Annotated in this window: 100 protein-coding genes, 2 tRNA genes, 3 pseudogenes and 1 riboswitch (2 of these 106 cut by a window edge); of the genes and pseudogenes, 48 read left to right on the forward strand and 57 right to left on the reverse strand. The window is 60.9% G+C overall.

Annotation, left to right across the window (positions count from 1 at the left end; translation table 11 throughout):
* The 7 genes from tssF to QRN48_RS04615 form a co-directional block, all read right to left on the reverse strand.
* Nucleotides 1-329, reverse strand: the 5' portion of a protein-coding gene (gene tssF / locus QRN48_RS04585; RefSeq protein WP_191943897.1) for a type VI secretion system baseplate subunit TssF. 1,549 nt of this gene lie to the left of the window's left edge; 329 of the gene's 1,878 nt are visible here — the first part of the coding sequence; the start codon lies at nt 327-329; its stop codon lies beyond the left edge, outside the window.
* A complete protein-coding gene (gene tssE / locus QRN48_RS04590; protein WP_191943896.1) occupies nt 326-844 on the reverse strand; it encodes a type VI secretion system baseplate subunit TssE in 519 nt (172 codons plus the stop codon). The genes tssF and tssE overlap by 4 nt, the downstream gene beginning before the upstream one ends.
* Nucleotides 845-974: 130 nt before the next feature.
* Nucleotides 975-1,457 carry an Hcp family type VI secretion system effector gene (locus QRN48_RS04595; RefSeq protein WP_191943895.1) on the reverse strand — a complete coding sequence of 161 codons (483 nt, stop codon included), beginning with the start codon at nt 1,455-1,457 and terminating at the stop codon, nt 975-977.
* A 65-nt stretch (nt 1,458-1,522) separates the two neighbouring features.
* Entirely contained in the window at nt 1,523-3,019 is a 1,497-nt protein-coding gene (gene tssC, locus QRN48_RS04600) for a type VI secretion system contractile sheath large subunit (RefSeq protein ID WP_244653635.1), read from the reverse strand.
* Between the two features lie 91 nt (nt 3,020-3,110).
* The gene (gene tssB, locus QRN48_RS04605) at nt 3,111-3,635 is read right to left on the reverse strand and encodes a type VI secretion system contractile sheath small subunit (protein ID WP_285349147.1); all 525 of its coding nucleotides are present in this window, start codon (nt 3,633-3,635) and stop codon (nt 3,111-3,113) included.
* A 52-nt stretch (nt 3,636-3,687) separates the two neighbouring features.
* Nucleotides 3,688-4,710 (reverse strand): type VI secretion system protein TssA, encoded by a 1,023-nt coding sequence (gene tssA / locus QRN48_RS04610; protein WP_191943893.1) that lies wholly within the window; start codon nt 4,708-4,710, stop codon nt 3,688-3,690.
* A gap of 234 nt (nt 4,711-4,944) precedes the next feature.
* Nucleotides 4,945-5,883 carry a LysR family transcriptional regulator gene (locus QRN48_RS04615; RefSeq protein ID WP_191943892.1) on the reverse strand — a complete coding sequence of 313 codons (939 nt, stop codon included), beginning with the start codon at nt 5,881-5,883 and terminating at the stop codon, nt 4,945-4,947.
* A gap of 130 nt (nt 5,884-6,013) precedes the next feature.
* Between QRN48_RS04615 and QRN48_RS04620 the strand changes: the two genes are divergently transcribed.
* Nucleotides 6,014-7,249 (forward strand): cation:dicarboxylate symporter family transporter, encoded by a 1,236-nt coding sequence (locus QRN48_RS04620; protein WP_191943891.1) that lies wholly within the window; start codon nt 6,014-6,016, stop codon nt 7,247-7,249.
* A gap of 81 nt (nt 7,250-7,330) precedes the next feature.
* On the opposite strand, the gene QRN48_RS04625 is transcribed toward QRN48_RS04620, so the two are convergent.
* From QRN48_RS04625 to QRN48_RS04640, 4 genes are all read right to left on the reverse strand, one after another.
* A complete protein-coding gene (locus tag QRN48_RS04625; protein WP_191943890.1) occupies nt 7,331-8,929 on the reverse strand; it encodes an argininosuccinate lyase in 1,599 nt (532 codons plus the stop codon).
* A 61-nt stretch (nt 8,930-8,990) separates the two neighbouring features.
* Nucleotides 8,991-10,232 (reverse strand): OprD family porin, encoded by a 1,242-nt coding sequence (locus QRN48_RS04630; RefSeq protein ID WP_191943889.1) that lies wholly within the window; start codon nt 10,230-10,232, stop codon nt 8,991-8,993.
* A 166-nt stretch (nt 10,233-10,398) separates the two neighbouring features.
* The gene (locus QRN48_RS04635) at nt 10,399-11,448 is read right to left on the reverse strand and encodes a catalase family peroxidase (RefSeq protein ID WP_191943888.1); all 1,050 of its coding nucleotides are present in this window, start codon (nt 11,446-11,448) and stop codon (nt 10,399-10,401) included.
* Between the two features lie 50 nt (nt 11,449-11,498).
* Nucleotides 11,499-12,473 (reverse strand): anti-sigma factor family protein, encoded by a 975-nt coding sequence (locus QRN48_RS04640; RefSeq protein WP_244653634.1) that lies wholly within the window; start codon nt 12,471-12,473, stop codon nt 11,499-11,501.
* Between the two features lie 362 nt (nt 12,474-12,835).
* Between QRN48_RS04640 and QRN48_RS04645 the strand changes: the two genes are divergently transcribed.
* The 3 genes from QRN48_RS04645 (at nt 12,836) to QRN48_RS04655 (ending at nt 15,429) form a co-directional block, all read left to right on the forward strand.
* Nucleotides 12,836-13,381: an RNA polymerase sigma factor gene (locus QRN48_RS04645; RefSeq protein WP_194733957.1), complete on the forward strand. Its 546-nt coding sequence runs from the start codon at nt 12,836-12,838 to the stop codon at nt 13,379-13,381.
* A gap of 366 nt (nt 13,382-13,747) precedes the next feature.
* A complete protein-coding gene (gene sodC / locus QRN48_RS04650) occupies nt 13,748-14,266 on the forward strand; it encodes a superoxide dismutase family protein (RefSeq protein WP_191943887.1) in 519 nt (172 codons plus the stop codon).
* 110 nt (nt 14,267-14,376) lie between these two features.
* Nucleotides 14,377-15,429: a D-cysteine desulfhydrase family protein gene (locus tag QRN48_RS04655; protein WP_191943886.1), complete on the forward strand. Its 1,053-nt coding sequence runs from the start codon at nt 14,377-14,379 to the stop codon at nt 15,427-15,429.
* A gap of 136 nt (nt 15,430-15,565) precedes the next feature.
* Here the strand turns inward: QRN48_RS04655 and QRN48_RS04660 are convergent, their stop codons facing one another.
* From QRN48_RS04660 to QRN48_RS04670, 3 genes are all read right to left on the reverse strand, one after another.
* On the reverse strand, nt 15,566-16,414 hold the full coding sequence (locus tag QRN48_RS04660; RefSeq protein WP_191943885.1) for a GNAT family N-acetyltransferase: 849 nt from the start codon (nt 16,412-16,414) through the stop codon (nt 15,566-15,568).
* Nucleotides 16,415-16,624: 210 nt separating this feature from the next.
* A complete protein-coding gene (locus QRN48_RS04665; RefSeq protein ID WP_285349152.1) occupies nt 16,625-17,512 on the reverse strand; it encodes an alpha/beta fold hydrolase in 888 nt (295 codons plus the stop codon).
* A 108-nt stretch (nt 17,513-17,620) separates the two neighbouring features.
* Nucleotides 17,621-18,331 carry an SDR family NAD(P)-dependent oxidoreductase gene (locus QRN48_RS04670; protein WP_285349154.1) on the reverse strand — a complete coding sequence of 237 codons (711 nt, stop codon included), beginning with the start codon at nt 18,329-18,331 and terminating at the stop codon, nt 17,621-17,623.
* A 79-nt stretch (nt 18,332-18,410) separates the two neighbouring features.
* Here QRN48_RS04670 and QRN48_RS04675 point away from each other — a divergent pair, with 79 nt between their 5' ends.
* Nucleotides 18,411-19,295, forward strand: coding sequence for a LysR family transcriptional regulator (locus tag QRN48_RS04675; protein WP_191943882.1), 885 nt, complete (start codon nt 18,411-18,413; stop codon nt 19,293-19,295).
* A 160-nt stretch (nt 19,296-19,455) separates the two neighbouring features.
* Here QRN48_RS04675 and QRN48_RS04680 read toward each other — a convergent pair.
* The 6 genes from QRN48_RS04680 to QRN48_RS04705 all read right to left on the reverse strand — a co-directional run bounded on the left by QRN48_RS04680 (nt 19,456) and on the right by QRN48_RS04705 (nt 23,333).
* Nucleotides 19,456-19,529 (reverse strand) — tRNA-Cys (locus QRN48_RS04680).
* Nucleotides 19,530-19,574: 45 nt separating this feature from the next.
* Nucleotides 19,575-19,650, reverse strand: a tRNA-Gly gene (locus QRN48_RS04685).
* A 61-nt stretch (nt 19,651-19,711) separates the two neighbouring features.
* A complete protein-coding gene (gene pgsA, locus QRN48_RS04690) occupies nt 19,712-20,272 on the reverse strand; it encodes a CDP-diacylglycerol--glycerol-3-phosphate 3-phosphatidyltransferase (protein ID WP_037009848.1) in 561 nt (186 codons plus the stop codon).
* Between the two features lie 32 nt (nt 20,273-20,304).
* Nucleotides 20,305-22,128, reverse strand: a complete 1,824-nt coding sequence (uvrC, locus tag QRN48_RS04695) for an excinuclease ABC subunit UvrC (protein ID WP_285349158.1) — start codon at nt 22,126-22,128, stop codon at nt 20,305-20,307.
* 1 nt (nt 22,129) lies between these two features.
* Nucleotides 22,130-22,774, reverse strand: a complete 645-nt coding sequence (gacA, locus tag QRN48_RS04700; RefSeq protein WP_037009844.1) for a response regulator transcription factor GacA — start codon at nt 22,772-22,774, stop codon at nt 22,130-22,132.
* A 208-nt stretch (nt 22,775-22,982) separates the two neighbouring features.
* Entirely contained in the window at nt 22,983-23,333 is a 351-nt protein-coding gene (locus QRN48_RS04705) for a helix-turn-helix domain-containing protein (RefSeq protein WP_037009842.1), read from the reverse strand.
* Between the two features lie 81 nt (nt 23,334-23,414).
* Here QRN48_RS04705 and QRN48_RS04710 point away from each other — a divergent pair, with 81 nt between their 5' ends.
* From QRN48_RS04710 to QRN48_RS04765, 12 genes are all read left to right on the forward strand, one after another.
* Complete coding sequence (locus QRN48_RS04710) at nt 23,415-23,645, forward strand: DNA-binding protein (protein WP_191943880.1); 231 nt, start codon at nt 23,415-23,417, stop codon at nt 23,643-23,645.
* 401 nt (nt 23,646-24,046) lie between these two features.
* The gene (locus QRN48_RS04715; RefSeq protein WP_285349162.1) at nt 24,047-24,199 is read left to right on the forward strand and encodes a hypothetical protein; all 153 of its coding nucleotides are present in this window, start codon (nt 24,047-24,049) and stop codon (nt 24,197-24,199) included.
* A 39-nt stretch (nt 24,200-24,238) separates the two neighbouring features.
* Entirely contained in the window at nt 24,239-25,324 is a 1,086-nt protein-coding gene (locus QRN48_RS04720) for a 3-deoxy-7-phosphoheptulonate synthase (RefSeq protein ID WP_285349164.1), read from the forward strand.
* Nucleotides 25,325-25,637: 313 nt separating this feature from the next.
* A complete protein-coding gene (locus QRN48_RS04725; RefSeq protein ID WP_285349165.1) occupies nt 25,638-26,519 on the forward strand; it encodes a triacylglycerol lipase in 882 nt (293 codons plus the stop codon).
* A gap of 107 nt (nt 26,520-26,626) precedes the next feature.
* Nucleotides 26,627-26,908, forward strand: coding sequence for a peptidylprolyl isomerase (locus QRN48_RS04730; protein WP_027898593.1), 282 nt, complete (start codon nt 26,627-26,629; stop codon nt 26,906-26,908).
* Nucleotides 26,909-27,294: 386 nt separating this feature from the next.
* Nucleotides 27,295-29,163 carry an extracellular solute-binding protein gene (locus tag QRN48_RS04735; protein ID WP_285349167.1) on the forward strand — a complete coding sequence of 623 codons (1,869 nt, stop codon included), beginning with the start codon at nt 27,295-27,297 and terminating at the stop codon, nt 29,161-29,163.
* Entirely contained in the window at nt 29,163-30,227 is a 1,065-nt protein-coding gene (locus QRN48_RS04740) for a microcin C ABC transporter permease YejB (protein WP_191943875.1), read from the forward strand. The genes QRN48_RS04735 and QRN48_RS04740 overlap by 1 nt, the downstream gene beginning before the upstream one ends.
* Nucleotides 30,227-31,249: an ABC transporter permease gene (locus QRN48_RS04745; protein ID WP_285349169.1), complete on the forward strand. Its 1,023-nt coding sequence runs from the start codon at nt 30,227-30,229 to the stop codon at nt 31,247-31,249. Before QRN48_RS04740 ends, QRN48_RS04745 begins: the two co-directional genes overlap by 1 nt.
* 1 nt (nt 31,250) lies before the next feature.
* Nucleotides 31,251-32,834, forward strand: coding sequence for an ABC transporter ATP-binding protein (locus QRN48_RS04750; RefSeq protein ID WP_285349171.1), 1,584 nt, complete (start codon nt 31,251-31,253; stop codon nt 32,832-32,834).
* A 63-nt stretch (nt 32,835-32,897) separates the two neighbouring features.
* Nucleotides 32,898-34,316 carry a sigma-54 interaction domain-containing protein gene (locus QRN48_RS04755; RefSeq protein WP_285349173.1) on the forward strand — a complete coding sequence of 473 codons (1,419 nt, stop codon included), beginning with the start codon at nt 32,898-32,900 and terminating at the stop codon, nt 34,314-34,316.
* A gap of 250 nt (nt 34,317-34,566) precedes the next feature.
* The gene (locus QRN48_RS04760) at nt 34,567-35,958 is read left to right on the forward strand and encodes a GntP family permease (protein ID WP_037009822.1); all 1,392 of its coding nucleotides are present in this window, start codon (nt 34,567-34,569) and stop codon (nt 35,956-35,958) included.
* Between the two features lie 10 nt (nt 35,959-35,968).
* Nucleotides 35,969-36,739 carry a 3-hydroxybutyrate dehydrogenase gene (locus QRN48_RS04765; RefSeq protein ID WP_191943871.1) on the forward strand — a complete coding sequence of 257 codons (771 nt, stop codon included), beginning with the start codon at nt 35,969-35,971 and terminating at the stop codon, nt 36,737-36,739.
* Nucleotides 36,740-37,475: 736 nt separating this feature from the next.
* Here QRN48_RS04765 and QRN48_RS04770 read toward each other — a convergent pair.
* Nucleotides 37,476-38,642 carry a PilT/PilU family type 4a pilus ATPase gene (locus tag QRN48_RS04770; RefSeq protein ID WP_037009820.1) on the reverse strand — a complete coding sequence of 389 codons (1,167 nt, stop codon included), beginning with the start codon at nt 38,640-38,642 and terminating at the stop codon, nt 37,476-37,478.
* 214 nt (nt 38,643-38,856) lie between these two features.
* Between QRN48_RS04770 and QRN48_RS04775 the strand changes: the two genes are divergently transcribed.
* The gene (locus tag QRN48_RS04775) at nt 38,857-39,132 is read left to right on the forward strand and encodes a peptidylprolyl isomerase (RefSeq protein WP_037009819.1); all 276 of its coding nucleotides are present in this window, start codon (nt 38,857-38,859) and stop codon (nt 39,130-39,132) included.
* Between the two features lie 326 nt (nt 39,133-39,458).
* Here QRN48_RS04775 and kdgK read toward each other — a convergent pair whose 3' ends face one another.
* The 8 genes from kdgK to QRN48_RS04815 form a co-directional block, all read right to left on the reverse strand.
* Nucleotides 39,459-40,400, reverse strand: a complete 942-nt coding sequence (gene kdgK, locus QRN48_RS04780) for a 2-dehydro-3-deoxygluconokinase (protein ID WP_191943870.1) — start codon at nt 40,398-40,400, stop codon at nt 39,459-39,461.
* A gap of 12 nt (nt 40,401-40,412) precedes the next feature.
* On the reverse strand, nt 40,413-41,618 hold the full coding sequence (locus tag QRN48_RS04785; protein WP_285349178.1) for an amino acid deaminase: 1,206 nt from the start codon (nt 41,616-41,618) through the stop codon (nt 40,413-40,415).
* Nucleotides 41,619-41,672: 54 nt separating this feature from the next.
* Complete coding sequence (locus QRN48_RS04790) at nt 41,673-42,437, reverse strand: IclR family transcriptional regulator (RefSeq protein WP_285349180.1); 765 nt, start codon at nt 42,435-42,437, stop codon at nt 41,673-41,675.
* A gap of 111 nt (nt 42,438-42,548) precedes the next feature.
* Nucleotides 42,549-42,935 (reverse strand): RidA family protein, encoded by a 387-nt coding sequence (locus QRN48_RS04795; RefSeq protein ID WP_037009815.1) that lies wholly within the window; start codon nt 42,933-42,935, stop codon nt 42,549-42,551.
* Nucleotides 42,936-42,959: 24 nt separating this feature from the next.
* Nucleotides 42,960-43,751, reverse strand: coding sequence for an amino acid ABC transporter ATP-binding protein (locus QRN48_RS04800; protein ID WP_285349182.1), 792 nt, complete (start codon nt 43,749-43,751; stop codon nt 42,960-42,962).
* The gene (locus QRN48_RS04805; RefSeq protein ID WP_037009813.1) at nt 43,748-44,410 is read right to left on the reverse strand and encodes an amino acid ABC transporter permease; all 663 of its coding nucleotides are present in this window, start codon (nt 44,408-44,410) and stop codon (nt 43,748-43,750) included. Before QRN48_RS04805 ends, QRN48_RS04800 begins: the two co-directional genes overlap by 4 nt.
* A gap of 12 nt (nt 44,411-44,422) precedes the next feature.
* Nucleotides 44,423-45,085: an amino acid ABC transporter permease gene (locus tag QRN48_RS04810; RefSeq protein ID WP_037009812.1), complete on the reverse strand. Its 663-nt coding sequence runs from the start codon at nt 45,083-45,085 to the stop codon at nt 44,423-44,425.
* Nucleotides 45,086-45,160: 75 nt separating this feature from the next.
* Nucleotides 45,161-45,988 carry a transporter substrate-binding protein gene (locus tag QRN48_RS04815; RefSeq protein WP_502944567.1) on the reverse strand — a complete coding sequence of 276 codons (828 nt, stop codon included), beginning with the start codon at nt 45,986-45,988 and terminating at the stop codon, nt 45,161-45,163.
* A gap of 510 nt (nt 45,989-46,498) precedes the next feature.
* Between QRN48_RS04815 and QRN48_RS04820 the strand changes: the two genes are divergently transcribed.
* The 8 genes and pseudogenes from QRN48_RS04820 (at nt 46,499) to QRN48_RS04855 (ending at nt 54,210) form a co-directional block, all read left to right on the forward strand.
* The gene (locus QRN48_RS04820) at nt 46,499-46,867 is read left to right on the forward strand and encodes an NUDIX hydrolase (protein ID WP_037009808.1); all 369 of its coding nucleotides are present in this window, start codon (nt 46,499-46,501) and stop codon (nt 46,865-46,867) included.
* A gap of 322 nt (nt 46,868-47,189) precedes the next feature.
* A pseudogene (locus QRN48_RS25290) lies at nt 47,190-47,828 on the forward strand (PAS domain-containing protein); the annotation flags it as partial.
* 150 nt (nt 47,829-47,978) lie between these two features.
* Nucleotides 47,979-48,410: pseudogene (locus QRN48_RS25295) on the forward strand (methyl-accepting chemotaxis protein); the annotation flags it as partial.
* Nucleotides 48,411-48,555: 145 nt separating this feature from the next.
* Entirely contained in the window at nt 48,556-49,086 is a 531-nt protein-coding gene (locus tag QRN48_RS04830) for a GAF domain-containing protein (RefSeq protein WP_037009802.1), read from the forward strand.
* Between the two features lie 216 nt (nt 49,087-49,302).
* A complete protein-coding gene (locus QRN48_RS04835; protein ID WP_285349189.1) occupies nt 49,303-49,725 on the forward strand; it encodes a hypothetical protein in 423 nt (140 codons plus the stop codon).
* Between the two features lie 418 nt (nt 49,726-50,143).
* On the forward strand, nt 50,144-51,730 hold the full coding sequence (locus tag QRN48_RS04845) for an ABC-F family ATPase (protein WP_081955294.1): 1,587 nt from the start codon (nt 50,144-50,146) through the stop codon (nt 51,728-51,730).
* 326 nt (nt 51,731-52,056) lie between these two features.
* Entirely contained in the window at nt 52,057-53,271 is a 1,215-nt protein-coding gene (locus QRN48_RS04850) for an MFS transporter (RefSeq protein ID WP_285349192.1), read from the forward strand.
* Between the two features lie 159 nt (nt 53,272-53,430).
* Complete coding sequence (locus QRN48_RS04855; protein ID WP_052075243.1) at nt 53,431-54,210, forward strand: endonuclease/exonuclease/phosphatase family protein; 780 nt, start codon at nt 53,431-53,433, stop codon at nt 54,208-54,210.
* Between the two features lie 44 nt (nt 54,211-54,254).
* Here the strand turns inward: QRN48_RS04855 and QRN48_RS04860 are convergent, their stop codons facing one another.
* Complete coding sequence (locus tag QRN48_RS04860; RefSeq protein ID WP_285349194.1) at nt 54,255-54,419, reverse strand: hypothetical protein; 165 nt, start codon at nt 54,417-54,419, stop codon at nt 54,255-54,257.
* Nucleotides 54,420-54,649: 230 nt separating this feature from the next.
* Here QRN48_RS04860 and QRN48_RS04865 point away from each other — a divergent pair, with 230 nt between their 5' ends.
* The 5 genes from QRN48_RS04865 (at nt 54,650) to QRN48_RS04885 (ending at nt 59,952) form a co-directional block, all read left to right on the forward strand.
* Nucleotides 54,650-55,645: an aldo/keto reductase gene (locus QRN48_RS04865; RefSeq protein WP_285349196.1), complete on the forward strand. Its 996-nt coding sequence runs from the start codon at nt 54,650-54,652 to the stop codon at nt 55,643-55,645.
* A 60-nt stretch (nt 55,646-55,705) separates the two neighbouring features.
* Nucleotides 55,706-56,428, forward strand: a complete 723-nt coding sequence (locus QRN48_RS04870; RefSeq protein WP_285349198.1) for an aspartate/glutamate racemase family protein — start codon at nt 55,706-55,708, stop codon at nt 56,426-56,428.
* A 352-nt stretch (nt 56,429-56,780) separates the two neighbouring features.
* Nucleotides 56,781-56,978: riboswitch (cobalamin riboswitch) on the forward strand.
* Between the two features lie 138 nt (nt 56,979-57,116).
* Nucleotides 57,117-58,118 carry an ABC transporter substrate-binding protein gene (locus QRN48_RS04875; RefSeq protein WP_285349200.1) on the forward strand — a complete coding sequence of 334 codons (1,002 nt, stop codon included), beginning with the start codon at nt 57,117-57,119 and terminating at the stop codon, nt 58,116-58,118.
* Nucleotides 58,118-59,161, forward strand: coding sequence for a FecCD family ABC transporter permease (locus QRN48_RS04880; protein WP_191944017.1), 1,044 nt, complete (start codon nt 58,118-58,120; stop codon nt 59,159-59,161). Before QRN48_RS04875 ends, QRN48_RS04880 begins: the two co-directional genes overlap by 1 nt.
* Nucleotides 59,158-59,952, forward strand: coding sequence for an ABC transporter ATP-binding protein (locus tag QRN48_RS04885; RefSeq protein WP_285349201.1), 795 nt, complete (start codon nt 59,158-59,160; stop codon nt 59,950-59,952). Before QRN48_RS04880 ends, QRN48_RS04885 begins: the two co-directional genes overlap by 4 nt.
* Before the next feature lie 885 nt (nt 59,953-60,837).
* On the opposite strand, the gene QRN48_RS04890 is transcribed toward QRN48_RS04885, so the two are convergent.
* Together QRN48_RS04890 and QRN48_RS04895 are read right to left on the reverse strand one after the other, a co-directional pair.
* The gene (locus QRN48_RS04890; protein WP_285349202.1) at nt 60,838-62,112 is read right to left on the reverse strand and encodes a glucarate dehydratase family protein; all 1,275 of its coding nucleotides are present in this window, start codon (nt 62,110-62,112) and stop codon (nt 60,838-60,840) included.
* A 19-nt stretch (nt 62,113-62,131) separates the two neighbouring features.
* Nucleotides 62,132-63,418 carry an MFS transporter gene (locus QRN48_RS04895; protein WP_285349410.1) on the reverse strand — a complete coding sequence of 429 codons (1,287 nt, stop codon included), beginning with the start codon at nt 63,416-63,418 and terminating at the stop codon, nt 62,132-62,134.
* 230 nt (nt 63,419-63,648) lie between these two features.
* On the opposite strand from QRN48_RS04895, the gene QRN48_RS04900 reads away from it, so the two are divergent.
* Nucleotides 63,649-64,557 carry a LysR family transcriptional regulator gene (locus tag QRN48_RS04900; RefSeq protein WP_037009778.1) on the forward strand — a complete coding sequence of 303 codons (909 nt, stop codon included), beginning with the start codon at nt 63,649-63,651 and terminating at the stop codon, nt 64,555-64,557.
* Nucleotides 64,558-64,734: 177 nt separating this feature from the next.
* Here QRN48_RS04900 and QRN48_RS04905 read toward each other — a convergent pair whose 3' ends face one another.
* A complete protein-coding gene (locus QRN48_RS04905) occupies nt 64,735-66,024 on the reverse strand; it encodes an MFS transporter (RefSeq protein ID WP_052075001.1) in 1,290 nt (429 codons plus the stop codon).
* A 338-nt stretch (nt 66,025-66,362) separates the two neighbouring features.
* Here QRN48_RS04905 and QRN48_RS04910 point away from each other — a divergent pair, with 338 nt between their 5' ends.
* On the forward strand, nt 66,363-67,406 hold the full coding sequence (locus QRN48_RS04910; protein WP_285349205.1) for a mannonate dehydratase: 1,044 nt from the start codon (nt 66,363-66,365) through the stop codon (nt 67,404-67,406).
* Between the two features lie 510 nt (nt 67,407-67,916).
* Here the strand turns inward: QRN48_RS04910 and QRN48_RS04915 are convergent.
* The 3 genes from QRN48_RS04915 to QRN48_RS04925 form a co-directional block, all read right to left on the reverse strand.
* Entirely contained in the window at nt 67,917-68,624 is a 708-nt protein-coding gene (locus tag QRN48_RS04915) for a FadR/GntR family transcriptional regulator (RefSeq protein ID WP_285349207.1), read from the reverse strand.
* 199 nt (nt 68,625-68,823) lie between these two features.
* Nucleotides 68,824-69,957 (reverse strand): mannitol dehydrogenase family protein, encoded by a 1,134-nt coding sequence (locus QRN48_RS04920; protein WP_285349209.1) that lies wholly within the window; start codon nt 69,955-69,957, stop codon nt 68,824-68,826.
* Between the two features lie 11 nt (nt 69,958-69,968).
* Nucleotides 69,969-70,979, reverse strand: coding sequence for a zinc-binding alcohol dehydrogenase family protein (locus QRN48_RS04925; RefSeq protein WP_285349211.1), 1,011 nt, complete (start codon nt 70,977-70,979; stop codon nt 69,969-69,971).
* Nucleotides 70,980-71,266: 287 nt separating this feature from the next.
* On the opposite strand from QRN48_RS04925, the gene QRN48_RS04930 reads away from it, so the two are divergent.
* Nucleotides 71,267-71,668: a hypothetical protein gene (locus QRN48_RS04930; RefSeq protein ID WP_208855882.1), complete on the forward strand. Its 402-nt coding sequence runs from the start codon at nt 71,267-71,269 to the stop codon at nt 71,666-71,668.
* 105 nt (nt 71,669-71,773) lie between these two features.
* Here QRN48_RS04930 and QRN48_RS04935 read toward each other — a convergent pair whose 3' ends face one another.
* Nucleotides 71,774-72,625 carry an urea carboxylase-associated family protein gene (locus QRN48_RS04935; protein WP_285349213.1) on the reverse strand — a complete coding sequence of 284 codons (852 nt, stop codon included), beginning with the start codon at nt 72,623-72,625 and terminating at the stop codon, nt 71,774-71,776.
* A gap of 223 nt (nt 72,626-72,848) precedes the next feature.
* Here QRN48_RS04935 and QRN48_RS04940 point away from each other — a divergent pair, with 223 nt between their 5' ends.
* Both QRN48_RS04940 and iolG read left to right on the forward strand, forming a co-directional pair.
* Entirely contained in the window at nt 72,849-73,874 is a 1,026-nt protein-coding gene (locus QRN48_RS04940; RefSeq protein ID WP_191943848.1) for a substrate-binding domain-containing protein, read from the forward strand.
* A 59-nt stretch (nt 73,875-73,933) separates the two neighbouring features.
* Entirely contained in the window at nt 73,934-74,932 is a 999-nt protein-coding gene (gene iolG / locus QRN48_RS04945) for an inositol 2-dehydrogenase (protein ID WP_285349215.1), read from the forward strand.
* Between the two features lie 380 nt (nt 74,933-75,312).
* Here the strand turns inward: iolG and QRN48_RS04950 are convergent, their stop codons facing one another.
* The 8 genes from QRN48_RS04950 to QRN48_RS04985 all read right to left on the reverse strand — a co-directional run bounded on the left by QRN48_RS04950 (nt 75,313) and on the right by QRN48_RS04985 (nt 84,531).
* Nucleotides 75,313-78,414, reverse strand: coding sequence for an error-prone DNA polymerase (locus tag QRN48_RS04950; RefSeq protein WP_191943846.1), 3,102 nt, complete (start codon nt 78,412-78,414; stop codon nt 75,313-75,315).
* A complete protein-coding gene (locus QRN48_RS04955) occupies nt 78,411-79,838 on the reverse strand; it encodes a Y-family DNA polymerase (RefSeq protein ID WP_191943845.1) in 1,428 nt (475 codons plus the stop codon). The genes QRN48_RS04950 and QRN48_RS04955 overlap by 4 nt, the downstream gene beginning before the upstream one ends.
* 7 nt (nt 79,839-79,845) lie before the next feature.
* Nucleotides 79,846-80,463: a translesion DNA synthesis-associated protein ImuA gene (gene imuA, locus QRN48_RS04960; RefSeq protein ID WP_037012839.1), complete on the reverse strand. Its 618-nt coding sequence runs from the start codon at nt 80,461-80,463 to the stop codon at nt 79,846-79,848.
* On the reverse strand, nt 80,463-81,080 hold the full coding sequence (gene lexA, locus QRN48_RS04965) for a transcriptional repressor LexA (protein ID WP_285349217.1): 618 nt from the start codon (nt 81,078-81,080) through the stop codon (nt 80,463-80,465). The genes imuA and lexA overlap by 1 nt, the downstream gene beginning before the upstream one ends.
* A gap of 119 nt (nt 81,081-81,199) precedes the next feature.
* Complete coding sequence (locus tag QRN48_RS04970) at nt 81,200-82,003, reverse strand: isocitrate lyase/PEP mutase family protein (RefSeq protein ID WP_285349218.1); 804 nt, start codon at nt 82,001-82,003, stop codon at nt 81,200-81,202.
* Nucleotides 82,004-82,087: 84 nt separating this feature from the next.
* Nucleotides 82,088-82,627: a methylated-DNA--[protein]-cysteine S-methyltransferase gene (locus QRN48_RS04975; protein WP_285349220.1), complete on the reverse strand. Its 540-nt coding sequence runs from the start codon at nt 82,625-82,627 to the stop codon at nt 82,088-82,090.
* A 116-nt stretch (nt 82,628-82,743) separates the two neighbouring features.
* A complete protein-coding gene (locus QRN48_RS04980) occupies nt 82,744-83,664 on the reverse strand; it encodes a DNA-3-methyladenine glycosylase family protein (RefSeq protein WP_285349221.1) in 921 nt (306 codons plus the stop codon).
* A 186-nt stretch (nt 83,665-83,850) separates the two neighbouring features.
* Entirely contained in the window at nt 83,851-84,531 is a 681-nt protein-coding gene (locus QRN48_RS04985; RefSeq protein WP_285349223.1) for a hypothetical protein, read from the reverse strand.
* Between the two features lie 479 nt (nt 84,532-85,010).
* On the opposite strand from QRN48_RS04985, the gene QRN48_RS04990 reads away from it, so the two are divergent.
* The 7 genes from QRN48_RS04990 to QRN48_RS05020 all read left to right on the forward strand — a co-directional run bounded on the left by QRN48_RS04990 (nt 85,011) and on the right by QRN48_RS05020 (nt 93,471).
* Complete coding sequence (locus QRN48_RS04990) at nt 85,011-85,997, forward strand: aliphatic sulfonate ABC transporter substrate-binding protein (RefSeq protein WP_285349224.1); 987 nt, start codon at nt 85,011-85,013, stop codon at nt 85,995-85,997.
* 65 nt (nt 85,998-86,062) lie between these two features.
* On the forward strand, nt 86,063-86,869 hold the full coding sequence (locus tag QRN48_RS04995; protein WP_502944572.1) for an ABC transporter permease: 807 nt from the start codon (nt 86,063-86,065) through the stop codon (nt 86,867-86,869).
* A gap of 1,304 nt (nt 86,870-88,173) precedes the next feature.
* A complete protein-coding gene (locus QRN48_RS05000) occupies nt 88,174-89,157 on the forward strand; it encodes a LacI family DNA-binding transcriptional regulator (protein WP_502944574.1) in 984 nt (327 codons plus the stop codon).
* A gap of 106 nt (nt 89,158-89,263) precedes the next feature.
* On the forward strand, nt 89,264-90,079 hold the full coding sequence (locus tag QRN48_RS05005) for a sugar phosphate isomerase/epimerase family protein (RefSeq protein WP_285349227.1): 816 nt from the start codon (nt 89,264-89,266) through the stop codon (nt 90,077-90,079).
* Complete coding sequence (locus tag QRN48_RS05010; RefSeq protein WP_285349229.1) at nt 90,072-91,085, forward strand: sugar kinase; 1,014 nt, start codon at nt 90,072-90,074, stop codon at nt 91,083-91,085. The genes QRN48_RS05005 and QRN48_RS05010 overlap by 8 nt, the downstream gene beginning before the upstream one ends.
* A gap of 75 nt (nt 91,086-91,160) precedes the next feature.
* Nucleotides 91,161-92,477 carry an MFS transporter gene (locus QRN48_RS05015; RefSeq protein ID WP_191943837.1) on the forward strand — a complete coding sequence of 439 codons (1,317 nt, stop codon included), beginning with the start codon at nt 91,161-91,163 and terminating at the stop codon, nt 92,475-92,477.
* A 13-nt stretch (nt 92,478-92,490) separates the two neighbouring features.
* Nucleotides 92,491-93,471: a 2-hydroxyacid dehydrogenase gene (locus QRN48_RS05020; RefSeq protein WP_285349231.1), complete on the forward strand. Its 981-nt coding sequence runs from the start codon at nt 92,491-92,493 to the stop codon at nt 93,469-93,471.
* Between the two features lie 163 nt (nt 93,472-93,634).
* On the opposite strand, the gene QRN48_RS05025 is transcribed toward QRN48_RS05020, so the two are convergent.
* Nucleotides 93,635-95,260, reverse strand: a complete 1,626-nt coding sequence (locus tag QRN48_RS05025; RefSeq protein ID WP_285349232.1) for a methyl-accepting chemotaxis protein — start codon at nt 95,258-95,260, stop codon at nt 93,635-93,637.
* Nucleotides 95,261-95,637: 377 nt separating this feature from the next.
* Between QRN48_RS05025 and QRN48_RS05030 the strand changes: the two genes are divergently transcribed.
* Nucleotides 95,638-95,931 (forward strand): DUF1652 domain-containing protein, encoded by a 294-nt coding sequence (locus tag QRN48_RS05030; RefSeq protein WP_420850597.1) that lies wholly within the window; start codon nt 95,638-95,640, stop codon nt 95,929-95,931.
* A 54-nt stretch (nt 95,932-95,985) separates the two neighbouring features.
* Here QRN48_RS05030 and QRN48_RS05035 read toward each other — a convergent pair whose 3' ends face one another.
* Nucleotides 95,986-98,403 (reverse strand): UvrD-helicase domain-containing protein, encoded by a 2,418-nt coding sequence (locus QRN48_RS05035; protein ID WP_285349416.1) that lies wholly within the window; start codon nt 98,401-98,403, stop codon nt 95,986-95,988.
* 378 nt (nt 98,404-98,781) lie between these two features.
* On the opposite strand from QRN48_RS05035, the gene QRN48_RS05040 reads away from it, so the two are divergent.
* Nucleotides 98,782-99,477: a pirin family protein gene (locus tag QRN48_RS05040; protein ID WP_037009728.1), complete on the forward strand. Its 696-nt coding sequence runs from the start codon at nt 98,782-98,784 to the stop codon at nt 99,475-99,477.
* A gap of 376 nt (nt 99,478-99,853) precedes the next feature.
* Here QRN48_RS05040 and pgm read toward each other — a convergent pair whose 3' ends face one another.
* The 6 genes from pgm to QRN48_RS05070 all read right to left on the reverse strand — a co-directional run bounded on the left by pgm (nt 99,854) and on the right by QRN48_RS05070 (nt 108,866).
* Nucleotides 99,854-101,497: a phosphoglucomutase (alpha-D-glucose-1,6-bisphosphate-dependent) gene (pgm, locus tag QRN48_RS05045; RefSeq protein ID WP_285349235.1), complete on the reverse strand. Its 1,644-nt coding sequence runs from the start codon at nt 101,495-101,497 to the stop codon at nt 99,854-99,856.
* Between the two features lie 161 nt (nt 101,498-101,658).
* On the reverse strand, nt 101,659-103,944 hold the full coding sequence (locus QRN48_RS05050) for an ATP-dependent DNA helicase (protein WP_502944575.1): 2,286 nt from the start codon (nt 103,942-103,944) through the stop codon (nt 101,659-101,661).
* 379 nt (nt 103,945-104,323) lie between these two features.
* The gene (locus QRN48_RS05055) at nt 104,324-105,718 is read right to left on the reverse strand and encodes an aminotransferase-like domain-containing protein (protein WP_037009722.1); all 1,395 of its coding nucleotides are present in this window, start codon (nt 105,716-105,718) and stop codon (nt 104,324-104,326) included.
* 80 nt (nt 105,719-105,798) lie between these two features.
* Nucleotides 105,799-107,301 (reverse strand): hypothetical protein, encoded by a 1,503-nt coding sequence (locus QRN48_RS05060; protein WP_191943832.1) that lies wholly within the window; start codon nt 107,299-107,301, stop codon nt 105,799-105,801.
* A complete protein-coding gene (locus tag QRN48_RS05065) occupies nt 107,298-107,438 on the reverse strand; it encodes a hypothetical protein (RefSeq protein ID WP_191943831.1) in 141 nt (46 codons plus the stop codon). Before QRN48_RS05065 ends, QRN48_RS05060 begins: the two co-directional genes overlap by 4 nt.
* A 405-nt stretch (nt 107,439-107,843) precedes the next feature.
* Nucleotides 107,844-108,866 (reverse strand): zinc-dependent alcohol dehydrogenase family protein, encoded by a 1,023-nt coding sequence (locus QRN48_RS05070; RefSeq protein ID WP_285349237.1) that lies wholly within the window; start codon nt 108,864-108,866, stop codon nt 107,844-107,846.
* Between the two features lie 478 nt (nt 108,867-109,344).
* Between QRN48_RS05070 and QRN48_RS05075 the strand changes: the two genes are divergently transcribed.
* Nucleotides 109,345-110,259: a LysR family transcriptional regulator gene (locus QRN48_RS05075; protein WP_037009717.1), complete on the forward strand. Its 915-nt coding sequence runs from the start codon at nt 109,345-109,347 to the stop codon at nt 110,257-110,259.
* A 117-nt stretch (nt 110,260-110,376) separates the two neighbouring features.
* Here QRN48_RS05075 and QRN48_RS05080 read toward each other — a convergent pair whose 3' ends face one another.
* Together QRN48_RS05080 and QRN48_RS05085 are read right to left on the reverse strand one after the other, a co-directional pair.
* Nucleotides 110,377-111,420 carry an alpha/beta fold hydrolase gene (locus tag QRN48_RS05080; protein ID WP_285349238.1) on the reverse strand — a complete coding sequence of 348 codons (1,044 nt, stop codon included), beginning with the start codon at nt 111,418-111,420 and terminating at the stop codon, nt 110,377-110,379.
* A 174-nt stretch (nt 111,421-111,594) separates the two neighbouring features.
* Nucleotides 111,595-112,041, reverse strand: a complete 447-nt coding sequence (locus QRN48_RS05085) for an NUDIX hydrolase (RefSeq protein WP_191943828.1) — start codon at nt 112,039-112,041, stop codon at nt 111,595-111,597.
* 213 nt (nt 112,042-112,254) lie between these two features.
* Here QRN48_RS05085 and QRN48_RS05090 point away from each other — a divergent pair.
* Nucleotides 112,255-112,599, forward strand: a pseudogene (locus QRN48_RS05090) (Fic family protein); the annotation flags it as partial.
* Between the two features lie 157 nt (nt 112,600-112,756).
* On the opposite strand, the gene QRN48_RS05095 reads toward QRN48_RS05090, so the two are convergent.
* Nucleotides 112,757-114,016 carry a type II toxin-antitoxin system HipA family toxin gene (locus QRN48_RS05095; protein ID WP_285349239.1) on the reverse strand — a complete coding sequence of 420 codons (1,260 nt, stop codon included), beginning with the start codon at nt 114,014-114,016 and terminating at the stop codon, nt 112,757-112,759.
* Nucleotides 114,009-114,323 (reverse strand): helix-turn-helix domain-containing protein, encoded by a 315-nt coding sequence (locus tag QRN48_RS05100; RefSeq protein WP_037009709.1) that lies wholly within the window; start codon nt 114,321-114,323, stop codon nt 114,009-114,011. Before QRN48_RS05100 ends, QRN48_RS05095 begins: the two co-directional genes overlap by 8 nt.
* A gap of 365 nt (nt 114,324-114,688) precedes the next feature.
* Between QRN48_RS05100 and mexE the strand changes: the two genes are divergently transcribed.
* A protein-coding gene (mexE, locus tag QRN48_RS05105; RefSeq protein ID WP_037009707.1) for a multidrug efflux RND transporter periplasmic adaptor subunit MexE crosses the window boundary here: on the forward strand, nt 114,689-115,343 show its 5' portion. It continues 587 nt past the right edge of the window; only the first 655 of its 1,242 coding nucleotides appear in the window; it begins with the start codon at nt 114,689-114,691; the stop codon falls past the right edge of the window.

The following is a 115,343-nucleotide window of genomic DNA, read 5'->3' on the forward strand; positions in this document are numbered from 1 at the left end:
ACCGTGTAGCCTTTGTCCAGATCGCCCTCGGTTGCCGCGGGATTGAACTGCACAACAGTCATCGCCGGTATTGGCGCCAGGTAATGCGGATATACAAGCTCCAGCAAATGGTGGGTGAAGCGCGGAAATTCTGCGTCGATCTTCAATTGCACCCTGGCCGCCAGAAAGCTGAAGCTTTCCAGCAGGCGCTCGACATAAGGGTCTGCGCAGGCATGAGTCTCCAGGCCCAGACGTCCCGCCACCTTGGGATAATCGCGGGCAAACTCCCCGCCCATTTCGCGCAGGTGCTGCAACTCCCTTTCGTAATAGCGCAGCAGCGTCTCGTTCACCGGGCATCCCTCGCATCGACGTCGTAAAGCTTTACGTCACCGGCTTCCAGGTCCAGCTCGGTCTTAAGATACAGACGCTCCGGCAACGGCTGGCCCCAGAGCTCGCCGTGGATCTCGAATGCGACCTGATTGGGGCTGCCCTGCCCGCTGCTTTGTGGCACGTGAACGACACGCAGGGTGTGACGTAAAACGCGTGGTTCAAAGTCTTCGATGGCCTGACGGATTCGCCTGGCTAGCTCGACCGGGTCAAGTCCCGTAGCGGTCTTGCCGCAGAGGTCTGGAAGGCCAAAATTAACCACCGACCGTCCCGCCAGCGGGTAGCCGGTCAGATCCTGTACGCTGCCCAGATGGGTGCTGTTGAGCAGCCAGCCAAGATCACGCAATACCGCCCTGCGCAGACCGCGCATCGACAGCACACGCTGCTCCCGGGATTCGTGGGTCTGCCCTCGGGCATCGTCGCTGAGTCGGTCCAGCAACGAAGGTTGCAGTCGCTCTCTACTGGTCAGCTCAGCCACGGCCCTGGGACCCCTCGGCTGCTGCGCAACCCGACCGGCTCGGTAGCATTTTCAGTATTCGCATGGCGGAACTCCGTCAGCAAAATGACCCGCCGGCATGTGCATGCCGGCCAGCCATCAAGCCGCCTCTTCAGATTTTTGCGTTGGCTTCTAGGTCCCACTTCTTCGGCGTACCGGTGGTGATTTTGTCGCCACTGAAAGAGTCGTACTGGTAGCTGATCCTGGTGAAATTGATGGAGAAGGTTTCGCTGGGTCGCTCCCCGTTGCTGCTGGCCGAGTAGGAGCTGACGATGGCCTCTTCAAGTTCGATCTTGAGGAACACCTGTTCCTTCTTTTCAGCGCCACCGGTTTGAATAAAGTGGATCTCTGCTTTGCCCAGGCTTTTGCCGCAGACCGCTTCCATGAACAAATCGGCCGAGGCCAAATCAGTGGATTTGGTCAGCGATATTTCCGAAAACGATGGGTTGCTGGTATCACGGTCAGCACCGCCACCGCTGGTGGAGATTGCCCGCCCGACGCCCATTTGAATGGCGTCGATGGTGATCCAGTCGGTGTGTGCCGAGACCGTGGACGTGCCTTTGATTTTTTTACCGTTGAAGTTGAGCAGGATCATTGTGGGTACCTTTTTCTATCGATCATTGAAAAGCGTTCAGTGAGGAACATCGCTACAGCGGGCGATCAGGTCTTGGCCGAAGGCAACTTGGAAACCAGACGCAGGGACACCGTCAGGCCCTCCAGCTGGTAGTGCGGTCGCAGGTAGAATTTGGAGTGGTAGTAACCCGGATTACCCTCGACCTCCTCGACGACCACTTCAGCACCCGCCAGCGGCTTGCGGGCCTTGTCGGCCTCGGTTGCCGTGGCCGGGTTGTGCTCGACGTAACGGCCGATCCAGTTGTTAAGCCAGACCTGCATGTCGGCGCGCTCTTTGAACGAGCCGATCTTGTCGCGCACGATGCACTTGAGGTAATGGGCAAAGCGGCACGTGGCAAACAGGTACGGCAGACGCGCCGCTAGGTTGGCGTTGGCAGTTGCATCCGGATCGTCGTACTCGGCGGGCTTGTGCATCGACTGCGCGCCGATGAACGCAGCGAGGCTGCTGTTCTTCTTGTGCACCAGCGGCATGAAACCGTTCTTGGCCAGTTCTGCTTCGCGACGATCGCTGATGGCGATTTCCGTCGGGCAGGTCATGTCCACGCCACCGTCGTCAGTCGGGAAGGTGTGCACCGGCAGGCCCTCAACCGCCCCGCCCGACTCGATGCCGCGGATTTGCGAGCACCAGCCGTAATGTTTGAACGAACGGTTGATGTTCACGGCCATTGCATAGGCGGCATTGGCCCAGGTGAAATCCTTGCTGCCGGCGCTGTCGGTGGTTTCTTCAAAATCGAAGGCTTCGACCGGGTTGGATTTGGCACCATAAGGCGCGCGCGCCAGGAAACGAGGCATTGCCAGGCCAACGTAGCGCGAGTCTTCCGATGCGCGGAAGTTACGCCAGGCGGCATGCTCGGGGGTCTGGAAAATCTTCGTCAGGTCTCGCGGGTTCGCCAGCTCCTGCCAGGACTCCATCAGCATCACTGCCGGGTCAGCTGCTGCGATCAGCGGACAGTGCGCGGCGGCGCTGACCTTGGCCATCTGGGTCAGCAACTCCACATCCGGGGCACTGTTGTTGAAGTAGTAGTCCGCCACGAACGCACCATAAGGTTCGCCGCCAAATTGGCCGTACTCTTCTTCATAAAGCTTCTTGAAAATCGGGCTCTGGTCCCACGCGACGCCTTTGAACTTGCGCAGTGTTTTGTGCACCTCCCCTTTGGAGATATTCATCACGCGAATCTTCAGCGACTCATCGGATTCAGTGTTGGTGACCAGGTAGTGCAAGCCGCGCCAGGCACTCTCGACCGACTGAAACTCTTCGTGATGCAGGATGTGGTTCACCTGCTCGGACAACTTGCGATCCAGCTCGGCGATCAACCCTTCGATGGTGCCGAGCACGTCGCCGGAGATGAGTTGAGTGCCCTGCAGCGCTTGTTCGGCCAACGTGCGCACAGCGGTTTCAACCGCGTCACGCGCCTTGTCTGTCTTGGGTTTGAATTCTTTTTGCAAAAGGCTGGCGAAGTCGCCCAGGTCGACTTCCAGACTTTGATTCGGTGCTATGGCGTCGTGCGCCTGTTGGATGGACATTGCAGCTTCCCTCGATTTTTGGGCAAAAGGGTCCACCTGCCGGTGCCCTGAAGGCCCAGCCGGAGTGACAAATCAGTGGAATGTTCTGGCGTCAGTCGACGTGGGGTTCGGCCACGTCAGGGTCAGACGGTTTGGGCGCCGAGTTGAGCGCCTGCATCAACGCGGGGTCTTCGAGCACCCGTGCCAGCAACTCTTCGGCGCCCGTCTTGCCATCCATGTAGGTCAGCAGGTTCGAGAGCTGATTACGTGCAGTCAGCAGTGCGTTGAGCGAAGGCACATTGCGAGCGACTGCACCCGGGGTGAAGTCATCGATGTTCTCAAAGGTGATCTCGACCGGCATGTTGCCTTCACCGGTCAAGGTGTTGGGCACCTGAAAGGCAACGCGAGGCTTCATCGATTTCAGGCGCTCGTCGAAATTATCGACATCCACCTCCAGAAACTTGCGTTCGGCCACCGGAGGCAAGGGCTCGGCCGGTTTGCCGGAGAGGTCGGAAAACACCCCCATGACGAAGGGTAACTGCACGGTCTTTTCCGCGCCGTAAATCTCGACGTCGTATTCGATCTGGACGCGGGGGGCACGGTTGCGAGCTATGAACTTCTGGCTGTTTTCTGCCACGGGGTTTCTCCGATGAGGGTGAAGTTGATGGACGGCGTGTCTGCTGTGCCAGTCATCCATCGTCGTTGCGAATGCCGCTGACCAAGGCCATTTGCGCCACACCGTCCGGCGCCAGGTCTTGCAGCAACTCCATGAAAGTCAGGTCCAGCAACTTGCGCGCACGCTGCAGGAGCAGCGGGACCGGACTGGTGGGTTCGTGAACCGCGAAATACGCGCAGACACGGTCCAGTGCCTGACGCACCTGTTCGCGGCTGGCAATTTCATCGCTGTTGAGCGAACGCTGTGCGGCGGTATCAGGGTCCGCTTCCGCTGCTTCCTGTGCCAATACCGGCGCATGCTGACGCACGCAGTCCGCAGCCCGACGTACCAGCCCGGACAGCGCACTCAGGTCGATGGCGCTGCCGAACCCAACACGCTCGGTAAGCATCGTCTCGATGTTCACGCTGCTGCGGCCGGCCCGTTCAAGTGCCGACAAGGTATCCGCCATCTGGTCAGGTGCCGCCTGCTGAAACACCGCTTCTATCATGGACGCCGAAGGCTTGGGCTCGCCCGCCGCGCCGATCAGCTCGCCGCTGGTGAGGTCGACGTCGCGCAGGCTCACCTTGCCCAACGCCGGCACACTTACCAGCGGGCTCGCGCGAAACTCCTGAAGCAGACCGTCTGCGTCACACAGGCCGGCCAGGATATTCACCCGCAACTGCGGATCGTTGTCGTCCTGGGGGTCGAGTTGGGGATGGACATATTCCCAATGATCGCGCAGCAGGGATTCGATCAGCTCAAGCCCTGCGGCCAACCCTTGCGCACCCTGAAGATTCAATTCGGCGCGGGTGAGGTAAAGCGCCAGACGCAAGTCGCGGCTGCGGCTGGCCAGCGGCAACACAAGCTGCCTGACACGCTTCCAGTCCGGTGCGATGGCAGGCGTGAGCGCGTCGCCATACTCAATCTCGGGTTTGCCCAGCGCTTCCTCTTCAAGTGCCAGGTAGTCAGGCTCGTATTCCAGACTCTCGCCGCACGGATGGTCTGCGCTCAGAGGCTGCGCCAACGCATTCAACTCGCTGATCGGATCGTCGCTCACTTGACGTCATCCATGCAGAGGCGGATGACCAACGACCCGCATTGCAAATGCCTTTGAAAGTCCATCGAACATCTCCCTCTCAGCCACGTCTTGATTGCGGTATCTGAGGAGATAACAATCGACCGCCGCAGATTATTCCGGCCGCACCAAAATTAGCGGCGAGCGCAACCAATGAGGTCTGAGGGGAGATGAGACGATCCCGCACCGCATCGCCTGCAGCAGCGGTGTGGGAGGCTAGCGCTGACGCTTCGAGTAACTGCGCCCGCTTAACTGACGAGACAACTCGATGAAGTTAGCCAGCGGCGGGAGCTGATTGAAACTTCGGCACACCAGCGTAACAGGGGCATGCAGACGCGGCCGGCTGCCGCCTATGTGGCAGTACACCACGCTCTCCTTGTGAACATCCTTCATCGAGGCTGGCACGATTGACACGCCCTCACCCGCCGCCACGAGGCTGACGTTGGTCAGCATGCGCTCGACTTCAAAGGCGACCTTGGGCTCAAAGCCGGCGCGCTGGCAGGCTGTGATCAAGTTGGCGTACATGCCCGGCGCGCCGGGGCGACGGACCAGGATGAAACGCTCATTTGCCAGGTCCGTCAGCGGGATGACCGGTGCCTCGTCACCGTCGCCATGCCTGGCGAGCAAGGGGTGGCCCACCGGTAAGGTAAGGAGCATTTCTTCGTTCAGTAACCGATGAAACTCAATGCTCTGATGACGCCCCACCGGCGCTCGCAAAATGCCCACGTCGACACTGCCGTCGACGGTTTCCTCGGTGAGTTGTTGGGCGCTGCCCTCCTTGAGCAAGACACTGACCCCGGGGAATCGCTCGCGGTAAGCCCGGATGATCCGTGGAATGAGCGGATGCGTCGCTGCCGAACTGGTAAATCCGACACTCAGTTGCCCCTCGATCCCGTGAGCCGCACGGGACGCCTTCAGCGAGCCCTCTTTGACGCGCGCCAGAATGTCTTGCGCCTCCTGCAAAAAGACCTGGCCGCCCGCTGTCAGGTCCACGCCCTTGGGGTGACGTTTGAACAGGTCAAAACCCAGCTCGGCTTCCAACGCTCGGATTTGTTGACTGAGGGGCGGCTGCTGCATGTTCAGTCGCGCAGCGGCGCGGGTAAAGTGACGCTCCTCGGCGACCATCACGAAATAGCGCAGATGACGAAGCTCCATGGTGGTCTGTCTCGCAATGAGGTCTTATGATTGCCGCCGATCACTGCGACATGGCCGGCCAGCGTGCCCAATCGGCAACCCACTGACAAGGCGCGTTAATAACAACAATCGCACCCATTTCGGAACCCCGATGCCTTTCAGGCTCCTCACCCGACCCTCGCTGCACATGCTGCTGGCCATCGTTTTCGGCACTCTTCTGGGCGTTTTCAGTCCCGGGCTTGCCGTCGAGATGAAGCCGCTAAGTGACGGTTTCATTCTGGTCATTGGCTGGTTAATGCCGTTAATGATGTTTCTCCTGGTCGTATCCGGAGTGTCGGGTTTGCAGGCCGGACAACGCGGTCTGCCAAGCAGGCTGGTGGCGTATTTTGTGCTCATGAAGCTGCTGTCGCTTCTAATGGGGTGCGTGATTGCGGTGCTGATGCAACCGGGCGCCGGCCACGCACCCGGCATGACCGTGCTGGCATCGGCCTGGACAGTGCCACCGCTCACGGGGCTGCCATCGTCAGCAGACTTTTCCTGGCGGGCCTCCGCGTCAACCCTCCTCCTTGCCCTGAAGCAAAACCCGATTTTGCCGGTCATGATTGCCGCCGTTCTGACCGGCGCCCTGATGGCCAAAACCCGATCCCGTCGTTCGGTCGAGGCGGTGCGTGGGACTGCCGAAACCATCGTCAAAGGGTTGTTCAGCGGCATGCGCCTGATACTGCGCTTCGCCCCCATTGCCGCGTTCGGCGCCATCGCATTTGCCATCGGCCGATTCGGCCTCGCGTCTGCCCTGCCGCTACTTAAATTTGTCGCGGTGATGTACCTGGCGTGCGGAGCATTCATTGTCCTGGTGTTCATGCCAATCGCCCGTGCATCGGGTCTGTCATTGTGGTCACTGCTGCGGTATCTGAAAGATGAACTGCTGCTGGTGACCTTTACCGGTTCCTCCGTGGCAGCGCTGCCAGGGCTGATCGAAAAGATGCAGGCCCTCGGCTGCGACCGTCAACTGACCCGACTCGTCTTGACCACGGGCTACACCTTCAACCTCAGCGGTTCGGATATCTACCTGATCGTCGCAGTGCTGTTCCTTGCGCAACTGTCGGGCGTACACCTGACCGGCACCGAGTTACTGACCCTGCTGCTGATATCACTGGTCACCTCCCTCGGCTCGACGAGCATGGCGGGCTCGGCTTTCATCACCTTGATCGCCACCCTGCACCTGCTCCAGGTAGTACCGCTTGAAGGCGCCGGGTTGCTGCTGGGCGTGGAGCGGCTAATGAAGTGCCGTGTGCTGACCAATGTGCTGGGCAACTGCGTGGCATGCCTGGCGATTGCCCGGTGGCAGCAGGGTCCGGCATTCCAGCCGGACCCTGACAGCCGATAGCCTGACTGCTGACCACCGATAGCCTGGCTGCCGGGCGCAGTGCTCAACGGTTATTACCGGCAAGCCAGCAGCCGCCCGCCCTCAGTTTTTCGAGGACAACAGCTTCTCGAACGCCTGGTCGAGGTTTCCCTCGGCCTGCTTGAGCCGGTCCCGTCGCTCACGCAACCAGCTCTGGTCGGCGTCCAGATTTTTGTGCGCTTCAGCCAGCATGCGCTTGACCTCCTCCGGTTGCGGACCGCCGGTGCCCTTGCGGGTCTTGACCATGTTTTCCGGTGACAGCGACGCACGAAAGGTCGCCTCATCCAGCGGCAAGGTGTTCTGTTTCCACTGATACTTGTCCGCCGCTTTGGTGTAGAGCTTCTGGGCATCCGCGTACGGGAAGGTTTTTGGCGTAAGGCCTTGATCCCTGGCTTGCTCGACGATCAGCGAAGCGAAGCTGTGCCCGATCCGGAACGGCACTTTCTGAGTCCGCTCAAGGGTGTCGGCCAGCTCCATGGACGTGGTCCACTCGTTTTCAAGCTCGTCGCGAGCACGCTGAGGATTGACCTGCAACGCGTCGAGCACCGCGTCCATTGCACCGAACATCTCTTTGGTCGAATCGAAAACACCTAGCGAATCAAAGGCAAATTTATAATCGGTCATGCCAGTCGTCACGTTGTGCGCGCGCAAGGTAACGGTTTGCGCCAGACCGACCACGTCGGAGGCCGTCTCCCGCGCTCGCATCAGCAAGCCCGGGTTGCGCTTTTGCGGCATCGCGCTGCTGGTGTAGGTTTTTTCCTCATCCAGCAACAGCCAGGGACGAATCTGATGATACTGGGTATGAATGTCACCGATCAGCGCACCCACGCGGATGGCCGAGGACGACGCAAGATTTGCCGCCTCGATGGGGATGTCATAGGTCGAGACCTGACTGGAATCCAGTGAGTTTTCGCGGACGCCGTCGAACCCCAGCAACTGCGCAAGGCGCTCGCGGTTCAGCGGGTAGGCCGAGTTTGCCAGGACCGCGGTGCCCATCGGGCTCTGGTTCAAGCGTTGGTACAGCTCGCGAATCCGCTGGCCGTCTCGATCAAACGCCGCCTCATACGCCAGGAGGTAATGCGCGTAAGTGATCGGCATCGCCTGCACGCCATTGGTATAGGCCGGGATCAGCGTATCGACGTTCTTGTCCGCCAGATCCAGCAGGCGTTGGCGGGTCGCGTTCATGGCTTCGCTGTAGGCGAGCACGTCTGAGCGCAGTTTCGCCAGTCGGTAGGTGGCGAGCATGTCCTGACGGCTGCGCCCGGAGTGAATGAGCGACGCCTCAGGACCGATCTTGTTGGTCATGATCTCCTCCAGCTGCAGCACGTCGCTGGGACGCTTGCCGTTGGGCTGATCCGCCTGATCGATCGCGTAGCGCACCCCGGTGGCGATTTTCTGGCCCAGGTCGGGCGTGACAATGCCCTCTTCGGTGAGCATGACGATGGAGGCTTTGTTGATCCGGTTCAGCCAGGAAAACTGGCTTTCGGTCTTGCTGCCACTGGTTTTGGACTTGTCGACGGTCGCACCGATTTTCGCAGCCTGCGCGGCGCACTCTTCGGTGGTCTTGCAGGGCAGATCAGCGGTGTTGGCTGCGTAAGCCCCATAACTGCCGAACAGGGCAAAGACAACAGCCAGGTGAACAAGGTTTTTTCTTATTGGCATAGCAGGCTCCGGTGTATCAAGTAGTGGAATAGACGGGTGCACAGAAGGTCCGGCCAGATGGTTACAGCAGAGGCAACGTATAACTGACGATCACGCGGTTCTGGTCGATGTTGTTACCGCCATTGCTGCGGTAGCTGCCATTGCGCCATTTCAGCTCAAGGTTCTTCAACGCGCCGCTCTGGAACACGTAGGCAATGTCGGTGTTGCGTTCCCACTCGGTACCCTCTTCTCGCCCGCGCGCGAAATTGTCACCTTTCAAATAGCGGGTCATGAACGACAGGCCAGGCAGACCCAGCGCCGCAAAGTCGTAGTCATAGCGGGCCTGCCAGGAGCGTTCATCCGGATTGGCGAAATCGGGCGAAATCATCACGTAATTGACGAGAAAAGAGTCAGTGCCGGCCAGGTGTGGAAACCCCGTATCCCCGCTCATCTTCTGATAAGCGATACCGAAACCATGGCCACTGATGTTGTAGGTGAAGCGCGCACCCAACGCAGTGTTATCAATATTGGTATTACCGTCTTTGAGTGAGCGCGCGTACCGCAGATCACTTTTGATCGACTGTGAATCGCCAAGCGCAAAGTTATGCAGCAGCGTGACGATATGTTGCTTGTAGTTGTTCTCCAGCCCTCCGTAGTTGTAGGAGGTGGTCAATGCTTTGCTCCAGTTGTAACTGGCGCTGGCGAAATCGAACTTGTCACTTGGCCGCCCGCCCTTGATGCCTTTTGCTTCCGCTTCGATGTCTTCGTGACCGCTGTCATTGCGCTCGGTGTTGGCGGTCAACCGGCCAACATTGACAGTCATGTCGGCAAGGTCTTTGGAAGTGAGCTGCGCGCCGCGAAAGGTCTGGGGCAACAGACGTCCGTCGTTGGGTAGCACAGTGGGCAACTTCGGCAGTAGGGTGCCGACCCTCAGCACGCTCTTGGCCAGGCGCGCCTTGGCAGTGACGCCGCCACGGCTGTAGTCATCGGGTGCCTTGTCGTCACCCACCGGCAGTAACCCGGTATTGCGGCGGTCGGGTGCGGAATCCAGCTTCAGGCCAAGAAGCCCCATGGCGTCTACGCCGAAGCCGAGCGTGCCCTCGGTAAACCCGGATTCGACATTAAGCAGCAGGCCCTGCGCCCACTCGTCTCGCTTGGACTGGCTGGCGCCCTCCTGACGGAAATCGCTGTTGAAGTAGAAATTGCGAAATTCGAGATCAGCTTTGCTGTCTTCAAAAAAATCAGCTTCGGCAAAACCTGGCAAGGTCAGACTCAAACCCAGGGCAGCAGACGTCAGGCCCAGGGATACAGGGTTTTTATGCATTGTTGTTTTCCCGTTCAGCGCATTGTTTTTATTAGAGGCATCGTGTTCATCGACGCCGCAAGCGCCGCTGTTCACCCCGGCCAAAGAGTACGCGGCTGTTTTAAAGGATAAAAATACCGAGTTACTACCGGGTTGATACTTTGAGGATATGAAGGCGGGCGCGCTGTTAGCGTCCGCCGGATTCTTTGACCCGGCGTCGATGGGATTCGGCATACGCGGCACTGCGCGCGCGCAGGAGCGGGTCGTCGGACGGCTGGATGCCTTGAGGGAGTACAAGCGGGTCGAAGTCGATGTCGCGGCATGCACCGTCCACCTGAGCGTGCAGATGCTCAATGACGAGCACGCCGGCGTCGATTTCGCGGTGACCTTGTGTTGACCACATCTTCGTAGCGTCATTTACTGCATCGCCTGGCAGCGCGAGCGTGAGAATCAGGTGCCAGCGAAGAGGACCTTCGGCCAGTGTCGAGACCAGACCGTAGGTGAGCATGTCCGGGTCGTCGGCTTCCAGCTGCGCATTGCTCAGAGGGGCATACAGCGCCTCAGGCTCCATCCGCCAGCGAGCAACCTGTGTTCGCCCAGCGGCATCGATGAACCGGAACGCATTCACGCTGTAGTACGCAGCGTTGTCGAATCCGGTAGAAGGACGATGGGTGTCGAGCCATTGCTCGAAAGGCTGCATTTCCGGATGAGCCTTGCGAAAGGCGTCCATCCGGACGGGATCGACGGCACCGGTCTGCGGATCGGGGACGGAGGCGCGCAACTGCTCCAGCAGCGCTTCCGGGGTATTGACGAAGAAGATCGGCACGGAGTTCATCGCCATGCGCCATGACTCCCCGCCCGCGGTCATCGCCACCGCCAGGCTGCGTAACCGGCCATGGGTGTCATTCAACGAGGGGTTGGAACCCATCACCGAGAAGCGCCCCGTGAACGGATAGCTGCCTTGTCGGAAGAATGCGGCCGTTGAGATTTCAGTGCCGTGACCGTTGCTGTCAAAGCGGCCACTGAGGCAGGTGCCTTTGGCATGATTACGACGAAAACCGGCATGTCGCCCGGACGCCGCTTCGAACGCGTCGACCATTCGCGATGCCCCGGCGGGAGAGGAAAGCGACAACGAAGATGCCCATCCAGCATCCTGGTTGAGGACAGCGTAAGCCAAACCCGCGAGGGCGGCTGTGAGGGTCGCGATGATGAAGCGTCGGGGGTGTTTCCTGAACATTCCAACAGTCCGCAGATCGGGCGCATGACACCCTGCCCGCTCTCTCGTGATTATTGGCTGCTGACAGCGACCCATAACGGGGATGGGGACGCTGCCGTAAATAACTGGCCGGACCTGCGGTCCACCACCAGACGAGCAACCTCTTTCAAATCCACCCCGTTCGGCGCTCCGATCAGCGCATAGCCCAGTTCAGACTGGCGCCAGACGACCACATTCATTCCAGAGACGCTCATTTGCGCGACGGATTGATCGGCCATGGGCTCCTTCATCACGCACAGAGCAACCGGATCGCCCTGCTGCGGTGTGTAGACCAGTTGCACCAGAGGCTTGTTATTGAAACGCAGCCGTTGCACACGCTTGAAGGTCAGGCCTGCCGCGCTTAAATCAGGGATACGCAGCGCAAGGCCATCGATTTCACGAATATCGGCAACCGTTCTGGTCACGCTCTCCGCATCCGGAGTGACGTAACCGAGCGTGTCTCGGCTATACAACTGCTGATAACTGGCAGCCTGCCTGACCCAGGCAGATGGCTGGGCCTGAGCTACAACGCTGCCTTTCAACTCGCTGTCGGGGTTGGCCATAAGATTCGAGACGCCGGCCTGGAGGACCAGACCATAGCAGGCAGCCCCCGTGGCGAAGGCCACTGCCAGCCAGCCCAGCCTGGGACGGCCGAACAGACGAGTCAGCCAGCTTTCGCCCTCCGCGGGGCGTTTCAATGTGTTTGTCGGCGCGGCCGTCGGCTCGAAACCGTCTGAAGCAGCGTGCGCCGGATCAGCGTCGTGCGTCTCAGCGTGCCTGGCGACCAGTGCATTGACATTAAGGATCAGGGACGCAGGAACCGGCGGCACCGCCTGCCGTTCGAAAGCTGCCTTGTAAGGCAATGCGGAGCCCATCAAAAGCGCGACCTTCTCGGCTGTTTCGGGCGAATCGCGCATCATCTGCTCGACTTCATCGCGCTGTTGTGCCGTCAGCTCGCCATCAACGTACGCCATGAGGAGAGCTTCGTCAGTAAGGGTGGTGGTCAATTTCCGATCTCCGAAATCTCATGTCGCCGGGTACTTGCAGCCTTTTGAGCTTATGCGCAATCCGAAGGGGTAGTCAGATCGCCATCACATTAACATTAATGAAACCGGATCAGCGATATCTGTTGTATATCGAGTCGAGATTAAATCGATATAGCTAATTGGCCACCTCAGTGTAGATCATCAGTTAGTTCATGGCGCTGGATAGGCAATTAACGCAGGGGATGGCACAATCGGCGCATTGTATCGTTCTTGCTACAGCGAAGTCCAAGTTCCTGCCCTTCCCAGCAAGCTTAAATCATCTGCGCGAACGATCGATACGTGCTTCACGTCTATTCCAGACGCCCTTACAAGAATGAGGAAATATGGCGATCACCGGTGCAGACTTACCCGCCCTGCTGCCTGGCATGCTCCCACGCTTGTGGGCTTTCGCCTTGCGCATAGCAGGCGATCGGCATGACGCCGAAGACCTCGTTCAGCTTGCCTGTGTTCGCGCCCTAGAACGCGCGCACCAGTTGCAGCCCGACACTTCACCGCTTAGCTGGATGTTCTCGATCATTCATTCTACCTGGATCAATGAGCTCCGTTCACGCAAGGTTCGAGGCCGCGCACGCTCGGATTGGGACGACAGTATCGTTGAAACGGTGAGTGATCCCACTGCGCAAACGCCCGAAACCGACCTCATGTACCAGCAAATACTCGGCGCTGTCAGCGATTTGCCGGACGGGCAGCGTGAGGTCATGTTGCTCGTTGCGGTGGAGCGCTTCACCTATAAAGAGACCGCAGAAATTCTGGAGGTCCCTATCGGGACGGTCATGAGTCGCCTTTTTCGGGCAAGGCAAACGATTGGCACGCTATTTACCGACCCACAAAAGCACGCCACAAAAAACAAAGGTGTCCTTCATTCGTGAACTTCGTGGTCGGGGTGACTGCCAGGCCGACTGTCAAGACCGCCTGAGCACAACGCTTTGGGCAGCTGCCATCTTTAGAACGTCACGGGCAATGACGAAGTTTGCAAGACACTTAGAGACTGCCCGAATTCAACCGATAATTAAACAATGCACTGGCAGGGAACGCGGCGATAAAGAATACCTTCTGGATAGAAGACCTGACGATAAACACGCCATTCGCGGATTTTATTCCATTGAATTTATCCATGCCTCTACCACCACGTTTTTCTAGACGCCACCGTCATTAGTTTCTATCCTCTTTGATGCTTCACGCTGCACGGCGCTTACAGTGGCCCGAGGCATTCCGGAGAAACTCAAGAGGTATATATGAAATCTCACTTATGGCTTGGATTAGTTGCAGCTTTTTCCATCGGTGCTCACGCAGCATCGCTTGATGTGCCCATGAACCTGGTCAGCGCCGACGGGGCACCTCAGCCCATCGGCCAGGTGACCATCAGCGAGACGGCTTACGGGCTGGTCTTCACCCCGCAGTTGAAGTCGTTGCCTGCAGGCATCCATGGGTTTCATGTGCATGAAAATGCGAGCTGCGACTCAGGCATGAAGGACGGCAAAAAAGTCGCGGCTCTGGCCGCCGGCGGCCACTTTGACCCCGGTCATACGGGCAAGCATCTAGGCCCGTATGCAGACGGCCATCTGGGCGATCTGCCGGCTGTCTACGTCACGGCCGACGGCGTGGCCAACTATCCGGTGCTCGCCCCCCGCCTGAAGAAGCTTTCCGAGATCAAAGGCCACGCGCTGATGATTCATGCCGGTGGGGACAACCATTCCGATATGCCGATGCCATTGGGTGGTGGCGGTGATCGTATGGCCTGTGGCGTTATCTGACTGTTCTCGCAACGGCGGCGTCTAGATGCGTTAGGTCGCTGGTCAGCGAATCGCTTCAAGGTCATTCGCTGGCTGTCGCCCAACACTGGGCTTAAGCAGGAGCTGTAGCAATGGTCCCATCGATTCAAAAAGGGTTTGCCGATGTTCCGCGAATAGATCTGACTGGCGGTCCTACCCCGCTCTACCGCGCGACTGGACTGGAAAACGCCCTCAGGCGTGAAGGTATTGAAGCGGGCATTTATCTGAAGCGCGACGACCTCATCCCCATCGGCGGTGGGGGCAACAAACTCAGGAAATTGCAGTACCACATGGCGAGCGTCATTGCAGCCGGCCATGACACAGTCATCACCTTCGGAGGCCTGCAATCCAACCATGCCCGCCTTACGGCCGCCGTTTGTGCAAGATTGGGACTGGAATGCCACCTCATCCTGACCCAGGAAGTGGACATCAACACTGCGGATTACAACCACAACGGTAACGTGCTGTTGAACAGGATTTTCGGCGCGCAATGCCATGTACTCGCGCGGGGTGCATCAGCCCAGGACAATGCGGTCGTGCTCTGCGACCAACTGACCCTGCGTGGCAAAAGCGTCGCGGTCATCCCGGTGGGAGGGTCAACCCCACTCGGCGCTTTGGGCTATGCCGACTGCGCCGTGGAAATCAGCCAGCAGGCTGACGCTGGGGGGCTGAATCTCAAGGGCATCACCGTCGCCAATGGCAGCAGCGGAACCCAGGCAGGCTTGATTGCCGGCTGGTGCGCCATGGCTCGCGACCCACGGATCATCAACGGCTTTGCGGTGATGAACAGTGCTGCCGGTGCCGTGAAGAAGACCACCGAACTTGCCACCTCCACGCTGGAGCTGGCCGGATTCAATCATGGCTTGGCCCACGCTGTGCAGGTGGACGACAGCCAGCTTGGCGCGGCCTACGGTCAGCCTACTCGGGCAATGCTCGAAGCGGTCGCATTGCTGGCAAGAACTGAAGGGCTGTTGCTGGACCCGGTCTATTCGGGCAAGGCTTTCGCCGGGCTGCTCAGCCAGCTGCGCCAGGGCGCTTACCAGCAAGGCGAGGATGTGGTGTTTGTGATGACGGGCGGAGCCCCTGGTCTCTACGCCTATCAAGCCACGCTCGCTGACGCCTGGGACGGACTCATCAGTCGATAACATCAGGTTTTACAATGGCGCGCGATGTGCACCACTAGTAAGCAACGCCAGTGGTGGCGGTCATTCGTCTGGCAAATCGGCGGCCCCCGCAACGCGGTTGCTACGTAATGCGCGGGGGCCGAGTCCTGTCGTTGAATCAGTCGGTACGCTTGAGATTCAGCCTGATGTAGGCACGCTCGAACCCGCCACGCTTTTGGTTTCTGTACGAGGAAAACCCGGGTTCGTCCTCGACCGATGGCTGCCCCGTTTCACTGGTCACCCATGTAACGCCGCGCGCTGCCGCTTCGTTCAGACGGGCGTCGATTAGAGCAGATTGCAGGCCCCGCCCGCGGTAGTCCGGTAATGTCGTCGACATACCCGACCACGCAGCGCCGTCGCGAATGAACATCGCCGCAGCCGCCGCCGGCTCGCCGTCAATCGTGGCAAGGAAACAGCACCACCCGGGACGCCCGACCAACGCCGCGAACCACTCGGCGCATTCCGGCGCCACACCAAAGCCTGCCTGCACGGTGCCGCCGAAGGACGCGGCGGTGGCGGCATCGGCAATGCGGATGTCCACGCCTGCAGGCAACCGCGCTGGAGTGGGGCCAGCCACCCACTTGACGAATTTGGCCCAGCCCGACCCCGAGGGGCCGAACCCCATAGGCTCGATGGTCTGCAAATTGGAGGCGGGATGTGAGGCGGGCGCGACTTGAAAAGCCCAGCCTTGCGCGGCATGGGAATCGAGCCAGTCAGTCGCCGCGAGCAAATCCCTGTGCGGCAACGGGCCCTGGGTGTCCACGCCCATCGCACGGTTGAACTCAGTGATGGGAATGCCACGGCTCGCCAGTAACCCCATCCCGCCGATCCTGGAACTGGACAGTCCAAACGCCGCCCGAGCAGCTTGGGGTGCGGCGTCGAACAGATCCAGCCACGCCTCGCGCTCGACAATTTCCGCCGCCAATGCCACGGCGGGTAAAGCGGAATTTACGCTTGAATTGCTCATTCGTCTGCTCTTCGCTTGCTGATATTTTTATGAAAGGTCCGACACCGCACATCATCATTCACCATGGTGCTTCATCAAGACCGTTACCGAGCTGTGCCGATGGCCCACATTGGCCGTCAGCGCCTGCCTTGTATAAACGTCTGAAGGGGCGAAGTTATTCCAAATTCTTTTTCAGCACTCGTCGAACCCAAGCAGCGTCCTTCGTGGAGGTCAGACGCGCAGCAATTGAAAAGCACGACTCTCGTTTCCGTCCCCCGCGAGGCTACGGTCCAGAAAGCGCGACAGCACGCTGCGAAACAGCTCGGCCTCTTCAAGCCAGCAAAAATGACCACTGTTCAGGAATTCGACCAGAACGCTCCTCGCAATGCTGCCGTGGATCGCTTGTGACTGAACCGGCGAGCAGATGAAATCAGACTGCCCCACCAGGCACAGGGTTGGGATGTGCAATTCAGCCAATCTTGCCCTTACTGGAAAGTGTCGATTTGTGACCGCGCAGGCCTGGAAAGTCTTCAGGGGAACCTGATGTTCATTAAGGTAGGTCGTGAACTGTTCATAGCCATGGCCAGAGGGCTCCTTGAAATACAGAGGGGCGACCTGGCGCAGAAACCCGGAAAACTCAGCGTCATCTGCGAATTTGCCTGGCGCCTGAAATGCCGCTGCGGCCGCCGCAAACCGTGAGTCTCCGGCCAGCACCGGCAGGGTCCGCCGCACGTCTGCCTGCGGCTCGTCAACGCCCAGTTGCGAGGCCACCAGCACTAGCGCAGTGACACGCCCCGGGTATGCCAGCGCATAGTTCATCGCAATATAGCCGCCATGCGAATGACCCAGCAGCACAAAACGCTCGATATCGAGATGCTGACGCAGTGCCTCCAGGTCCAGCACGAACTGGCCCACATTCACCATGGCGAAACCATCTCCCGCGAGAGACGAACGGCCGCTGCCTCTGGTGTCGTGGAATACCAGCGTGAAGCGCTGCGCAAGATCGCCAAGCGTTGACTGGTACAGAGCAGAGCCGATACCCCACCCCGGCGTCTGTACAAACAATAGCGGGCCGGTCCCCACTATTCGATACCAGATGCAGGCGCCGTCTACAGGCAAGGTGCCTTCCCTCTCACGCGTCATGATTGTCTCGCCCTTGCATCTCGGATCCTCAAAGTGACGTGGGTACGTCGAAGAGGGAGCGCGCCGCTCCCCCGTCCTGTCAGCTCAACGACCCGCAATCAGACCGCCGTCGACATGCAGGATCTCGCCAGTCGAGAACGCTGCATCCTCAAGATAAAGCACCGCGCGCACGATGTCCTCGACCTCACCCAGCTTGTTCATGGGGTGGAAGGCGCTCAGCTGTTCGACCCGCTCCGGGTTATGCATGGGTGTGCGAATCACACCCGGCGCCACGGCGTTCACACGAATCCCCTGGGTAGCGTATTCGATCGCCAGGCTCTTGGTCGCCGAGTTCATGCCGCCTTTGGTGAGCATCGCAATGAAGGCAGGCGAACGCGAGCTGGCAAACTCTGCGGTCGACGCAGTGATCTGAACGACATGCCCGCTACCCTGCGCCAGCATCACCGGGAGGACGGCTTGGGTGGTAAAGAAGAACCCGTCGAGGTTGGTCTTGAGCTTCAGGCGGTAATCTTCTTCCGTGTAGTCGGTGAATGCCTTGCCAATGAAGATGCCGGCGTTATTGACCAGCGTGTCGATGCGGCCGAACCGTTCCAGCGCCGCAGCGACCAATTGCTTGCCAGTATCGGGATCACCTATGTCACCGGCAACCGTGACCATATCCGGCCGCGTCGAGGGTTTGATCGAACGGGAGGTCGCGACTACGCCATACCCCCTGGCGAGAAATGCATTGACGATGCCCTCGCCCATTCCCTGTGAGGCGCCAGTGACGACGGCAACTTTCTTGATATCAGACATTTTGCTGTTCCTGAGTGCTCTGTAGGTGAGCAAAAGATAGAACGTTGTTAGCTGTTCGAAAATTCCCTATCTTTTATCAATGACTGATAAAAAACGCACAGACCTGGACTGGCAAGATGTCAGGATTTTCCTGGCATTGGCTCGGCATGGCAGCCTGTCTGCAGCGGCCAGAATGCTCTCCGTCAACCACGCAACAGTGGCACGCCGGCTTCATTCGCTGGAGGAAACACTGGGGGTGAAGCTGGTCGAGCGACGCCCGGACGGCTATGTCCTGACCCACGCCGGGACGCATGCGCTCGAAGCTGCCAGCGACATGGAGCAAGCGGCGCAGACCTTGGCGCGCGGGATGCAGGACGGCACGCCCTCCGGCCTGATCCGCATAAACTCTTCTCCCGGGCTCTCGGGCGGCTATCTCGCGCTGCGACTGCCGACACTGGCCGCCCGTTACCCGAAGCTGGATATCGACCTCGCCCCCGCCCTGCGAGCTGTCAGCCTTGAACGGCATGAAGCCGACATCGCGATTCGCTTCGACATGCCCAGGGACGGCGATGTCATCGCGCGTCCGCTGGTCACGGTGGGCTACGGTTTCTATGGAACTCAGGAGGCGTGTCGCGCAGCCACTAAGGAAGGCGATCCCGTGCTCATTGGTTTCAATGAAGCAGATGCCTACCTGTCGATGGCCACATGGATGACGCGGCACTTCCCCCGCGCCCGCGTCGCGTTCCGCGCCAAAGATCAATCGCTCCAGGCCATGGCGGCACGTTCAGGGGTGGGCCTGGCCTTGATCCCCCACTACATCGGCCGCGCGGACCCGGCACTGCACGTGTGTGATCTGGGATTGGTCCCGGAAAGCAAGGACGTGTTCCTGATCACCCGCAGGCGCGACAGGAAGGACACGGCCATCAGGATTGTCAGCGACGAGATCGTCCGGATGTTTGATGAGGAGCGCGAGCTGTTTGAATGAGCGTTCAGAACGGGCGGCCGGGCTGTCCCGGACGGTCCGGGATTGGCACCGCGGGCACGCATCGCCAGATTGCGGAAGTGATGGACGTGATGCGGAAACGATTTGCCAATCACCGCCCACAAAAAAGCCCGTAAGACGTTGATCTTACGGGCTTTAAATGTGGAGGCCGAGGTCGGAATCGAACCGGCGTAAGCGGATTTGCAATCCGCGGCATAACCATTTTGCTACTCGGCCTCAAACGCTCAACGATCCAACCACTACCGCTAAACGCATACAAACTGGAGCGGGAAACGAGACTCGAACTCGCGACCCCGACCTTGGCAAGGTCGTGCTCTACCAACTGAGCTATTCCCGCTTTGTGTGGGCGCCATTCTATACACTCAAATGACCCCGTCAACCCCTTGATTTAAAAATACTTATTTTTCATCTGTAGTGGTACGGAGATGCGGCCATGCGGCGCGCAGGTATTGCACCATCGACCACAGGGTGAGGCCTGCTGCGACCATCAACAGCACATAACCCAACACCACCCAGAAGGTGAACGCGGGCGGGTTGGCCAGCAAAATCACCAGCGCGAGCATCTGCGCTGCGGTTTTCCACTTGCCGAGATTCGAGACGGCGACCTGAGCCCGCGCACCCAGCTCCGCCATCCACTCGCGCAAGGCGGAGATCACGATCTCCCGGCCGATGATCACCGCCGCAGGCAGCGTGAGCCACAAATTGGCGTGGGCCTGCACCAGCAGCACCAGCGCAACGGCCACCATCAGCTTGTCGGCAACCGGGTCAAGGAACGCGCCGAACGGGGTGCTTTGCTCAAGTCGTCTTGCCAGATAACCGTCCAGCCAGTCAGTCGCGGCTGCCAAAGCGAATACCGAGCTGGCCGCCATGTAGCTCCAGTGGTACGGCAGATAGAACAACAGAATGAAGATCGGAATCAGCAGGACACGTAATACGGTGATCAGATTAGGGATATTCATCGGCACAACTGGCTACGAGGTGAGCGAGCATTCTACTCGCTGTGCAGGTTTGCATAAATCGACTCTGCGAGCTTTTTGCTGATTCCCGGCGCCTTGGCGATTTCTTCGATGCTGGCACGGGACAATTCCTGAAGGCCACCGAAGTGTTTGAGCAGGTCGCGACGCCGGGTCGGCCCCACCCCTGCAACGCCTTCCAGCGTTGAAGTTCGGCGGGTTTTACCGCGTCGCGCACGGTGCCCGGTAATGGCGAATCGGTGGGCTTCGTCACGAATCTGCTGGATCAGGTGCAACGCTGGCGAGTCGCCTTTGAGGGTGAACTCATGGGCAGCATCGTTCAGATACAGCGTTTCAAAGCCTGCCTTGCGCGTTGTTCCTTTGGCAACGCCGAGCAGAATCAGGTCCGGGACTGCCAGCTCATTCATCACGTCACGGGCCATGCTCAACTGGCCCTTGCCGCCGTCGACCAGCAGAATATCGGGCAGCTTGCCCTCGCCGTCCTTGATTTTGCTGAAGCGACGGGTCAGCGCCTGGTGCATGGCAGCGTAGTCATCCCCGGCGGTAATGCCTTCGATGTTGTAGCGCCGGTATTCCGACTTGATGGGGCCTTCGGGGCCGAACACCACACAGGACGCCACGGTTGCTTCGCCGCTGGAGTGACTGATGTCGTAGCATTCCAGGCGCTGCGGCGGTTCATCCAGCTTGAGCACCTGTGCCAGGGCTTCGAAACGCGCCGCAACGTGTTGACGGTTGGCCAGGCGTGCCATCAGTGCCTGCTCGGCATTGGTCACCGCCAGTTGCTGCCAACGCGCGCGCGTCCCACGGACCCGATGGCTGATGGTGATTTCACGCCCTCGCGATGCGTCGATGGCGTCGATCAGCGTCGGGAAGTCTTCGTGGACCACATTGACGATGACCTCGCCCGGCAGCTCGCGCTCACCACCACCGAGGAAATACTGCGCCAGGAAGGCGGACATGACTTCACCCACCTCCTCCTCAATACCGACCTGCGGGAAGAAATTCTTGCTGCCCAACACCCGACCGCCGCGCACGCTGATCAGGTGTACGCAAGCGCCACCCGGGTTTACGAACGCTGCCACCACATCAACGTCGCCGGTACCACCGTCCATGCTCTGCTGATCCTGAACACGGCGCAGCAGCCCGATCTGGTCACGCAGCTCGGCGGCGTGCTCGAAATCGAGGTCCATCGCGGCCTTTTCCATCAGCGCATTGAGCTCGTCGGTGAGGGCATTACTGCGCCCCTCCAGAAACATGACCGAGTGACGCACGTCATCGTTATAGATCTGGGGTTCGACAAGGTTCACGCAGGGCGCCTTGCAGCGCTTGATCTGATATTGCAGGCACGGCCGCGTGCGGTTCTTGTAGAAACTGTCTTCGCACTGACGCACGTGGAAGGTCTTCTGCAGAATGCTCAGGCTCTCGCGAATGGCGCCTGCGCTCGGGTACGGCCCGAAATAGCGGCCCTTGGCTTTTTTGGCGCCACGGTGAATGCTCAGTCGCGGGAATTCACCGTCGGAGAGGTGCACGTAAGGGTACGATTTATCATCCCGCAACAGGATGTTGTACGGTGGCCGCGACTCCTTGATCAGTGTCTGTTCCAGCAGCAACGCCTCGGTTTCATTGGCGGTGATGGTGGTTTCGACCTGAGCGATGCGGGCAACCAGCGCGCCGGTTTTCGGCGCGTGGCCGGTCTTGCGAAAATAACTGGCGAGACGCTTCTTTAAATTCTTGGCCTTGCCGACGTACAGCAGCCGGCCGTCGATATCGAACATGCGATATACGCCGGGGCGACCACTGCAGGTGGACAGAAAAGCACTGGGATCAAACGGTTGGGTCATTTCAGGCGCTGGCGTCGACCATGCCGTGACGGACGGCCAGCAAGGCCAGCTCAACGTCACTGCTAATCGACAGCTTCTCGAATATGCGGTACCGGTAGGTATTCACGGTTTTGGGGGACAGGCAAAGCTTGTCGGAAATGGTCTGCACTTTCTGGCAGCCGACGATCATAAGGGCAATCTGGATTTCGCGCTCGGACAGAAGATCGAACGGCGAATTGCTGGTCTGCGGCTGGAAGGATTTCAGTGCCAGCTGTTGTGCGATCTGTGGGCTGATGTAGCGCTGCCCGGCGAACACGAGGCGGATGGCCTGGACCATCTCGGTCAGCCCGGCACCCTTGGTCATGTACCCGGCCGCGCCTGCCTGCAGTAATCGCGTGGGGAACGGGTCTTCTTCGCACACGGTGACCGCGACCACCTTCATGTCGGGATGGCTGCGCATCAGCTTGCGAGTCGCCTCGAGACCGCCGATACCGGGCATTTTGACGTCCATCAGCACGACGTCGGGCTTCAACTCACGGGCTTTCTGCAGCGATTCCTCGCCAGACTCGGCCTGCCCCACCACTTGCAAGCCGTCGATATCGGCCAGCATGCGCGTGATACCTGTCCGAACCAGATCATGGTCATCGACAACCAGCACCCTAATCAAGCAGACACCCCACCGAACGTTTCATGACGATCACCCGCCACGTTAGCAAAAAGAAAGAAACCGACTGACTTCGAAGCGCTCCTGCGCTTATGTATCAGATGATCTACAACAGTGCCGACAAACTATCATCATCGACCGCAGAATTTGATAAAAATCTTCAAACGCACCCCTGCAGCCTTACCCGATGCCGGCCAGATCCGGCGTCAAGTCAGGCCTTTTTCTCAGGCGCATAAGTGCTGGTGTATTCCGCAAGGGTCGTGGTCAGTCGATAGATTGCGTCCTGATCCTCTTTGACCAGCGTGCGATAGCTGCCCAGGATCCACTCTTCACTTTGACTCAAACCGTCGATCGGTACCGGGACGCGGGACCCCGTCAACACGTAAAGCACGTCTACGCCCCGCTGAGCGACGCGTGCCAGATAATCTGCTTTTGGCGTACGCTCGCCATTTTCGTACTTACCCTGTGCATTGGCTTCAACACCACCGATTTCGCCGAATGCACGCTGTGAAAGCCCAAGGCGCTCGCGCTCTTCCCTAATACGGGCGTTTATTCCACTCATTTGACTGTATAACCTTGTTGACCCCATCCTTACGAATGGTAGAATCGAAATAATTTGAACGAACTTGAACGGTTTTGAACTATGCCCGGAATTCGCACCGCCGCACAAGCCAAGGCCTGGCTGGAACAGCAGGGCAAATCGGTTCAAGAGTTTGCGAGGGAGCACGACGTAGACCCGGCGACCACCTATCAAGTGTTGTCAGGACGGAAGAAGGGGCGCAGGGGCGAGTCGCACAAAGTGGCGGTGCTGCTGGGGATGAAAGTCGGCGTGATTGCGCCCGCCCCTGCGTCTGGCGAGTCGGTGGACCACTAACTGCGCGGGTTAGTGGCCCCGCTCGATGCCGGACACTGCAGCAACGCTCGGATCATGGCCATCGCAATTTCCAATTGAAGAACGCCCGTCGCCTGAAGTAAGCTCACGGCATTCCACGGAGACCGACCATGTCGCTTGCCCTTTCCCATCAGCTACCGAGAACTGCCGACGCCCGCCGTCAGGCTGAGCTCGCGGTTGTGCGGCGTGCAAGCGTGTCCATCTCCCCTGTGTCTTATTTTTATGGGTATTGGTTTAGCCACTGGCGCGCCTGATACCCAAACGGCGCCCTGAACTCCGGGACGCCCACCAGAGATAACTCTCACCCCCGGTCGGCTTCCCGACCGGGGGTTTTGTTTTTTATGGCACCGCATTTTCTCAACAACCGAATCGAGGAACGTCACATGAACCGCAGCCACTATTACCGCAACGACGTCGACTTCGCCTGGCGATTTACCACCCTGGGATCGGGACAGCCTGCCGCCTCCGATCGCCTGCTGACAGGTGGCAATGCCCTCTCCACGGCCAATACGGCCAATTGTCGAACACCCCAGTAGGTCCGCGCGGGCAACGCCCGCCGACCAGGAAGCCCTCACATGAATTCGCCCGTCGTTAACAAGCCTTTGACAGCACTGCCGACCAGCGCCGTCGCTTTGATTGAAAGCGCCACTGCTCCAAAACGCCTCCCCACTCCTGCCGCATTAAAAGCCCGACTCCCGCTCAGCGCAGACCTTGGTGCGCAAGTTGTCGCCCATCGTCGTTCCATTCGCGCCATCCTTAAGGGTGAAGATTCCCGTCTACTGGTCGTCGTAGGTCCGTGCTCGATCCACGATCCGCAATCAGCGCTGGAATATGCCGAGCGCCTGGCGAATCTTGCCGCCGAGGTCAGTGACCAGATGCTGCTGGTGATGCGTGCCTACGTCGAGAAGCCACGCACCACCGTGGGCTGGAAAGGCCTGGCGTACGACCCTGCGCTCGACGGCAGCGATGACATGGCCCAGGGCCTTGAGCTGTCTCGGGCGCTGATGCGCGAAATGGTCCGGCTCGGCCTGCCGGTTGCCACTGAACTGCTGCAGCCGATGGCTGCGGGGTATTTCGACGACGTGCTGAGCTGGGTGGCCATTGGCGCCCGGACCACCGAGTCACAGATCCACCGGGAGATGGCCAGCGGTCTGGGTGTGCCCACAGGTTTCAAAAACGGCACCGACGGCGGCATCGGTGTCGCCTGCGATGCCATTCGCTCAGCCGCCCATGCGCACCGCCACTTCGGAATGGACCCTCATGGGCATCCGGCGATCATCGACACGGCGGGCAACCCGGACACGCATATCGTTTTGCGCGGCGGCCATGGCGGTCCCAACTACGATGCAGCCAGCGTAGCAGCGGTCAACGCCAGTCTTGAAAAGAACCGCATCGCGGCCCGGGTCATGGTCGATTGCAGCCATGCCAACAGTGGCAAGGACCCGCTGCGTCAGCCGGCAGTCTTCAACGACGTGCTGCAGCAACGACTGGCGGGCGACCGGACGCTGATCGGCATGATGCTGGAAAGCCACCTCTACGAAGGTTGCCAGCCGTTGAGCGGCTCATTGAAGTACGGCGTGTCTGTCACCGATGCATGCCTGGGCTGGAATGCAACCGAGGGGCTGTTGCGCAAAGCTGTCGCGGCTTTGCGGTACAGGTAGCGCACTGGCGGCAATGGATAGAAATCGGAAGCTGGGCACGGCTCTGTACCCAGCCTTCCCGAATGGCGTCGTCGCGGTCAGCCACGGCCTGTCGCGATGAGGACGGCCGCTGTGGGAAAGCGGCGTCGGCAGCCTGCGTATCTGTAGCCCGTTACCGACGCTTTTTCAGGCACCCCCGGCGCGCAAGGCTCGCAGCGCTTGAAGCGCTTTGCAAACTCTCGCACAACATCGTCGACTGCCTTCCCGACGCCACCTGCGCGCACCCGCTGCGCTGTTTAAGCTCGCTCCTTCTCTTTTCGAAGGAACGACAGACATGCGCACGGAAGTCACCACCAAATACCCCATTTTGCTCGTCCACGGGTTGTTCGGCTTCGACCGGATCGGCAAGGTAGAGATGTTTCATGCCATCCCCCAGGCGTTGGAGAAAGCGGGCTGTCGGGTACATGTGCCCGCGCTTTCAGGGGTGCATGACAACGAGATCCGTGGCGAACAGCTGATTGATCAGATCGAGCGTTTCCTGCGCCGCACCGGATATCTCAAGGTCAATCTGATCGGGCACAGCCAGGGCGCGCTGACCTCTCGCTATGCCGCTGCACTGCGGCCCGACATCGTCGCGTCGGTGACGTCGGTGAGCGGACCCAATCACGGTTCCGAGGTCGCAGACCGGGTGCGCCGTGCGCTGACGCCCGGGCAGCTGCCCGAAGCGGTGGCCTCGCGACTGACCGCAGGCTTTGTGCATTTTCTGTCATTGCTCAGTGGCAATGCCGAGCTTCCCCAGGATCCTGTGAAGGCGCTGGATGCGCTCACGTCCGAAGGCGTTGCGTCGTTCAACCGCAAGTACTCTCATGGGCTGCCATCCACATGGGGTGGCGAAGGCGCGGAGCGCGTGAACGGCGTGCATTATTATTCGTGGAGCGGCTGCATCGACGGCTCGCTGTTTGCCGAAGGGCGTAACGCCCTGGACCCGCTGCACCTTGCGCTGCGCAGTTATTCGCGATTGTTTGAAAAGGAGGCCGCGTCCAATGACGGTCTGGTGGGGCGATTCAGTTCCCATCTGGGCAAGGTCGTCCGCTCGGACTACCCAATGGACCACGTGGACTCGATCAACCAGAGTGCCGGCCTGGTGCGAAAGCAGCTCGACCCTGTGAAGCTCTATCTGGACCACGCAGCCCTGTTGTGGAGCAAAGGCCTTTAGCCACCGCTGTCACCGGTCACGCACCGAAGCGCCGACCTGAACTTTCTCGAGAAACGCGACCCTTATTCCGGTACGCTCGTTTTCTTTTTTTCACAGGAGTTACCCAAATGGCCAAAGCCACTGCCCGCCACATCCTCGTATCCAGCGAAGAGAAGTGCAACGAACTCAAAGCTCAGATCGAAGGCGGTGCTGATTTCGCCGAAGTCGCCAAATCCAACTCCAGCTGCCCATCGAGCCGTCAAGGCGGCGACCTTGGCTCCTTTGGTCCTGGCCAGATGGTCAAGGAATTCGACACGGTGGTGTTCAGCGCCCCGGTCAATGTCGTGCAAGGCCCGGTGAAGACCCAGTTCGGTTATCACCTGCTGGAAGTGACCAGCCGTCAGGACTGATCCTGCGCGTTGCAACATAAACGGCCCGCCCTTGATGCGGGCCGTTTGTTTTTGTGAAGTTGAAACGCTGGCATTGTGGCGCTGGTATTGAAACGCGGGCCCTGTCGCTGCTACCGGGTTTTGCGGCAGGAAAATTGCTACACCGAGCCCGAGCCGGGCAGAACGCGCAGCACCGGGGGCGGGATCGGTGTGGAGGAAGCATCGCTGGCTGTCCCAGCGGTGCCAACAAAGAAGTCATCAACCGTCGGTATTGTCCGGTTACAAAGCTTTCGGCTTTGCGGTACCTTGCCACCGGGGTAATCACTATAAAAACCGGACCGGCCGCAAGCGCCCGTCATGACCTTCAACCCTGATATCGCTCAGTGATGTCAGTCAGGATTCGTGGAATGCGTTTTGTTTTGTCATCGCTGATGGTTGCAACACTGGTCCTCGTCTCAGGCTTACAGGCCTTGTCCGCCGCACCTCAACATGCATTGACCGTTTACGGCGAGGCGCCGCGATACCCGGCGACATTCGCGCATTTCGACTACGTGAACCCGGATGCCCCAAAAGGCGGCAGCATGCGCCGCTCTGCGCAGGAAATCGGTCAGTTTGACCACATCATGCCCTACCTCGACAAAGGCACTGGCGTGGCGCAGGTCAATGGTTTGCTTTACTCCCCGCTGGCCGTGCGGTCGCTGGATGAGCCGTACACGGTGTATGGGTTGATTGCAGAAAAGATGGAGCGCGCTGCCGACGGCATGTCCCTGCGGTTCTATTTGAACCCCAAAGCCAGGTTTTCAGATGGCTCGCCCATCACTGCCCAAGACGTGCGCTACACCTACGAGCTGCTGATGACTCAGGGCAGCCTGTCGTACCGCACCGAGTTTCAGGACGTCAAAGGCGTCGAGGTCGAGTCTGCCTCGCAGATCCGCTTTGATTTCAAAAGCAGCGAAAGCCGCACCCTGCCGCTCGACCTGGCCTCGCTGCCGGTGTTCCCGGAGCACTGGTGGCAGGACCGCGATTTTGCCAACGGCGGTGGATTCGAGATCCCGGTGGGCAGTGGCCCTTACCGTATCGGCAAGGTCGACGCCGGCCGCAGCATTACCTTCGAGCGCGACCCTGACTGGTGGGGCAAAAACCTGCCGGTCAATCGCGGCACCTACAATTTCGACCACTTCAGCGTCGAGTACTTCGGCGACACCGACGTCGCCCGCCAGGTCCTGCGCGGGGGTGGCTATGACTACAACCGCGAATACTCCGCCACCGGCTACTCGATCGGCTACGACAGCCCGGCGCTGACCGAAGGTCGCCTGCAACGCGCCCACCTCGCCAAGGGTGCCGTGCAGAGCTCCCAGGGTTTCGTGTTCAACCTCGACCGCCCGAAGTTTCAGGACCGCCGCGTACGCCAGGCGCTGGCCCTGCTGTGGGACTTCGAGTGGACCAACAAGCAAATGATGCGCAACGTGTATGTGCGTCAGAACAGTTATTTCTCCAACAGCGATCTGGCGGCGACGGCATTGCCGACCGAGTCGGAGCTTAAGATCCTTGAGCCGCTGCGCGGTCAGGTCCCTCCGGAGGTATTCACCACGGTATTCAAGACCCCGAAAACCGATGGCAGCGGGTTCATCCGTGACAAGCAACTGCAGGCGCTGGCGCTGCTCGAAGAAGCCGGATGGATGCCGCAGGGTGACAAGCTGGTCAACGCTCAGGGCGAGCCTCTGAGCTTCACCTTCCTCAATGGCCAGAGTGGCTTCGAGAAAATCCTGCTGCCATACAAGCGCAACCTCGCGCAGATCGGCATCGATTTCGAGATTCGTCGCATCGATTCGGCGCAGTACCTGAACAGGGTCATGGCCCGGGATTACGACATGATCGTCACCGGTTACGGGGTCTCCACCTCCCCCGGCATGGAGCTTTACAACAATTTCGGCTCCCGGGTCGCAAACGATTCCGGCTCCAGCAATTACATGGTGCTGCGCGATCCGGCCGTTGATGCCCTTATTGAAGGCCTCGCCAAAGCCGACAGCAAGCCCGCGATGATCGACTATGCCCATGCCCTGGACCGCGTGCTGCAATGGGGCTTTTACTGGATTCCCAACTATTACCCGCCCGGTTCTTCCACCGTGTGGTGGAACCGCTTTGGCATCCCCAAGGTGCAGGCCAGCAACAGCGAGGCCATCGACACCTGGTGGGAAGTCAGCCCTCAGGCGCTGACCAATGAACAGTTCGCCCAACAACGGGGCGCTTCGGCGATCCCTTCGGAGGTCAAGTAATGCTCGGCTACCTGACGAGGCGCCTGCTGCTGATCATCCCGACGCTGCTGTGCATTTTGCTGGTCAATTTTTTCATCGTGCAGGCCGCACCGGGCGGCCCGGTCGAGCAGGCCATCGCCAAGCTGCAGGGCGTTGCCGGCGGGACCATCGGCGCGGGTCATACTGAAACCATGAACGCTGGCCAGTCCCGCGCCAGCCGGGGGCTGGACCCCAAGCTGATCAAGGAAATCGAGCGCCAGTACGGATTCGACAAACCCCTGCACGAGCGCCTGTGGCTCATGCTGAAGAACTACGCTCAGCTGGATTTCGGCAACAGCTTCTTTCGCGGTGCCAAAGTCACTGACCTGATTCTTCAGAAGATGCCGGTGTCCATTTCACTTGGGCTATGGGCAACGTTGATCACCTACCTGGTGTCGATCCCGCTGGGCATTCGCAAGGCGGTCAAGCACGGCAGCCACTTCGATATCTGGAGCAGCACCGCGATCATCATCGGCTACGCCATGCCGGCGTTTCTGTTTGCCATGCTGCTGGTGGTGCTGTTCGCCGGCGGCACGTCACTGAGCTGGTTCCCGGTGCGCGGTCTGGTGTCCGAGAACTTCGATCAACTGAGCACGTTGGGCAAGATCGCCGATTACTTCTGGCACCTGGTGCTGCCGGTTACCTCGCTGGTGATCGGCGGTTTCGCCACGCTGACGATCCTCACCAAAAACTCGTTTCTCAACGAAGTCACCCGTCAATACGTGGTGACCGCGCGTGCCAAGGGATTGAGCGAGCGACGCGTGCTGTATGGCCACGTGTTCCGCAACGCGATGTTGTTGATCGTCGCCGGCATTCCTCAAGCGTTCATCAGCGTGTTCTTCGCCGGTTCGTTGATGATCGAGGTCATCTTCTCCCTCGATGGCCTTGGCCGTATGAGTTATGAGGCCGCCGTGTCACGAGACTACCCGGTGGTGTTCGGGTCGTTGTTCATCTTCACGCTGTTCGGGCTGCTGATAAAGCTGGTCGGGGACATCTGCTACACCCTGGTCGACCCCCGAATCGATTTCAGCGCGAGGAATGCATGATGCGCAGATTGTCTCCGGTGGCCCGCCGCCGCTTCGAGCGCTTTCGCAATAATCGCCGCGGCTGGTGGTCGTTGTGGCTGTTTTGCGGGCTGTTCGCGCTCAGCCTGTGCGGCGAGCTGATCGCCAACGACAAGCCGCTGGTGTTGAGTTATCAGCATGAGCTGTACTTCCCTGCGTTCAAGCGTCACACCGAGCAGGAGTTCGGCGGGCAGTTGCCGTTCCAGCCCGATTACCGCAGCGACTACGTGCGGCAGCTGATCAGCAAGGGCGACGGCTGGATGGTGTTCCCACCCATTCCGTTCAGCGATGACACGCCCAACTACGACCTGAACAAGCCCGCCCCCAGCCCGCCGTCCTCGATCAACTGGCTGGGCACCGACGATCAGGCGCGTGACGTGCTGGCGCGGGTGATATTCGGTGCCCGGGTGTCGATTCTGTTTGCCTTGGCGTTGACCTTCGTCAGTGCGCTGATCGGCATCGCCGCCGGCGCTTTGCAGGGCTATTACGGTGGTTGGGTGGATTTGATCGGTCAGCGTCTGCTCGAAGTCTGGTCCGGCCTGCCGGTGCTGTACCTGTTGATCATTCTGTCGGGCTTCGTCGAGCCCAACTTCTGGTGGCTGCTGGGGATCATGGCGCTGTTTTCATGGCTGGCTCTGGTGGATGTGGTGCGCGCCGAGTTCCTGCGCGGGCGCAATCTCGAGTATGTCAAAGCGGCCCGGGCATTGGGGCTGGAGGACCGCAAGGTGATCCTGCGGCACATTTTGCCCAACGCGATGAACGCAACGCTCAGCTACCTGCCGTTCATTCTGACCGGGGCGATTTCGACCCTCACAGCGCTGGATTTCCTGGGCTTCGGCATGCCGGCCGGCAGCGCCTCGCTGGGTGAGCTGATCGCCCAGGGCAAGCAGAATCTGCAGGCGCCCTGGCTCGGCTTCACGGCGTTTTTTACCCTGGCGCTGATCCTGTCGCTGCTGGTGTTCATTGGCGAGGCCCTGCGGGATGCCTTCGACCCGAGGTCTTGAGATGTCCGAAAACCTGATCGAAATCCGCGACCTTTCGGTGTCGTTCAACGGCAACACCGTGGTCAAGCACATCAGCCTGGACATCCCCGCTGGCGAATGCCTGGCGCTGGTTGGCGAATCGGGCTCGGGCAAGTCGGTGACGGCTCACTCGATCCTGCAACTGCTGCCACAGGCCGGCACGCTGAGTACCGGCAGCATCCGTTATCGCGGCAAGGAATTGCTTGGCGCCGACGGCAACGTCATGCGCGAATTGCGCGGCAACCAGATCGCGATGATCTTCCAGGAGCCGATGACCTCGCTGAACCCGCTGCACACGGTGTCCCGGCAAATCGGCGAGACCTTGTTGCTGCACAAGGGCCTGGCCGGCAAGGCAGCCCAGGCGCGGATCATCGAGTTGCTGGAGCTGGTCGGCATTCAACACCCCAAGAAGCGCCTCAAGGCCTATCCGCATGAGTTGTCCGGCGGCCAGCGCCAGCGGGTGATGATCGCCATGGCCCTGGCCTGCGAGCCTGAATTGCTGATCGCCGACGAGCCGACCACGGCGCTTGACGTCACCGTACAGCGCAAGATCCTGCTGCTGCTCAAACAACTGCAGCAACGCCTGAACATGTCGCTGTTGCTGATCAGTCACGATCTCAACCTGGTGCACAGCATCGCCCAGCGGGTCTGCGTGATGCGCGCCGGGGAAATCGTCGAGCAGTCCAACTGTCAGCTGCTGTTTAAAAACCCGCAGCACCCTTACAGCCGCCTGCTGCTGGATGCTGAGCCGGCGGGCGAGCCGCTGCCCCGTGACAGCCGCGAAAAAGTGCTGGAAGTCGATAATCTGCGCGTCTGGTTCTCCCTCGGCGGCGGGATATTCAACCGGCATCACGAGTACCTGAAGGCTGTCGACGACATCAGCCTCAGCATTGAGCGCGGCAAAACCCTGGGCATTGTTGGCGAATCGGGTTCAGGCAAATCGACACTTGGTCAGGCAATCCTGCGCTTGCTGGAATCGCGTGGCAGTATCCGTTTCAAGGGTCATGCGCTCGACAGCCTGACGCAAAAGCAGATGCGCCCGTGGCGCAAGCAGATGCAAGTCGTCTTTCAGGACCCTTACGGCAGCCTCAGCCCGCGCATGTCGGTGGCACAGATCATCAGCGAGGGTTTGGAAGTTCACAGCGACCTGGACAAGGCCAGCTGTGAGGCCGAAGTGATCCGGGCGCTGGAGGAAGTCGGCATCGACCCGTCGAGCCGGCACCGCTACCCCCATGAGTTTTCCGGCGGGCAGCGACAACGCATCGCCATTGCCCGTGCCCTTGTGCTCAAACCTGCCTTGATACTGCTCGACGAACCGACCTCTGCGCTTGACCGTACGGTGCAGAAGCAGGTCGTCGCGTTGCTGCGCCAATTGCAGGAAAAACACGGGCTGACGTACCTGTTCATCAGCCATGACCTGGCCGTGGTCAAGGCCCTGGCCCATGACATGATTGTGGTCAAGGACGGCAAAGTGGTGGAGCGCGGCGCGAGCCATGATGTGTTCGATGCCCCGCAGCACCCCTACACCCGGGAATTGCTCGCAGCGGCGCACCCCGGCTTTAACTGAGGCAAGTATCAACCCGTAGTCTGTGCGGCCAGGTGCCGAGAAACACGATGGATGGAACCGCGCATGAAAGACAGCGAGAGCCTCAAGGATTACCGACGCGTTCGGCGATTGGCGATCCGTTCGCTTTTCGAGATCATCGAGCAGTCCAGTGAGGGCACGGTCATCGTTGACCGCGACGCCCGCATTGTCTGGATCAACGAGCGGTACGCCCGCCGCTTCGGCCTGGAAGACCCGAGTCGCGCGGTCGGCCAGCCCTGCGAGCAGGTGATCCCCGGCAGTTTGCTGCGCCAGGTCGCGAGCAATGGCCAGCCGATCCTGCTGGACATGATGGACACGGCAAAGGATCCGCTGGTGGTCATGCGCCTGCCCATTCACGACGACGGCGGCGCGGTGATCGGCGCCATCGGCTTCGCCCTGTTTGACGAGCTGCACGCGCTGTCGCCACTGCTCAAGCGCTATTCGAGCATGCAGCAGGAGCTGGCCTCGACCCGCTCGCAGCTTCGCGCGCGCCAGGCCAAATACAGTTTTGCGCACTTCATCGGCACCAGCGAGGCGAGTCTTGAAGTGAAACGCCGGGCGCGCCGCAGCGCCAGCAGCGACTCGCCAGTGTTGTTGCTTGGCGAGACCGGCACCGGGAAAGAGCTGCTGGCCCACGCCGTGCACAACACCTCTCCGCGAGCGCACAAGCCATTCATCAGCATCAACAGTGCGGCCATCCCCGAAGCGTTGCTGGAGGCAGAGTTCTTCGGCACCGCGCCGGGCGCTTTCACCGGCGCCGACCGCAAAGGGCGCCATGGCAAGCTGCACCTGGCCGAAGGTGGAACGCTGTTTCTGGACGAGATCGGCGACATGCCCCTGCCGCTGCAAAGCAAATTGTTGCGCGTGCTCCAGGAGAAAGAATACGAGCCGGTGGGTTCCAATCAGTTGCTCAAGAGTGACGTGCGCCTGATCGCTGCGACTTCCACCGACCTGGAAGCCGCGATCAAACGAGGCGAATTCCGCGCCGATCTTTATTACCGGCTGAGCGTGCTGCCGATCACGGTGCCGCCGTTACGCGAGCGTCTGGACGACATTCCGGCGTTGACCGAGGCCATTCTCGAGGACCTGCGCAGCCAGCACGAACTGGCGCCTGCCGCGATGTCGATCCTCGCGCAACACGCCTGGCCGGGCAATATTCGCGAACTGCGCAACGTGCTGGAACGTGCTGCGCTGTTGAGTGACGATCTGCTGCTCACCCCTGGCGACATCCGCGCTGCGATCGGCACACTGGTGCCGGTGACTTCGCCCCGCGGTTCGCTGTCTCCGGCGTCAAACGATCAGACTTACAGCGAGGCCCGCCAGCATTTCGACCGCGAGCTGATCCAGGCGAAGCTGGCCCAATGTGCGGGCAATGTCGTGCTGGCGGCCCGGCAGCTGGGCCTCGGTCGCTCCACTCTGTACAAGAAGATGGCGGCGCTGGGGATTGCCGAGTCTCAATCCTGAGACTCGCATCCACACAGGTGGACTGCCACACCGCCGCCTGTTTAGAGCGGCTGACAGGGATGAATGCGGCAGCCTCTGGCTGTAAAACCCTGCGGACAGTCTCAATTGCTGGACAGTCTTATGGGATTGAGCAATCCAATAGCAAAAAAACGTAATAAAGTCAGCCACTTGGCGCAGTGGCACGAAAGTGGCTATACCTCCTGTTGCGCGGCATCGCCGCATCCATAACAAAAACAACAGGAGACACTCGATGAGTGTGATCATCGCTTTAGCGGCCCTCACGCTGCTGATGCTGGCTGCGTACCGGGGTTACAGCGTCATCCTTTTCGCGCCCATTGCGGCGCTCGGTGCAGTGCTGCTCACCGACCCCTCTGCCGTGGCGCCGGCCTTCACCGGCGTGTTCATGGACAAAATGGTCGGCTTCGTCAAACTCTACTTTCCGGTCTTCCTGCTGGGCGCCGTGTTTGGCAAGCTGATTGAATTGTCCGGCTTCTCCCGCTCCATCGTTGCAGCGGCCATTCGCTTGCTGGGAACGCGTCAGGCGATGCTGGTCATCGTGCTGGTCTGCGCGCTGCTGACATACGGTGGTGTTTCGCTGTTCGTGGTGGTGTTTGCGGTCTATCCCTTCGCGGCGGAGATGTTCCGTCAGAGCAACATCCCGAAGCGGTTGATTCCGGCGACCATCGCCCTCGGCGCCTTCTCGTTCACCATGGACGCCCTGCCTGGCACGCCACAGATCCAGAACATCATCCCGTCCACGTTCTTCAACACCACCGCGTGGGCCGCACCGTGGCTGGGGTTGATCGGCACGGCGTTCGTGTTCAGCGTCGGCATGTTGTTTCTTCAGCGCCAGCGCAACAAGGCGCAGCGCGCGGGCGAAGGCTACGGCACCGAACTGCGTAACGAGCCGGACACCCCTGCCGACATCGCCCTGCCCAACCCATGGGTAGCACTCGCTCCGCTGTTGCTGGTGGGGGTCATGAACTTGCTGTTCACGCAATGGATTCCCCAGTGGTACGGCAAGACCCACACCCTGGCGCTGCCGGGCATGGCGACGCCGGTGCAGACTGAAATCTCCAAAATCACGGCGATCTGGGCGGTGGAGGCGGCCTTGCTGGTCGGGATTCTCTTTGTGCTGGTGTTTGCCTTTACCACCGTCAAATCGAAACTGGCCGAAGGCAGTAAGGGTGCCGTCAGCGGCGCGCTGCTGGCGGCGATGAACACCGCGTCCGAATACGGTTTTGGCGCGGTGATCGCCTCGTTGCCTGGCTTTCTGGTGCTGGCCGACGGGCTCAAAAGCATCCCCAATCCGCTGGTCAACGAAGCGATCACCGTGACGCTGCTGGCCGGGATTACCGGGTCCGCATCCGGCGGCATGAGCATCGCCCTGGCTGCGATGTCCGACAGCTTCATTGCCGCCGCCCACGCGGCGAATATCCCGTTGGAAGTGCTGCACCGTGTCGCCGCCATGGCCAGCGGCGGCATGGACACCCTGCCGCACAACGGCGCGGTAATCACCCTGCTGGCGGTGACAGGCCTGACCCACCGCGAGGCTTACAAGGACATCTTCGGCATCACGATCATCAAGACACTCGCGGTGTTTGTGGTAATCGGGGTTTTCTATGCAACCGGCATCGTATGAGGAACACAACATGAGTCTGCAAGGCAAAACGGCATTGGTGACCGGGTCCACCAGCGGCATCGGTCTGGGCATCGCGCTGACGCTGGCCAAAGCCGGTGCCGATCTGGTGCTTAATGGCTTTGGCGATGCATCGGCGGTGATCGAGCAGGTCAGGCAGTATGGCGGCAAGGTCGGCCACCACCCCGCCGACGTCAGTGATGTGGCGCAGATCGCCGACATGATTGCCTACGCGGAGCGCGAGTTTGGCGGCGTCGACATTCTGGTGAATAACGCGGGGATCCAGCATGTGGATGCGGTGGAAGACTTTCCGGTGGAGAGCTGGGACAAGATCATCGCCATCAACCTGTCTTCGGTCTTCCACACCACGCGACTGAGTCTGCCGGCTATGCGCGCCAGGGGCTGGGGGCGCATCGTCAACATCGCCTCGGTGCACGGGCTTGTCGGATCAACGGGCAAAGCGGCGTATGTGGCGGCCAAGCATGGGGTGATCGGGCTTACCAAAGTCGTTGGGCTGGAGACCGCCGCCACTCAGGTGACCTGCAACGCGATTTGCCCGGGCTGGGTGCTGACGCCACTGGTGCAGAAGCAGATCGATGACCGCGCCGCCGAAACCGGGGACCTTGAGCAAGCCAAACATGACCTGCTGGCGGAGAAACAGCCGTCGCTGGAGTTTGTCACGCCGTCGCAATTGGGCGAGCTGACCTTGTTCCTGTGCAGTGAGGCCGGCGCGCAAGTCCGAGGCGCGGCGTGGAATATCGACGGCGGATGGCTGGCGCGGTAGGTGCCCTGCTCTGTCGAATATAAAGCAGACCCAGACGCCTGCTGGCTGAATGCGCGGTCCGTAGGAACCGGCTTGCTGGGAATGCGGTTGGTCAGTGATGAAAGCGGCGACTGGACCAATGCTTTCGCCAGCAAGCCGGCTCCTACAGTCACAACGCATACACCCGGACACACCGCAGATGCCGTGAGTGAGACCGGCGTTAGCCGGTAAAGCGTCAGGTGTTGCATCGCAACACTGATCACGGTTGAAATCTCGCACCGCAACATTGATCACGGCTGAAACCTCGTACCGGAAAATTGATCACGGTTGAAATCTCGCACCGCAACATTGATGGTGGTTGAAATCTCGAACCGGAAAAATTGACCCCGGGGTGAAACCTGTAGGAGCCGGCTTGCTGGCGAAGGCGTTGGGTCAGGCGAATGGATGGCGCTGACACATCGCATTCGCGGGCAAGCGCGCTCCTACAGTCAGACCCTATACCTCCAGAAACACCGCTGATGCTTTAAGTAGGACCGGCTTTAGCCGGGAAAGCGTCAGGCGTCGCACCGCACCATTGATCACGGGTGAAATCACGCACTGCAAAATAGATAGCAGGTGAAAACCTGCAGGAGCCGGCTTGCTGGCGAACGCGGTGTGCCAGATACGAAAATGTCAATGACCCACCGCGTTCGCCAGCAAGCCGCCTCCCGCGGATCGTGCGTCGTCTTCACCCGCAGTAGGCAGCGAAGCTTATCTTTCAGTTCCCCGGCTCATCGCGCTCGTCCACCAGCCCCCAGTCCTTCACATTCACCTGCGCGGCCGGTTGCGGCGCACGCGGCGCAGTGGCGATGGTCGATGGCCCGTTTTCGCTGTGCAGCTTGAGCCGCAGGCGCACGTTGTTGGCCGAGTCCGCGTTTTTCAGCGCTTCGTCTTCGGTAATCGCACCCTCCACCGCCAGGTCATAGAGCGCGTTGTCAAACGTCTGCATGCCAAGATTGGTGGACTTTTCCATGATGCCCTTGAGCTCGGTCAGTTCGTTGCGGTGGATCAGGTCACGAATGGTCGGCGTGCCAAGCATCACCTCCACCGCCGCGCGACGTTTTCCGTCAGTGGTTTTCACCAGCCGTTGCGAGACAAAAGCCTTGAGGTTGTTGCCCAGGTCATGCAGCAACTGCGGCCGCCGCTCTTCAGGGAAGAAATTGATGATGCGATCCAGCGCCTGATTGGCGTTGTTGGCGTGCAGCGTCGAGATCGCCAGGTGGCCGGTATCGGCGAACGCCAGCGCGTGCTCCATGGTTTCACGGTCACGGATTTCGCCGATCAGAATCACGTCCGGCGCCTGACGCAGGGTGTTCTTCAACGCCGCGTGAAAGCTGCGGGTGTCCACGCCGACTTCGCGCTGATTGATGATGGAGCGTTTGTGCTTGTGAATGAATTCCACAGGGTCTTCGATGGTGATGATGTGACCGCTGGCATGACGGTTGCGGTGATCGATCAACGCCGCCAGCGACGTCGATTTGCCTGACCCGGTCGCGCCCACGAACAGCACCAGCCCGTGTTTCTCCATAATCACATCGAGCAGCACCGGCGGCAGGTGCAGGTCCTCAAACTTGGGGATGTCGAGCTTGATGTTGCGCGCGACGATGGACACTTCGTTGCGCTGCTTGAAGATGTTGATGCGAAAGCGCCCCACCCCGGACAGTGAGAACGCCAGATTCATCTCCAGGTCGCGCTCGAAATCATGGCGCTGCTCGGCGTCCATGATGCCGGCGGCAATCAGCGCCACGTCACCGGGTTTGAACGCCTCAGTGCCCAATGGCTTGAGCACGCCATTGAACTTGGCGCAGGGCGGCGCGCCGGTAGACAGGTAAAGATCTGACCCATCCTGAGTGGAGAGCACCTTCAACAACGCCGGAAAATCCATAAGGCAACACCGCACAAGAGGTTTGAGGAGACTGCAGGCCTACACTGAGTCGACATTGGGCCCGATTCAACGTTCGGCTTGTTTGCCAGCATGCCGCTCCAGGCGCCGGTAAGCCGGGCTGCGGACGTTTGTCCGGCCGAAGTGTGGGAAATTACCCGAAAACGCCCGGCAAAGGCATAATGCGCCGCTTTTTTATCGAGACGTCTGGTTCATCATGAAAGCTCAAGCCCGTCACATTCTGGTCAAAACCGCTGAAGAAGCCGAGCAACTCAAGCAGCGCATTGCCAAAGGCGAGGCGTTCGACGTGCTGGCGAAGAAATACTCAACCTGCCCGAGTGGCAAGCGTGGCGGGGATCTGGGTGAAGTGCGGCCCGGGCAGATGGTCGGCGCCATTGACCAGGTGATATTCAAAAAGCCGTTGCGCACGGTACACGGTCCGGTCAAAAGCAAATTCGGGTATCACCTGGTGCAAGTGTTTTATCGGGATTGATAGGCTGTCGTGGAATGTTGGGTGTTCACACTGCCGCCTCCCCGGCTACAGCCGGTCCCACAGGGTTTGCGCGGCCCCTACCCGGCTGAAGCCGGGAATAAGCCGATTTGGGCATCCTCAAATTTGCAGCGTGACGCCAGACGCCTTCCCGGCTGAAGCCGGCCCCACAGGGTTTGCGCGGCCCCTTTTCGGCTGAAGCCGGTCCCACAAGGGGGCCGCGTTCCTTCAGTTAGGCCCCACCACCGCCCTCACTGAATGGGCACGACACTCTAGTGGGACCGGCTTTAGCCGGGAATAGGCCGGTGGGCACACCGACCATTACCCGTTCAGATCGGCATCACACTTCTGGGAATCAACGCGCCGGGGTGTTGAATCACCAGGCTCGCCAATCGATGCCCGGCCTGCGCAGCATCTTCCGGGCTGCCGCCACGCAATCGCAGGGCCAGGTAAGCGGCGCTGAAAGAGTCGCCCGCCGCGGTAGTGTCGACGACTCGCTGCACCGGGTGGGCGGCCACCTCGTGCCGGCGGTCATCGACGCTGATCAAGCAGCTCTGAGCGCCGCGCTTGATCACCACCTCGCTGACGCCCATGTCTCGATACGCCTGCATGATCTGCTCGCCGTCGGCGTAATCGAACAAAGCTTGCTCGTCCTCCTCAGTCAGCAGCGCCAGATCGACCTCATGCATAACGGCCCGATAAGCCTGGCGTGCCTGCTCGACGCTGCGCCACAGCCGAGGCCGGTAATTGTTGTCGAAGACCACCCGCGCGCCGCGGTCCCGCGCATCGCCCAGCGTCGACAACAAGCGTGCCCTGCCCACCTCGCCCAGTACCGCCAGGGTGATGCCGCTGAAATACAGCACGTCATAATCCGGCAACGCAGCCAGCACCGGTTCAGCGGCCGGGGTGGTGAAGCATTCGCGCACGGCGGCTTCGTTGCGCCAGTAGAGAAAGCGTCTCTCGCCACTGGCGTCGGTCTGTATGCAATACAAACCCGGCAGCCTTCCCGGCAGACGCTGCACCCGGCTCAGGCCGATGCCTTCATCGGCCCAGACCTGGCACATGGCGTCGCTGAAACTGTCGTCGCCCAGGGCGGTGACGTAGTCCACCTGCGCCGCCGAGCCCAGCAGCCGCGACAGGTACACCGCGGTGTTCAGCGTGTCACCACCGAAGCTCTGCTTGAGCGAGCCGTTGGCATGCTGTTGCAGCTCGATCATGCATTCGCCGATCAACGCAACACGCGGATAGCTGTGACTGACCATTTCACTCATGGCTGACTCCTGTCAGAAGCAGGTTTCAAAAGATTCAATGACACACAGATCATCGCCGACCAGGCAACCCGTCCGCCATTTGTCGAAGGTCAGGCAAGGGTGCGAGGTGCCGAACGACACGATGTCGCCTACCTTCAGCTCGCACCCTGGCGCAACGGTCATGAACGCGTGCTGGTCCATCACCGCCGTCACTGCGCAGCCGCTGACATCGTCGCTCTGCGCCGGAACTGTCCCCGGACGGTAGCGCCTGATCGGGTTGGGCATCCCGGCGTCAAATGCCACGTCACGCTTGCCCATGGCGATCACCGCAAAACCCGGTTCCGGCATGGACTGTACGTGGGCCCATACTTCCATGGCCGGCTGCAAACCCTCGCTCAGGTCGTGGCGACGGTCGAGCACGCAGCACTGGGCCTCTTTGTAGATGCCGTGGTCGTGAACCACGTAACTGCCGGGGCGCAACACGCTGAGGAACCGCTCGCGCACCTGCTGCTTGTCGAATTCTTCGGCGATCAGGTCGTACCACGCTGACCCGGACGCTGTCACGATTGGCCGCTCCAGAGCGAATGCGTCCTTGTCCTGCAAGGTCACGGCGAGGCGCACCAGCGAGGTCGCGAACTCACGTATACCGGCAACCGCCTGATCGCCGTGAATCACGCCTTCATAACCTTCGATGCCGGTCAGTTTAAGTGCAGGTTGAGCGGCGATTGCATCAGCCAATGCCATGACGTCGGCCTCGCTGCGGCATCCGCAGCGTCCACCGACTACGCCATACTCAATCATGACATTGAGCTGTAGCCCCTTGCCGCCAAAGAATTCGCCCAACGCGGCGACGTTGTCCGGGTGGTCGACCATGCAGTGAAAGTCAAACATCCCGTCGCCGAGCATCTCGGCGATGATCGCCATGTTCGGCGCACCCACCAGTTGGTTGGCCATCAACACGCGCCGGACGCCGTGGGCGTATGCCGCACGGGTCTGCACCGCCGTGGCCAGGGTCATGCCCCACGCGCCATGCTGCAATTGCCGCCGGAATAACGCCGGCACCATGCTGGTCTTGCCATGGGGCGCCAGCTCGGCACCGCTGTCGCTGACAAACTTCTGCATCCAGCGCAGGTTGTGTTCCAGCGCCTTGTCGTGGATGACCAGCGCGGGCAGGCTGACGTCGCGCACCAAGTGGTCGCCTGGCTGCGTGGCGCCTTTTTCGATCGCGGCAATGCTCATGTCTGTTCTCCTGATGTCGTTGTTCGTGTGAGTCATGCGCCGCTATCGACGACGCTATTCGATGACCCGCCGGGCAAGGCCGTTGGCGCTGTTGATCAGCACCTGTCGGTAATGCGCATAGTGCGCGGTAGCGTCGGCACGCGGCGCGACGATGCACAAGGTGGCAATGCAGATGCCCTGCTTGTCGCGGACCGGCGCGGCGAAGCAATGGGTGAAGGTGTCGGCAATGCTGTCGAAGGAAAAAAAACCGTCCTGGTGGGCCTGGCGGATCTCGGCCAGCAACGTCTCGACCGGCAGGCGCTTGCCATCCGGAAGAATGAAGTCTTCGTCGTCGATCAGGTCAATGATGGCCTGATCCGACAGGTGCCCGAGCAGCAGGCGCCCGGATGCGGTCCACGGGATCGGGGCGTCTTCGCCGATATCCGAGGAAATACGAAAATGCCGCGCGCCCTCTTTCATCAGCGCGACGGTGTACTTGCGCCCGTTGAGCAGGCACATCTGTGCGGTTTCCCGGGTCTGCTCGACGATCTCACCCAGGCTGACTTCGGCCTCGCGGGTGAAATCGAAGTGGCGCAAATGCGCCTGACCCAGGAAGTACAGCTGCCGCCCCAGGTACACGTGGCCGTCTTTGCCGACCGTCTCCAGAATGCGCCGCTCCAGCAGCGAACTCACCAGTTCATACACCGTCGACTTGGGGCTGCCGATGCCACTGGCGATCTCGTTGGGCCGAAGCGGCGTACCGGTCTCCTTGAGAAAATCGAGAATATCGAACGCCCGGTCCAAACCTCGCGCCCGGCGTTTGATGGTGTCTTCGGTCATTGGACCAGCTCCAGGCTAGAAGAAAGTTTCAAGCTGCAAGTTTCAAGCGGCACGTGTTGCATCAGCGCTCTGCCGACTTGCAGCTTGCAGTTTAAAGCTTGCCGCTGCTCCCTACTTCTTCTTGTAGGCGATGCAATCGATCTCGACTTTGCAATCCACCATCATGCTGGCCTGTACGCAGGCGCGGGCGGGCGCGTGTTCCGGGGAGAAGTACTCGCCAAACACCTTGTTGAAGCTCCAGAAATCCCGCGGGTCTTCCAGCCATACGCCGACCCGCACGACGTCTTCGAGGCCGTACCCGGCTTCCGTCAGAATCGCCACCAGGTTTTGCATGGTTTTATGGGTCTGCTCGACGATCCCGCCGTTGATGATCTCACCGTTTTCAGCCGGCACCTGACCGGACACATGCAGCCAGCCATCGGCTTCGACGGCGCGTGCGAATGGGCGTGGCTGGCCGCCACCTGCGGTACTGCCGGCACCGTAACGAGTAATGCTCATGAAAATCTCCTTTGATTGAGCGTTTTAAAAACGGATGTTCTTGAGGAATTCAGCCAATCGGGCTGACTTGGGTTGTTCAAACAGTGTCTTGGGCGGGCCCTGCTCTTCAATGCGCCCCTGGTTCATGAAGACGATCTGATCAGAGACCTCGTAGGCAAAGCGCATTTCGTGGGTCACCAGCAACATGGTCATGCCCTCTTCCGCCAGGCCCTTGATGACGCTGAGCACCTCGCCCACCAGTTCCGGGTCGAGCGCCGAGGTCACCTCATCGAAGAGCATCAGGCTGGGGTTCATCGCAATGGCGCGTGCAATCGCCACGCGCTGCTGCTGACCGCCGGACAACTGCCCCGGAAAGTGATTGCGACGCTCCAGCAGGCCGACGCGCTCCAGCCATTTTTCCGCCAGGGCGACGGCTTGATCCTTCGGCAGCTTCTTCACCTTGAGCAAGCCGAGGCTGACGTTTTGCAGGGCGGTGAGGTGCGGGAACAGATTGAACTGCTGGAACGCCATGCCCGTCATCGCCCGGTGCTGCGCGATGAGCTTCTCGGGATGGCGCACGCGTTTTCCGCTGACGTCGCTGTAACCGATGTCCTGGCCTTCCAGGCGAATGTGCCCGCCCTGAAACTCTTCGAGCAGATTGACGCAACGCAGCAGCGTGGTCTTGCCGGAGCCGCTGGAGCCGATCAGGGTCACCACGTTGCCCTTGTTCATCTTCAGATCGACGCCCTTGAGCACTTCGACCGGGCCGTAGGATTTTTGCAGCCCTTCGATGCTCAACAGAGCCGGGGCGGCAGTCGCGGTTTGAGTCTGTGTCATGGCAAGGCCACCCGTTTTTCGATTTGCCGCCCAAGAAGCTCGATGGCGTAGTTAATGACGAAGAAAAGAAAGCCGGCGAACAGGTAAAACTCCAGAGTCATGAAATTGCGCGCGATCACCTGCTGGGTGCTGAGCAACAACTCGGCGACGCCGATTACCGACAGCAGCGTGGAGGCCTTGACAATCTCGGTGGACGAATTGACCCAGGTCGGCAATATCTGCCGCAGGGCCTGAGGCAGCAGCACGTAACCGAGGGACTGGGGAAACGTCAGGCCTATGGCTTTGCCGGCTTCCAGCTGCCCGCGCGGTATCGCCTGCAGCGCACCGCGTACAATTTCGGCGACGTGCGAGCCGCAGAACAGCGTCAGCCCCAGGGCGCCGGCCTGGAACGCGCCGATCTGCCAGCCCAGCGCCGGTGCCATGTAAAAGCAGGCCAGCACGAGGACGAACACCGGCGTGCCGCGTATCAGATCGACATAGGCCCGAAACGGCAGGCGCGCCCACCATTTGCCGTAGGTCAGCACCAGCCCGGCAAACACGCCGATCACCGTGCCGAAGACAATCGCCAGCCCCGCGCACTGCACGCTGGTCAAAAACCCTGCCCACAACGTTTCTCGGGCAACCCACAACTCCTGCAACCAACCAGGTTGTTCATACATGGTCAGGGCCTCCTAGCGGCGAATCGCCAGGCGCTGTTCGAGATAACGCAGCAGCATGGCAATGAGGTAACAGGCCGCGACGTACAGCGCCGTGGTCACCAGCCAGGTTTCAATCACCCGGTAGCTCTCGACGTTGATCTTGCGCGCGTAATAGGTCAGTTCCGGCACCGCAATTGCGGCGGCCAGAGACGTGTCCTTGAACAGGGATATGAAGTTGTTGGACAGCGCCGGCAACACGTTGCGCAGCATCACCGGTACCACGATGTAAGCACGCACCTGCCACTCGCCAAGGCCGATGGCCAGCCCGGCCTCGCGCTGGCCCTTGTGGATGCTCAGCAGGCCTGCACGAAACACTTCGGTCAGGTAAGCGCCGGCATACAGTGACAGCGTCACAATGAACGACGGGATCTTGTCCAGACGAATGCCCATCCCCGGCAAGGCGAAGTAGATCAACAGGATCAGCACCAGAATGGGCGTATTGCGCACCACCGTTACGTATATGGACGCCACCACCCGCAGTGCGCGGTACCGTGAAAGCATGGCGAACGCCGCCATCATGCCGATCACGCAACCGATGGCAATCGAGATCAGGGCCAGCTCAAGGCCAAGCCCCAGCCCCGCGAGCAAACTGGGGAAATCCCGCCAGACGGCGGCAAAATTCAGCTGATAATTCATGGTCAGCAAGTCCTGGGACGGGACGGCAACACGGCCATCCCTACCCCTTCAGAGAGTCATGTAAGCCGCACAGCGTTATTTGTATTCCATCGGAAAGCCGATCGCAGGGGTCGGCAGATCGACGCCGAACCACTTCTTGAACGACTCGGCGTAGGCCGGAAATTCCACACCGGTCATGGCTTCATGCAGTGCGGTGTTGACGAAGTTCAGCCAGTCCTGATCGCCACGCTTGACGGCGCAGGCGTAGGTTTGCGGACTCCAGGCAAACGACGGCGAGCGATAGCGACCGGGGTTCTGCACCATCAGGTACTTGACCGAAGACTGATCGGTGGCGGCGGCATCGGCGCGACCGGAGTTGATGCCCTGGTACATCAGATCGACGCTGTCGTATTGATCGACCTTGGCCTTGGGCAGCGCCTGGTGCACCAATTCCTCGGCGTAGACGTTTTGCAGCACGGCAACCGTGACGCCGTCCCCTGCGCCCTTGAGATCGTCGATCTCCTTGTACTTGCTGTTGGTCGGCAACAGCAGTGCGACGCCTTCGCGGTAATACGGCAAGGTGAAAGCCACCTGCTGCGCGCGGCTGGCGGTGACGGTGATGAACTGGCAGCTCATGTCCACCTTGTCGGTCAGAAGGTTCGGTATCCGTGCGTCGGACGACTGCACCACGAACTCGACTTTGCTCGGGTCGTTGAAAAGCCCTTTGGCGACCATGCGCGCGATGTCGATATCAAAGCCCTGCAGCTTGCCGTCCGCCCCCTGGAAGTGCCAGGGAGCATTGGTGCTCCCGGTCCCGACGATCAAATGACCGCGCTGCAAGACGCTGTCGAGCTTGCTGTCGGCAGCGAAGGCCGTCGTCGCGAACGTCGCTGCTGTCATCAGGGCCAGTGCACAAGCTTTCATAGAAAGGAATCCGCGCCGCATGAGAGAACCTCCAACCGTCATGTTTATTCCGCTATAGCGGAACACCGTTTGCCACAACGGAATAGACAGCAGAAAGTGTGCCACAGACCCAGGCGCGGAAAGAAGCGTGAAGAACTGCAGGCGTTTCAACTATTTGCGCTCTCCCGGCAGTCATTTGGTCTCGATACGGATAGGCATGCGCCGAATCCGCCGCTACGGATGGCCACACCGCCCCACACTCAGGCCCCACGAATGTGCGGTGCGCGCCAATAACGCGCATGAAGCACCAGCATCCTCTACCGCCCATCACCTTCAATGCCGATGGCAGGTGGAAACGATCGGAAAAGACCACAAGCAGCTACGATTTTCTGAACACCGGCCGATTCATAAGAGTCAACGGAACATTGGCACCGTTAGTGCTTCCAATGGTTTATGAAGCTTTTATGACAGCCACGTGAACGCGCAGGGATAGCCGGAGTCTTTACGGGGTTGAGCGGTGGAGAAATGCCAATGAAAGAACGAGCCACAGTGATTTGCCGCCGGGACAACCGGATTCTCTATGTGCGCAAACCCAAAGCACGCTGGACGCTGCCGGGCGGCAAGGTCGAGGCCGACGAATCGCCGGCACAGGCCGCCGCGCGCGAGCTGCGGGAGGAAACCGGGCTTATCCTGGAGGACCTCGCCTACGTGACCCGATTCGAGGGTGGCGCGGTGCTGCATCACGTCTTTGAAGTGTCGGTGACGATGATCGCAACCCCGGCACCCCACAATGAGATCGCTGACTGTAAATGGTTCACGACCAAGGAGCTGGGCGATCAGAAAGTCAGCCCTTCAGCGAAGTCCATCGTGAAGGCATTTTTGAGCGATGCTATTTACTAAGCGTTGTTGAGATGTGTTCACAGGTTTTTCACATTGAGGGCGGTACTCTTCATTTGCTCCTCCAAGACTGACTTTAAGCCCGCACCCCCCATCGCGGGCTTTTTCTTGTCCGCAATTCCTCGATTCGCCTCCACCCTGCCCAAGCTGATCTATAAACAATTCAGACGATCGGCCTTAATTTCGGGATCCAAACGCCGACATCAGGGGATGGAGCCTATTCACGGAGCAGCAGATGTTTAATTCCCGGATCAAAAAGCAAGTGTCCACCCTTAGCGCAGAGCTCATCACGCTCAAGCATTTCCATGATGCCTTGATGAATGAAATGCTCTCGCTGAGCGTGGATTCAGAACTGCGTATCTCGGATGCGAACGCGAAATTCTGCGCCGCGATTGGCTATTCGGCAGATGAACTGATCGGCAAGCCCATGGCGTCGTTCGTGCCGACCTATGTGGCGACCATGCCTTGCTTCCGCGACTTCAAAGCAGCGGCGGCCAACGGCACCGCAGTGACCGACAACTATCGGTTCATCAGCAAGAATGGTTCCCTGATCTGGATCCGCGCGACCTGGTCGCCGTTCAAGGACGAACAAGGCCGCCTGATCGCGCTCAAGTGCCTGGCCACCAATGTCACCCAGGAAATCAACAAGGCCCGGGAGAACGAGTCGTTCATCAACGCCCTGCTGCGCTCCACCGCCGTCATCGAGTTTGACCTCAGTGGTCACGTGCTCAAGGCCAACCAGTCGTTTCTCAAGGAAATGGGCTACAGCACCGAGCAGATCGTCGGCAAACATCACAGCCTGTTCTGCGACCCGAAATTTGCAGCCACCGAAGAATACCGCGCCTTCTGGAAACGCCTGAACAACGGCGAGTTCGTCGCTGACCGCTTCAAGCGCATCAACAGCCGTGGCGAAGAGGTATGGCTGGAAGCAACCTACAACCCGGTGCATGACACCCAGGGCCAGCTCTACAAAGTGGTCAAGTTCGCAACGGTGATTACCGATCAGGTTCGGCGCGAAGCCGAAATCAACGTCGCCGCCGGGACAGCGTTCGAGATCTCCCAGCGTACCGACGTCTCGGCGCAGCGCGGGGCGGCGGTCATCAACGACACGGTCGAAACCATGAACGGCATTGCCGACCAGATGCTCTCCGCCTCCCATGGCATGGAGGCACTGGGCAAACAGTCGCTGCTGATCAGCACCATCGTGCAGACCATCGGCGGTATTGCTCAGCAAACCAACCTGCTGGCACTCAACGCCGCCATCGAAGCCGCGCGAGCCGGCGAGCAAGGCCGTGGCTTTGCGGTGGTCGCCGACGAGGTCCGTCAGCTTGCCGGGCGCACCAGCACCGCAACCGAGGAGATCGTTGCGGTCGTGCAGCAAAACCAGAAGCTGGTGGATGATGTGGTCAGGGACATGGGCAGCACGCGCAGCCAGGCGGAGCAAGGCCTGTCGCTGGCCAACCAGGCCGGCAGCGTGATCGTCGAGATCCAGGAAGGCGCGCGCCAAGTGGTCGGTGCGGTGCAGCGCTTTACCCACCAACTCTAAATGCCCCGCCCGGTTTCAACCGGGCCTGCCATGGCAAATGGTCGCACCGTGCCGAGCGGCAGATACGCTCGCCCTACAAAATGCTAATCTGCGCGTCATGTGTGGCCCCGCCCGGCCGCCACCCCACATTGACATGGAGCCGACAATGGCTTTGGATTCCTTGCTCTGCCCGGATTTGCTGACCATTGCCGAGCGTTCGGCCATCGCCGAAGTTGAAGCAACCACCAACATCCTCAAGCTGGTGACGCGACTGACCGGTATGCGCTTTGCCGGCATCGCCAAGTTCACTGAATCGCAATGGGTTGCGTGTGCGGTCTATGACGAGATCCACATCGGCATAGAAGAAGGCGAAGTGCTCGAACTGGAAACGACGCTTTGCAACGAGCTGCGCCAAAACCCACAGGCGCTGATCATCCCCAGCATCAGCCAGAGCGACCGCTACGCCGGCCGCCCTGTGGTGAAGCGCTATGCGATCGAGAGCTACATCGGCGTGCCGATCACCCTCCCGGACGGCCAGTTGTTCGGCGCGCTGTGCCTGCTCGACTCCAAGGCCAGCGCCTTCGAAGACCCGGACCTCGTCGAAACCCTCGGCCTGTTTTCCCGCCTCATCGGCTGCATCGTGTTTTCCCATCATACGACGGTGAATAAACCCAAGTCGGTGGTCGAGCACGCCTGATCCGGTGGTGGACGGCGCGCAGTGCGCGCGAGCATGGACGTTTGCTCAAGCGTTCATCGTCGCCGGGCTGCCCCGCGCGGCGTGGGCGTCCGGCTTTTGTGCCCCGCGTCGAAAATAAAAAAGGCCTAATGCCATCACACTACGCGACGGACCGTGTAGAATCCGCGGCCGCTCAGCCGGGCACCGGCTGGGGGATCATGGATATAGGGAATTCAGATGCACGCTCTTCGCAATTTATCTGCCGCTGCTTTGTTGGCTTTGACCGCCGGATGCGCCTCCGGCTTGAATTCGGTTCAAGAGTCCGAGCTGGCGGCCTATCGGGCCAACCACCTCGATATTCAAGAGAAAAGTCCGGGCCTGGCGGCCGGCTTGGGGCTGCTGCCCGGCGGCGGGTCGTTCTACGGCCGCGCTTACGGTTGGGGCGTCGTCAACCTGCTGCTATGGCCAGTTTCCATCCTCTGGGACCCGGTCAGTGGCTACGATGCGGCCGAGTCGATCAACTATCAGGCGTCCAAGGCCCACGTTGCCAGCCTGAAACGGCGCGACATGGACCGGCTCGATTCGAAGCTTTCGTCCAATGAGATTGACCTGAAAGCCTACACGCTGGAAAAGCGCAAAGTTGAGGACATGTACTACTGACAGACAACATCAGTCGGGGCCCGCCAAATGGCGGGCTTTTCGCGCCTGAGCATACCGCCGGCCACACACCGGCGATGCCATTCGCAAGCACCCGCCGAGCCCGAATGAGCTCGATGACAGATATACAGTGGTGACGACGGGCAGCTCAAAGAAGCGGGATCGCCCCTCCGGCAAGGCGGATGAGCAACGCCCCCCGTACAACTGTCGTCATACTTATGCGACACTATGCGCAATGTCTGGAATGAATTCCCCTCTTTATCGCCCAACAGCTCGGACACTCAGTCCAGATGCTGCTCTCGACATATGCGCGCTGGCCCGGCTCCGGCGGCGATTGGGGCAGATTGAAAAACTCTGAAGTGCCTCAGGATTGGCCCACGGTCAAATCCGGCAACCCGCAACCCATTGATAGGTAAGGTCATTGATTTCCACAGCTAACATCACCATGCAGTTTGGCGCCAAACCGCTGTTCGAGAACGTTTCGGTCAAATTCGGCGGTGGCAATCGCTACGGCCTCATCGGCGCCAATGGCTGTGGCAAGTCCACCTTCATGAAAATCCTGGGCGGGGATCTTGAACCGTCCGGCGGGCAGGTCATGCTCGAGCCGAACGTGCGTTTGGGTAAATTGCGCCAGGACCAGTTCGCCTACGAAGATTTCACCGTGATCGACACCGTGATCATGGGCCACGAAGAGCTGTGGAAGGTCAAGGCCGAGCGCGACCGTATCTACTCGCTGCCCGAGATGACCGAAGAAGACGGCATGGCCGTTGCCGAACTCGAAACCGAATTCGCCGAGATGGACGGCTACACGGCAGAGTCCCGTGCCGGCGAGCTGTTGCTCGGTCTGGGCATTGGCATCGAGCAGCACTTTGGCCCGATGAGCGAGGTTTCCCCAGGCTGGAAACTGCGCGTATTGCTGGCGCAGGCGTTGTTCTCCGACCCTGAAGTGCTGTTGCTCGACGAGCCGACCAACCACCTGGACATCAACACCATCCGCTGGCTGGAAAACGTGCTGACCCAGCGCTCCAGCCTGATGATCATCATTTCTCACGACCGTCACTTCCTCAACAGCGTATGCACCCACATGGCTGACCTGGATTACGGCGAGCTGCGCCTGTTCCCGGGCAACTACGACGAATACATGACCGTGGCGACCCAGTCCCGCGAACAGTTGCTGTCGGACAACGCCAAGAAGAAAGCTCAGATCTCCGAGCTGCAATCGTTCGTCAGCCGCTTCTCGGCTAACGCCTCGAAAGCCAAGCAGGCCACCTCCCGCGCCAAGGCGATCGACAAGATCCAGCTGGCCGAGGTCAAGCCTTCGAGCCGCGTGAGCCCGTTCATCCGCTTTGATCAGAACAAGAAGCTGCACCGTCAGGCGGTCATCATTGACCAAATGGCCAAGGGCTTCGACGGCAAGCCGCTGTTCAAGAACTTCAGCTTCCAGGTTGAAGCGGGCGAGCGCGTGGCGATCATCGGCCCGAACGGTATCGGTAAAACCACCCTGCTGCGCACGCTGGTCAATGAACTGACCCCGGACGCCGGCACGATCAAATGGACCGACGCGGCAGAGCTGGGTTACTACGCCCAGGACCACGCGCACGACTTCGAAGACGATGTCACGCTGTTCGACTGGATGGGGCAATGGACGCAAGGTGAGCAGGTCATCCGCGGCACCCTCGGCCGGATGCTGTTCTCCAACGACGAGATCCTCAAGTCGGTCAAGGTCATCTCCGGCGGTGAGCAAGGCCGCATGCTGTTCGGCAAGCTGATCTTGCAGAAGCCGAACGTGCTGATCATGGACGAGCCGACCAACCACCTGGACATGGAGTCGATCGAGGCGTTGAACCTGGCGCTGGAGAACTACCCGGGCACGCTGATCTTCGTCAGCCACGACCGCGAGTTCGTGTCGTCCCTGGCCACGCGCATCATCGAGCTGAGCCCAAGCGGCGTGACCGACTTCAGCGGCACTTACGACGATTACCTGCGCAGTCAGGGCGTCGCGTTCTGATCAACGCCACGGCGCTGCCCCAGACCTGCTGAACCACAAGCCCCGTCCACTGCGACGGGGCTTTTGTTTTGGTAAGGCGCGCGGCGTTCAGCCAACGATTAAGGCGCTAACAGCTTCCCGGCTGAAGCCGGTCCCACAGAGACAAGCGCGGTTGCCTCAACAGCTTCCCGGCTAAAGCCGGTCCCACGGTGCCGCTCTAATAGTGGGACCGGCTTCAGCCGGGAAGCTCTTCGGGATTGCCTGCAGAGAATATCGTTAGCCAGCTTTCATTTCCCGACACCACGCGCGATGATGCGGTACTCCCACCGCTCCAGCGAAGAGTCCTCATGTCTGCCGCCCTGCCGCCCAATCCGTCTGTCAGTGACGCCAGCTCGATGGCGATCACACTGCAAATCGTCTCCATCGTCGTCTACACCTTCATCGCGTTCCTGTGCATCGGTCTGCCCATTGCCGTGATGCCAGGCTACGTGCATAACCAGTTGGGGTTCAGCGCAGTGATCGCCGGGCTGGTAATCGGTGCGCAGTACCTGGCGACCCTCTTGAGCCGTCCGGTGGCAGGCCGTATTTGCGACACCATCGGCACCAAGCGCGCCATCGTCTATGGGCTCTCGGGCATCGCCCTGAGCGGCGTGTTGACCCTGGCCGCGGTGTTGCTGGAACGCTTCGCCGGCGTCAGCCTGACCATTCTGATCATCGCTCGCCTGTTTCTCGGCGCCTCACAGGGGCTGATCGGTGTCGGCACCATCAGTTGGTGCATCGGTCAGGTGGGCGCAGAGCACACCGCCCGCTCGATTTCATGGAACGGCATTGCTTCCTATGGCGCCATTGCCATTGGCGCTCCACTGGGCGTGGTGATGGTTGGCGCGCTGGGCTTTGCCAGCCTGGGCGTGGTGCTGTCTGTGCTGGCAGCCGGTGCCTTGCTCCTGATCCGCAAAAAACCGGCGATCCCGGTCGTACGCGGTGAACGCCTGCCGTTCTTCTCCGTGTTTGGCCGGGTGGCCCCGTTTGGCCTGAGCCTGACCCTCTCTTCCATCGGCTACGGCACGCTCACCACGTTCATCACGTTGTTCTATGTCGCCCGTGGCTGGGAAGGCGCCGCGTGGTGCCTGACCGTTTTCGGCATCTGCTTCATTGTGGCGCGCTTGCTGTTCATCAATGCCATCAACCGCTTTGGCGGGTTTCGCTCGGCCATCACCTGCATAACCGTGGAGACTGTCGGCCTGGTGCTGTTGTGGCTGGCACCCGACACGACTTTTGCCCTGATCGGCGCAGGCCTGACCGGCTTCGGCCTGTCGCTGGTGTACCCGGCGCTCGGCGTCGAGGCCATCAAGCAGGTGCCCAACAGCAGTCGCGGCGCAGGCCTCAGCGCCTACGCAGTGTTCTTTGATCTGGCACTGGCCATCGCCGGCCCGCTCATGGGTGCGGTGGCATTGGGCATGGGCTATGACTGGATTTTCTTCTTCGCCGCCCTGCTCTCGGTATCAGCCTTGACGCTGGCGGTGGTGCTCTCACGCCGCGCGCCCATCGACACGCGTGTCTAAGGAAGGCCGCGGCGCCGCAGTAGAACCGCGGTGCACCTCGCACCGACATTGCCAGGTAAGCCTCGGTCCGGTTAAAAGCTGAACTGCCGACGCGCGCTTCGGTCCGAACTAGCACATCCCCCGAACAGGAGTGAGGGCGTGACCCCTGATCCCGCTGGCCTGAACGCTACCCCTCCGGACCCGGCCTCGTTGCGCGAGGTCCACAAATTGCGCGTGCTGACGGTCAACACGCATAAAGGCTTCACCGCCCTTAATCGGCGCTTCATCCTCCCGGAACTGCGTGAAGCCGTACGCAGCACGGGCGCGGACCTGGTGTTTCTCCAGGAAGTCCTCGGTGGTCATGACCGCCACGCCGCCAAGTACGAAGACTGGCCTGATACGCCGCACTACGAATTCCTTGCCGACAGCATGTGGACGGACTTCGCCTACGGCCGTAACGCGGTCTACCCTGACGGTCACCATGGCAACGCGATACTGTCCAAATACCCGATCCTGCATTACCGCAATCTTGATATCTCGATCACCGGGCCAGAGCGTCGCGGCTTGTTGCACTGCGTGCTGCAAGTGCCTGGCCACGCTGAAGTGCACGCCATTTGCGTCCACTTGAGCCTGCTTGAGAGCCACCGGCAGCTGCAATTGAACCTGCTCTGCGATTTGCTTGACTCGCTGCCCGACGATGCCCCGGTGGTCATCGCTGGGGACTTCAACGACTGGCAGCTGCAGGGCAACAAACGCCTGCAGCGTTGCGGCTATCTGCATGAGGCCTTTGAACGCGCTGACGGCCGTCTGGCGAAGACCTACCCCGCGCGCTTCCCGATGCTGCGCCTTGACCGCATCTACTTGCGCAACGCCACCAGCCACCAGCCGATGATCCTCGGCACGCGGCCGTGGACGCACCTGTCGGATCATCTGCCGCTGGCGGTTGAAGTACATATGTAAATCGAAGGGGCCGCGAACGCCGGCCCCTACCCCAACCCGCGTATCTACTCGTCGGGATCGATCAGCGGGACAGTGGCATCACGCTCGAACTGGGAGCCCGGGTCCTCGTTGCCAGGATCGTTGTCGACGTCCATTTCCGCGTCGTCTTCAAGCGGTTGATGCGCGTGGCCAGGGTCTGCGGCGGCAAGACTATGAAGGTGGTTTTGCATGGCGGTTTCCTCTGGTGACAGGGATGTCCAGGACGACGGGCTAAAACATCCGGACTTGGCTTGCCAAGTGTGGCAGATCATTTGAAGCCGCGACGGCGGGCAAAGTTGCACCGGCTCAAGGCTTGCTTTCAAAGAACTCTCACCACGATCAGCACTCAGTTAATAACGCCTGTCCGCACGACACTCCTAACCGTCTGCGACATCAATTCACATCGCACAGGACACATTCCATGAGTCTGCATGACAAGATCATCGGCCGCCTGGGCTTCGGCTCCGCGCCGCTGGGCAACATGTTCCGCACCATCGACGAAGAAGAAGCCGCAGCCACCGTTCAGTCTGCCTGGGATCAGGGCATTCGCTACTTCGACACCGCGCCCATCTATGGCGCCGGCCTGTCGGAACAGCGCCTGGGCAAGGCGTTGGCCGGCATCCCGCGTGACCAGTACACCCTGAGCACCAAGGTCGGCCGTCTGATCTCCGACGAAATCGACACCGAGACGCGCAGCGGGCCGTTTGCCGAGGGCTTGAAGAACAAGATCGTCACGGACTATTCAGCCGACGCCACGTTGCGTTCCATCGAAGCCAGCCTGAAGCGGCTGAATACTTATCGTCTGGACATTGTGTTCGTCCATGACGTCGCCCAGGATGCCCACGGCGATGCCTGGATCGAACATTTCAACATCGCCCGCACCGGTGCTTTCCGCGCCCTCACCCGCCTGCGCGAAGAAGGCGTGATCAAGGCCTGGGGCCTGGGCGTCAACCGCGTCGAACCGTGCGAGCTGACCCTGGATCTGGAAGAAGCGCAGCCCGATGGCTTCCTGCTGGCCGGGCGCTATTCGCTGTTGGATCACGATCAGCCTTTGCAGCGGCTGTTCGACAAAGCCCGGCAACACAACGCCGAGTTCGTCGCGGGCGGGCCTTACAGCTCCGGCGTGCTGGTGGGTGGCAAGCACTTCGAGTATCAGGAAGCGTCGCAGGCGATGCTCGACAAGGTCGCGCATATTCATGAAATAGCCCGCCAGTATCAGGTGGACATCAAATCAGCCGCGCTGCAGTTTGTACTCGCCAACCCGCTGGTGGCAGCGGTCATCCCCGGCGCCAGTCGGCCTTCGCGGATTATCGAAGACGTCACCGCACTGAACGCGCAAGTCCCCGTCGGATTCTGGCAGGCCATGCGCGACCAGGGCTTTATCGCGCTGCAGGCGCCGGTGCCAATGAAAGCCTGATATCGTGCCGCAAACGCCGGACCAGACGCCCGGCAACGGTTTCCAGCGCGAGAGTTGTCCATGCGAATCCTCATCGTCAACGTCAACACCACCGAGTCCATGACCCAGGCCATCGCCGAGCAGGCCCGCAGTGTCGCGTCCCCCGGCACCGAGATCATCGGCCTGACTCCGCGCTTTGGCGCCGAGTCGGTGGAAGGCAATTTCGAAAGCTACCTGGCGGCCATTGCGGTGATGGACCGCGTGATGTCCTACGAGGGCCCTTACGACGCAGTGATTCAGGCCGGCTACGGTGAACACGGCCGCGAGGGGCTGCAGGAATTGCTGGAGGTGCCGGTGGTGGACATCACCGAGGCTGCCGCCAGCCTGGCGATGTTGCTGGGCCATAAATATTCGGTGGTGACCACGCTGGATCGCACGGTGCCCTTGATCGAGGACCGCCTGAAACTCGCCGGGGTGTACGAGCGTTGCGCGTCGGTGAGGGCCAGTGGCATGAGCGTGCTGGAGCTTGAAGCGTCGCCGCAACGGGCGATTGAAGCGATCGTTGCCCAGGCGATCGAAGCGGTGAGCAAGGACAAGGCCGAGGTCATTTGCCTGGGCTGCGGCGGCATGGCCGGACTGGATCAGCAGATACGCGGGAGCGCGGGTGTGCCGGTGGTGGATGGGGTGACGGCAGCGGTGGCGCTGGCCGAGTCGCTGGTGCGTCTGGGCCTGAAGACTTCGAAGGTACGCACGTATGCGACGCCCAGAGCCAAGAAGATGATCGGCTGGCCGTTTAAGCTGTAGGCACTCAAACTTGTTCCATCGACTTTTTCATCCCCTACGGCGTAATGGGTTGAACGCCCCACTCACTGTAGGAGCCGGCTTGCTGGCGAACGCGATGTGTCAGATGTTGTTGTTCCGCCTGACACGGCGGGTTCGCCAGCAAGCCGGCTCCTACAGACCGTATGCGCCTCATCAGCCCGCGTATTTTGATGCGCCTGGTCTCGCGTTGGGCATTTGGCGTTTGGTGTACGGCGCTTGGCTCTAGGGGGGCGGTGACAAGGCTGGGCCTCAGGCGCAAGAAGCGTTGCCGTCCCGCATTGGTTCTCGTGGTCTGGCGTATCACCCGCCGCATTCGCCTCTGCGGGTTGAATCGTTTAGTATGCCCGCCGCCGGTTTCCACTCGGAATTAATAGGGAATCCAAAGGCGCGAGCCCTCGTGCTGAAATGGAACTGCCCCCGCAACTGTAGGCGCTGAGCCCTGCTTGCTGTTCGCCACTGGGGTTTCCCCGGGAAGGCCGAAGCACGGCATTGATGCGCCAGTCAGGAGACCTGCCGGCCAGCTTATTCATTCACCGGCGGGGTGTCCGGGGAAGGACACCCGTTCGCCCGTTGTGCGAACCCTGCGCTTGCCGTTCATGTGGCCGGCCTGTCGGGATGACCTTTCCAGCGCCTCCTTCGCCAGCATTCAGGCTTTCCGGAGATCGCTGTCATGCCGCTGCGCCGCCTCGCTGCCCTGCTCGTCACCCTGACGCTGCCTACCGCTGCCCTCGCCGCCTCAACGGCTTACCCGCTGAGCGTGGACAATTGTGGCCAGACGCTGACCATCACCCATGCCCCGCAAAAAACCGTGACCATCGGCCAGGCCGCCACCGAGATGCTGTATGCGCTGGGGCTTGGCAAACAGGTCGTCGGCACGTCACTGTGGTTCAATCCGGTGCTGCCCGAATACCAGGCACTCAACGACAATATTGATCGTCTGGCCGACAACGCGCCAAGCTTTGAATCGGTGATTGGCAAGCGCCCGGATTTCGTCCCCGTGCAGTTCGAATGGATGGTCGGGCCACAAGGCGCAGTCGGCACCCGCGAGCAGTTTCAGGATCTGCACATCCCGACGTACATCCTGCCCTCCGACTGCGAGGGCAAAAACAACCGCGTCGGCGCCGACGGTACCCGCCTCGAGGCCTTCCGCATCGACACGCTGTACAAGAGCCTGCGTCAACTCGCGCAGATTTACGATGTTCAAGATCGCGGCGAACAATTGATCACCGGCTACCAGCAGCGTCTGGCCCATGCCGTCACCCAGGCAAGCACGCACGATGGCAAGCCTGTGTCCGCGCTGTTCTGGTTTTCCAGCCCTGACCTCAACGTCGACCCCTATGTAGCCGGGCGCAAAGGCATCCCCAACTTCATGCTCGACACCCTGGGCATGCGCAACGTCATCGACTCCGACGAGGAATGGCCCACCGTGGGCTGGGAAACCATCGCCAAGGCCAACCCCGACGTGCTGGTCATTGCTCGCATGGATCGTCGTCGATTCCCGGCCGATGACCATGAAAAGAAACTGGCGTTTCTCCGCTCCGATCCGGTCACGCGCAACATGGACGCGGTCAAGAACAACCGCATTGTGATCATGGACGCCAGTGCGATGGAGTCCAGCGTCAGGCTGTTCGACGGGATCGAACAACTCGCCCAGGCCACCCTCGCCCGATGATGCGATCGAGTAAACGTCACGCGAACCTGGCCCGGCTCTGCGCCCATGGTGTCTGGGCCAGCGTGCTGCTGATCCTGGCGGTGCTCGCCGGGGTTGCGATTGGCGAGACGTCGATCAGCCTGTCGGTGATTGTTCAGGTGCTGGCGAACAAGCTCTGGGCGGCGGGCTACCCGCTGGACCCGATCGATGAAGGGATCGTCTGGAATTACCGTCTGACCCGGGCCATCGTTGCTGCCACCTGCGGTGCGGGGCTGGCGGTGTCGGGGGTGGTGCTGCAGTCGTTGCTGCGCAACCCGCTGGCGGACCCTTATCTGTTGGGGATATCCGCCGGAGCCTCAACTGGCGCAGTGCTGGTGGCGATCATCGGCGTAGGCGCCGGGACGGTCTCGCTCTCCACCGGTGCATTCGCCGGTGCGCTCGCCGCGTTCGCCCTGGTCGCCCTGCTTGCCCGCTCCTCCAGGGGCCAGACGCCTGCGGCCCAGATCATTCTGGCGGGCATCGCGGGGTCTCAATTGTTCAACGCGTTGACGTCCTTTCTCATCACCAAATCGGCCAGTGCCGAGCAGGCGCGCGGGATCATGTTCTGGTTGCTGGGCAATCTCAGCGGCGTGCGCTGGTCGTCGGTCGCGTTGTCGGTGCCGGTGGTGGTGTTCGGTTTGCTGGTGTGCCTGATGCACCGACGGTCACTGGACGCGTTTACGTTTGGCACCGATTCGGCGGCCTCGCTGGGCATTCCGGTGCGCCGGGTGCAGGCGGTGCTGATCGGCACCGCCGCGTTGATGACCGCTGTGATGGTGTCGATCGTCGGCTCCATCGGCTTTGTCGGCCTGGTGATTCCCCACGCGGTGCGATTGATGGCGGGCGTGCGCCATGCACGGCTCTTGCCCCTGAGCGCCCTCATCGGTGCGCTGTTCATGATTGCCGCCGATGTGCTGTCGCGCACGCTGATCAAGGGCCAGGTATTGCCCATCGGGGTCATCACGGCGTTGGTGGGCGCGCCGGTGTTTGCGTTGATTCTGGTGCGCGGGAGCCGCGGCCGATGAACGCGGGACACGAGGTACCCCATGCAATGGTCGAGGCGCGTGGCCTGAGCTACTCGGTCAAGGGCGAGCATTTGCTGTGTGGGGTTGATCTGTCGATCCGCGCGGGGGAAAACCTCGGCGTGGTCGGGCCCAATGGTTCAGGAAAATCGACGCTGCTGAAGTTGCTGGCCGGCATTCAGACGCCCACTCGCGGCGAGGTCTGGCTGGGCGGGCAGCGTTTGCCGACGCTGAGCCGGCGTGACATCGCCCGACAGTTGGCGGTGGTGGAGCAACACGCCCAGACCAGCGATTCGATCAGCCTGCAGCAGGCGGTGGAGCTGGGGCGTACCCCCTGGCTGTCGGCGCTGAGGCCGTGGAGCGAGGACGATACCCGCATCGTGGCCCAGGCGATTGCCGATGTGCATTTGCAGCATCTGGCCCAGCGGCCCTGGCATACGTTGTCGGGGGGTGAGCAGCAGCGAGCGCATATTGCGCGTGCGCTGGCGCAACGGCCGCAGGTGTTGTTGCTGGATGAGCCGACCAATCATCTGGACATTCAGCAACAGTTGTCGATTTTGCGGCTGGTGCAGCAGTTGCCGGTGACGACGGTGATGGCGTTGCATGATTTGAATCAGGCGCTGGGGTGTGATCGTCTGGCGGTGATGGCAGGCGGCCGGCTGGTGGCGTTGGGTTCACCGTATGAGGTGTTGACGCCTGAGCGGCTGGAGGCGGTTTTCGGGGTGCAGGGGCACTGGTTGGTGGATCCGTTTGACGGGGCGCGGATGTTGCGGTTGCGGGTGGGGTCGGGTTGATGATTTTAGATCAAGATCAAGATCAAAATCTAAGGCGTCGGCCTAACGGCCTCGGGTTTCGCCTTCGGCGAATTACTTGGAAAGGCACCCCAAGTAACCAAGGGTGCCTGCTCCTGGTTTGGCCCCTCCTTCGTCGGGGTTCCTTCACTCCGGTCCCGCTCCGTGGGCCCGCCGCCATCCGCCATCCATGGCGGGGGGCGGCTCTCGCGGCATCCATGCCGCTCGGCCCACGGAGCGGGACCTGCGTTCAGCCTGCACCCAAGTCGCGTTTGGTGGTGTCTGGGCTTTTTGCGTATGAAGATCTAAAGCAGATCAAGTGCAGATCAAGTGCAGATCAAGTGCAGATCAAGTGCAGATCAGATGCTTCCCGGCTGAAGCCGGTCCACTGGCTGAACACAGCCCTGTAGGAGCCGGCTTGCTGGCGAACGCGGTGGGCTTGCAACGAGGATGCCCACTGACCCAATGCATTATCTGATCGCTGATCGCACCCACGCCCTGCGTGGGTATGCATCCCGTAACGCCCCGCGTCACCCCCGGCACCACTGGCTGAACACAGCCCTGTAGGAGCCGGCTTGCTGGCGAACGCGGTGGGCTTGCAACGAGGATGCCCACTGACCCAATGCATTATCTGATCGCTGATCGCACCCACGCCCTGCGTGGGTATGCATCCCGTAACGCCCCGCGTCACCCCCGGCCCCACTGGCTGAGCACAGTCCTGTAGGAGCCGGCTTGCTGGCGAACGCGGTGGGTCTGCAACGAGGATGCCCGCTGACGCAATGCGTTATCTGCTCGCTGATCGTGCCCACGCTCTGCGTGGGCATGCATCCCGTGACGCTCCGCGTCACACCCCGTCCCACGACTGCACCGCTGGCCATTCCCCTGACCTCAATACCTCGGCTTGACCGCTTTCCACTCGGGTTTGTATTTCTGCATCTGCCGGACGTCGTCGCGTTGGCGGATGCCGCAGCTCAAGAACTGGTCGTTGAGTTTGCCGAGCTGGTCGTAGTCAAGTTCAAGGCCCAGCCCGGGCTCGCGGGTGAGGTGGACGCAGCCGTCGACGATGAGCAGTTTGCCGCCTTTGATCACTTCTTCGTCCGGTTCTTGCCACGGGTAGTGGGTGTCGCAGGCGAAGTCCAGGTTCGGTACGGCAGCGGCGACGTGGGTCATGGCCATGAGACTGATGCCCAGGTGTGAGTTGGAGTGCATCGACACCCCAAGACCGAAGGTTTCACACATCTTCGCCAGCGCCTGGGTTTCGCGCAGCCCGCCCCAATAATGGTGGTCGGCGAGCACGATCTGCACGCTGTTCAAGGCGACGCTGCGGCGGAATTCGTCGAAGTCTGTCACCACCATATTGGTCGCCAACGGCAGACCGGTGCGTTTGTGCAGCTCGGCCATGCCCTCCAGGCCCGGCGTCGGGTCTTCGTAGTACTGCAAGTCGTCACCGAGCAGTTCGGCCATGCGGATGGAGGTTTCAAGCGACCAGTTACCGTTCGGGTCGATGCGCAGCGGATACCCCGGAAAGGCTTTTTTCAGGGCTTTGATGCACGACACCTCGTGCTCGGGTTCCAGCGCGCCTGCCTTGAGTTTGATGCTTTTGAAGCCGTACGCCTCGATCATCCGCCGCGCCTGGGCGACGATTTGCTCTTCACTCAGGGCCTCACCCCAACTGTCCGGTGCATAGGGTGAGTCGGCGTGCTGGGCGTACTTGAAAAACAGGTAAGCGCTGAACGGCACACGATCACGAACAGCCCCGCCCAGCAGGTCAACCAGTGGCAGGTTCATCGAGCGTGCCTGCACGTCAAGAAACGCCACCTCAAAGGCCGAGTAGGCGTTACTCACGGCTTTGCTGGCGTGGGAGCCGGGCGCCAGCTCGGCACCGGCAACGCTCGCGGGCTTGTTTGCCGCGACGGTGGCTTTGACCACCGCGCGCAGTTGGTTGAGGTTGAACGGGTCCATGCCGATGAGCTGGCTCTGCAACTGCTGCTGGATCGCAAGCGCCGGCGCATCGCCGTAGCTTTCGCCCAGGCCGATGTAGCCGTTGTCGGTTTCGACCTCAATGATCGAGCGCAACGCAAAGGGCTCATGGATGCCGCTGGCGTTGAGCAAGGGCGGATCACGAAAGGCGATCGGTGTGACAGCGACGCGTATGATTTTCAAAATGACTTCTCCCGGTCAATCAGGGTTTCAGGCTTGGGTTTGAGCTGAGCGAGGCGGCGGCATGACGCGGATCCGGCTCAGCCAACGGCGGGCGGCGTGGCTCACCTCGCGGCGTGGTGCGGGCAAAAAAGATCACCACTGCCGCCACCAGCGAGGTCGCTGCCAGGCCGTAGAGGCCGCCTTGAATGGAGCCGGTTTTCTGCTCCAGAAAACCGAACGCCGTCGGCGCAACAAAGCCGCCCAGGTTGCCGACCGAATTGATCAACGCAATCACCGCGGCGGCGATGCGCGCGTCCAGGTAGCCCTGCGGAATGGGCCAGAACAGTGCCGAAGCCGCCTTGAAACCAATGGCCGCAAAGCAAATCGCGACGAAGGCGAAGACCGGTCCGCTGAAGGTGGACATGAACATCCCGCAAGCGGCGATAACCAGCGTCAGCGAGACCCATGCCTGCTGATGCTTGAAGCGTGCAGCCAGTGCAGCGAAACCGTACATGGCAATGATCGAGATGATCCACGGGATCGAATTGAACAGCCCGACCTCGAAGTCGCTCAGGCTGCCCATCTTCTTGATCATGCTCGGCAGCCAGAAGGTCGCGCCGTAGATGGTCAGGGCCACGGAAAAGTAGATGAAACAGAACAGCAGGATCTGCCGGTCGGCGAGGAGTTTGAAGATCGACGGCTTGATCACTTGTGCCGCTTCACGGGCGCGTTGTTCGGCGTCGATGGCGCTGATCAATGCGCCCTTCTCTTCTTCGCTCAGCCATTTGGCTTCGCGGGGGTGCGATTGCAGCCAGAACCAGACGAAGCCGCACAGGGCGATGGAGGCGAAGCCTTCGATGATGAACATCCACTGCCAGCCGTGCAGGTTCAGACCGCTGACGCCGAGCAAGGCACCGGAAACAGGGCCCGAGATCACCGACGCGATGGCCGAGCCGCTGAGGAAGATGGCCATGGCCTTGCCGCGTTCGCTCGAAGGTAACCACTGAGTGAAGTAATAGATGATGCCCGGGAAGAATCCCGCCTCCGCCGCGCCGAGGACGAAGCGCAACACATAAAAGCTGGTCTCGCCGCGCACGAACGCCATGGCCATCGCCGCTGCGCCCCAGGTGAACATGATGCGCGTCAGCCAGGCTCGGGCGCCGAAGCGTTGCAGCAGCATGTTGGAAGGCACTTCGAACAGCGCATAGCCGACAAAAAACAGACCGGCGCCCAGACCGTACGCCGCAGCGCCAATGCCGAGGTCGGTTTCCATGTGGCTGCGGACGAAGCCGATGTTCACCCGATCAATGTAGTTGACGATGAACATGACCACGAACAATGGCAAAACGTGACGTTTTACCTTCGCGGCGGCGCGGGCCAGTACGGTGGGATCAGCGGAGCTGTTGAGCTCACTGGAGGGAACTGTGTTCAAGGCGCGACTCCCGGTCTTTGTATTTTTTGTGGGATGAGCAAATTAAAGCCTGCCCGGATGATGGACCGCTGCCATTGTTGCCGTCTAATCTAGATTGACTGTCGATTGATACCGGGAATGGATCAATGTTTGAGCTAGCCCAGTTGCGCTGCTTCACCACTGTCGCCACCGAACTCAACTTTCGCAGGGCAGCGGAACGCCTGAACATGACCCAGCCACCGCTGAGCCGGCAGATCCAGCTTCTAGAGCATTCGCTTGGTGTCCAGCTGTTCACCCGCAATACCCGCAGCGTTGCATTGACGGCAGCAGGTCGGGCGTTTTTCATCGAAGCGCAGACTCTGCTCGAACGCGCGCATCAGGCGGCCATTGCTGCCAGACGCTTTGCCGAAGGTGACATCGGCTCGGTGACCATCAGCTTTGTCGGCAGCGCGGTGTACGAATTTTTACCGCGGGTCATCGCTGAAGCGCGGCAAAACCAGCCCCACGTCAAGATTTCCCTGACCGAGCTCAACACCTATCAGCAACACGAAGCCCTGCGCGCGCGGCGCATCGACCTGGGCATCGTCCGGGCGCCGTTGCTGCAGCCCGGTTATGAAACTGAGTGTCTGGTGCGCGAACCGTTTGTGCTTGCCGTGCCCAGCCAGCATCCGCTGGCGAGTGCCACGACTGTCAGCGTCCAGGACCTCGACGCTCAGCCGTTCCTGATGTATTCGCATTCGGCGTACCCGCCCTTCAACGAACTGCTCACTGGCATGTTTCGCTCGGCGCAGGTCGCGCCCGAGTATGTGCAATGGCTGGGGTCCTCGTTGACCATTCTGGCGCTGGTCAATGCGGGCATGGGCCTGGCGCTGGTGCCGCGCTGCGCCACCAATGTGGTGTTCAAAGGCGTCACGTTCCGTGACATCGATTTGGGCGAAGGGGTGCAGAGCGAGCTGCACCTGGTATGGCGCTCGGACAACGACAACCCGGCGTGCAGGATGCTGCTGGAGGCGATTCGGGCAGCGGTCAAAGCCGAAGCGCGCGCCGCACAGTAGGACCGGCTTCAGCCGGGAAAGCGTCAGCGGGCACACCGCGAAAATAACGGTGCCCGCACGGGCCTCTTCCCGGCTAAAGCCAGTCCTACAAGTCGTGCGCAAACTGTTGGACCGGCTTCAGCCGGGAAGGCGTCAGTGGTCACACCGCAAAAGTGATGCCCGCATGCGGTTCAACACTCAGATGCGCTGAACCACCACTGGCGCATCTACAGCCGCAGCATCCTCCGGCGTGGTCGAGAACGGTTCGATCTTGCCAACGATGAACAGGTAGCTGAACGCGCCGAGTAAGGCAAACGCCCCGGCGGTCATCAACGGCGCAGTGAACGAGCCGTTGCCGATCACCAGCATGAAGCCGGTAAACGTGGTGATAAAGATACCTGCCGTGTTGGACGCGAAGTTCTGGATACCGCCAATCGAGGCCACGTGGGCCGGGGTCGGTGCCACGTCAGCGGGCAGGCACCAGATGCTCGCGCCGGCAAATGCCAGGCTCGCATACGCAAGGCTGAAGAATCCGAGCATCGCGTAGGTACTTTCGGTGAACACCGAAAGTGAAATGCTTGAGGACATCAGCATGCCGCCGACGATGCAGGTCTTGCGCGCTGCGGTGAGGCTCCACCCTCGGCGGTATAACGCGTCGGAGGTGAGCCCACCGATCCAGCCACCGACGATGGACGCGACAGCGGGAATGGTGCCCAGTGTCCCAAGGGATTTCAGCGAAAAGCCGCGCTCGGTCACCAGGTAGGTCGGGAACCAGGTGATGAAAAAGTAGATCACGAAGTTCAGGCAGAAGAAGCCCAGCATCATTCCCCAGAGAGTGCGGTGGCGGAACAGCGACGCCCATTTGACTTTGGGTCGTGCGGCCAGGGTCGCCGCCTTGCCCGCTTCGTGCTGCTCGATGGCGGCCACGGCCTGGGGTTCCTTGTAGATCAGGAACCAGCCCACTACCCAGATCAGCCCCACCGCGCCCGTAATGACGAACGACGCGCGCCAGCCCCAGAATTCAATGATCAACGCCACCAGCGGGATGGACAGCGCCGACCCGACCCGTGAGCCGCTGTCGAAGATGCTGGTGGCAAAGCCGCGCTCCTTGATGTCGAACCATTGGCTGACGATTTTCGCGCAAGACGGATAGGCACCGGCTTCCCCGACGCCGAGCATCAGTCGGCAGCCGAACATCGCTGCCAGGCTGCTGGCCGCCGCAGTGGCTGCCGTGAACAGTGACCACCAGGCCACGGCCAATGGCAGGGCGATGCGTGCGCCGACCTTGTCGACGAACCAGCCAAACGGCATTTGCATGAGTGCGTAGGTCCAGAAGAACCCGCTGAGCAGCAGGCCCATTTGCCCTGAGCCCAGGCCGAGCTCTTTCTGGATGTAGGGGGCGGCAACCGCGAGGTTGGCCCTGTCGATGTAATTGATGGCCACCGCGAGGAAGCACAGAAAAATTACCAACCAGCGCCCTTTCTGCATGGCGAGTCCTCCTAATTATTTTTATGAGTAAGACGTCGTTACCGCTTCGCATAGCGCCCGGCGCTTGATTCACGGGTAGGAAATCGGTGAAAAAACCACTCCACCCCGCCCCGCTGAATTGGCCTGACCAAATATCCGAATGCAGCCGATACTAGACCCGGATTCCGGGTTAGGGAAATCGAAAAGCCGAATTAATTGCGGTTTTATGGCTGAGCGGTCGGGATTTGCATATTTTGGCCTGACCAATCTATGCTGCTTCGCAACCCGGTTCGGGCCGTTGGCCGTTCTTCCGGCCTGAGCTTTGAGCGGTAGGCGCATATAACAACAAGGACCCTGCGATGAAGATGACCTTCCGGTGGTACGGCGACAGCGACCCCGTCACCCTGCCCTACATCCGCCAGATCCCCGGCATGACCGGCGTGGTTTCCGCGATTTACGACATCCCCGTGGGCGAGGTCTGGCCGCTGGAAAAGATTGCCGCCCTCAAGGCCACGGTCAACGCCCACGGGCTTGACCTGGAGGTCATCGAGAGCGTGCCGGTCCATGAGGACATCAAGCGCGGCCTGCCGAGCCGCGATCAGTTGATCGACAACTACGGGCAGACACTGCGCAATCTGGCGGCCTGCGGAATCAAGGTGGTGTGTTACAACTTCATGCCGGTGTTCGACTGGACCCGATCGACTCTGGCCATGGAGCTGCCGGACGGCTCGACCACGCTGGCGTTTGACGTGGCGGTCATCGAACAGGCGAACCTGGACAACGGCATCAGCCTGCCGGGCTGGGACGTCAGCTATGAACCCGAAATCCTTCGGTCGCTGATCAGCGAATACGCCCAGGTTGACGAAGGCACGCTGCGCGAACGGCTGGCGTATTTCCTGAAGCGGATCATTCCGGTGGCGAAAGATGCGGGCATCAAGATGGCCCTGCACCCGGATGACCCGCCGCGCTCGATGTTCGGGATGCCGCGGGTGGTGAAGAACCGTGAGGACCTCGCGCAGATCCTCGCCATGGTCGACGACCCGGCCAACGGCCTGACGCTGTGCTCAGGCTCCCTCGGCGCCGACCTGGGCAACGACATCCCGTCGCTGGTCCGGGAGTTTGGCGGACAGGGCCGTATCCATTTCGCCCATTTGCGCAACGTGAAGGTCAACGAAGCGGGTGATTTCTACGAGACCGCCCACCGCTCCGAGGATGGATCGCTGGACATGGCCGAGATCGTCAAGGCGTACGTCGAGACCGGTTTCGTAGGCTATTACCGTCCCGATCACGGCCGCATGATCTGGGGCGAGACCGGCAGGCCAGGCTACGGTCTCTACGACCGCGCGCTGGGGGCTGTGTATCTGAACGGTCTTTGGGAAGGCATACGCAAGACGATGGGGTGATGGGTCAGCTTCAAGCTTCAAGCTTCAAGCTTCAAGCTTCAAGTCCCAAGCCAATCGGGTCTTACCTGCATACCGCGAACCTGTAGGAGCGCGCTTGCCCGCGAAGACTGCCGTGAAGACGCTACACATGCTGCGGATGTATCAACGCGTTCGCGGGCAAGCGCGCTCCTACAAAGGCTCATACCGCGGGAATTTCGACGCGGGCCCGACAACGCTAACGGCATCGGGACGCATCGGCATCGGCATCGGCATGGATGCCGGCAATGCCGGTGTAACCTGGCGGAAGGCATCAGCCCCAAGCCAACCGCACTCTGCCTGCACACCGCAAAACCTGTAGGAGCGCGCTTGCCCGCGAAGACTGCCGTGAAGACGCTACAACTGCAGCGGATGTACCAACGCGTTCGCGGGCAAGCGCGCCCCTACAAGGGCAATCGGCGCTTGGGATGAACGCGCACAGAACTGGGTGAAGCCTGTTTGCGACGTAACCGCAACGGCGCAATAACTGATCGCCTACCGCATTTCTGCATCCATGCCATCCAGCCAGCGCGCTTCGGATCTGCGCAGGTGCTCACGCATCGCTGTCTGGGCACCGATCAGGTCGCGGGTTTGGACGGCGTGCAGGATGGCCTCGTGTTCGGCCACGGCCATGGCCCAGGTTTCGCGGGTTTCGGAGTGCTCGCTGACGTGTGCAGTAAGCGGGCTGTAACGCTCTTCGAAGAGCGAGGTGATAATCCGCACCAGCGTCGAATTACCGCTCATCTTCGCCAGCCGCTGGTGGAATTTGCGATCGTCGTCCAGCGCCGGAACGCCTTTGAGCGCGCCTTCGCGCATCTTGTCGATGCAGGCCTGCAGGTATTTGTAATCGGCTTTGCTGCCGTGCAGGCAGGCCAGCATGACGCTCTCCCCCTCGATCAGGGCTCGGGCCTGCATCAGTTCCGAGGGGCTTTCGCCCAGCGTGCGGGTTTTGCCTTTGACGCCCAGCAGATGCTCACAAACGTAGATCCCGGAGCCCATGCGGATCTCGACACTGCCTTCGATTTCCAGAGCAATCAACGCCTCGCGCAAGGAAGGCCGCGAGACCCCGAGCAACTGCGCCAGATCCCGCTCGGGCGGTAGCCGCGCGCCCGGTACGATGCCGTTCTTGCGAATGTGCTCGCGCAGTCGGTCGGCGATTACCTGGTAAAGGCGGCGTTCAGGTGCAGGGCTTGGCGCGGTCATCAATCACGTTCCGTCAGAATGCGCCGGAGAATATCACAGGCATTGGGATGCCTTGTGGCGTGGCTATGGCGTGAATCATCACTGGACGCACGCAGTGCTTTGGTGGGACCGGCTTCAGCCGGGAAGACGACGGTAATCTTGACCCTCAATTTTGGATTGTAACCACAGACGCCTTCCCGGCTGAAGCCGGTCCCACTGTTTACGGCGCGGCCAACGCCCCCTTGAGCAGCGGCTGTTCCAGACCCGCAATCCCCCGCCCCATCTCCACCACCGGCAAGAACCTGCGGCGTTTTTTCTCGTCGTGGTTCTGGGCGATGTCAGCGATACGATGCTGCAGAAACGGATTGAGAAAGCGGTCGCGGACACTCGCCAGATAATCCTGCGCCAGGGCAAGTTGCCCCTTGGCAGCGAACACCGGCAGTACCTCACGCTGCCAGAGGTGTTCCAGACTCTCGCGCAGCTGCGGATCGCTCATTGCCTCGAACACCGTTTCGTCCGGCGCGCGCCGCCCCTGTAGCCACCGCTCGGCCAGCCAGGTGTGACCCAGGTTAAGCATGAACAGTTTGAATTGCTCGTACTGCTCAAGCTGATCGGTCACCACCATGCACGGATGCGTGCAAGGCAGCACCAGTCCGGCCTGCCGTTCAATGGCCCAGATCGCATAGGGCTCGGCGATGGCGCCGACCGGTTCGATGGGCTGCGAAACGATCCGGTCGACCAGAGAATTCGCCCAACGACAGGTATCGCGCAGGTAGTCAGCGAAGCTCGCGTCCAGATCCCACTGCACCGCCAGCCCCATGATCAGATCGCGCAACACGTCACCATTGCGCGACACCAATTCGCAGGGAAACAGCGACAGCGGCGCAGCGGGGTTTGCCAGCCAGCGCTCGTGGAGCAGCACCAGCAATTTTGCCGGAAAACTGCGCGGCGTCGGCGCATCGGCGGCCAGGCATGCCGGCGTATCCGCGACGTCCAGCACATAGCCCTTGTCACCGGTATTGGAGATCACCACCTGCACGTCATAGCGAATCGCCTGACGAATCAACGGCCAGTCAAGCCCGGCATGCAGCGCACCGGCAATGGCCGCGGACCAATACTCTTCGTCAACACTGCGGCCGTTTGCTGCGCCCTGAATGCGCACCGGATAGCCTGCGCCGGAAGCCAGCGCCTGCACGCGCCGAGCGCTGTCAGCACTGTCGGTGGTTTGCACCACAGTGACCTGTCCCAAGGCTTCGCCTTTCTCCAGAGCCTGAGAGATGAACAAATCGGCATGAGCCTGAAGAAAGCGGCTGGTGCCAAATTGCAGAATTGGCGTGAACGAGCTTGCCTGCATGCACCCTCCTCCTAGCATTCGACGATGGCTTTGACTACGCGCTGAGCGGGGTCGAGCAAGGACGTGAAGCGCTCGGTGACTTCGCTCAGGGCCATGCGGTGGGTGTTGAGAGCAGCGTCCGGGATCAAGCCGTCGCGCAGGCATTGCTCGACGTAGCGAAAATCCTCGACGGTGGCGTTGCGGCTGCCCATCAACGTCGCTTCACGCTTGTGAAATTCGGGATCGGAAAAGCTGATGATGTCGCGCACGATCGAGACCAGCACGTATTTACCGCCGTGGGCGATGAACTCGAAACCGCGCTCCATGGCCTTGGCATTGCCGGTTGCGTCGTACACCACGTCGAAAAACTCGCCTTGGGTGAGCTGATCGAGCTGCTGCTTGTCGTCCTCGCCAATCAGCACGGCAGAGTCGATTTGCAGATTTTGTTTGCAGAACGCCAGTCGATCTTCACGAGTGTCGAGGACGGTGACTTTCGCACCGCGCAGGCTTGAGAAGATAGCAACGGCCATGCCGATCGGACCGGTGCCGACCACTAGCGCGCGCTGGCCTGGCTGTACGTCGGAGCGGCGCACCGCATGGGCACCAATCGACAGGAATTCGATCATGGCAGCCTGATCCAGCGTCACCCCTTCGGCTTTGAGCACGAACCCGTGAGGAAGGCTCAGATACTCGGTGAACGCGCCGTCGCGATGAACACCGAGCACCTGAATGCGTACGCAACAGTTGGTTTTGCCCTGGCGACAAGCGATGCAGTCGCCACATGAAAGATAAGGCATGACGTACACCACGTCGCCGGGTTCCAGCCCGCTGCCCGCCTCGCTTTGCTCGACGATGCCGGAAAACTCGTGCCCCATCACCCGAGGGTATTCAAGGAACGGCTGGTTGCCGTTGAAGATGTGCAAGTCAGTGCCGCAGACGCCGACGCGTTTGATGCGCACCAGCGTTTCGCCAGGAGCGCGTTCGGGTTTCGGACGATCAAGGGCCAGCAATGAACCGGGTTTTTCGCAGACGACGGTGAGCATCTTCATTCTCCAGACCAGGCACGCCGGTGCTTTGAGAGGGCCAAAGCCGCTGGCGCAGGGCAGTGATCTTGTTGTTGTAAAGGTGATGGACGGATTCTGGAGGCGCGGATTCGTGCCAGGGTGGCAGCTCCGGGGCCGTGGGAAAAAGCTACACAGGCGCCTCGGTATTGGCAAGACCAATTGCATATTATCCAATCTGGTCTTACCACATCCGCAGCTTCGCCGGCGTCTCCCGGACACGACTGAGCGCTGTAAATCCCGTGAGCCCGTGGTTATGATCGGAACCCATGACTGCCCCATTGCCGATCCGCTCCCCCTGCCCGCCCGGCGCCTGTAAATGCGACCGCGACCGGCTGTTGGCGCTTGACGGGGCTGACCTACGGATCCTTTGCCTCACCCGCCAGGAAGAAAAGCGCCTGATCGAGCGCCTGGAGAACATCACCACCCTGGAAGATCTGCAGCACCTGCAACGGCGGATGTACGAGCAGCTTGGCATCCGCCTCGACATCGCCCCCGGTTTCAATGAAGTGCGCAGCATGCGCGGCATGCTCATCGAGATTGCCGAGCTGCCCGGCATGTGTCGCAAAACCCGGGCGGCCATTCCCGCAGCCATTCGCCGCGGGCTGGAAAAGCAGCCTGACATCGCCTGGCGCCTGCTCAACGCCCATGACCTGCTGCGCGATGCGTGACGCTGATGCCTGGCGCTAATGGCTGATGGTCAACGCTGAAGACTGATGTTGGCGCTGAGGATTGATGCTTGGCGCCTGACAGCCGATCAGCCCCGACAGTCAGCGCTACTGCTCCCACGACGCCTTGTCGATTTTCAGCCCGTGCAGGCCGTTGTAGGCGGCGCGTTTGGGCGGTTCCCAGCCCTGCAGCAACTGGGCGTCGACATCATAAATTTCGACCCCCAACGGGCGGCACACACTCAGCGGATCCTGCGCATCCGGGCCCCACATCGGCAGGGAAAGGTCGCCGCCCGGGCAGGTGGACAATGCGCACAGCAGGTCGATCTCGGCGAAGAACTCCAGGTAATCCCCTTGTTTGGCCGGGCATGCCTTCATGAAATACATGTCGTCGTGATTCAGGCCGGTGCACTGGAAGATGTTCAGCACGTCGTGCACATCGAACTCGGTCAGGCCGTGGGGCAGCACGGCGCGGGTGAGGTTTGAATGGCAATGGTGATGGAAGTCCTCGCCGGTCAGCATTTTGTTGACGTAGGGGTCGCATCGCGTGCCGAGCAGGTCATGCAAGCGTCCGCCGTGTTCATCGATGCCGTAGCTGGCGAGGCTGTCGTCGGTGATCGTGACCATGGGCCGCAGGAATGGCAGGTTCGACCACAGCCGGTCATTGACCGTGACATGCGCGCCCTGCAGTTGCCGGGTGCGTGCGGCCCACATACGCTCTCGGGGGTCGTGGGCATTCCAGACATTGAAGTCGCCAACCTGCGGCCCCGCTGGCGTGGTCACCCGGAACACCTGGCCAGCTTTGACCTTCCACGCGCGCCCGGTGCGAATCGGCACCTCAAACTGTTCGACCAGCGTGCGCTGCTCCCGTGATTCGCGAATGCGTTGGTAAAACGCCGTATCGACCTGCATAGCGGCGCCTTTGCTGATCTGGTAAGCAGGGGGATAGTCTTTGTACATGCTTGCTCCTGATTTGATTGTTGATCACGCACCTCAACGTGAACCCGCAGCACAGGCCGTGCCAGCCATGGCGGGAACCAAAACACCCGTCATACGACGCGGCTATTTGGAATTTAATTTCCATATTTACATCCGATAGAACAGCGACTAGCATTGCGCCAGCCTGATACAGGCCCCGAATCGACCTCAACAAGACCTCACCCAGAGGCTCAAGGGGATTCACATGCTCGACCGCGCCAGACGTTTCTCCATCAAACAGATCGCCACTCAGGCCGGCGTGAGCAAGGCCACGGTCGATCGCGTGCTGCATGAGCGCGGCAGCGTGCATTACCAGACCCACCGGCGTATTCACCAGGCGCTCGAAGAGCTCGAAGCTCAGGAAAAGTCTGGCCCTGCGGTGGGGCGCACCTTCCATATCGACATCATCCTGCACACGCCCAGACGCTTTAGCGATGCAGTCCAGAAGGCCATCCACGCACAGTTGGGCAGCCTCGCCCCATTCCGGGTTTTCCCCAGATTTCATCTTTACGAAGACATTGACTCGCAGCAGATGCACGAGTTGATCCTGCGCTGCGTGGGCAAAGGCAGTCAGGGCCTGATCATCAAAGCCGCAGATGAATTGCCGATCAACGAAGCCGTCAACCAGGCGATGGCCGAAGGTGTGCCAGTGGTGACGTTTGTTTCCGATCTGCCCCAGAGTGAGCGCATTGGTTACATCGGCATGGACAACCGCACGGCCGGGCAAACTGCGGCCTATCTCATGGCCCGCTGGCTCGACGATACGGCGCAGGACGTTGCGGTGGTCATCAGCAGTGAGCTGTTTCGCGGCGAGGAAGAGCGCGAAATGGGTTTTCGCACTTGGCTGCGCAGCCGCGCACCGCATCTGCGGGTCGTGGACATTACCGGCGGGTTCGGGGTGCATGAGCCGACCCTGGAAAAAGTCACCCGCGCACTGCAGGACAATCCGTCGATCAAGGCGATCTACAGCGTCGGTGGCGGTAACCGCGCCATTGTCGAGGCATTCGCGGCCCTTCAGCGTCCTCTCGATGTGCTTATCGGCCACGACCTCGACGCGGAAAACCGCGAACTGCTGGCGCAGGAAAAGATTGCCGCGATCATTGATCACAACCTGCAAGCCGATGCCCGCAATGCGTTCCTGCACATTCTGCAGTTTCACCGTCTGTGGAAAGCAGTGCCCATTCCGGTCTCCCACGTCCAGGTGGTCACGCCGTTCAATCTGAATCACTAGATGTGCCGCCTCACCGTTCCGCCGAAATTCCATAACAACAATTCCAGGAGATGCACCTCATGCTACGCATTGCTGTCCTCGGCGCAGGCCGTATCGCCAACATTCATGCTGCCAACGTGGCGGCCAATCCGGACGTGCGCCTGTCGGTGATCGCCGATCCCTGGCGCGAAGGAGTCGACAAGCTTGCAAGCAAACTAGGCTGCGCCGCTGCTTACGATTGCGCCGAGGCAATCGCCCGCGACGACGTGGATGCGCTGGTGATCGGCACGCCGACCGATACCCACATCGACCTGATGCTGCGCGCCGTCAAACTGGGTAAGCCGGTGCTATGCGAAAAGCCCATCGACCTGGATTTCGCCAAGGCGGCCCGGGCGGTGGAGGATATCGAACGCCTGAACGGCAAGGTGATGCTGGGCTTCAATCGGCGCTTCGACCCGGACACGTTGCAGCTGCGCAAAGCCATTGCCCGCGGCGACATTGGCGAGGTGCGCCAGGTGGTGATCACCAGCCGCGATCCCGGCTTGGCGCCGGTGGAATACCTCACGCACTCCGGCGGGATCTTTCGTGACATGACCATCCATGACTTCGACACCGCGCGCACCCTGCTCGGCGAAGAGCCGGTCGAAGTCTTTGCCATGGCCAGCCGGCTGGTGGAGCCGGCCCTGGCAGAGATCGACGACTATGACAGCGTGATGGTTTTGCTGCGAACCGCCTCGGGCAAGCAGTGCCACATCAATTGCTGCCGCGAGGCCGTCTACGGCTACGACCAGCGACTGGAGGTCTTCGGCGCCAAGGGCATGATCCTGAACGACAACCATCGCCCGAGCACCGTGCGCACCTACAGCGCTACTCAAACCGAAGTGCGCGATCCGCTGGAAAACTTCTTCCTGGAGCGCTATGCCGATTCTTATCGCATCGAGCTGAACCAGTTCATTGAAGCAGTGCGCGCCAACGCGCCGCTGCCAACCACTGCGCGTGACGGTTTACGTGCATTGCACCTGGCCAATTGCGCCATCGAATCCATCAAAACCGGGCGGGCGGTAAAGGTGGAGATCTAAGCTCAGCATTTCGCGGGCAAGCGCGCTCCTACAGGCGAAGCAGCCCCATCTGGCCTGTAGGAGCCGGCTTGCTGGCGAACCGGCAGTCTCGGTCGCCCATTTCGCGGGCAAGCGCGCGCCTTTAGTCGGGGCAATCTCATCTGGCCTGTAGGAGCCGGCTTGCTGGCGAACCGGCAATCTCGGTCGCCCATTTCGCGGGCAAGCGCGCTCCTACAGGCGAAGCAGCCTCATCTGGCCTGTAGGAGCCGGCTTGCTGGCGAACCTTCAATCCGGGTCGCCCATTTCGCGGGCAAGCGCGCTCCTACAGTTTGCGCAACGGTGCAGCGTCAGCCGGCTCCTACAGATGGAATGGTTTGTCAGGTTCTGTTCAGCCCTGCGATTCATTTGAAATCGCGGCTGCGCACGTCCAGCCCGGTGAGCATGGGGGTCAGGTCGAACAGGCGCTGGGCAATGACGTGGCGGACGCCCTTCTGGAATTCGAACTTGCCGAACACCTGCATCAGCTGTGACCCCACCAATACTTTGCGCTGACGTTCGGCGAGGTCGCGCCATACCACCACGTTGATCATCCCGTGCTCGTCTTCGAGGGTCACGAAGGTCACGCCACTGGCCGTGCCGGGCCGCTGACGGCCAACGACAAGCCCGGCCACGCTGAAGCTTCGGCCATGCTCCTCATTCAGCAGGTCTTTGGAACTGCGAAAGCGTTTTGCAGCCAGTTTGTTGCGCAGCAGGGCCAACGGGTGCGGACCGAGGGTGGTCCCCAGGGTCTCGTAGTCCGCCACCAGGTCCTGGGCGACACTGGGCAAGGGCAACGCAACCTGGGCTTCTTCACCGAAACAGTCGTCGCCGAACAGCGGCCGTTGCATCTCCACGCCGGCGACTTCCCAGCGCGCCCGATGACGGTGCCCCACCAGACCGCGCAGCGCGCCCGAGTCGGCCAGAGAAGCACGCGCCCGGTTGTCCAGTTCGGCCCGCATGCACAAGTCGGTCACGTCCTTGAAATCCCGCACGCTGCGCGCCTTTTCGATGCGCCTGGCGTCTTCCTCGCGAAAGCCCCGGATCATGCGCATGCCCATGCGGATCGCCAGGTTCTGGTTGTACTCCCGCCCGGCGACGGGCTCCAGTGAGCAATCCCAGTCGCTGTAACGCACGTCCACCGGATGCACATCGATCTGATGGCGGCGAGCGTCCTGCAATAACTGATCGGGGCTGTAGAACCCCATGGGCCAGCTGTTGATCAACGCGCAGGTGAAGGCTGCCGGCTCGTGGCATTTAAGCCAGCAACTGGCGTAGGTCAGAAGGGCAAAACTGGCCGCGTGGGACTCCGGGAATCCGTAGCTGCCGAAGCCTTTGATTTGCTCGAAAATGCGCACGATGAATTCGTCGGTATAGCCCTTTTCCTTCATGCGTTCGCTGAGGCGTATACGATGAGGCTCCAGGCCGCCATGACGTTTCCAGGCCGCCATGGAACGGCGCAGCTGATCGGCCTCGCCGGGGGAGTAATCCGCGGCCACGATGGCCAGCTGCATGACCTGCTCCTGAAACAGCGGCACGCCCAACGTGCGCTCAAACACCGCCTTCAATTCATCGGACGGATAGGTGACTTCCTCTTCGCCGTTCTTGCGGCGCAGATAGGGATGGACCATGCCGCCCTGAATCGGCCCCGGACGCACAATGGCCACTTCGATCACCAGGTCATAAAAGGTGTTGGGCTTCAGGCGCGGCAGCATCGACATCTGCGCACGTGATTCGATCTGGAACACACCGATGGTATCGGCCCGGGTAATCATGTCGTAGGTCGGTTTGTCCTCGGCCGGAATGGTCGCGAGGGTCAGGTCGTAGCCGCGATAGCCCCTGACCAGATCGAAGGTGCGACGCAGCGCGCTGAGCATGCCCAGTGCCAGGATATCGACCTTGAGCAGGCCGACCAGATCGAGGTCGTCCTTGTCCCACTGAATGATCGTTCGGTCGGCCATGGCGGCGTTTTCCACCGGCACCAGCGTCTCCAGCGGGTGTTCGGAAATCACGAAACCGCCGGGGTGCTGCGACAGGTGCCGGGGGAAACCGATCAACTCGCCGGTCAAGGTCAAAACCCTTCGCAGGATCGGGCTGTCGGGTTCGAAACCGCACTCGCGCAGCCGCTCGGCGGGCGGCAGGTTGTCACTCCAGCGGCTGAAACAATCAGCCAGGGCGTTGATCTGGTCAGGCGGCAGGCCCAGCACTCGGGCCACGTCCCGGACCGCGCCTGCGCCGTGGTAAGTGCTGGCGACAGCCGTCAGCGCCGCCCTGCCCCGACCGTACCGACGGAAGATGTATTGCAGGACTTCCTCGCGTCGCTCGTGCTCAAAATCGACGTCGATGTCTGGCGGCTCGTCGCGCTCTTCGGAGATAAAACGCTCGAACAGCAGATTGCTTTTGGCCGGGTCCAGCTCGGTGATGCCCAGGGCAAAGCACACCGTCGAGTTGGCCGCCGAGCCACGGCCCTGACAGAGGATGTGTTGCTCGCGGGCAAAGCTGACGATGTCGTGCACGGTCAAAAAGTAACTTTCGTAGCGCTTGGCAGCGATGACCTTCAGCTCTTTTTCGATGTTGCTGCGTGCTACTTCCGGCACGCCCTGAGGCCAGCGCCTGATTGCACCCTGCTCCGTCAAGTGCCTTAGCCAGCTGCTGGGCGACTGGTCGGGCGGCACCAACTCGTGAGGGTATTCGTAGCGCAGCTCGCTGAGGTCGAAGGTGCAGCGCCGGGCAATGTTCAGAGTTTCCGCCAACAGGCTGGCTGGATAGAGTCCGTCCAGCACCGGCAGCGGTCGCAGATGTCGCTCGCCATTGGCAAACAAGCGATGCCCGGCTTCTGCCACCGTGGTGTGATGACGGACCGCGCTCATGGTGTCCTGCAACGCCCGGCGACCGCGAGCGTGCATGTGTACATCGCCACTGGCGACGGCCGGAATAGCCAGGGCTCTAGCCAGTTCCAGCAAAGCGTCCAACCGCTGGCGGTCATCCGGACCGCAATGCAGCTCGACGCCGAGCCACAGGGTTTGCTTGAACACCCCACGCAGCCATTCGCCTTGCTCGCGCCGGGTTGCAGCGGTTTCATCCAGGTCGGGCAACCAAAGCGCCAAAAGACCCGCGACTGGCTGCTGAAAGTCCTCGTGCAGCAACCGGTACTCACCTTTTTTGCTGCGCCTGCGGCCTTGGGTGATCAAGCGGCAAAGCGCCTGGTAACCCGCAAGATTCTCCACCAGCAATACGATTTTCGGGCCGCTTTCGACCGTGATCTCGCTGCCGATGATCAGCGGCAGGTCACACTCCTTTGCGGCCTGCCAGGCCCGGACGATGCCGGCCAGGGTACATTCATCGGTGATCGCCAGCGCTTGATAACCGTGCAGGGTGGCGCGCTCGAACAGCTCTTTGGCACTTGACGCACCCCGCTGAAAGCTGAAGTTCGACAGGCAGTGCAGTTCAGCGTATGCCCCGCTCATGCAAACCAGCCGTGCAGCAGCAAGTGGCTCTCGCCCACGCTGCGGAAGGCCCAGCCACGCTGGCCGCTGCGGGTTTCGATAAGGTAATAATCGCGGCGGACATCCCCGCCATCCCACCAGCCCGACTCGATGCGTTCCGGCCCGGCGAGTACGCGCAGGCCAGGTTCGGTCAGGACTTCTGGCTCGGGCAACAACCAGCCCGGCCGCGGCACCTTGAGCCTCAGGGCAGGCGGCTTGCTCGGACAGGCCGCCAGCGAGGCGCATTCGGGGCGGTGATCAGCATGGAACCCTAAACCGGCGACCGCTTCATCGCCAAGCCGCGCACGCAGACGTTCGCGCAGTTGCTCCCATGGCAGAGTCTGCTGGGGACGGTCATCGAACAGCTCCCGATGGGACGGCACAAAGGCTGGCAGGTCCCTGGCCTGAAGGCGCAAGGCACGCACCGGGGACGGCACCTCAACTTGTTCAAGACGACCGCGCGCCAGTTCGAAGAGCATGCTGGCTTCGCGCTCGGCGCTAAGCAGGCCCACGGGAATCTGAGTATCAGGCGCAATGCTGCCTACGCTCGGCACATGCTCCAGATGAATCACGAAGCGTTGCACCCCGCTGTCGCGCCCGGCCAGGAACACCGCCAGGTCAGCAATCATGCGCTTGAGGGGAAACAGCAGCGCCTGATGGGATTCGACGTCGAAGTTGAGCTCAATGCGTGTGTCGAAACGATCAGGCGGTACATAGCATTCCAGTGCCATGGGCCTGCGGCCGAACAGAGTGTCGAGGTGCTGAAGGACGTTGGCCGGGAAGCGCCGGGCCAACGTATCACGGGGCAGTGCCTGGACCTGCCGGACACGGTGCAGGCCCATGCGGGCCAGAGCCGTCGCCACTTCCGAGGGCAGGCCCACGCGATTGACCGGCATGTTCTCCAGCACGTCCTGCAATGCGCCAGGGTCAGTGATCGCCAGGCCGTCGTGAGCATTGGCGAGCATGCGTGCCGCCAACGGATTGGGCGCTGCGACAATGCGGTGGGAAAAGCCCAGCTCGGTCAGTTCCTGACGCAGACGCGCTTCAAACACCGGCCATGGCCCGAACAAGCCAAAGCTCGACTCGACCTCCATCAGCAACACGCGAGGGTACTTGAGGCTGACATGGGAACTGAAACGGTACGCCCAGGCCGCCAGCAGACGATGCCAGCGTTCTGTTTCGTCAGGGTCGTATTCGACGGTGGCGAACTCGCGGGTCATGGCATGGGCTGAGGTCAGCGACTGGCCGGGACGCAGGCCAAGGGCACGTGCCGCCGGGTTGACGGTCTGCAGCACCCGCCGCTGCGCAGTACCGCTGATCAGCGCCAGCGGTTCTTCGGGGTTGTCGCGACGGCGCATGACGCCGTCCAGCGCCAGCTGCGGCAAGAGGACACAAGCCCAGAGCATGGCAACCTCAAGCGTCGGCAGTGAACGGAACGGGTGAGGCAGGCGCCAGCCCGCCGCGACACTTGAGCACCCGTAACTGGCTGGGCCGCGTATCAATGGCGATGCGCAACGCGGCCGGTGACGGATTGGCCGCCGCTTCATGGCCGCGGCAGGCGAAGGCAAGGGTCTCGCCGGTTTCGGCGGCCACCTGCAGCCGTCGCAAGGCGCGGTCATCGACCTTGGTCGGCCAGCACAGCACCGCCCCGCAACTGCCCGAACGCAGGCACTGTTCCACTGCCCACAGTGCATCTCGCTCGCTGGCATGAATGATCGACAACTGTTTGAGGTCGATACCTGCCATCTGCCATGCCTGGGCATAGGGTAAATAAGGGGGTGCGACCAGCACGATGCGCTCGCCACTGTCGGCAAGTCGGGCCAGTGTCGGCCACATCAGCCGCAACTCGCCACTGCCATTGGCCGGGATCAACACTTCGGTCATCGCCGCAGGTGGCCAGCCGCCCATGGGCAGTGCGGCATCCAGAGCAGGATGCCCGGTGGGCTGGGCCGCAATGGAAGGAACCTGAGGACGTCCCTTCCAGACACGCCGCTCGTCCAGCAGCGCGTCGAGGCTGACCACCGCGCCCATCATTCCCGGCGCACCAGGCCACAGAACACGCCCTCGATGGCGAAGTCCTGGTCAGGCCGTACGATGATCGGTTGATACGCCGGGTTGCGCGGCAGTAGCCGAAGCTGATCTGCGCCGAGCTCAAGACGCTTGATCGTTACTTCGCCGTCCAGCCGGGCCACGACAATCTGACCCTCGCGGGCTTCGGCACTTTGCAGGATGCCCACCAGATCGCCGTCGAAAATGCCGTCTTCAATCATCGAGTCACCATTGACCCGCAGAAGGTAATCCGGGACGCGCATGAAGGTACGGCTGTCGAGCGTAAACGTGTCGTGGGTATCGATGTCCGGCCCAATGGGCACGCCGGCTGCGACCCTGCCGAGGACAGGAATGTCGAGCATTTGAGCGCGCGGGCGTGCATCAATCAGGCGTATGCCGCGCGCCTGATTGGCGACTACTTCAATCAGACCGGCGTCGGTAAGCGCAATGATGTGCTTGCGGGCCACACTGCGAGAGGCAAAGCCAAAAGCCTCGCAAATCTCTGCGAGGCTGGGGGGCTGGCCATTGTGGGCAATGCGATCTCGGATGAAGGTGAGAATGGCAGCGCGTTTTGGGGATAGGTTCGTCATGGAGTACATTTGTACTCTTTCCGTTAAAACCTGGCTAGCACCTCTTGTCGATTGCGCCGTTCATTTTGTAACCGGCGAGCGGCAACCCATGACGGCACCACCCCGTACCCAACAATCAATTCACCGCTTTATCGGCCAAACAGGGCCTGTATCTGAGGGTATGCCAGACTGGTTTCGATAACGGCTTCCGAGCGCCCGTCCTGCAAGAAACCGCGCGCCAGTTGTTCGGCCTGTCCCCATAACGTCTGTGCGATGCTGGACCCGGCACTCAATCGGCGCACGCCCAATTGCGCGAGCGCCTCGGCGTCGGGAAGTCCCTGGCGGGCCAATAGATTGATGGGCAGCCCTACACCGGCCACGACGGTTTTGATCTGCTCGATGTCCAGCAACGCCGCCACAAACAGGCCGTCTGCACCGGCCTGTTGATAGAGCCGGCCGCGCTTGAGGGTTTCCTCCACGCGCATCTCATCCGCCACCAGTCCGGCCAGGTAGACGTCGGTGCGTGCATTGACAAAGACGTCCAGTCCATTGCGGGCAGCCATGCTTTTGATGGCCTCGATCTTGCGCGCCAACAACTCCGGCGCATCGGTGCCGTCCTCGATATTGATGCCCACCGCGCCGACGTCGAGTACACGCTTGACGTGCTCCGCTACCGCCAGCGGATTGTCCGAGTAACCGTTTTCCAAGTCCACCGAGAGCGGCACCTTTATCAACCGGGCAACGCTGGCAGCAACGCTGACCGCGGACTCTATCGGGAACAGGCGTCCGTCAGCGTAACCCTGCGCCCAGGCGACGCCGGCGCTGGTGGTGGCGATCGCCGTTGCGCCCAGACTTTCGAACAGCCGGGCGCTGCCTGCGTCCCAGGCGTTGGGCAGGCGCAGAACGGTGGATTGATGGTGCAATGAACGAAATGTCTTAGCGGAACCGGGCATGATCATCTCCATGATAAGGGGTGGCGGTAACAGGTTTTTAGACGGCCCTGATGTGAGCCATTACCGTGATTTAAGTCGGTCGGTCTAAAACAGTGAGCCCTGGGCCAGAGCCGCCTTGACCATGCTCTTGGGTCGGAGCGCCGGCTGGTAGCCTTCCAGTGACAGCAGCAGGAGTTTGGTGTCCAGACCGCCCGCAAAGCCAGTCAGCGCACCGGAACTGCCGATCACGCGGTGGCAAGGCGCAATGATCGAAATCGGGTTTCTGCCATTGGCGGCCCCGACCGCGCGCACCGCAGTGGGGTTGCCAATCTGCACAGCAATATCCAGATAGCTGCGGGTCTCGCCGAATGGGATGCTGAGGAGCGCCTGCCACACCCGGCGCTGAAAATCGGTGCCATGAAACTCAAGCTCAAGCTCGAACGCCTGTCGACGTCCGGCAAAGTACTCACCGAGTTGCCGCTCGGCCTGATCAAGGATACCGCTGCCAGTGTCCTCTTCCATCGGCCCCATGAGCACCCGATTCGGGCGATCGTTTGGCCACAGCACGGCCGCCAGCCGCGGGCCTTTGGCAATCAGTCTGAGCTGCCCGACGGGAGATTCGATAAAGCGGTAGGTGAAGGTCATTAGTTCGCTCCTGCTCCGACCATCTGGAAGGCGGCTTGGCAACGCTCGCCTGGATCAACCGCATGCTACGCCCGCCAGGCCTGCATGCTATCCACTTCTTGCGCTCAAATTCGCGATCAACCGCCTTTTTGTTTTCCCGCCACATCTGCAGCGGAATTCCAGATGTGCATGGCGGCATACGCCCGCCAAGGCCTCCATGCTTCGGCACGCGCCTTGTGCTGAGGCAAGCGCAGCAGGTCTGGCTCCTGCAGCGTCATGAGGTTCATCAGCACCAGATCGGCCGCCGGCCAGGCGTCAGGGTCACGCCATGCGCGCATGGCAATGTATTCCACAGTCCACGGCCCGATGCCGGGCATGGCGAGCAACTGTCGACGCAGATCACCGATGTCGCCATGACGGACATCCAGGGAGAGTTCGCCACTGGCCACCGCCGCAGCGAGACGCTGCAGGGTCTCGACCCGCTTGCCGGGCATGCCGATCTTGTCCAGATTAACCTGCGCCAGTGCCTCGGGCGTCGGAAATCGCCAGCCGACCTGATCATGGAGGCGGTCGCTGGCCTGGACGCCGGCGCGCTGCACCAGCCTCCCGACAATCGTCGTCGCGCCTTTCACGCTCACCTGCTGGCCGACAATCGTACGCACCGCCAGCTCGAAACCGGAAAAAGCCCCCGGCACGCGCAGCCCCGGACGACGCTGCACCAGAGATGCCAGCCACGGATCCCGGGAAAGGCTCTCATCGACCTGCCCGGGTTCAACGTACAGATCGAACATGTGCGAGACCGGCACGACCAGTTCATCTATGTACCGACTGACTTCGCCGTGGGCGGTCGCCAACAGATGCCGCCCATCAGCCGCCATCTCCACCGATAACGCGCCCGGGCAGCCCTTGAACTCAATGTTGCGCAGGTAGGCGCCCTCGACCACCGCTTCAACGCCTGCGGTCATGCGGGCTGCGAAGAAGTCGAGCATGCGTTGCCAGTCGAACGGCGGATGAAAAGGGATGAGGCGCGAGGCATGCGGATGCAGAGGTTCCGGCATGGGGAAAGCCCGTGGCAGTCAGGGTCGGCTGACGCTAACCCAAACCCACCTACGGTACAAATATTGAGGCGCTGTCAGTGCTCAATGCCCGCCGCTACGCGTAAATCGGGACGCGCAATCTGTGGAACCGGCTTTAGCCGGGAAGATGTCGGATGCCGAGCCGCGAATGCCCGTACACGCCATCCATCAGCTTGGGCAGCCCACCGCCCCGCCGTCCAGGTTCTGCTTGTAGTTTTCGTACTGCAGGGTGGCTTTGCCATCGTTCCATTTGAGGGTCAGAACCAGCACCGAGTCAAAGTCCTCGGCGACCCAGTCGTCGACCAGCTTGATCTTCTCCCCCGACGCCTCCTGGGCAACCTTGTTGATCAACTCCGGCAAGTACCCGTGTGACCATGCCGTGTAGATGGTGGCGTCGTGGTACTTGTCGCGCATCAACTCATCGGCCAGATCAGCCGTGTCGTTGGCGCCGTAATCGATATTGACCGGCAGGCCCAGTTTGATTGCGCTTGGCCCCACCGTCATCAGCGGGCGAAGGTAACTGTAGGAATGGTCATGTTCGCCTTCCTCAACGTGGCGGCTGGGGTTGGCGGCAAAGATAAAGTCGGCCTTGCCAAACGTGTTGGGAAGCACCGTGGACAGGTCAATGGCCCGGTTCAGCCCCTGGCAATTCAATTGGCCCAGCCCGCTTTCCGGCTTCTCGGCGTGGCGCAGGAACACTAGGGTCTGAGTGCCATTCTTGGGCTCGGCGTGAACGCCTTTGCCGGCGGCAAACCAGAAAACGGCGGAAGAGATCAGCAGTGCCGGCAGCAGAAAATAGGTCAAGCGCTGCTTTGCGCTTGACCCCACAGGAGACTTGAGAGAATTCATATGGGCATGGATTTCTGATGGCTCATGGTGGGCTCTAACCCGATGCAACGTCCTTGTCAGTGTGCGGCTCGGTGCAGTATGGCGAGCCAATGTTTCTGTATAAGGAACGCGCATCAGACGAGTAAACACTCCAGAGGTTGCACGCAACTCCCTGATTTACCGATTTAATCGCTGAACGGTCGGATCGGTCTGAGCTCGGCGAACGGCTTTTTGCGGGTGCTTGCTCCCCTGCTCATCAGCCTGACGGCGCCCGCTGTCATGAAACAGCGCAAGTGTTGATCAGCAGACAGTGGATCAACAGGCTGTTGATTCAGGGTCTTTGTTCAGCTCGCTGCAACCCCGAAAGCAGCGGGAAACAACGCCACCCGCCCTTGTGGCATAAAGCCTGCAATATTCCATTTGAGCAGGATGAACAGTTCGGACTGCCGATTCCGTCATAAGCAGCCGCGCGCAGCTTATACCCTTTCAGTGGACACCCCATGACCTCAATCCTCCGTCTGCCGCACGCTTTCAAACTGGTCGCCAGTGCACTGGTACTGGTACTGCAATCCCAGGCCTATGCTGCCGAGGCACCTCCGGCTGAGGTGCATCTGGACTACGCCTATTACTCACCCGTGAGCCTGGTGCTCAAGCATTTCGGCTGGCTGGAACAGGCCCTCCCGCAAAGCAAGGTGAGTTGGGTTTTCAGTCAAGGCAGCAACCGCTCGCTGGAGTACTTGAACAGCGGCGGCGTGGACTTTGCGTCTTCCGCCAGCCTGTCTGCTGTTCTGGCGCGGGCCAATGGCAGCCCGATCAAATCGGTTTACGTTTACAGCCGGGCTGAATGGACAGCGTTGGTGGTGGGCAAGAACTCCCCGCTACAGAGCGTTGCCGACCTCAAAGGCAAGAAAATCGCTGCCACCAAAGGCACCGACCCTTATTTGTTCACGCTGCGCGCCCTGCAACAGGCGAAGCTGAGCAAAGACGATGTCGAAGTTCTGCATCTGCAACACCCGGACGGCCGCATCGCACTGGAGAAAGGTGACGTCGACGCCTGGGCAGGACTCGATCCGCACATGGCCGCGAGCGAGATTCAGGCCGGCTCGCGTCTGCTGTATCGCAACAAGGATTTCAACAGCTACGGCGTCGTCAGCGTCACCGAGCGCTATGCGAAAGAGCACCCGGAAGCCATCAAGACCGTGCTCGGCGCGTACGAAAAAGCCCGTGAGTGGTCACTCAAGAATCCAGACCAACTGGCGCAATTGGTCGCCACCGAGTCGGGCCTGCCACTGGACGTCGCCAGGCTGCAGCTAAGCCGTACCGACCTCAGCAACCCGCGACTGACAGAGCAGGACACCACCGCGTCGAAGGCAGCTGCACCGATCCTGGTCTCCGAAGAGCTGGTGCGCAGAGGCACCGACGTCGGCCAGGTCATCGATCAATTGATCGACCCAAGCTACGCCGACGCGGTCGTCGTCAAGCCATGAGGGAGGCGCACGGCAGCGGTTTGACCGACGGCAGGCTTCGCGGCGCAGAGTCGACATCCCTCGCGTTGAAGGAAGAAATCACAGTCGCCCAAACCCTTGTCACCCGGACGCGTGGGAAATGGCGGACACGCTTGAAGGGCCTGGCCGTGCCGGTGGCCATCTTGCTGATGCTGGAAATCGCCGTACGCATCGGCTGGGTGCAGTCGTACCAGATGCCGGCGCCGAGCGAGATTGCTACGACGCTGACTGACTTGGCCGATGGCGCGCTGTGGAAACACATCGGCGCCAGCCTGACCCGGGTGCTGAGCGGGTTCGTGATCGGCGCGGCCGTGGCTCTGGTGTTTGCCGCGTGGGTCGGGCTCAGTCGGGAAGCCGAGGCTTATCTGGAGCCAACATTTGCCGGACTTCGCTCGATCCCGAGCCTGGCTTGGGTGCCGCTGTTGCTGCTCTGGCTAGGGATCGGCGAGACGTCAAAGGTGGTGCTGATCGCCATCGGGGCGTTTTTCCCGGTGTACCTGAACGGTGTGGCGGCCATCCGCAGTGTTGATCGCAAGCTGGTGGAGGTCGGGCAGATGTACCGCTTCAGTCAGCGGCAGATGATCGTTCATGTTTTCTTGCCGGCCGCCCTGCCCGGGCTGTTCACGGGTTTGAGGTCGGGGTTGAGTCTGTCGTGGATGTTTTTGGTGGCCGCGGAGTTGATCGCTGCGACGAAGGGGTTGGGGTATTTGCTCAGTGACGGCCGCGAGACGTCGCGGCCGGACATTGTGCTCGCGGCGATTATCGTGCTGGCGGTGTTGGGTAAATTGACCGATGGGGTACTGGCGATGCTGGAACGGCGGTTATTATCGTGGCGCGATACGTTTAAGGGGTGATGGTTTTTTCTAAGATCAAGACCTAAATCAAGATCAAGATCAAGATCAAGGGCCTCTGCCTAACGGCAGAGCGTTTCGCCTTCGGCGAGTTACTTGGAAAAACACCCCAAGTAACCAAGGGTGCCTGCTCCTGGTTAGGCCCCTCCTTCGTCGGGGTTCCCTCACTCCGACGACGCTCCGTGGGCCCGCGCCGAACGGGCATCCATGCCCTGACGGCGCTCTCGCCGCATCCATGCGGCTCGACCCACTGCGCATCGCCTGCGCTCGGCCTGCACCCAAGTCGCGTTTTGCGGTGTCTGGGGTGTAGGTGTTCGAAGATCAAGATCTAGAGCAACGGCGACGCCGATGGCAAAAGCAATGGCGGTGGCGGTGGCGGTGGCGGTGGCAACGGCAACAGGGATGGCCGGGGCAACGGCAACGGCGAAAGGACAAGGGATGGCCGTGGCGAAGGCGACGGCGACGGCGACGGCGATGGCGATGGCGACGGCGAATATTTGGCTTATGCGCGGTCTGTAGGAGCCGGCTTGCTGGCGAATGCGGTGGGCCAGTTATGAAAGTGGCGACTGAACAAACGCTTTCGCCAGCAAGCCGGCTCCTACAGGGGATTGCATGCGGTCAGTTGGACCGAGTGTGCAGTTGGACCGGGTTCAACCCGTAAGTCTTCGATCCCCTAGTGGTTGGCTGTTGCCCTGGCTTTGAACCGGCCTTGGTTTGCTCTTGATTCGCCCTCGATTCACACTTGATCCGCCCTTGATTTGCTCTTGATCAGCTCTTGATCAGCCCTTGACCTCCATACACAAAAAGCTCAAACACCGCCAATCGCGACTTGGGTGCAGGCTGAACGCAGGTCTCGCGTAGTGGGCCGAGCGGCATGGATGCCGCGAGAGCCGCCCCCCGCCATGGATGGCGGATGGCGGCGGGCCCACGGAGCGAGACCGGAGGGAAGGAACCCTGACGAAGGAAGGGCCAAACCAGGAGCAAACACCCTTGGTTACTTGGGGTGTTTTTCCAAGTAACTCGCCGAAGGCGAAACCCGAGGCCGTTAGACCGGCGCTTTTGATGTTGACCTTGATCCTGATCCTGATCTTGATCTTGATCCGAGCCCAATCACCCCAAACCCGCCGTTAAGCAGATCCCAACCAAACCATATTGACGCCACCCCTCAATCTGTTGTCTCCTGAAACCGGTTTCAGAGCACACCCGCTCTCCCAAAAACCACCCCAAGCTCCCCAAAGCCTGCTGATAAATCCAATAAGGGTCAGGCCGTGAACAGCATTACGTTACCGACGCGCACCCGCGTCACCATGAACGACGTCGCCGACCTGGCCGGCGTCTCCAAGGCCAGCGTCTCGCGCTTCATCGGCGATGACCGTGCCCTGCTGTCCGAAGCCATCGCCAAACGCATTGAACACGCCATCGAAACCCTGGGCTATCGCCCCAACCAGATGGCCCGCGGACTCAAACGCGGCCGTACCCGCCTGATCGGCATGCTCGTCGCCGACATCCGCAACCCCTACTCCATCGCCGTCATGCACGGCGTCGAAACCGCTTGCCGTAAACACGGCTACAGCCTGGTGGTGTGCAACACCGACCGCGACGACGAGCAGGAACGCCTGCACCTGGCCGCACTGCGCTCCTACAACATCGAAGGGCTCATCGTGAACACTCTCGGCCATCACCTTGATGAGCTGCGCGAATTGCACACCGAGCTGCCAATGGTGCTGGTCGATCGCAAGGTCGACGAACTGCACAGCGACCTGGTCGGCCTCGACAATCAAGCCGCCGTGCGTCAGGCGCTGGACCATTTGCAGGAGGCTGGCTATCGCGACGTATTGATGGTCACCGAACCCCAGGACGGCACCAGCTCCCGGATCGAGCGGGTCGATGCGTTCAAGGTCCAGATCAGCCAGCGCGCCGGGATGAAGGGCGCCGTGTGTGATACCGGCGAGCCCTTGCGCGACCATCTGCGCCAGTTCCTCGCACAAGAAGGCCCCGGCCCCAAAGCCCTGTTCACTGGCAACGGCATTGCCACCTTGATCACCACCCGCCAATTGCACGAACTGGGCTGTCACTTGTTCGACGACATCGGCCTGATTGCCCTCGACGAACTTGACTGGTACCCGCTGGTGGGCAGCGGCATCACTTCGCTGGCGCAACCCACCCATGAAATGGGTATCACCGCCTTTGAATGCCTGCTGGAGCGCTTGCGTGGCGACCAGGCCCCGGTGCGCCTGTATGACTTCCCCGCGCAGTTGATCCCGCGCGGTTCGACTCGACGACGACGCTGATCAACGGGCAATCGCCTACCGCAGGTCAGCGAGTGCCGCCAGGTTCGAACTTTTGCATCGCCTGCTCTTCGAACAAAAATGTAACCGGTTTCAGAGGACAACAATAATGAATCAACCCACCGTTGCCATCAGCCTCGGCGCTTTCGGTGCCGACCTCGTCCGCGCCCAGGGACAGGCCAGTTTCATCCCCCTGCTGGTGAGCGCTGGCGTCAAGCGCATCGAACTGCGTGAAGAGCTGTTCAGCCCTGACGTGGCGCATCAAGATTTTCCGGGCCTGGCCCATGCCATTCAGGTCCAGGGGCTGGAGTGCCTTTATTCGGCGCCAATCGAGCTGTGGCTTGAAGACGACACCAAGCCCAATCCAGAGCTGCAACCGACCCTTGACCGCGCCAGCGCCTGCGGTGCGGTGTGGTTGAAGGTGTCGCTGGGGCATTTCACCGAGCGCTGCGACCTCGCCGCGCTGGCTGACCGGCTTGCGCCCTACGCCGTGCATCTGCTGGTGGAGAATGATCAGACCGAGCATGGCGGCCGCATCGAACCCTTCGTGCAGTTTTTTGCCGCGATCACCGCGCTGCAGATGCCCATCGGCATGACCTTCGACATCGGCAACTGGCACTGGCATGACCAATTGGCCAGCGACGCCGCGAGGGCGCTGGGCCGTTACGTCGAATACCTGCACTGCAAGGCGATCACCCGTAATGCAGCGGGCAAACTTATCGCCGTGCCGCCGACGCCGGCTGACCTGCAGGACTGGCGGCAACTCATGCAGCACATGCCGACAGGCGTGCCCCGTGCCATCGAATACCCGCTCCAAGGCGACGACTTGCTGGAGGTCACGCGCGAACAGGTTGCTCTGCTTGCCAATCTCGGCCGCTCGTCAACCCCACACTCCACGGAAACGGAGGCGCTGAGCCATGTCTGAGATCGATATTTTGTCCTTCGGCGAAACCATGACCATGCTGGTCGCCGAGCAAACCGGCGACTTGGCGCAGGTCCGCCATTTCGAGAAACGCATCGCTGGCGCCGACAGCAACGTCGCCATCGGGCTGTCCCGGATGGGCTTCAACGTCGCGTGGCTGAGCCGGGTCGGGGACGACTCCATGGGCCGCTTTGTCACTGACAGCCTGCAGCACGAAGGCGTCGACTGCGCCCATGTCACGGTGGACCGGGCTCGCCCGACCGGGTTTCAGTTCAAATCGCTGGAGCTGGAAGGCGCCGACCCGGTGGTTGAGTATTTCCGACGCGGTTCGGCCGCCAGTCATTTGTCGGTCAACGACATCGTCCCCGAGCTGCTCAAAGCCCGACATTTGCACGCCACTGGCATTCCGGCGGCCCTGTCGGACACCTGCCGAGAGCTGTCCCATGTGCTGATGACGCAAATGCGCGAAGCGGGCCGTAGCGTGTCGTTCGACCCCAACCTTCGCCCTTCGCTGTGGTCGAGCCAGAGCACGATGATCCGGGAGGTCAACCGGCTCGCCAGCCATGCGCACTGGGTCATGCCCGGGATGGCGGAAGGCGAGCTGCTGACCGGATTCGACACACCGGGCGACATCGCGCGGTTTTACCTGGATCTGGGCGCAGAAGCAGTGGTCATCAAACTCGGTGCCGAGGGCGCCTATTGCCGCACGCAATCGATGGAAGCGTTCGTCCCCGGTGTGGCAGTGGACAACGTCGTTGACACCGTCGGCGCAGGCGATGGCTTTGCGGTCGGCGTGATCAGCGCACTGCTGGAAAACCTCGGCCTGGAACAGGCGACGGCCCGCGGCAACTGGATCGGCAGCCAGGTGGTGCAGAGCCGCGGAGACATGGAGGGCCTGCCCTCCCGTGCCGCCCTCGATGCCGCCATGCCTGCCACGGCCCTGCCCGGCAACATGCCCGGCGGCGACATGCTCCGAAACAACAGCGCCTCGCGACGACAGATTGCCTGACCGTCACACGTTGCAAGCCAAACACTGATTAGCATCACCTGCTGCGACAAAAACAACATGCTCAGGGAGCCTGAAATGGAAAAGCTGCTCGAATCCGTCAAACACGCCGGCCTTAAACGCCGCTGGCTGTTGATCATGCCCATCGTTTTCATCACCTACAGCCTGGCCTACCTGGATCGCGCCAACTACGGGTTTGCCGCCGCGTCAGGCATGGCCGAAGACCTGCACATCACCCCCGGCATGTCGTCGTTACTGGGCGCATTGTTCTTTCTGGGGTACTTCTTTTTCCAGGTGCCCGGCGCAATCTACGCGCAGAAAAAGAGCGTTAAAAAGCTGATCTTCGTCAGCCTGATCCTGTGGGGCGGCCTGGCTACGCTGACGGGCATCGTGTCCAACGCCTACATGCTCATCGGCATTCGCTTCATGCTCGGCGTGGTCGAGGCGGCGGTGATGCCGGCCATGCTGGTGTACCTCTGCTATTGGTTTACCAAGGCCGAGCGCTCGCGGGCCAACACCGTGCTGATCCTCGGTAACCCGGTGACCATGCTGTGGATGTCGGTGGTCTCGGGCTACCTGGTGGCGCACTTCAGCTGGCGCTGGATGTTCATCGTCGAAGGTCTGCCTGCGGTGGTCTGGGCGTTTATCTGGTGGCGTCTGGTGGACGAGCGTCCGGCCCAGGCCAAGTGGCTGACCGCTGAAGAAAAGACCGAACTGCAAACGCGCCTTGATGCCGAGCAAGTGGGCATCAAGCCGGTGAAGAACTACGCCGAAGCCTTCCGCTCCCCTCGCGTGCTGCTGCTGGCGGCGCAGTACTTCTGCTGGAGCATCGGCGTCTACGGCTTCGTGTTGTGGCTGCCGACCATCATCAAAAAGGGCATGCAGATGGACATGGTCGAAGCCGGCTGGCTCTCGGCTCTGCCTTATCTGGCCGCGGTGATCGGCATGGTGCTGGTGTCCTGGGCATCTGACAAAACCCAGAAGCGCAAAGCATTCGTCTGGCCACCGCTGCTGTTGGCCGCCGTTGCCTTCTACGGCTCCTACGCGTTGGGCACCGAGCACTTCTGGTGGTCCTACTCGCTGCTGGTGATCGCCGGCGCGTGCATGTACGCGCCGTACGGCCCCTTCTTTGCCATCGTCCCGGAAATCCTCCCGGCCAATGTCGCCGGTGGTGCCATGGCGCTGATCAACAGCCTTGGCGCACTGGGTTCGTTCGCCGGCTCGTACCTGGTCGGTTACCTGAACGGCGTCACCGGCACGTTGAGCGCTTCGTACCTGTTCATGAGCGGCGCACTGTTGGTGTCGGTGGTCCTGACGCTGTTGCTCAAGCCGGACAACAAGGCCCGGCCCTTGAGTGACACGCCGCAACCGCGCCCAACCCCTGCTCATTCCTGAACCGGACATTCCCATGACTGCGCATGTTGTGCTCTACAAAAAACTCTCGGCGCCACTGATGCAACGCCTGCAATCGCAGGCCGAGGTGACGCTGATCGAAGACCCGAAATCCAGTGACGGCCTGGCGCGTCTACGCGACGCCCTGCCCCGTGCCGACGGCCTGCTTGGCGCAAGCCTGAAGCTGGACGCAGGGCTGCTGGACCTGGCGCCGAAGCTGAAGGCCGTGGCCAGCGTCTCGGTGGGTGTCGACAACTACGACATCGAGTACCTGACCCGACGCCGCATTCTGCTCACCAACACGCCGGATGTGCTCACCGAAACCACGGCCGACACCGGCTTCGCGCTGATCATGGCCACTGCCCGCCGGGTGGTGGAACTGGCGACCATGGTCCGCGACGGCCAGTGGACGCACAATCTGGGCCCTGAGCATTTCGGTTCGGACGTGCATGGCAAGACGCTGGGCATCATCGGCATGGGACGGATCGGCGAGGCGGTGGCGCAACGGGGGCATTTCGGTTTCGGGATGCCGGTGATCTATCACAGCCACTCGCCCAAGCCGGCGGTGGAGGCACGCTTCAACGCAGCCTATCGCAGCCTCGACGCGCTGCTGGCCGAAGCGGATTTCGTTTGCCTGACGGTGCCGCTGACTCGCGAAACCGAGCGGCTTATCGGCGCCACGCAATTTGACCGGATGCGCCCCGAGACGATCTTTATCAACATCGCCAGGGGCAAAGTCGTGGACGAGCAGGCACTGATTGCCGCCCTGCAAAACGGCCAGATTCGCGCGGCTGGCCTGGACGTGTTCGAGCAGGAGCCGGTCAGCGCACATTCGCCGTTGCTGAAAATGAGCAACGTGGTCGCCACGCCGCACATGGGCTCGGCCACCCATGAAACCCGTGAAGCCATGGCCCGTTGTGCGGTTGAGAACCTGCTGGCGGCACTGGCGGGCGAGCGGCCGAAAGACCTGGTCAACCCCACCGCCTGGGAAGGTTGAAATTCGGATCGTAAGAGCCGGCTTGCTGGCGAAACCGTTGGGTCAGGCGACATCTTCGTGTCGGATAGACCGCGTTCGCCAGCAAGCCGGCTCCTACAGTTCCCGCGCTCCACATCATCCACACGATTCTGCAGACCCGGACTCTCGGCGGTCGGGGTGCTGGTTAAATCACAAACCGCGAAACCATCGCCTTCAAGTCCACCGCCAATCGCGACAGTTCATGACTGGCGGCGCTGGTCTGGTTGGCACCGGCCGACGTTTGCGCGGCGAGGTCACGGATGTTCACCAGATTGCGGTCCACCTCTTTCGACACCTGAGCCTGCTCTTCGGACGCGCTGGCAATGACCAGGTTGCGCTCGTTGATCTGCGCAATGGCCTCGGTAATCAATTCCAGCGCATCGCCCGCCGAACTGGCGAGGCCCAATGTGGTGCGGGTGCTCTCGGTGTTGCGCGACATCGACTGTACGGCTTCGCCGGTACGCGTCTGAATGCCTGCCACCATCTGCTCGATTTCCGTCGTCGATTGCGCAGTGCGGTGCGCCAGCGCGCGAACTTCATCAGCGACCACGGCAAACCCGCGACCTGCTTCACCCGCACGGGCGGCTTCAATGGCCGCATTGAGTGCCAACAGATTGGTCTGCTCGGCAATCGAACGAATCACGTCCAGCACCTTGCCAATGTCACGTCCTTGCGTGGCCAGGCCCTCGACCAAACCGCTGGTGGCCTGGATCTGTTGCGTCATGTCCTGAATTGACTTCACTGTCTCGACCACCCGATCACGCCCCTGACGTGCAGTCTGGTTGGACTGCTGTGAGGCTTCGGAGGTCGACACCGCGTTGCGCGCCACTTCTTCAACGGCAGCGGTCATCTGGTTGACGGCAGTGGCCGCCTGTTCAATCTCATTATTCTGCTGCTGCAGGCCGCGGGACGACTGTTCGGTGACGACGCTCAATTCTTCCGCAGCCGAGGCGAGCTGTGTAGAAGAGCCGGCGATCAGCTCAAGGGTTTGGCGCAGATTGCGCTGCATGGTCGACAAGGCTCGCAACAGGTGCGCCGCTTCGTCTTTGCCATCGACATGGATGGCACGGGTCAGATCTCCCGCTGCAATCTCCTCTGCCGCACGAACCGCCCGAGCGAGTGGGCTGACGATACTTCGCGTGAGCAGCCACGCGAGGATGACGGTCATCAGCACCGCGATAATCGACACTGCAATAACGCCCACGTTGGCATTGTCATATTGACCTTTCGACACAGTGGCCGCGTCCGTCGCGTCTTTTTTATTGATGGCAATCAGTTGGTTGATCTGCACACCCATAAGGTCTGTGGCTTCTTTCATTCGGGTATTGATTAAAGCGCGCATGTCGTCCGTCTTGTCCTGGCGTGACAACTCAAGCACCTTGGCCTGCACCTCCAGGAAAGTAACGAGCGTCGCTTCAAACTGGTTGTAGACCGCTAACTCTTCGCCCTGGGCCGGAAGTGCGGCGTAGGCTTTTTTTGCCGCCTGCAACTTGCCGATCAGTTCGGCAATGCGCGCATCTGTTTCAAGCAGGGAGGCAGGCTCACGGTTAACCAGCGTTCGAAACGAGGTGATACGCAGCCTCAAGGTGTTCTCCAGCATCGCACTCAAGCTGGCAATGCTGGGCAGATGGTTCGACTCCATGTCGGTCGTGGCTTGGCGAATCACCGCCATCCGGTTGACTGAAAAAACGCTCAGACCTATTACCAATGCGGCAATAAACGCGAATCCCAGGAATGCGCGAGGCGCAATGTTCATGCTTCTTATCGACATGGGAGTACTCTCTGGAAAGCTGATTGGCGTCCGATTTGTTATTGACGCTCGCTCTGCTATCGGCAGGCGACCCACTTTCATGCGCGGGATTCAGGCGTTTTCGAGTGTTTATTTTCCATGAGGCGCTCATCACCAAGTGCGCCGGTGCGCTATATCGATTCAGCAACAAACCGAATTCGATGCCCTATATAAGCGTGGCGTGATGATGTTCAAAGAAACATGAAATTCTTAATTGTGTAGGAATTATTTCCCGACATTGTCAGAACTCGGTGCTACCTTTAACTGACTCGTGGTCTGCGGGCCGGGCTTCCCTACGCGACGTTTCGATCGCTGCGCAAGTCTGTTCAGACCTGCTGTTTACCTACTCTGCGGAGCTTATGAAGTGCTCAACTGAACGAGGTGGGTTGATGAACAAGGTCACATTCCCCAATGCCTGCCAGCTGATGCGCTGGCATTTTCATCCGGTGGGCTTTGAAGCCAACATGGATGCGCCTGACAGCATGGTCGCGCGCCTCTTCGACCGCGCCAGTGGGGAAACCGTGATCGCCATCGCCGCCATCCCCTGCGCCACGGTCATGAACGCCACCGACGTGGAGCGCATCATCGAAGCCATCGAGCTTGAAGTCGAAACGTTTATCCCTCGTCGAACGCCCTATCTGAACAGGGCGTAAAACACAGCGGTCAGTCCCGCGCGTCAAGCGGCCAAACCTGGCGCCCATGGGGCATCAGACCGTTTCGGCGGGTTGGACCTTGACCTCAGAGAGAGCGCCTCGGGTGTCGTCGAAAAACGGTTTGTCCGACGCGACCCTTGCGGAGGCGCGGGCGATGGAGGCGTCTTCAGTACCGGCGGCGTCAATGAACCAGTAGCAGTGCCGCACGGCGCGTGTAATCGCCACATAGGCCAGGCGCAACACTTCATCCTTCTGCGCGTTGTCGAACGCTTCCAGGTCCCCTTCCCGGCCGAGACCGGCCAACTGATACACCTGATTCTTGTACGGTGACTGGGTCAGGTGCTGACAGTCGCCCAGCAAAAACACCGCGTCGGCCTGCAGGCCCTTGGCGCTGTGATAGGTGAGCTGTTTCAGGCGACGCTGCTGCGGCGGCAACGCGTAATCGGCGTTGGCAAGGGCCTGAAACGCCTCCGGGAGGCGGCTGCGTTCGCTACCCTTGCGGTAGAGCAGCAGCACAGAGTCGCCGGCGTTGTAATGCTCGGTCAGGAGAGACAGCAAGCGCTCGTCGTCGCGTTCCAGTACGGTCACCGGTACAAGCTCCTGCACCGGACCGCTGGCCCGGGCCTTCTTGCCGCTGATGGCCGGCGCGGCACGGACGATATGCTCTGCCGCATCAATGATGTGCTGGTGGCTGCGGAAATTGTCGCTGAGCATGACCTTGGTGGTCGAGGGCGACGAGAACTCCTTGGCAAACTCCATGAAAAACTTCGGCGAACTGCCGCGCCAGCCGTAGATCGATTGCCAGTCATCGCCCACACACAGCAACGACGAACGTTGAGCGCCGCGACCGACGTGCAACGCCGGGCCGCGACTGCGGATTTCGCGCAGAGTCGCACGGATCCACGAGACGATTTGCGGCGACACGTCCTGAAACTCGTCGATCATCAGATGCGACAGCGGCCGCAGCCCGGCATCGCTCACCAGTTTTAGGTTTTCCGGCGAGTTTTCGCCAAACAGGGAAAACATCCGGTTGTAGGTCATGACCGGAGGCGACTGCTCCAGCAAGTGACTCTCGAAGGCTTTCCAGAACAGACTCAACGCTTCAAAGAAGAACCGGTCGGGGTCCTGGTCGGAAAAGCGCATTTGCGCCACCGCGCCGGCGACGTCCAGCCCGAGGTTTTCAATAAAGCTGGCGGCCGCCACAAAGCAATCCAGCAGCGGCGCAGCGCTCAGCTCCCCTTTGACCTTGTAATCAAAGCCCGGGCCCGCGACTGCCGCGCCGGACAGGGACTGCATCATGCCGCGCGAAGCCTGGTAGTTTTCCAGCCAGATCACCGGTTTGCGGCAGAACGCCTGGAACAGCGTGCGCTTGATGACCCATTCGGCCCACACCGGCAGCTTGGCGTCCGGGCGGCGCAGATGCTGGTCTTCGCCGGGGTCGAAGCCGAGCACGATCCAGGCATCCAGTTCGGCGGCATAACCGTGGACGTGGAAATTCAGCCCGCTGACCTCGACGGTCTGGCGCATGGGTTCGACGCCCTGAATCGGCCAAGCCCCTGCACGGATCCACAGATCCTCGATGATGTCGCACAACTCCTCGTCACGCTTGGAGGACAAGCCCATCACCGTGATGCGCTTTTGCACATCAGGGTGATCGCGGTCCAGTTCCCTGAGTTGCAGCGACTGCCGATACAAAGGCGCCATGACTTCACGGAACCGCTCGTTGGCGGCGTAAAGGTCGCGGTAACACAGGTTCATCTGCTGGCGCTGCGCGTCGTTGATGCGCAGGTCGAAAGGGTTGCTGTCGGCGGTGTCGTCAAACAGCTGGCCGGTCTGGCTGCTGAGGTTTTCAAACGCCTGCAGTTGCTCAAAACCCGGGAGGCTGCGCACCAGCGGCAAAATGCGCGAATGGAAGGTGCGAACCACTTCTCGGGCCTCGCGCAGCGTCAACTGGCGTCCCCACAGGGCCATGATGTCGATGAGTTTGTTGATGAAATCCTTGCGCGACTCGCGGGTGAACGTCACCACGGTCATGGAATCCAGCTCGAAGCCCAGGTAATGATTGAGCAGCAACACGCGCAGCACCAGCGACGTGGACTTGCCCGCGCCGGCCCCGGCGATGACATAGGTGGACGGTGTGTCGCTGAAGATCATTTTCCACTGCGCCGCCGTGGGCTGCGCATGAGCCGGCAGTCGCTCGGCCACGTCCGCCTTGATGCGTTTTTTCAGCTCGTTGGTCAGCGGCAGACGCCAGTCGTCGAACAGGTGATCATCGACCCGCGGGCCTCGGTGTTCGAGGGGGCGGGTGTCGCGGATCACCAGCACCTGCCGGCCCTCTTCGATACCGTCCAGATGACCTTCGGCGTAGCCCTCGTTCATGCCTTCGGCATGCCCGTTCAGGTAGCCATCGGCATGACCCTGATACCAGGACGGCACGTGCTGAGCCTGAATGCGCGACAGGCCTTTGCCCATCGCTCGCGCGATCAGGCGTTTGAGAAACGGCAGGCGCTCGGGGGTGGTCAGGTCAGGAGGTAGCTCGTGGGTTGGCTCGGCGGAAAAATCGTGCGGCACGCGGGCTCCGGTATCAGCGTTAACGTCAAGAGGCGCCTATGGTCGCCGCATTCGCCATTCAGCTCCAGTGAAATGCTTTGCGCTCATGGAGTTAGTCGATAAAGGGGGCAAAGTTCTAGGCTTCTGGAGCGTCTACCCAATCGATTTTTTCGATAGTTATTACGCAATAATAACGCTTTTTATCGATATCTCGTTGATAGATCATGGCTCCATCGACTGAACAAGTCATCACCAGCGGCGCCCTGCCATAGGCCCGGCCCTGCTACGGAGGAACTGATCATGCTGCAACTTCGACCTTTCAAATCTCTGGGCGGCGCAGACCACGGCTGGCTGAACGCCCACCACCACTTTTCGTTCGCCAACTACTACGACCCGAGCCGCATGAGCTGGGGCCAGTTGCGGGTCTGGAACGATGACGTAATCGAGGCCGGCACGGGCTTCCCGCGCCATCCGCATCGGGACATGGAAATCATCACCTATGTTCGTGAAGGTGCCATCACCCACGAGGACAGCCTGGGCAACCGTGGCCGTACCGAAGCGGGCGATGTGCAGGTCATGAGTGCCGGCACTGGCGTTGCGCACAGTGAATACAACCTGGAGTCGAAGGAGACGCGGATTTTCCAGATCTGGATCATGCCGGACGAAGTCGGCGCGCCACCGTCCTGGGGTGCCAAGCCGTTTCCGAAAGGGGATCGCGAGGGATTCGTGACGTTGGCGAGCGGCAAGAAGGATGACGACATCGAGTTGCGTATTCGTGCGAATGCTCGTCTGGTGGCGGCGAACCTGAAGGCCGGTGAGACCGCGGAGTATGCGCTGGATGAGGGCCGTCGGGCGTATTTGGTCCCTGCCACCGGGCTGATTGAGGTCAACGGTGTGCGTGCCGAGGCGCGTGATGGTGTGGCGGCTGAGGATGAGCGCGTCTTGCGAGTGACGGCTATCGAAGACAGCGAAATAGTACTGGTGGACGTGGCTTGATGTAGTGGTTTTTTGAAAAGCCCTGGTTTCGTGAGAAGCCGGGGCTTTTTGTTTGGGTTGTGGTTGAGGGTCAAGAGCGTCTGCCTAACGGCAGACCTGTTTCGCCTTCGGCGAGTTACTTGGAAACAGTCGAAAGTCGCACCATCCCCAAGTAGCCAAGGGTGCTTGCTCCTGGTTTGGCCCCTCCTTCGTCGGGCCCGACCGGGAGCACAAGCCCTTGGCTGCTCATTAAAACCGAAGGCGGGGCTTTATCAAGTAGCTCGCCAAAGGCGAAACGCTCTGCCGTTAGGCAGATGCACTTACCCTCCGGACGCTAAGCATCAGCACCACCACCCATATTCGAGACGTGCTCGATACACGGGTCGGAACGAAAGCATCAGGGTGCTATCGCACCGTCCACCAGCACTTGCGCCTCAGCCACCAGACGCTTGAGGTGATCTTCGCCCTTGAAGCTCTCGGCGTAAATCTTGTAAATGTCCTCGGTACCCGACGGCCGCGCGGCGAACCAGCCGTTCTCGGTAATGACCTTCAGACCGCCAATGGCCTGATCATTCCCCGGCGCCTTGCTCAGGATCTGCTCGATCTTCTCACCCGCCAGCTCGGTCGAAGTCACCTGATCCGGGGACAGCTTGCTCAGCAACGCCTTCTGCTCGAAATTGGCCTTGGCCTCAACCCGGGTCGACACCGGCTCGCCCAACTCATCCGTCAGCGCCTTGTACATCTCGCTCGGGTCGCGGCCTTTGCGCGCGCGAATCTCGGCTGCCAACAGCGCAGGAATCAGACCGTCCTTGTCGGTGGTCCACACCGTGCCGTCGCGACGCAGGAAGGACGCGCCGGCGCTTTCTTCGCCACCGAAACCCAGCGAGCCTTCATACAACCCTTCGGCGAAGAACTTGAACCCCACAGGCACTTCATAAAGGCGGCGACCCAGGCGCTGGGTCACACGATCAATCATCCCGCTGCTCACCACTGTCTTGCCGACAGCCGCATCCGAACGCCAGTCGGGGCGGTTCTGGAACAGGTAATCGATGGACACCGCCAGGTAATTGTTCGGCGCCAGCAGGCCGCCGGTTGGCGTGACGATGCCGTGACGGTCGTGGTCCGGATCACAGGCGAAAGCCACCTGGAAACGGTCTTTCAGACCGATCAGGCTTTGCATCGCAAAATTGGACGACGGGTCCATGCGAATCTTGCCGTCCCAGTCCACGCTCATGAAGCGGAAGGTCGGATCAACGAACTTGTTCACCACTTCCAGGTTCAGGCCGTAGTGCTCACCGATCGCCGACCAGTAACGCACGCCTGCCCCGCCCAGCGGGTCTACGCCCAGCTGCAGGTTGGCGCCACGAATCGCGTCCATGTCGATGACGTTTTTCAGGTCCGCGACGTAGGTGTTGATGTAATCGTGACGATGGGTGGTGTCGGCGCGCAGGGCTTTCTCGTGGGTCATGCGGGTGACGCCGATGACACGCTCGGCGAGCAGCTCGTTGGCTTTGTTCTCGATCCACTTGGTGATGTGAGAGTCGGCCGGACCGCCATTGGTGGGGTTGTACTTGAAGCCACCACTCTCGGGCGGATTGTGCGACGGCGTGATGACGATGCCGTCAGCCAGTCCTGACGTACGGCCGCGGTTGTAGCAGATGATCGCGTGGGAAACCGCCGGGGTCGGGGTGTATTCGTCGCCCTCGGAAATCATCACGGTTACGCCGTTGGCCGCCAGCACTTCCAGCGCCGTAGCGGCGGCCGGGGTCGACAGGGCATGGGTATCAGCGCCAAGGAACAGCGGACCATCAATGCCGTTGGCCTGGCGGTACAGACAGATCGCCTGACTGATGGCCAGGACGTGCCATTCATTGAAGCTCAGCTCGAAGGAGCTGCCGCGGTGCCCGGAGGTACCAAAGGCGACACGCTGGGTCGCCACCGACGCATCGGGCTGGCCGGTGTAATAGGCCGTCACCAGACGAGGAAGATCGACCAGCAATTCTGCGGGTGCCAGTTTGCCCGCGAATGGACTGATACTCATGCGAAACCTCCGTGGATGAAAAAAAGGAAATGACAAAAAGAAAGATCCCCGACGAACCGGGAAATAACCTGAAACACCGACTGCGCGGCAGTTTACTGGCAGTTGGACCGTTGCGCTCGGCTATCGATCCGTAACGCCCTGAGACAATTGGCCGGGGACGGCTAAAGTTGCCACCACGCGGGCAGAAGCTGCTGGATCTTGCGCTCGGCGAAGCGGTCATCGATCAATACCACCACGCCGCGGTCGTCCTGGCCACGGATCACCCGTCCCGCAGCCTGTACCACCTTCTGCATGCCGGGGTACAGATAGGTGTAGTCGTAACCGGCGCCGAATAACAGGCTCATGCGCTGTTTAAGTTGCTCGTTCACCGGGTTGATCTGGGCCAGCCCCAAGGTCGCGATGAACGCGCCAATCAAGCGCGCCCCCGGCAGGTCAATGCCTTCGCCGAAGGCGCCGCCGAGTACCGCAAAGCCAATGCCTTGACTGTCCGGCGTAAAGCGATCAAGAAACGCCTGCCGATCAGCTTCCCCCATGCCGCGTGACTGCTTCCACACTGTCACCTGCGGATGGCTGCGCTCCATCAGCTCGGCGACCTGCTGCAGGTAGTCAAAACTGCTGAAGAACGCCAGATAGTTACCCGGCCGGGCTTCGAACTGACGGGCGATCAGCTCGACGATCGGCGCCAGCGACGCCTGCCGGTGAGTGAAACGGGTGGAAATACGGCTGACGATTTCCACATCCAGCTGCGAGCGCTGGAACGGCGACTCGACGTCGACCCAGGCCGTCGTGTCAGGCAAACCCAGTAGGTCCCGGTAGTAATGGCGCGGATTGAGCGTCGCGGAGAACAACACGGCGCTGATCGCGGCAGTCAGGCGTGGACGCACAAATCCGGCCGGCACCACATTGCGCAGGCACAGGCGCGACAGCGCTTTGCTGCCCAGTTCGCGCTTGCTGATGTCGAACAGAAAGTGCTCGTCGAACAGTTCAGCGATGCGCCCGAACTGAATCGCCTCGAAGTAGAAGCTCTGCAGTTCACCATTGGCGGCATGCGGGTGTTCGTTGAAGTAATCGCCGAACGTCGTAATGCACTGGCTAAGGGTGTTGAGAAACCTGGCTGGCGTGGCGGCGTACGCCTGATACGGCGCCACTTGCTCCTTATGCAGGGCGTTCCACTCGCGATTAAGTCGCTGCAGGGCTTTTTTCACCGGCTCCGGGGCACTCTGGCGCACCTGATTCATGCTGTGCTGATCAAGGGTCGCGCTGTACATCTGCCGCGCCCGCTCGACCATGTTGTGCGCCTCGTCCACCAGCACTGCAACGCGCCACTGATTGAACTGACAGAGGCCAAAGAGCATGCCGCTGAGGTCGAAATAGTAGTTGTAGTCGGCGATCACCACGTCCGCCCAGCGCGCCAGTTCCTGGCTCAGGTAATAGGGGCAAACTCCGTGGCGCAGCGCCACCTCGCGCGTACCCGCCTGATCAAGCCACGGCGCAGTCATCGCGTCGGCCCGCGCTGCGGGCAATCGATCGTAGAACCCCTTGGCCAGCGGGCACGAGTCGCCATTGCAGGCGTTTTCCGGGTATTCGCAGGCCTTGTCGCGCGCCACCATCTCAAGCACCCGCACACCCAGTTGCGGAGCGCTGCGCGCGATGACACTCAGGGCATCCAGCGCCAGCTTGCGCCCCGGCGTTTTTGCAGTAAGGAAAAACACTTTGTCCAGCTTGCGGGTCGGCGCGGCCTTGAGCATCGGGAACACAGTGCCGATGGTTTTGCCAATACCGGTGGGTGCCTGCGCCATCAGGCATCGCCCGGTGCTCACCGCCTTGTAGACCGACTCGGCCAGCGCACGCTGCCCGGTACGGAAATCCGGATGGGGGAACTTCAGCGCACTCAGCCCGTGATCACGCGCCTCGCGGTGCGCCAACTCTTGCCGGGCCCAGCTCAGAAAAATGCCCGCCTGGGCCTCGAAGAAAGCCTGCAGCTCGGGCGCCGTGAAGCGTTGCTGCACAAGGGTCTCGTGCTCGCTGATGATGTTGAAATACACCAGCGCGAGATTCACCTCGGTCAACTGCATTTGCTGGCAGAGCAGCCACCCGTACACCTTGACCTGAGCCCAGTGCAGTTGACGATGATTGGCAGGCAGGCTGGCGAGATCGCCGCGATAGGTCTTGACCTCCTCAAGCTGATTGAGCTCCGCATCATAACCATCTGCCCTGCCGCGGATCGTCAGCTCATGAAACACCCCGCTCAGCGCCACCTCAGACTGATACCCGGCCCCGCGCCGAGCCGCCACCGTTCGATGGCCGACAATCCCCTCCTGCGCCGTGGGCGACGGCGTAAAACGCAAATCCAGATCCCCCGCCTTCGCCGTGAACTCGCACAACTCCCGCACCGCCACCCGATAACCCGTTTCAGGATCGGCAGCCGCCACCGGCACAGACGCCACAGGCGCTGCACGCGAATCGGATGAAAGACTGGAAATGGAAGTCAAGAACGGTCAAACCAACGATCGGAACACTGGACGGACGTACAGATAACAGCTCAAAGCTGCGCAGGCAAATGCAAACGGATTGACGGGCAGAAATCGCACAACCGCGAGCCTATCGCATCGCGCATATTCCAGGTACCGAGCAACCCAACGACGACAGATCATCGACCATCGACCATCGACCATCGACATCGACCACCAATTTGGATGATCCACCGCATTCGCCAGCAAGCCGGCTCCTACAGGGGGGTGTTCAGCCAGTGGGACCGGATTGAGCCGGGAAGCTTATGATCTGCTTTTGATCTTGATCTTGATCTTGATCTTGAAAATCCAAGCCTCACCCCAACCGCTCTTGCCCCAACGCATTCCTCACAATCACCAGCATCGACTCAATATTCTGCGCCCAATCCACCGTCCCGCTGATCCGCAAACTCTGCTGATGCAACCCCCTCGCACTGAACAACTCCCCCGGCGCAACTACGATTCGCTGCTCCAGCAATCGATTGAACACCCGCGCCGTATCCACCCGATGCTTGCTCTCCAGCCACAGCGACGCCCCGCCGCGAGGCCGCAAAAACCGGACCTCGTCCCCCAGATACAGCTCAACCGCGCCCGACAACTCATCCATCCGCAACTTCAAGCGGCTGCGCAACTCATGCAGATGCCGGTCCAGCTGCCCCGACGCATAAAGCCGCGCAACCGCCTTCTGCCGAACCGGCGGTAAACGAAACGAACGCAGCACCCACTGCTCGTGCCAGAGCGGGCGCGAATGGCGGCTCAACAAATAGCCGAACGGCGCCTCCAGCCCGATCGTCTTGTCGAACGCGCCCAGTACCAACAGGCGCTGTGGGTCGATCAGATCCCGGAACGGCGGATGGCCCTCCTCGAAACACAGCGCCCCATGGCAATCGTTCTCCAGCACCCACAGCCCGTGAAGGTTCAATACCTCTGCCATCTGCGCGCGCCGTTCGCGAGGCTGAAGCTGACCGCGGACCGGGTCCATCTGCGAGGAAATGATCGCCATTTTTACAGCCTCTCGCTGGATCACCGCACCCAGGTCGTCCACGTCTATTCCGCCGTGGGCGTCGGCAGAGACCTCGATCACGCGGATGCCGAACGACTGCAGTGTGCGCAGAATCCCCCAGCCACACGGCGACTCCACCAAGACCGCGCAGTCCCGCAATTGCAGCGCCTTGATGACCGCCTTCAAGACGGCGGTCTTGTCCGGCCCGATGAACACGTTGTCCGGGTGCCAGCAATGCTCGGTCGACGAGGTGTAGTAACCGGCCAGCGACGTGCGTAATTCAATATCGCCGAACGGCTGGAACTGCGGGTCGGGCGGGCAAGGATAATGGCGCATGAGGTCGCGCTCGGCGCTGAGCAGCGCGCCGTGAAGGGACACCAGCAACGTCGGCTCATCGACACCAAAGATGAACATGTCAGTGCGCCGTGCGCCGGCATGAAAGCGTGTAAACACATCGTCGCCCTCGCAAGGGGCGTCGTGGCAGGGGTTGGGCAGCGCGTAATAACCGGATTTAGGCACGGAACAGATCCGCCCCTCCCTCTCCAGCAGGCTGTACGCGTTTTGTACGGTTGAAATCGACACCCGTAACCGTCTTGCCAGCAGGCGTAACGATGGCAAGCGCACGGCTGGCCCGGTGGAGATCTCATTGGTCAACCGCAGCAAGTAGCGATACACCATCTGGTAGGCAAAATCGGTCTTGTTGTCCATAACACCCCCATCCGTGCGCCTGGCGCAGGGTCGTCGCAGAAAGAGCCAGCGGATCGCCCCGGCCCGTTAAACCGCCGCGCTCAGCGGCCTGAGATCACTTCGCTCGTCAACGTTCCCGTGAGCGGATCCACCGTCACCACCCGACGCTTGTCGGGGTCGGCCGCACGCACGCGCGCGATAATCGAACTGTCGTCGTTGAAGTCCACGCGACCCTTGGCGTAAAGCGATTGCAGTCCCTTCAAGCTCAGGCCGCTGACATCCACCAGCCAATGCTCCACCAGGTCCGGCGCGAGCTGGCCAGCCAACGCCTTGTGCAGGTCACTCAGCCCGACCAGCATGCCCGGATGGTATCGACGCAGGAACGCTTCGAGCCGCGCGCCTGCGTCCACAAAGGGCGAAAACAGCAGGCACACCCACTGCGTCTCGCCCAGCCCGAACGCCTCCTGACCATAGCCTTCGGCCAGCTGCCGGCGGTCCTGGATTTTTTCAGGGCTGTCGTACGCGGCGAGCGCCTGGGTGATAAGCCGCCCTGGCATGCGCTTGCGGCGCATCAGTGTGGCGGCCACTTCAAGGTATTGGGCGATGCCCTCGTCGTACGAACGATCTTCGATGAACTCGGCCCTCAAGCCCCGCAGGTGCGCCATGAGCAGCGGGTTGGCGCAGTCCGACTCACTGAAATTGAACGCCAGATCGTCGAAGCGGAAGCCCAGGAAATCCGTCAGCAGTGCCCAGTGCTCATGGGCCCGAAAGCCGATGAGGTCAGCCGCCGTCAGTAATGTGGGGGCCAAGCTGCGGTGCGGGTAGAACGGCGGGCGGGTGTAGCCCGACGGTTGCGCCGCGTCGCCGTACAGCGCCTGGTAGTACTCGCTTGCGACGGTGTCGATGACGTTCAACGCACCGCTGAAACCCAGCGTGTGCCAGGGCGCGACGTTCTCTTTGCCGTGCCGGGCAAGACGCGTGATCCACGCAGCGTACTGCTTTTGCTCCTTGAGCGAGTCCGCGCTGATCAGCGCATCGACGCCGTCTCCCCAACACGCAGCACGGACCATGAACTCGGCCATGCCCAGATAACAGCTGTTGCAAAAGGTGGCCCGGGCGTCCCCCGCCGTCAGGTGGCCGGCCAGCAGCAGATCAGAGCGGTTCTGCTCACGGCCTGCGCTGGAAAACGGCAAGTCCGCTTCGAATATCTGTGCATATTGATGGTCGATCACCAGCAGCTCGACCCGCGGGTCGTCGTGCATGAACAGGGCGGAGTAGCAGCGATCGATATTGCCCATCACGGCTGAGGTAATACCGGCATGCCGCATATTGGCCACTCGCAGCCTGAACGTTGCCGGCCCCCTGGCAGCGATGGTCAACTGCGCGGCGCGCAACATGGCAACGGTGTACGCGCTGTCCTTGCCACCGCCAAACGCCACCAGCACTTTATAACCGCCGATCTTGTCGATTCCCCCCGCGGCAACTACCAGGCGTTGAATCAATAGTTGCAGCGCCGTTCGTTCGTTGCGGTTCAAATAACCTGACAAGCGTTGCAGCACTTGTTGGTATACGTAGTTCATGGCTTGTTCGTGCATGGCACTCATGGCGTCACAACCCGGTTGCCCTTAACCGACAGAATATTGGTTTCAGAACTCATAACCCAGACGATATTCGCAGGGGCTGTAAAGGCCGCAGCACTGGCGTGGGCGGGCGCGGCATTCGGCGGCAGGTCATCAAACATTGCCTCATTCCTTGAGTTTTAATTATTGATGAGATTATCGGCCTCCGAGAAATAATTACAAGCCGGCAACCACCGACATAAAAGCAGCGGTTTTTCCGCGCACAAAGAGGCGAATTAAACAGACTTGTTTAATGGCATGAATAAACGGATGTTTAAACAGAGTGGATAAAGCAGGAACAGCAAACCCGCTCGACTGACGCAACTCCATGGGATCAGTCACATAGGAATGTTGTGAACGTCGTTTATAAAACTAAACTTCAATAAACAAAAAGCCTTCCGGACTTTGCGGGAAGGCTTGAATGTGACCTGTGACCTGTGACGTGTTGGCTACCTTCTACCGGTCTCCAACCTGATCCCGACGCCAGGTCAAAGCGTCGAGCATTCAATAAGCGCGATGATCTGCGCTCAGGATGGATCAACCTCAACCACGATGCGACCACCGACCGGGCAGCCGTCCATCAAACGATGGGCTTCGACCAACTGATCGAACGGGAACACTTTTGTGATCTGCGGAACCAGCATGCCATCGGCCGTCATCTGATTGATGTCGCGCAATGCACGTTTGATCGCCTCTTCGTCCTGCTTGATGCCCAGCTCAGGCTTGCCGGTGAAGTTACCCACGCAATGCACGAAGAACTGGATGTTCTTCTGGAACGCCGCACACGCCGGAAACGGGGTCTGGTTACCGCCCTGCAGCCCGTAGAGAATCAGGCTGCCACGAGGCGCCAACACATCGCCCAGCATCGACATCTGTGGACCGCCCAGGCCGTCCAGAACGATGTCCACGCCGCGGTTGTCCGTGTACTTGTTGATCGCCAGAAGCAGATCCTGCTCCTCAGTGACGATCACCTTGTCAGCGCCCATCTTCAGCAAATACTCGCGGCAGGTGTCAGTCTTGGTCGCCGCGATCACCTTGATCCCCAACGCCTTGCCCAATTGCACAAAAGCAGGACCTGCACAGTGACTGGCATCGGTCACCAGCGCCGTTTGCCCGGGTTTGGCCCGCGCAAGCTCGACGAACGCGAAATAGGCCACCAGCATCGGCGTGTAATGGACCGCCGCTTCATTAGGGGTCAGCACTTCGGGATACAGGGTAACGGCGTTACGCGGCAGCAGGATCAATTCGCCGTATACCGGGTGCACGTTAGGGTCTGCCGAGGGAAAGCTGGCAACTTTGTCGCCAACCTTCAAATCGCTCACACCTTCACCCACGGCGGTGATCACACCCGCCATTTCGGAACCCAGACCGGCAGGAAGGCGGGCCTGGGACGAAGCCAGATTTTGTCGCCACAGCACGTCGTACCAGGTGACGCCGATTGCCTGAACGCGCACTTGCACCTCACCGGGTGCAGGCAACGCGACCGGCAGCTCTTCTACTTTGAGCACCTCGGCCGGACCGAACTGATGAAAACGGATCGTGCGGGACATTTCGAACCTCGCCTTATGAACCTTGATGCCATGAACTCTATCCGGGCGCTGCCGGTAACACTATCAGTGGCTATTAATAGTCGACATGCCTGCCATCGATTGTGATGGCGACGGCGGCTGCCGGATCTGCGTCGACCGTCCCGGGCCTGCAGGGCGCACATTGTTGTGTGCCTGTGGCGACATTGCAACCCGGCGCCGTGAAACGCCGGGTTGTACGCGTGCGCCCTGCTCTGCACCGGTCCAATTTAGCTGGATTACAAATGGCCAGTATGTAGGGTTGGGTCGCTTTCTGCTCGCAAGGTTCACATGACACGCCTGGACGTACGGCAAAAGCCCGCGAGAAACGCATTTACACTGCTGTAGGAAAATTCAACAATGCAGACCGCCGGTATTTACCCGTAATATCCTTGGCTGAGCTGAACACGTGGCGCGCGTCTGGGCCGCCCATGAATCGACCAATGTCCCCGAGACCCCCGTCATGAATCGCAACGACCTGCGTCGCGTTGACCTCAATCTGCTCATCGTTTTTGAAACACTGATGCATGAACGCAGCGTCACCCGCGCCGCCGAGAAGCTGTTTCTCGGCCAGCCGGCGATCAGCGCAGCGCTGTCGCGTCTGCGCGGGCTGTTCGACGATCCACTGTTCGTGCGCACGGGGCGCAGCATGGAGCCAACCGCACGAGCGATCGAGATCTTTGGTCTGCTGTCCCCTGCGCTCGATTCCATCTCAACCGCTGTCAGCCGCGCGGCAGACTTCGATCCGGCCACCAGCACCGCCGTGTTCCGCATCGGCCTGTCCGATGAGGTCGAATTCGCCCTGCTGCCCCCGCTGCTCAAGCGCCTGCGCTCGGAGTCGCCGGGGATCGTGCTGGTGGTGCGCCGGACCAACTACATCCTCATGCCCGCCCTGCTGTCGTCGGGCGAAATTTCCATTGGCGTGAGCTATACCGATGATTTGCCGGCCAACGCCAAGCGCAAAGTGCTGCGCCGCAGCAAGCCCAAACTGCTGCGCGCCGACACCATGCCGGGGCCAATCACCCTGGACGACTTCTGCGCACGGCCCCATGCACTGGTGTCCTTCGCCGGCGACCTGGGCGGCTTCATCGACGAGCACCTGGAACAAATCGGACGCAAACGCCACGTCGTGCTGGCGGTTCCGCAGTTCAACGGGCTGGCGACGCTGATTGCCGGAACCGACATCGTTGCCACCGTGCCGGACTACGCGGCTGCCGTGCTGACGGCTGCGGGCGGTGTGCGCTCGGAAGAACTGCCGATCGAATCTCGCACGTTTGAACTGCACATGGCCTGGCGCGGCTCGCAGGACAACGATCCTGGGGAGCGTTGGTTGCGGTCGCGGATTCAGATGTTTTTTGGGGATCCTGACAGCCTTTGACACCCTGCCCGCAGCGCAGGTGAGCGCTTTGCAATCCCCACCCCCTGACTCGGATCGAAGCTCACCGAGCTCTAATCCGAGGTCTTCTCACGGCGCGGGCACCATTTCTAAAACCCGCTAAACCCTCATCTTCCGCCCAAGAAACTCCCGAATGTATGCCGCAACCTCCGGTGCATGGGTCTCCAGCGCGAAATGCCCGGTGTCCAGCAAGTGCACCTCGGCATCTGGAATATCTTTGCGAAACGCCAGTGCTCCGGGCGGGATGAACGCTGGATCGTGCTTGCCCCACACGGCCAGCAACGGCGGCTGATGCTGACGCAGGTACGCCTGAAATGCCGGGTAGGCCGAGACGTTGGAGCGGTAGTCGAGGATCAGGTCCAGCTGGATATCTTCAGCGCCAGGCCGTGCCATGTACAGAATGTCCAGGTTGTAGCCGTCGGGCGACAGTTTCTGCGGGTCCGCACCGGTGCCGTACTGCCAGTCGCGAATAGTGGCCGGCAACAATGACGGCCGACAGGCTTCCCGGTTGGCCGGTGTGGAGTCGCGCCAATAGGCTTGCCACGGATCCCACTGGTCGCTGAAGCCTTCGAGATACGCATTGCCGTTCTGGCTGATGATCGCCGTGACCCGTTCCGGGTGGGCGGCCGCAAGGCGCAAGCCGACGGGCGCCCCGTAATCAAATATGTACAGTGCATAACGGCTCAACCCCAGCGCCTCGGTAAAGCCCTCGATGACTTTGAAGAGGTTGTCGAAGGTGTAATCAAACGCGCCCCGAGCGGGGGTAGTGGTGTTGCCAAAACCAGGCAAGTCAGGCGCGATCACACGGTATTGGCTGGCCAGCAACGGCATCAGGTTACGGAACATGTGGCTTGAAGTCGGAAAGCCGTGCAGCAGCAGGAGCACCGGGGCATTTTTTGGTCCGGCTTCGCGGTAGAACACCTCGACATCGCCGACCTGCTGCTTGTGGAAGGTGACACGAAAAGCATCATCGAATGCTGTGGCATTGCCTGTCTCGGGAGGATGCTGGCTGGCCGCCGCGCTCACAAACGAACTGCTCAAGACAGACGCGGCGCCTGCGCCCGCCACAGCGACTCGAAGCACTTTGCGCCGACTGACGCCGGGGTTGCCGTTACCGGAATTGGCTGGATCAAACGTAGTCATTGAATGGCTCGCACTGGATGAGTTCACCTCATGCTATTTGCCATCCTCGCTAGCGTGAATCACCAGAACATTCAATGCACTGTTGCTGATCCTGAAACGCTGGCGGTCCGATCTCCTCTCCCCGTCACTGTCATCCAGGCCCTGATGGCAATGATCCAGGCAGGCCTGCTTCCTTTATTCGAGAAGAGACAGCGACCGCAGCATTTCGTGAAGCCCTTCCGGCACCAATACGCCGTCGCGACGCAGGCTCTCGCTGTCCCGCCACTGCGCCTGGATGCGGTCGCCATTACTTTCGTGTCCTTCCAGACCGCATTGGTCGTAAACCCTCAGATCGCTGAACTGCGCGTCGTAGACTTGAACGAACTCGTGGCCCGGTTTACCTAAATAGGTGAACAGGCTTTCCAGCGTCCCGAGCAAACGAACGTCGTGGATCGGCAGGTCCAGTTCCTCGCGGATCTCCCGGACGATGGCGTCGGCGCTGTGCTCGCCGAACTCAATGCCGCCGCCCAAAGGCCGAAACAGTGTTTGCTGCTTCACGGCGTCCGGAAACGCATTAACCAGGATTTTGCCTTGATGGGAAAAGACGCAGATAGCGATGTGACGTATGCGGGGCTGAGGCATGGGTTTCCGTTATAGACAGGGGCTGATGAGAGCGGGTGAAACCGACTCCTCGCCAAGAAAGCACCCAGCATCACATCTCAAAGCTTAGAGTGACAACACCGGCCCCTCCCGGCTAAAGCCAGTCCCATTCGAGCAGCGCACGCTTCTGTTACTGTTTTCGCGTAACATCCCTGTCCAGTTATCGTTTTTCACGGCTGATTAAGGATTTTGACTATGCAGGCAGGCTTCACCACGCTCGCCGAGCGCTACGCACTCTCGCTTGCGCAGCCCCTGCGCGTCGAATCAGTGATCGGAACAACGCGCGTCAGCCGTGAGAGCAACGGCCATGTAGAGAACAGATACCCCGCCAGCTACCAACCGCTGGACACGTTTGCGGGCCATTTCGAGTTTGGGCTCAAGTACGAAGACATCCACCTCGAGTTTTTTGCCCGCCTGTTTGCAGCGGTTGGCCCGGAGCCTGTCGAGGCTTGGTGTCGACAGGCACCTTATGGCCAATATGCCCGTCGCGCCGGGTTCCTGTACGAGTGGCTGACCGGGCAGCAGCTGGATGTGCCCGAGCACCGACCCCTTCCCGGCGAAAGCCGGTCCCACTGGAACAGCGCGGTCCCACTGGGGCACTGGCTGCGTCAGCTAGCTGGGTTGTGACCTCGAACGTGGGACCGGCTTATGGCGGGGCTGGAACCTCGAATGTGGGACCGGCTTTAGCCGGGAAGCGTCAACGCAGCAACGCAACGTTCTCGTCGATCCGTCCCTGAATAGCCTTCAACGTTTCGCCTCGGATCAACCCGGGATGGATCTGCCGGGCAATCGTCGCGAACTGAAGGGCGACCTCACAGACAGCGTCGATCACAACGCCCGCTGCTTGCGCCGACATCTCGGCTTCTTCACCAAGCCGGAGCATCGCGTTTCGATCGATCGCCAACGCCTCGCCCAGCACGTCCATCTGGTGATACCCGCCCGGGCCTTCGCAGAAGGTCAAGTCATACGCAGGCGCCAGCGACCAGGCGCCAGTGGCCGACATGAGGTAAGCGAAGTTCTTCGGATGATCGTCGCGGTTGTTGAACGCGACGTTGAACACGGCGCGCTCGTACGCAATGGCTTTTTCACGGACGTCGTTGGTGCACAGTTGCGTCGCGCGCAGAAAATTGACGTAGTCCAGTGACCCGGGCGAAGTGTAGTCCGCGCCGGTGAACGCGGCGAGGCTTTGCATCGGCACTCGGCTGCCGTTGACCCGGTCGAATCGGCGGCTGGCGAACGCCGCCAGGCCGCCGGGCAAAGTGAAGTGCTGCGTATCGGGCGTGCGAATGCCGCACCGGCGCAGGCATTCGGCATACACGCTTTCAATTGCGCAGACTTCCGGGTGCTCGCCTTTGGCAGGGAATTTGATCAGCCAGGCTTCGAATTCTGGCGTGGCGGCCGTGGTGAATGCGCCGGTGGCACCGTTGCGGTAAACCAATGCCTTGGGCCTGGCGCCCTGGGGTGAGCCGCCGACGAGCATCAAGGTGTGCAGAAATTCGCCTCCGTCTCCCTGCACCACCTCCTGAATCTCGGCGGCCAGCAACTCGATCGGGACATGGGGTTGTGACATCTGCCCTTCCGGCGCGACGGGTTCAAACGACATCGCCCCCATGGCCGTGTCGCCAATATAAGCCAGCCGCTCCAGTGGCCCGATGCGCGCCGCATTCAGCTGACGACGTCGGAACAATCGGTCCATCAGCAACATGCCCCAGCCATCGGGTAACGCATCGTAGACGGGCCCCGGCAACGCGAGTTGGTGCGCCGGAAAGTTTCGACGCAAGCGCGGGCCGTCCAGTGGCAGCGTGAAGCCCGACAGCTCCAGACCGCTGGCGCGAGCCTGATCGCTGTATTCAAAGACGATCTGCGGGCGTCCGGTCAGGGCGGTGGTGGAGACCAGCGTCCCCCACAACCAGCGCTCATCCCAGCCGTTGTAATAAACATCGATCCGCTCAAGCATCGCCCGATTTCCTTATGCGGCGGCGCGCGGCAGCGCCTTCATAGCGGCGGATGTCATCAAGGCTGTCGAGCCTGGGCATGAACAGCCCTTCGAGCTCCTTCGTGCGCCCCAGAACCATGGCCACGCGAACCAGATTCTCAAAACCGACATTGCGCCCGGCCTCAAGGTTTGAAACGGTGTTGACCCCGACCCCCGCGCGGCTGGCCACGTCGGCCTGGGTCATTTCCAGCGCAAGCCGCTCGGCGCGCAAACGCGCGCAGAGGCGGGTGACGATCTCACTGGGTTTGCTGAAGCTTAAGTCCAACATTTGGGGCTCGATGATTGAGGGCGCTGTTCGTTGCAGTATAGAGCTGAGTCCGCTCTACTTCCAAAATATAACTCCAAGATGCTGGGTATTAAGCGGCTATTCCCGGTTTAAGACACAAGATAATGGATTTATCTGCGGAGGGAGTTTGAAATGTCTGCTTGTCCTGCGTCACGCCGGGGCAGTAATACCGCGTCAATGAACACCTCCATCCGGAACTAGCGCATGGGCCGCTGTGTCCCATGCCAGAGCCCCCGCATCAGCTGAATATCATTACGGCTGATAGTTACCTTCGTGTCATTCGATTCGTGCAATAAAACCCCCGAGAACAGAATCCGCCCATCTCAATAACATCGGCGGATTTTTCCATGCTTCAGTCTTTAACTCCTTTGCGCTATCCCCTCGCCGCGCTGGCCCTGGTGGTCATCAGCGCCTGCGGCCGGACGCCTGAAGCGACGGTTGCCCCGGCAGCGGCCAAAGTCAACGTGGCCAAGGTGCTCGAACAGCCGGTCAACGAGTGGGACGAAGTCACGGCCCGCCTTGAGGCGCCGGAAACCGTGCAGGTGCGTCCGCGTGTGTCGGGCCAGATCGACGCCGTCGCGTTCACCGATGGCGAACTGGTGAAGAAAGGCGACCTGCTGTTCCAGATCGACCCGCGCCCGTTTGAAGCGGAAGTGCATCGTCTCGAAGCACAACTGCAGCAATCCAAGGCCGCAGCCCAGCGCAGCACCAACGAAGCCCAGCGTGGCGAACGGCTGCGCACCAATAACGCGATCTCCGCCGAACTCGCCGATTCGCGTACCACCACCGCCCAGGAATCCAAGGCCGCCGTCGCCGCCATTCAGGCACAGCTTGACCTGGCGCGCCTGAACCTGAGCTTTACCCGTGTGACGGCGCCGATTACCGGTCGCGTCAGCCGTGCCGAGATCACGGCGGGCAACATCGTTACCGCCGACCAGACGATCCTCACCAGCCTGGTCTCGACGGACAAGGTCTACGCCTACTTCGACGCCGACGAACGCG

The sequence above is a fragment of the Pseudomonas sp. ME-P-057 genome (assembly GCF_030208975.1).
Lineage (GTDB): Bacteria > Pseudomonadota > Gammaproteobacteria > Pseudomonadales > Pseudomonadaceae > Aquipseudomonas > Aquipseudomonas lutea.

Coding starts and splice junctions, on each gene's coding strand:
- QRN48_RS04595 (WP_191943895.1), bottom strand. CDS start 1,457: ATGATCCTGCTCAACTTCAACGGTAAAAAAATCAAAGGCACGTCCACG.
- tssC (WP_244653635.1), bottom strand. CDS start 3,019: ATGTCCATCCAACAGGCGCACGACGCCATAGCACCGAATCAAAGTCTG.
- QRN48_RS04615 (WP_191943892.1), bottom strand. CDS start 5,883: ATGGAGCTTCGTCATCTGCGCTATTTCGTGATGGTCGCCGAGGAGCGT.
- QRN48_RS04620 (WP_191943891.1), top strand. CDS start 6,014: ATGCCTTTCAGGCTCCTCACCCGACCCTCGCTGCACATGCTGCTGGCC.
- QRN48_RS04625 (WP_191943890.1), bottom strand. CDS start 8,929: ATGCCAATAAGAAAAAACCTTGTTCACCTGGCTGTTGTCTTTGCCCTG.
- QRN48_RS04630 (WP_191943889.1), bottom strand. CDS start 10,232: ATGCATAAAAACCCTGTATCCCTGGGCCTGACGTCTGCTGCCCTGGGT.
- QRN48_RS04635 (WP_191943888.1), bottom strand. CDS start 11,448: ATGTTCAGGAAACACCCCCGACGCTTCATCATCGCGACCCTCACAGCC.
- QRN48_RS04645 (WP_194733957.1), top strand. CDS start 12,836: ATGGCGATCACCGGTGCAGACTTACCCGCCCTGCTGCCTGGCATGCTC.
- sodC (WP_191943887.1), top strand. CDS start 13,748: ATGAAATCTCACTTATGGCTTGGATTAGTTGCAGCTTTTTCCATCGGT.
- QRN48_RS04655 (WP_191943886.1), top strand. CDS start 14,377: ATGGTCCCATCGATTCAAAAAGGGTTTGCCGATGTTCCGCGAATAGAT.
- QRN48_RS04660 (WP_191943885.1), bottom strand. CDS start 16,414: ATGAGCAATTCAAGCGTAAATTCCGCTTTACCCGCCGTGGCATTGGCG.
- QRN48_RS04670 (WP_285349154.1), bottom strand. CDS start 18,331: ATGTCTGATATCAAGAAAGTTGCCGTCGTCACTGGCGCCTCACAGGGA.
- QRN48_RS04675 (WP_191943882.1), top strand. CDS start 18,411: ATGACTGATAAAAAACGCACAGACCTGGACTGGCAAGATGTCAGGATT.
- pgsA (WP_037009848.1), bottom strand. CDS start 20,272: ATGAATATCCCTAATCTGATCACCGTATTACGTGTCCTGCTGATTCCG.
- uvrC (WP_285349158.1), bottom strand. CDS start 22,128: ATGACCCAACCGTTTGATCCCAGTGCTTTTCTGTCCACCTGCAGTGGT.
- QRN48_RS04705 (WP_037009842.1), bottom strand. CDS start 23,333: ATGAGTGGAATAAACGCCCGTATTAGGGAAGAGCGCGAGCGCCTTGGG.
- QRN48_RS04710 (WP_191943880.1), top strand. CDS start 23,415: ATGCCCGGAATTCGCACCGCCGCACAAGCCAAGGCCTGGCTGGAACAG.
- QRN48_RS04715 (WP_285349162.1), top strand. CDS start 24,047: ATGAACCGCAGCCACTATTACCGCAACGACGTCGACTTCGCCTGGCGA.
- QRN48_RS04720 (WP_285349164.1), top strand. CDS start 24,239: ATGAATTCGCCCGTCGTTAACAAGCCTTTGACAGCACTGCCGACCAGC.
- QRN48_RS04725 (WP_285349165.1), top strand. CDS start 25,638: ATGCGCACGGAAGTCACCACCAAATACCCCATTTTGCTCGTCCACGGG.
- QRN48_RS04730 (WP_027898593.1), top strand. CDS start 26,627: ATGGCCAAAGCCACTGCCCGCCACATCCTCGTATCCAGCGAAGAGAAG.
- QRN48_RS04735 (WP_285349167.1), top strand. CDS start 27,295: ATGCGTTTTGTTTTGTCATCGCTGATGGTTGCAACACTGGTCCTCGTC.
- QRN48_RS04740 (WP_191943875.1), top strand. CDS start 29,163: ATGCTCGGCTACCTGACGAGGCGCCTGCTGCTGATCATCCCGACGCTG.
- QRN48_RS04745 (WP_285349169.1), top strand. CDS start 30,227: ATGCGCAGATTGTCTCCGGTGGCCCGCCGCCGCTTCGAGCGCTTTCGC.
- QRN48_RS04750 (WP_285349171.1), top strand. CDS start 31,251: ATGTCCGAAAACCTGATCGAAATCCGCGACCTTTCGGTGTCGTTCAAC.
- QRN48_RS04755 (WP_285349173.1), top strand. CDS start 32,898: ATGAAAGACAGCGAGAGCCTCAAGGATTACCGACGCGTTCGGCGATTG.
- QRN48_RS04760 (WP_037009822.1), top strand. CDS start 34,567: ATGAGTGTGATCATCGCTTTAGCGGCCCTCACGCTGCTGATGCTGGCT.
- QRN48_RS04765 (WP_191943871.1), top strand. CDS start 35,969: ATGAGTCTGCAAGGCAAAACGGCATTGGTGACCGGGTCCACCAGCGGC.
- QRN48_RS04770 (WP_037009820.1), bottom strand. CDS start 38,642: ATGGATTTTCCGGCGTTGTTGAAGGTGCTCTCCACTCAGGATGGGTCA.
- QRN48_RS04775 (WP_037009819.1), top strand. CDS start 38,857: ATGAAAGCTCAAGCCCGTCACATTCTGGTCAAAACCGCTGAAGAAGCC.
- kdgK (WP_191943870.1), bottom strand. CDS start 40,400: ATGAGTGAAATGGTCAGTCACAGCTATCCGCGTGTTGCGTTGATCGGC.
- QRN48_RS04785 (WP_285349178.1), bottom strand. CDS start 41,618: ATGAGCATTGCCGCGATCGAAAAAGGCGCCACGCAGCCAGGCGACCAC.
- QRN48_RS04790 (WP_285349180.1), bottom strand. CDS start 42,437: ATGACCGAAGACACCATCAAACGCCGGGCGCGAGGTTTGGACCGGGCG.
- QRN48_RS04795 (WP_037009815.1), bottom strand. CDS start 42,935: ATGAGCATTACTCGTTACGGTGCCGGCAGTACCGCAGGTGGCGGCCAG.
- QRN48_RS04800 (WP_285349182.1), bottom strand. CDS start 43,751: ATGACACAGACTCAAACCGCGACTGCCGCCCCGGCTCTGTTGAGCATC.
- QRN48_RS04805 (WP_037009813.1), bottom strand. CDS start 44,410: ATGTATGAACAACCTGGTTGGTTGCAGGAGTTGTGGGTTGCCCGAGAA.
- QRN48_RS04810 (WP_037009812.1), bottom strand. CDS start 45,085: ATGAATTATCAGCTGAATTTTGCCGCCGTCTGGCGGGATTTCCCCAGT.
- QRN48_RS04815 (WP_502944567.1), bottom strand. CDS start 45,988: ATGAAAGCTTGTGCACTGGCCCTGATGACAGCAGCGACGTTCGCGACG.
- QRN48_RS04820 (WP_037009808.1), top strand. CDS start 46,499: ATGAAAGAACGAGCCACAGTGATTTGCCGCCGGGACAACCGGATTCTC.
- QRN48_RS04830 (WP_037009802.1), top strand. CDS start 48,556: ATGGCTTTGGATTCCTTGCTCTGCCCGGATTTGCTGACCATTGCCGAG.
- QRN48_RS04835 (WP_285349189.1), top strand. CDS start 49,303: ATGCACGCTCTTCGCAATTTATCTGCCGCTGCTTTGTTGGCTTTGACC.
- QRN48_RS04850 (WP_285349192.1), top strand. CDS start 52,057: ATGTCTGCCGCCCTGCCGCCCAATCCGTCTGTCAGTGACGCCAGCTCG.
- QRN48_RS04860 (WP_285349194.1), bottom strand. CDS start 54,419: ATGCAAAACCACCTTCATAGTCTTGCCGCCGCAGACCCTGGCCACGCG.
- QRN48_RS04865 (WP_285349196.1), top strand. CDS start 54,650: ATGAGTCTGCATGACAAGATCATCGGCCGCCTGGGCTTCGGCTCCGCG.
- QRN48_RS04870 (WP_285349198.1), top strand. CDS start 55,706: ATGCGAATCCTCATCGTCAACGTCAACACCACCGAGTCCATGACCCAG.
- QRN48_RS04875 (WP_285349200.1), top strand. CDS start 57,117: ATGCCGCTGCGCCGCCTCGCTGCCCTGCTCGTCACCCTGACGCTGCCT.
- QRN48_RS04880 (WP_191944017.1), top strand. CDS start 58,118: ATGCGATCGAGTAAACGTCACGCGAACCTGGCCCGGCTCTGCGCCCAT.
- QRN48_RS04885 (WP_285349201.1), top strand. CDS start 59,158: ATGAACGCGGGACACGAGGTACCCCATGCAATGGTCGAGGCGCGTGGC.
- QRN48_RS04895 (WP_285349410.1), bottom strand. CDS start 63,418: ATGTTCATCGTCAACTACATTGATCGGGTGAACATCGGCTTCGTCCGC.
- QRN48_RS04900 (WP_037009778.1), top strand. CDS start 63,649: ATGTTTGAGCTAGCCCAGTTGCGCTGCTTCACCACTGTCGCCACCGAA.
- QRN48_RS04905 (WP_052075001.1), bottom strand. CDS start 66,024: ATGCAGAAAGGGCGCTGGTTGGTAATTTTTCTGTGCTTCCTCGCGGTG.
- QRN48_RS04910 (WP_285349205.1), top strand. CDS start 66,363: ATGAAGATGACCTTCCGGTGGTACGGCGACAGCGACCCCGTCACCCTG.
- QRN48_RS04915 (WP_285349207.1), bottom strand. CDS start 68,624: ATGACCGCGCCAAGCCCTGCACCTGAACGCCGCCTTTACCAGGTAATC.
- QRN48_RS04920 (WP_285349209.1), bottom strand. CDS start 69,957: ATGCAGGCAAGCTCGTTCACGCCAATTCTGCAATTTGGCACCAGCCGC.
- QRN48_RS04925 (WP_285349211.1), bottom strand. CDS start 70,979: ATGCTCACCGTCGTCTGCGAAAAACCCGGTTCATTGCTGGCCCTTGAT.
- QRN48_RS04930 (WP_208855882.1), top strand. CDS start 71,267: ATGACTGCCCCATTGCCGATCCGCTCCCCCTGCCCGCCCGGCGCCTGT.
- QRN48_RS04935 (WP_285349213.1), bottom strand. CDS start 72,625: ATGTACAAAGACTATCCCCCTGCTTACCAGATCAGCAAAGGCGCCGCT.
- QRN48_RS04940 (WP_191943848.1), top strand. CDS start 72,849: ATGCTCGACCGCGCCAGACGTTTCTCCATCAAACAGATCGCCACTCAG.
- iolG (WP_285349215.1), top strand. CDS start 73,934: ATGCTACGCATTGCTGTCCTCGGCGCAGGCCGTATCGCCAACATTCAT.
- QRN48_RS04950 (WP_191943846.1), bottom strand. CDS start 78,414: ATGAGCGGGGCATACGCTGAACTGCACTGCCTGTCGAACTTCAGCTTT.
- QRN48_RS04955 (WP_191943845.1), bottom strand. CDS start 79,838: ATGCTCTGGGCTTGTGTCCTCTTGCCGCAGCTGGCGCTGGACGGCGTC.
- imuA (WP_037012839.1), bottom strand. CDS start 80,463: ATGGGCGCGGTGGTCAGCCTCGACGCGCTGCTGGACGAGCGGCGTGTC.
- lexA (WP_285349217.1), bottom strand. CDS start 81,080: ATGTACTCCATGACGAACCTATCCCCAAAACGCGCTGCCATTCTCACC.
- QRN48_RS04970 (WP_285349218.1), bottom strand. CDS start 82,003: ATGCCCGGTTCCGCTAAGACATTTCGTTCATTGCACCATCAATCCACC.
- QRN48_RS04975 (WP_285349220.1), bottom strand. CDS start 82,627: ATGACCTTCACCTACCGCTTTATCGAATCTCCCGTCGGGCAGCTCAGA.
- QRN48_RS04980 (WP_285349221.1), bottom strand. CDS start 83,664: ATGCCGGAACCTCTGCATCCGCATGCCTCGCGCCTCATCCCTTTTCAT.
- QRN48_RS04985 (WP_285349223.1), bottom strand. CDS start 84,531: ATGAATTCTCTCAAGTCTCCTGTGGGGTCAAGCGCAAAGCAGCGCTTG.
- QRN48_RS04990 (WP_285349224.1), top strand. CDS start 85,011: ATGACCTCAATCCTCCGTCTGCCGCACGCTTTCAAACTGGTCGCCAGT.
- QRN48_RS05000 (WP_502944574.1), top strand. CDS start 88,174: ATGAACGACGTCGCCGACCTGGCCGGCGTCTCCAAGGCCAGCGTCTCG.
- QRN48_RS05005 (WP_285349227.1), top strand. CDS start 89,264: ATGAATCAACCCACCGTTGCCATCAGCCTCGGCGCTTTCGGTGCCGAC.
- QRN48_RS05010 (WP_285349229.1), top strand. CDS start 90,072: ATGTCTGAGATCGATATTTTGTCCTTCGGCGAAACCATGACCATGCTG.
- QRN48_RS05015 (WP_191943837.1), top strand. CDS start 91,161: ATGGAAAAGCTGCTCGAATCCGTCAAACACGCCGGCCTTAAACGCCGC.
- QRN48_RS05020 (WP_285349231.1), top strand. CDS start 92,491: ATGACTGCGCATGTTGTGCTCTACAAAAAACTCTCGGCGCCACTGATG.
- QRN48_RS05025 (WP_285349232.1), bottom strand. CDS start 95,260: ATGTCGATAAGAAGCATGAACATTGCGCCTCGCGCATTCCTGGGATTC.
- QRN48_RS05030 (WP_420850597.1), top strand. CDS start 95,638: ATGAAGTGCTCAACTGAACGAGGTGGGTTGATGAACAAGGTCACATTC.
- QRN48_RS05035 (WP_285349416.1), bottom strand. CDS start 98,403: ATGGGCAAAGGCCTGTCGCGCATTCAGGCTCAGCACGTGCCGTCCTGG.
- QRN48_RS05040 (WP_037009728.1), top strand. CDS start 98,782: ATGCTGCAACTTCGACCTTTCAAATCTCTGGGCGGCGCAGACCACGGC.
- pgm (WP_285349235.1), bottom strand. CDS start 101,497: ATGAGTATCAGTCCATTCGCGGGCAAACTGGCACCCGCAGAATTGCTG.
- QRN48_RS05055 (WP_037009722.1), bottom strand. CDS start 105,718: ATGGACAACAAGACCGATTTTGCCTACCAGATGGTGTATCGCTACTTG.
- QRN48_RS05060 (WP_191943832.1), bottom strand. CDS start 107,301: ATGAGTGCCATGCACGAACAAGCCATGAACTACGTATACCAACAAGTG.
- QRN48_RS05065 (WP_191943831.1), bottom strand. CDS start 107,438: ATGTTTGATGACCTGCCGCCGAATGCCGCGCCCGCCCACGCCAGTGCT.
- QRN48_RS05070 (WP_285349237.1), bottom strand. CDS start 108,866: ATGTCCCGCACGATCCGTTTTCATCAGTTCGGTCCGGCCGAGGTGCTC.
- QRN48_RS05075 (WP_037009717.1), top strand. CDS start 109,345: ATGAATCGCAACGACCTGCGTCGCGTTGACCTCAATCTGCTCATCGTT.
- QRN48_RS05080 (WP_285349238.1), bottom strand. CDS start 111,420: ATGACTACGTTTGATCCAGCCAATTCCGGTAACGGCAACCCCGGCGTC.
- QRN48_RS05085 (WP_191943828.1), bottom strand. CDS start 112,041: ATGCCTCAGCCCCGCATACGTCACATCGCTATCTGCGTCTTTTCCCAT.
- QRN48_RS05095 (WP_285349239.1), bottom strand. CDS start 114,016: ATGCTTGAGCGGATCGATGTTTATTACAACGGCTGGGATGAGCGCTGG.
- QRN48_RS05100 (WP_037009709.1), bottom strand. CDS start 114,323: ATGTTGGACTTAAGCTTCAGCAAACCCAGTGAGATCGTCACCCGCCTC.